Genomic DNA, 113657 nt, shown 5'->3' with positions numbered 1-113657 from the left:
GCGGCGGTGCATCCGGACACCCTGCGGCCGTTGACAATCGAGGGTGAAACCGCGTTCCGTATCGCGGCGGGCACCGAGGCCGTCACCGATCTTGTCGTACTGCCGGTCGTACCTCTGGAGGCGCTGACAATGACGCTGTACTTCGCCGATCCCACCGGCCCGGCGACCTATCACGACCAGTCGCACCGCACCTCGTACCTGGCGTGGGACGACCACCGGTCCGATACCGCGGGCGATGTCTACGACGTGACCTCCTCATCCATGTACTACCTGGCCGCTGTGGAGACCATGAACTGGCTGCCGCGCCGGTCGGCGGTGGCGGTGTTCGGTGACTCCTTCACCGAGGGCGTCGGCTCCACGCCGAACGGGAACAGCACCTTCCCGGACGAGCTCGCCGAACAGCTTGCCGCGCAAGGACGGCCGCGCGCGGTGCTCAACCTCGGCATCAATGGCAACTGCGTGACCGTCGATTCGCAGTGGTTGGGCGATAGCGCGCTGACCCGATTCCGCCGCGATGTCCTCGACCAGCCGGGCCTCGGCACCGTGGTGATCCAGGAGGGCATCAACGATATTTGGAACGGCATCTGGCTCCAGGGCGAAAATATGGCGTTGGGCGGTCCACCGCACGGTGTGTCCGCCGGGGAACTGATCGCGGGTTATCGGTCCCTCATCGGGCAGGCGCGGGCCGCGGGGCTGCGGGTGATCGGCGCGACCATCCCGCCCGTCGGTGGTTCCGGTTTCGACAACGGTGACCGGGTCCGCTTCGCCGAACGCGACGGCGTCCGCAAGGCCGTCAACGACTGGATCCGCACCTCCGGGGAGTACGACGCCGTGGCGGATCTGGCTGCTGCGCTCGCCGATCCCGCCGACCGGGACCGGCTCGCGCCCGGCTTCGACAGCGGTGACCATCTGCACCCGAACGATGCCGGGCACGCGGCCATGGCGGCGGCCGTGGCCGCGGTACTCGACTGACCGCCGCCGATCCGCACAGCCCGGGGCCGTTCGGCCGGAAGTACGCAGGTAAAGTCTTCTTCTCGTGAGTCTCACCCTCGGAATCGTCGGCCTGCCCAACGTCGGAAAGTCGACGCTGTTCAATGCGCTGACCCGCAATGACGTGCTCGCGGCGAACTACCCGTTCGCCACCATCGAGCCGAATACCGGCGTCGTGCCGCTGCCCGATCCGAGGTTGGCGGTACTCGCCGGGATCTTCGGCTCCGAGCGGCAACTCCCCGCGGTCGTATCGTTCGTCGATATCGCGGGCATTGTGAAGGGCGCCTCCGAGGGTGCGGGCCTGGGCAATAAATTCCTCGCCAATATCCGTGAGGCCGACGCCATCTGTCAGGTGGTTCGGGTCTTCGCCGATGACGACGTGATCCACGTCGACGGCAAGGTCGACCCGCTGGCCGATATCGAGGTCATCGAAACCGAGCTCATCCTGGCCGATATGCAGACCCTGGAGAAGGCGATCGTCCGCCTCGAAAAGGAAGCCCGGGTCAAGAAGGATCGCAAGCCGGTCGCCGACGCCGCCAAGCAGGCGCAGGCGATCCTCGACAGCGGCCGCACCCTGTTCGCCGCCCAGAAAGAGCTGGATGTCGAGCTGCTGAAGGAACTTTCGCTGCTCACCATCAAGCCCTTCCTCTACGTCTTCAATGCCGACGAATCGGTACTCACCGACGAGGCCAAGAAGGCCGAACTGACCGCCGCCGTCGCCCCCGCCGACGCCGTCTTCCTGGACGCCAAGGTCGAATCCGAACTCATCGAACTCGACGACGAATCCGCCGCCGAACTCCTCGAATCCATCGGCCAGACCGAGCCCGGCCTGCACGCCCTGGCCCGCGCCGGTTTCCACACCCTCGGCCTGCAGACCTACCTCACCGCCGGTCCCAAGGAATCCCGCGCCTGGACCATCCACCAGGGCGACACCGCCCCCAAGGCCGCAGGCGTCATCCACACCGACTTCGAACGCGGCTTCATCAAGGCCGAAATCGTCGCCTTCGAGGACCTGGTAGCCGCAGGCTCCATGGCTGCCGCCAAGGCCGCGGGCAAGGTTCGTATGGAGGGTAAGGACTACGTCATGGTGGACGGCGACGTAGTCGAATTCCGGTTCAACGTCTGATAGAGCGGTTCGTCCGCGAGTAGAAGTCCCCAGCGCGGGTGGGTGGTTTTCCGACGCCCTTGGTTATATAATCAGATATATAGTCAGGGTAAGGGGGAAATGATGGCAATTACCAGCGTCGACCTGGATCCGCGGCTGATCGAGCGCGCCAGGGCGCTGACGGGCGAGCGATCGAATCGAGCCGTTCTCGACCTTGCGTTGCGCAGGCTCATCGCCTCGAAGCAGAAGGGCGCGATGATTGATGGCATCGCAGGGCTGACCGACCTCGAGAGCGAGCTCGGCGCGCCGGTGGTCCCTCCGAGCGAGTCCGAGTCTGCGTGACCGACTACCTGGTCGACAATTCGGTCTGGGCAAGGCTGGCCACTGGAGACGCGGGCATCGGTGCGCGGCTGCGGCGCATCGAGCGAGCGCCGGCCGACCTATTCGTCACCTGCCCGCCGCAGGTGCTCGAGTTCTGCCACAGCGCCCGGACGCCCGATGAGTACGCGCACTACCGAGAACAGATCTCCCTCGGATTCCCGCTCGAACACGCGCCCGACGAATCGCTAGTGCTCGATATCCAGGCAGCACTGTGGAATGCGGGGTTCGTCCGTGCGGCCGGCTCGCTCGACATCCTCATCGCCGGCTACGCCATCGTGAACGATGCGACGGTGCTTGCCGCCGACCACGACTTCGAGCACATCGCGAGGGTGTCCGACCTGCAGTGCGAGTACATCGCACCTTCGCCATGACGTTGCTTGGTGCCGGAACGCGGTCGAATTCCGCTTCAACGTATAACTTTCGCGCGATACCCGAGCTCCATCCGGTGATCCGGGTGGAGCTCGGCGGCGGAATTACCGGCGAAATCGGTTGGGGGCCTGCGCGATCGCCTCGGTCCGCTGTGCGGTCAGGACTGGTCCAGTGCTCGTTCGATCGCGCGGCGGGCCCGGCCCGCGGCCGCCCGGTCGTGCTGGAGTTGCATGGCCGCGTTCAGTGCCAGCCCGGCGGCGACAATCTCGAACAGTGCCTGATCGATGTCGAACTCGGCGGGTAGTTCGCAGTTCTGCGCCGCCGTTGTCAGGTCCGCCCGCAACTGTTCTCGCCAGCGCGACCACACCTCGGCGACCGCGCGACTGGGCTGGGCCGGACTGGAGCTCGAGGCAGGCGGCAAGCGACTGGTGATCGACTACGTGCGGGACCTCTCGCCGCTGTTCACGGGGTGGAAGCGTGGCGAGGGGCTGGCGGTGCCGAGCGCGAAGGTCGATGCCGCACTGGTCACCCACCTGCACCGGGACCACACCGACGCGTCCGCGCTCGCGGAGACCCTGACTCCGGGGGCGCCGGTGCTGCGACCGGCGCCCGGTTACGGCGACGACGTGGACAATGCGACGACGCTGCAGGCCGAGCGCGAGCTGGTGCTGCACCGGCTGGCCGTCGAGGTCGTGGCGGCCTGGTCCACCCACGAGGTCGGGCCGTTCCGCGTCACCGCGGTCCCCGCCGTCGACGGGCTGGGTGACCCGCAGCTGAACTGGGTGGTGCAGGCCGAGGGGCAGCGGGTCTTCCATGGCGGCGACACGATGTTCCACGGGTACTGGTGGCTCATCGCGCGCCGGTTCAGCCCGTTCGACGCGGTGTTCCTGCCCGCCAACGGCGCGGTGGTCGACGCGCCGCATCTGCGGCCGCCGAGCCCGCTGCCCGCCGCGATGGATCCGAGGCAGGCCGCCGCGGCCGCGGAGATCCTCGACGCCCGGTATGCGGTGCCGATGCACTAGGAGGCGGAGCAGCCGGACAAGATCGCGGGCTATGTCGAGGTCTCCGACCCGGAGCATGAGTTCCGTGCGCACGTCGGTCGGCGCGCGCACGTGCTGGCCGTCGGGGAATGGCTGGACCTCGCCGCATGACCGGAAATTCCGTGCCAACCGTCGTCGGCCACGCGCACGGAATCATTCTGGCCGGCGCGGACCCAGGGCAGCCGGTGGGATCCCTTCCGGCCTGCGGCCTGCAGTTGGATCCCGGCGCCCTTTCTCGCGAAGCGGGCAAGTCAGTGGCGTCGATCGCGATGACCGGATGGCCACGTCCGGATACCGTCGAGGAGCTTCGCCGTACCCGCGGGGGACTCGACCGGGAAGTGGTGGCTGCCCAGGTCGATGAGCCTGATGTCGAGGAGGTCCCGATAGCGGTCGATCGCCTCCTGCGTCACCAGGTCACGTATCGCGAATACGGTGATCGGCTGCTTTGTCGCACGCAGCGCGGCGTCCATGTCCCAGCGGATCAGACCCTCGATGGCGCGCAGACCGGCGGGCTGGCGCACCGCGACCATCTTTTGGAAATACTTGTCGGCGAGAGCGGGGTCGGTCCCGGCCGGCGTACCCCCCTCGACGAGCCCTCGCACCCCGGCGGCGAAGTCCGCACGGAAGATGTCCGCTGTCGCCTCGGCCTGTTCTTCGCTCATTGCCGGGAACACGGACAGGTAGTGCAGCGCGTCGAGTGCGACCACATGTGTGACCAGGTCGGGGAGTAGGCGGCCGACCTCGACGGCGACCGCCCCTCCGAGGGAGTGCCCGGCTACCACCGCCGTGTTCACCGACTCGGCTTCCAGTGCCGCGGCCACGTCGCGGGCGAACTCCGCCATGGTCCAGATCTCCCGCGCCGACCGAGACTCGCCGTGCTCGGCGAGGTCGACGGCGAGGACGCGGTAGTTCTCGGGCAGCTGGTCGGTCACCGCATCGAAGTCGCCGCGATCGCACGCCCAGCCGTGGATGAGGACCAGTGTCGGTCCCTGTTGCGGACCGCTGACCGTGTATCGGATCGTGGTGTGGTCCATTCGATGGACCTCGCGGGTTTTCCTGGTCCTGCCTGCAGTCGTCACGGGGGTCCTCCTTGGTCCGCATTCCGAGAGGCCATGCCGGTTCAGGCAGGCATTCTCGCAGTGATCGTTGCGTTAACGACCCGAAGGTAGCATAAACGCATTTGTCGCTGCATTAAAAAAGCAGCGATCAATGCAATAATGGGCGGGTGTCTGCCGCGACGTCCCCCTCGCCCCATGTCGGCAGCCGACCCGGCGGCCGGTCCGCTCGAGTTCGTGCGGCCGTCCATCGGGCCGTCCAGGACCTGCTCACCGACGAGACCGGTGAGCTACCGACAATCCCGGTCGTGGCCGCCCGTGCGGGCGTCCATGCCACCACCGTCTACCGTCGCTGGGGTGATGTCGGCGAGCTGCTCGCCGACGTCGCGACCAGTCGCTTCTCCGGCGATATCGTGGTGCCGGATACCGGAACACTCCGTGGGGACCTGGTGCGCTATGCCTGTGACCTCGCCAAGGACCTCGCCGACCCGGACACTCTCACTCTGGTGCGCGCCACCGTCGGTATCGGTGGAGGGCACGGTGTCGCGGCATGCCGTGGGGAACATCAGCGGCAACTCGAAGCCATCCTCGAACGGGAGCGGGTCCGGGGTGGTCGGCCTCCGAGTCTGGAACGTACTACCGACGCCGTGCTCGCCCCCCTCTACTACCGGGCCGTCTTCACCAACGAACCCCTCGCCCCCGAATGTGCGCGCAACCTCGTGACGCTGCTGCTGGCGGACTGGTCGCCAGGTCTGCGGCGTCGACCAGTCGACGGCGGAAATTAGTCTTGCATGGTTAATATTAACCATGCAAGACTCGAGGTATGAGCACAACTTCCTACCTCGCACAGTCCGCTTTTCCTTTGATCTGGCCGCTGATAGCGGTAGTCGGAGCACTGATCCGTACGCGACGCAGTCCCTCCCGCCAGGCCGCGCTGGAAACCTGGCAGCGGTGGTGGGCCGTTGTCGCCCTCGGCTGTGGAAGTCTGTGGATGACGATCGCTTTCCTCACGGTCCCGGATGTAATGGCCACCGCGATCGGCTTCGCTGGGACCCCGTTCCAGTTCGAGATCGCTTTCGCCAACCTCGGGCTCGCCGTCATGGGTTTTCGTGCCGTCTCGGCCACCGCTCGCGAGCGCATCACCATCGGCCTCGGCGCCGGAATGTTCCTGTGGGGCGCGCTGATCGGCCATATCTACCAGTGGTTCGCCAACGGCGACCATGCTCCCGGGAACACCGGCGGGGTCCTGGTCTGCGACCTGCTCTTCCCCGCGGTCATGATCATCCTCGCCCGCCGCGCGCAGCGACTGTCCACCACTGAGCCGCCCGTGGTCACGGCCCCGTTGGCCGGTGGTGTGGGCGCCATGTCGAACGCAGCGGGGCGCGGGCGGGTATGAACACGGCGGGCCGCCGCAGTAGTCTTAACCAGGTAAGACTTGAGTATGCTCGACGAGTGGACGATGGACTCGGGGATCTGCTGCATCGCGTGGTGTTCCTGCTCGGCGAGGCGACACGGCGGCGGGTGGACAACTCCAGCGGGCTGAGTTACAGCCAGATACGGCTGCTGGGCACGCTGGAAGACATCGAGCCGGTCACCCAGCATGGGCTGGCGCAAGCGCTGGCGGTATCCGACCCGGCGATCAGCCGGGCGCTACGCCCGCTGGAAGACGCCGGACTCGTGCAGGTCCACATCGACCCTGAACACAAGCGACGTCGACTGGTCAGCACCACCGAAGCGGGCCGAAACGCATTCCATGCCACCGGGAAACCGCTCGCCGACGAGCTACGCGACGCCCTGCTCGCGGCCGACTTCCCGTACGAACGCTACCTGCGCGATACCGCCGCGCTGGCCGAACTCCTCGAGCGATCCCCCTAATCGCCGGGTGTCCGGCCGGACGAGAGGACTGACTACGCATGAGCGACGAGCGGCAAATCCTCACTCCCGGCGAAACATGCTGGCAGATCGCATGGGCCTGCGCATCGTGGCAAGCTCGCGCGCTACGCCCGTCCCCGTGCCCGGCGTGGTTGCCGTTGCGGCAGTGGGGATTCCGATTACGCAGGCGACCATCCCGGTGAGTGTCAGCGCCACGACAGCCCAGAATCCGCCGCGCCACCCGGTGAAGTGGCTCAGCAGGGTACCCGCGGGTCCGCCCGCGACCATCGCCACACTGAGACCGCTCACCACCACCCCGGCCGCGCGGGCTTTGCGGTCCGGGGTGACCAGGCTGATCGCGGTCACCGACGCGATAGCGAAGAAGCCCGCGTAGGCGACGCCGGAAACCACCCGGGAGATCAGCAGCACCTCGTAGTCGCCGACGAGTCCGACGGCGATGCTGGCGGCGAATACCGCCTGGGTCGCCACCAGCGCGGCGCGGCGCGGCCAACGCAGACTGAGGACCGCGAAGGGCGGCCCGCCGCAGACGACGCCGAGCGCGAACGCGGTAATGAGGATTCCGGCCGAGGAGAGCGTCACCTCGAGGTCGGTGGCAACCTCGGGGAGTGCACCGGCCAGCAGGAACTCCGCGCTCCCCATCGCGAACAGGCTGAATCCCAGCAGGTACCCCCGCGGGCAGGCTGCCCTCCCGCACCTTTCCACGTGCCGCCCGGTGCGTCGATTCCGTTGCTGTATCCGTTGTTTGGTTCATATCGGATCACCTCCGCCCACGAGCTTCGGGACGGATTGGTTGACTGCACCCATGGATGATCAGCCGAGCGTCGGTGCCGTGATCGAGCAGATCGCTCCGCGCCTGCGACGGGCCCGCGAGCGGAAGGGTTTCAGCCTGGCGGACCTGTCCCGGATTACGGGCATGTCGACGAGCACCCTGTCCCGCCTGGAATCGGGCCAGCGCAAACCCAGTCTCGAACTCCTCCTGCCGGTCACCGTGGCGCTCGGAGTCCCACTCGAGGAGATCGTCGTCGCGCCGAGAATCGTGGACCCGCGCGTACCGCAGCAGCCCACCACGAAGGGTGGTCGGGTGCTGATCCCGCTGTCGCGCCATCAGGGTGACCCGCGCGCATACAAGATGACCATCCCCGCGCACGACGAAGAGCCCTTCCTGCGGACCCACGACGGCTACGAATGGCTGTACGTCCTGCGGGGGCAACTGCGAGTCAGACTCGGTGACCAGGACTTCGTCATGGGTGTCGGCGAGGCCGCCGAATTCGACTGCCAGATCCCGCACTGGTTCGGTGCCGCCGGACGCGGCAGTGTCGAAGTCCTCAGCCTCTTCGGAAAACACGGCGAACGCATCCACGTCCGTGCCCGCGCACCTCGGCGCTGAGAGCGCAGTGGTCGACCGCTCATCGGGCGGATTCAACCGCCGACGCGCCGGTCCGGACGGTCGCCGGTAGTGCCTGCACGACCGCAAAGAGGGGGGCTCGCCACCTGGGGGAGATACCCGAGCTTCTCGTAGCGTGATCGAGTCCGCTACTGAGAGGAATCGCATTGCGCGCCAAAGTAAGTCAGCGATCATTGGCCACCGCGTTGGTGGCCGGGGCGGTAGTGGCCGTCATGGCGACGGCTGGTGGTCCCACGGCATCCGATCGGGCCGAGCCGGGCCCGATCGATGCCGGACGGGCAGAGGTAATCACCGCCCTGGAGTGGCTGGTCGAGGGGTATCAGCTGCCCGGTGCGCAGGTCGTGGTCACCGAGAACGGCCGGGACTGGACCGCCAGCGCCGGGGCGGGCAACCTCGAACACGGCACGCCCTTCCCCGATGACGCCCGAGTGCGGATCGGCAGCAATACCAAGACTTTCGTGGCGACGGTCATGTTGCAGCTGGTGGCCGAGGGCAAGGTGGAATTGGATGCGCCGGTGGAGCGGTATCTACCGGGGGTGGTACACGGGCCGGGGATTGACGGGAATCGGATTACGATTCGAAATCTGTTGCAGCACACCAGCGGCATACCCGAATACGCGGCGGAGGAATCCGGGGTCGCACCAAAGCCGGGCCAGCTCGATTCCCATCAGATGCGTTGGGTAGCCACGGATATGGCCGAGGTGGTGCGCACGGCGCTGACCGCGCCCGCCGATTTCGAACCCGGAGCGCAGTGGGCGTACTCCAACACCAACTACGCCCTCGCCGCGATGGTGATCGAGCAGCTCACCGGAGCCTCGATCGGCGCGGAGATCGCCCACCGCATTCTCGAACCGCTCGGCCTGCGCGACACCTACTATCCCGACCCCGACGAAACCGATATCCGCGGCCCACATCCCGTGGGCTACAGCAAGATCGACGGCACACTGATCGACTACACGAGCCAGAACGTATCGTGGGCCGGTGCGGCGGGAGCGATGGTGGGAACCGGCGCGGACCTCAACCGCTTCTTCACCGCACTCCTGGACGGCGAACTGCTGCCGCCGGAGCAATTGACGGAAATGAAACACAGTATTCCCTTGGAGGTTCCGGGACCACGGATCGGTTACGGCCTCGGTCTCATATACCGCGAGCTATCCTGCGGCAAGGGCAGCTGGGGCCACGGCGGCGATATCGACGGATTCGAAACCCGCGGCGGTGTCACCAGCGACGGCCGCTCGGTCACCGTGAGCGTCAATCAGATCCCCGAGGCATCGGAAGGGATGGCCGACGTGATGAGGGTCGTCGACGCCGCGCTCTGCGCCACGACCTGAGCAGGTCGCGCGGCCGCGATCAGTACCCATCCGCGTGGCGCGCGGCGGTAATCAATGCGGTGGCAACGATGTTCGGGGAAGTGAGCGTCGCGGGACGACGGCCCGGCTGCTCGATGACCGGGATGACCAGGCTGCGGGCCGCCTCGGCGTATGCGCGGTACGCGTCGCTGAGTTGGACGTATGCTGCTGGCCCGGCCAGTGGGCTGTGCAGCAGGACGAATGTCGACTAACTCACGTATTCGTCGTCCGCGCACCGGGCAAGCACGCACCGGCTGAGCGGGGTTGCCCGGACCACCTGCGGCGCGTCACGAAACGCCAGGCGCAACACGCCTGGCGGGCCGGGAAAATTCGTACTCAGCCTGCGGTGCTGTGTGCCGGTGTTGGTTTATGGTTCATCTCGCTTGTTCATGCTGCTACTGGCGCGCCAGGGCTGGTTCGTCCTTATCCGGAGCGCGTGGCCGGTGCGGCACTCCCTGACGCGACCCCCGACCGCTTCGAAAGATCGAGGGAACCGTGCCTGTACCCGTGACTCTTGCCGGTCGCTTCGTGCGGCTGGAACCTATTGCACCGCACCACGCTCCGGGGTTGGCGGAGGCGGCAGCGGGACATCGCGACGATTATGCGTTCACCCCGGTGCCGCACGGGGTGGATGAGGCCATCGAGTACATCGCCCACGCCGTGGCCGGACATGCCGCGGGCACCTCGCTGGCATTCGCGGTCATCGCGGCCGCGAGTGGGCGGGTGCTGGGGTCGACCCGGTTCAGTCGGTTCGACTACTGGCAGGGTCCGGTGGTGTGGCCGGTCGTACCGGGGCTGCCGCCGGGGGATCCGCTGATGGCGACGCCGGATGCGGCCGAAATCGGCAATACGTGGCTCGCGCGCGAGGCGCGCGGGGCGGGGATCAATCTGGAGTCCAAGCAGTTGCTGCTCGCGCATGCCTTCGAGGCGTGGCGGGTACGGCGTATCACCATGCGCGCCGATACCCGGAATATCCGCTCACGTATTGCCATCGAGCGCCTCGGCGCGACCAGCGACGGGGTGCGGCGGGCACATTCACGCGGATTGGACGGGCAGGTGCGCAGTACCGCGTTCTACTCGATCCTGGACGAGGAGTGGCCCACGGTGAGCGCGACCATCGAGGGGCAGCTGACCCGCCAACTCAGCCGCCGTCCGGCCAAGGCCCGGGGACTGATCGACGCCTGATCGGGGCTTGTCGGCTCGACTATAATTCGCTGGTGTGCTTCGGTCGTCCGCCGAGCATTCGGTGCGCACAGCACCGACTCGGCGGGCGGCGCGCGATCGAATAGCAGCTGACATATCCGGGCCATTCTCGAAGGAGAAGCGGATGCCCGACCCCATGAATACGAAAATCTGTCTGGCCGATGGCCTTTCCGGCGTACCCATCGTGAGCCTGTTCCTCGTTCCCGAACCCCGGGTGCCCGGCGCCAGCATGCTACATCTGCTGGAGCAGGACCCGCTGTACGGCCGAGCGGTCCACCGGCCCGCCACGACCCTCCTGGAGTGGCTGGAGAACGAGGCTCCGGGCCGCCGGGCCATCGGAACCCGCTTCCTGGCCTACGCCTCCGGCGTACCGGATGCCGCCCGGGTGCACGCCATCCTGCGGGACCACTTCATTGCCGATACGACACCCCTGGGCCTCGATACCGCCGATCCCAATGAACTGACCCGACTGGAAATGCTGCCTGAGCATCGACTCGGACCCCGGCGCATCGACGATTTCCACGACCACGCCGTCCGGCGGGCCATGCTGGCGGTGTACCGGCACTTCGAGGTGGACCGGCGGATACCGCTCGTCTATCACGGTTACGCGGATCCGGTCGACGGCTGGTTCGAAAGTCCCGCCGCCCAGGCCTGAATCCGGTCAGTCCACCGGTACCAGCGTGTACAACCGCCACGGGCGCGGTGGTGCCTCGAAGCTGAATGTCTGCGCGTACATGGCTCTTTCGTGCCCGGTATCCGGCTCCCGTACCACCATTATCCGCTGCGCCGCCTCGGTATCGGTGAGCTCGCTGTCCCAGAGTCGATCCCAGTCCGTCGCGCGACGGCACAGGGTGAGAATCTCCGCCGCCCGGTGCGAGTCCGACACCCGCGCCAGCTGTCGGAACTGCTGCACCAGCAGCCGCGCCTCGTCCTCCCAGTCGACCAGGACGCAGCGGGCCATCGGATCCAGCATCATCCAGGTGAGCAGATTCGACCCGGCCTCCAGACCCGGGAACATCGCCACGGACGCCGCATTGGCGGCGATCACATCGCAGGTCCCGGCGGTGCGGAAACCGGCTGGGTACGGAAATGCGTGCAGTACCGCGAGATCGGCCGGCCGCAATTGCTCGGCGACCGGCAATATCGACGAAGAGAAGCACAACCCGGGCTCAGACACCCGTGCAGTGTGCTGCATCACTCTTCGTGATCTCTTCGTGTTCGGTTAAGTCAGATCACACCGATGAGACTTGTCGCAGAATTTCTGTCATATTGATCGTTCAACTAGTTCGGTTTGGCGTGAGTCAGTGTGGGTTCGGGGGTCGCTGCGCGGGTATGGCGGTCACAGGGATCGGAGTGCTGGGCTCACTGCACATCACCATCGACGGGGAACGGGTGCCTCCGGGTGCGCCGATGCAGTGCGCGGTACTGGGCAGGCTGGTCGCGGCCGGTGGCCGGGTGGTGCCCACCGACCGCCTCATCGACGATCTGTGGAACGGCGACCCGCCCACCAAAGCCGTTGCCGCGCTCCAGGTCTATATCCACAACCTGCGCCGCGTCTTCGAACCGGATCGCCCGCGCCGCGCTCCCGCCCGCATCATCGTCTCCGAATCCCACGGGTACGCACTGAATCTCGAACCCGCCCAGGTCGATTCCTGGCAGTTCGAACAGCTGCTGCGCGGACACGAGGCCGCCATGCGCGATCCGGCCCGACGTCCCGACCCGCTCGAACAGTGCGAGGTCCTCGATGCCGCCCTGGCCTGCTGGCACGGCGGCGCCTTCGAATCCTTCCCCGGAATGCCCTGGGCGGCGCAGGAAGCCGCTCGCCTCACCGCGCTGCGCCTGACCGCCCTGGAACTGCGCGCCCAGGCGTCCCTGGAGATGAGCCGCCCCGCCGAGGTGGTGCTCGGTCTGCGACCCATCTTCGAGGAGCACCCGGGGCGCGAGGAATGCGCGCGACTACTGGCACTGGCCCAGTACCGGCTCGGCCAGTCCCTGGACGCGCTCACCACGGTGCGGCGCTGCCGGGAATTCCTGAATGTGGAATTCGGTGTGGATCCGGGACCGGCCCTGAACGACCTGGAAACGTCCATCCTCACCCACTCGGTGGGGTCCGACGCACCGACCGCCCCCATCGAGATCCGGGTATCGGATCCCGCGGCGGACAGCGGATACAACCGGCAGCGTGCCGCCGTCCTGGCCGCCGCGGAGGCGGCGGCCATCGGCCGGGTGCGCCTGGTGTGGCTCTCGGGTGAGGCGGGTGCGGGCAAGACGACCCTCGCCACCGCCGTCACCGCCGGGCTGTCCGGACGATCCTGGACCACCGTTTTCGGGCGCTGTCCCGAGGTGGAGGACGCGCCCCCGGCGTGGGCGTGGGCCGAGGTACTCACCGAACTCAATGAGGCTGATCCGGAAACCTCCACCGCCGCCGACGCTTTCACACTCGCTCGGCGAGTGGTGCGGCACTGCCGCGCCGCCGCCGGACCGGTGGCCATTGTGCTCGAGGATATGCACGGCGCGGATACCGCGACCCTGCAGGTCCTACGGCAGGTGGTGAACTGGCTGCGTGATCGGCCCGTCCTCATTATCGCCACCGTGCGCGGCACCGAGGCCGGACCGAGCGTTCGCGATACCGCCGCCGCGCTGGCGCTTTTCACCGCCGACCGCATCGAACTCGACGGCCTCGACCTGATCGGCACCCGCCGGGCCGCGGCCGCCGCCGGACTCGTCGAGCCCGACGATCACACCGTGGAACTGCTGCGCCGCCGCACCGGCGGTAACCCGCTGTTTGTCCGGGAGTTGGCGAAACTCTTTGTCAGCCAGGGTATTACCGATGCCGTACCGGACGGGGTGCGCGATCTGCTCGGTCGCCGCATCGCCCAGCTACCCGCTGCGGTGCTCGATCTGCTCGAACAGATGTCGGTCTGGGGTGAGGACAGCGATGTGCGCACCCTCACCGCCGCTTCCGAACTCGCGCCGGATACCGTCATCGACCTGGTGGCCACCGCCGAACAGGCGCGATTGCTGCGCACCGAGCGCACCGGCCGCATTACCTTCGACCACGCGCTGGTGCGGGAGACCGTGTACTACGGCATCCCGGTACTGCGACGTTCCCGAATGCATTGGGCGGCATTCGAATTGCTCTGCGCCGAGCGGTGTGAGCCGAACGGTACCGCACCCCGGGGTCGAGACCTCGAGGTGCTGGCCCACCACGCGGCTCTCGGTGCCACCGCCGAAAACGCCGGTTGTGCCATCGAATTCGTACGCGCCGCCGCCCGCCGCTGCGATGAGCGTCGGATGCGGGCCGATGCGGTGCGACGCTGGCGCTCGGTACTGGTTCTGCATGAACTGTGCGGTCACGACGGTCCCGCGGCCGCACGCGCCGACCGCACAGCCGTGCTGCGGGCGCGTTGCGCCCTGGTCACCGCACTGGCCTACGACGGGCAGCACCCCGCCGCCCGTGCGGTCCGCGAGCAGGCCCTCGACCTCGCCGAGGAGCTCGGCGGTATCGAACTGCTGGCGCAGGCCGCGACCTGCTGGCCCACCCCGCTGATCTGGTCGGTGCGTGATTGGCACACCCCCGACCCCCGCATTCGGGAACCGCTGCGCAGTGCGCGGATGGATCCGGATCTGCCGGTGCGCACCCGAATCCCAGTGCTGGTCAGCACCGCTTTCGATTTCGCACTGACCGATCCGGCCGCCGCCCGTGCCGCGGCCGATGAAGCCGCCGCGCTCGCCGCACCGCTCGACGATCCGGAACTGCTGTGTACCGCGATCAACGCGCAGGCATTCGTCACCTTCACCGGCGGTGGATTCCTGCGAGCCCATCATCTGAAAAGCATGGCCGCCCAACTACTTCGGGTGGCCGCCGCAGCCGAGTTCACCGAGTTTCAGGCGCTGGCACACTATCTGCTCTTTCGCGCCACCCTCGCTGATGCGGACCTCGCGGCGGCCGCCGAACATGCCAGGTGCGCAGGCGAATACGCCACCGACGGCCAGCTGCGCCATTTGCTCGACGCCCTCGAACCCTTCGAGTTCCTGCTCGAATTGTTGCGCGGGGACCCCGAATCCGCCGAACGGATGCTGGAAAACTGGCGGCGCGACGGCGTGCTCGGGGCCGGACCACCCGCGGTCGTCGATGTCACCCGCGATGCACAGGCCCTGCATATCGGGCTGCTGATAGCCCTGGCCTGGGCGCGGGGCGGTGACTTCACAGCCCTCACCAGCGCCCTCGAGGAGCGCGTGGCGCTCGCACCCGACCTGTTCGCGCACGGATACGCGCTCGCGCTCCTGCAGTCCGGCGAGTTCGAGCACGCGCACCGTGTCCTGGCGACAGCGCCACCGGCCGGTCCGCCGTTCCGGGCCACCTTCATGGTGATCCAGGCCCGGATCGCGGTTCTGCTCTCCGATACCGCCACCGCGCGGGAGCTGTACGACGAATTGCTACCCAATGCGGGCACGGTCGCCGGACTCGAATCCGGCGCCGCCTACCTGGGCCCGATGGACGCGATCCTCGGCGAACTCGCGGCCGCATTCGGCGATATCGACCGAGCCGCCGCACACCGGGCCGCCGCCGAGGAATTGACGCAGCGGCTGCGCCGCGATGTTGCCCGAATACGCGCTGACCGTTCACGCTCGATCCCGCCCGGACGATAAGGGAACCGAATACGGGCGATACTCGTCCAATATCAGTGCGGCCGACAGTCGGCCGGGGGCAGGGAGTGGCATGAGTACACAGGAGTTGGCGCCGACCCGGCGCAGCGGCGGTTCCCGCTGGTTGGCGGCATTTGCCGTGCTGGCCACGGTCGCGATACTCGGGGTGGTCGGTGTGCTCTGGTGGCAGCAGGATTCCCCGCCCGCGCTGGCGGGGGAGCGGCTCACCAGTTTCCCCACGGTCGACCGGTCCGGGCTCGACGACACCCAGATCCGAATTGTCGAGGTGCTGCGCACCGAATTCGCGCAGCAGAATGACGGCACCGTGTACGCCGAGGGCGTCGATGAGCCGTGGTGTGCTGATTTCGTGAGCTGGGTAATGCGCGAAGCCGGGCAGCCGCTGGCCAATCCGAACTCGGGATCGTGGCGGATTCCCGGGGTGTACACGCTGACCGAGTACTACCAGGGGAACAATCGATTCGAAGCACCCGGATACCTGGCCAAGACCGGCGATGTGGTGCTCTACAGCGACGCCAGCGCCTTCAATCAGCACACCAATATCGTCGTGGCCGCCGATGGCGACGCCATCACCACCGTGGGCGGTAATGAGTTCGGGCGCATCACCATCCACCGATTTCGGCCCGCCGAGGTATTCGGCCTGGTCGGCTATGGCCGACTGTGAAAAATGACATTCCATATGCTGGAAATCATGCGTGTGTGCCCTAGGTAACGGCGGAATTACGTCCTACCATGGAGCGCGGCGGTGCCCGGCAGCATCGCCGACTGATCCCTGTCCTGCTGCCCCCTCATCGGCAGGACAGGGGTCCCCGCCCAACGAAAGCAGCTGGATGCCCTTACCGGACCAACCGACCTGGATCGAGTACGCCGAATTCGGCGAACGATTCGTCGAGGCGGCGGTCACCGAATCTCGGATCGAGGCGGCGGTCTCCGGGATGGCGGGTCGAGGGATGACCATTGGACCGTTCTCGGTCGGCCCGGCCGGACTCGCGCGCTTCATAGCCAAGGGCAGTGTCGGCAAACCCCGTATCACCCGCCGCGGGCCGCATGTGCACTTCGAAGTCATGGTGCCGGTGAGTTTGCGAGTCGATATCACGCTCGGCGGGCAGCGCCTGCGCCTGGAGGCGCTCGTCGAAATCGATCTGGATCTGCACGCGCGCACCGCGGCACCGCTACTCATAGTCATCGATATTCCACCGGTGACCGGTCGCGACGTCAGCTTCGTCATGCGTGCGCAGGCCATCGGCAACGCCTTCGAACTGCTCATCGATCCGATTGCCCGGATGGTGCAGCGCGAGGTCGCGAATCGGCTCAATGTCATACTCGCCGACCCGGATTCGCGGAGCGGGCGGATTTTCGATGTCGAGGCCATCATCGATGGCAGGCAGTCGCGACATCGCGTGCAGACGGAATTCGAGTGGATCGGCTACGACGAATTCGGCCACAGATTCTTCGAGCGCATCGTGACCGCCGATCGGGTGCGGGAAGTTGTGGAATCCATGGCGGGCCAACCCATCGAGGTGGGACCGCTGCGCACCGGACCGGGCAACGCTGCCGAGGTAACGGTGCAGGGCAGTATCCGGGTGCCGCGAGTGTCCGAGCGCAATGGCGAGACGGCCGAAATGGCTTTTGGCACAGCCGATTTGGTGGCTTTCGACCTGGCTATTCCGGTGAGTCTCGATATCACCGTCGATGTACTGAAGGCCAATAGGTACCGGGCCGAGGTGCTGGTGCCGCTCGAACTGATCGCCCGCGCCGCCGACCCGCTGCTGATCGTCATCGATACCGCGGCGCCTTCGGTCGAGGATATCGAGCTGGAGGTGATCGCCGAGGGCTGGCGGGCCCGCACCCTGGGCAAGCTCGCCAAGATCAATGAGCAGGTGGCGGCCCAGGTCGCCGCCGTGGTTCGCGGCGAGGTCGCCGACACCTCGCGCCGCACCATCGATGTGGCCGCCCGCCTGAACAGCATCGGTGCCTGACGGCACCGTCCGACACCTGTTCAAAACGCCACTACGTCTGACCGCCCCGCCGTGCCTGCGGGGAATGGCCCGCTGTGCGCCGTACGGTAGATCCGCACGTCCGTTAGATCCACTGCGCCCACCCTGGGACTCGTGAGGCACGTGTGCTCCATGAGCCTGGCGATTCCAATGTGAATGTGGTGAAATGAGGACACGTTCGGAGTCCCCGGCGCACTGATGGCGCGTTCTGTCATCGGGGAAGGTGCGCCGGGCATCCGCAGGTGTCAGTACCGCGTTGCGTTCCACCGCTCTTCAAAAGCTCCACCGCGTTTCAAGCTCTGGGTTCCATGCTCTCTGCTCGCCGTGTGAAGGAGTTCTGCGTTGGATATCCCTGCCGTCAACCGCCGCGACTTCCTTGCCCGTGCAGCCGCGATCGCCGGGGGCGCGGCGGCCCTCACCGTGGCCGGAGCGAGCCTCGCGCCCACCGCGTCGGCCCGATCGTCACTCGGCACCCTGCTCGACTACGCGGGCGGTGTCCCCGACGCCCAATCCATCGCCGATGCCGGACATATCGGCGTTATCCGCTACGTCTCCGACCGGCGGCCGGGGGCGGAGTGGATGGCGGGAAAGCCATTATTGGCCGGGGAGGTCGACGCGCTGCGCGCGTTGGGTCTGACCATTGTGTCCAATTACCAGTTCGGCAAGGGTCCGACCGCGGATTGGCGCGGCGGACTGGAGGCCGGCAAGCAACACGCCGAACGTGGCATCACCCTGCACAATGCGGCGGGTGGGCCCGATACCGCGCCCATCTACGCCTCCATCGACGACAACCCCGACGACTGGGAGTTCGAGAATCTCATCGCGCCCTATCTGGAGGGTTGGGAGTCGGTGATCGGTAGCGAGCGCACCGGCGTCTACGCCAATAGCCCGACCATCGACTGGGCCCGCGCCGCGGGTCTGGGTTCCTGGTTCTGGCAACACAATTGGGGTACGCCGACCGGATTCGTACATCCGGACGCGCACCTGCACCAGTTCGAGATCGACAAGCGCAGCGTCGGTGGCGTGGGCGTGGACGTCAATGCCGTGCTGTCACCCGACTATGGGCAGTGGTAGGCGAAAACCCTTGTCGGCCAGATAGTTCTACGTCTGGCAATGCGAGGTCGGGTCCTGCCGCAGGCCCGGTTCGTCGGGCACCACCCGAAGCGCGGGGCGGCCCTCCATATCGACCAGTTCGGCGGTGCCGACCGCCTTCCCGCCATTGCTCAGCGCGACGCGGTCACCGTGCCAGGAGAACAGCGACCAGCGTGACATGGCCGAGAACGCCGACCCGAGGCTGGCGAACGAGCCCGACGAGATAATCGATCCGAATGAACCCACGGACCCGATCGACAGCACCGATCCGACACTGCCGATGGACAGCACCGAATAGGCCGACCCGATCGACAGAATCGAGCCCTCCGAGCGGATCGACAGAATCGACCGGCGCGAATGCAGCCCCTGCACAGTGTCTTTCACAGCCGCCATACAGCCGGTTTACCACAGTGGGGTGCCCATCGAAACACTTCGGCCGGGATCCATTGCTGGATCCCGGCCGAAGTAGAGCCGTAATGGGGTAGCCGCACCGCGCCTACGCGACGGTGAAGAATCCGATCGTCGGCAGGAACGAGCAGGTGATCGGCGCGGATTCGGCGTCGGCCTGGGTGGTCAGCGAACCGGAGACCACCGCGACCACGCGGCCGTTGCCGGTATCGGCAATGGCCGACAGGGTGGCCGGGCCATCCGGGTTGATCTTGGCGGCATCGGTCAGCGCCATGGTGCCGGACTGGCGCGTGTCGAGGTTCAGCCACTGCACGGTCATCGGCGGGTTCTGCGTCTCGGTGGGCTTCTTGGTGCCCAGCGCGGTGAACACGAAACCGGCCTGGCCGGCCTGCGGGCCGGGCGGGGGGAGCTGCGCGGGTCCGGCGACGGCCAGCGCGGTACCGATCGAGTCGGCGGATTCGGAGATGCAGCCCTTACCGATGGTCGGCCACAGGAACTGGGCGATGACCGGGCCGTCCTCCGGAACGTCGACGCCGCCGCCACCGCTACCGTCGAGGAACGTAATGATCCGCTCCAGGGTCGACTTGATCTGCGGGGGCAGATTGATCGTGGAGAGGATCTGTCGGGCCTGATCGAGGAGTGCCTGTTGCGGGCTCGCCGCGATGTCGGCAGGACCGGCGGCCGCACCGATAATGGCGGGCACCAGCGAGGCCAGCGCCTCGACCGGCACGCCCTCGGGGATAACCGGCACAGAGGCGACGCTCTGCGCGGCGGGTGCTGGCTGGGCGGACGCTGTCGGCACGGCGATGGTGGCGCAGGCTGCCACGGCCAACGCGGTGATTGCGAACCGCGATCCTCTGGTGCGAAGCATCTGGTGTGGCCGTCCTTAACTCGGGTACAACTGCGGCGACGGGGACATCGCTGCGGTCACTCTAGGGACCCGGCTGCCCTGTTGTACAGCCAAGGTGTGATCTTGCTGTCCCTGCTCGGAACAAGCTATCGGACGAGCGTTCATTTTGCATGTGACTGCTGTGGTCAGTGATGCAGATGTTACACCTGGACCTGGTATTTCCGAGGCAACACGAACCGACGAAAATGTGCGGAGAAATTATTGGCAGCGAGGGAGCGACACCGCCTCCGACGGGCACCGCTACTCTTTGTCGGGGCCGCAAACCCGCTCATCGGTCGCCGATCCTGGGCCGGTGATCCCGCATCACCCGACCGGAAAGTCCGCGCCGTGCATCGACACCTCCGACTCGCCGTCGCGGTATTGGCCCTCTCGGTGCTGGCGCGGTTGCTGTGGGTACTGCTGTCGCCGAACGGTATGAACTTCGTCGATCTGCACGTGTACGTGGACGGGTCGGCGGCACTGCTCACCGGCCACCTCTACGACTTCACCTACTCGGAGGTGACGCCCGACTTCCCGCTGCCCTTCACCTATCCGCCGTTCGCGGCGGTGGTGTTCTTCCCGCTGCACTACCTGCCGTTCCCGGTGGTCGCGGTCGGCTGGCTGCTGCTGACGGTGGCGGCGCTGTACTGGGTCGTGCGAATCGCGCTCGAGTTGCTCCTGGGTGAACGGGTGCGGGAACCACGCTGGCGCGCAGTGGTGGTCGGGTGGACAGCGGTCGGCGTGTGGATGGAGCCGGTGCGCACCACCCTCGACTACGGGCAGGTCAATGTATTCCTGGTGCTGGGGGCCATGCTGGCGGTGCGCAGTGCCCGCTGGTGGATCTCGGGAACGCTGGTCGGCGTCATCGCCGGGATCAAACTCACCCCGGCGATTACCGGTCTCTACTTCGTGGCGCGGCGACGGTGGTGGACGGCGGTGTGGTCGGCGCTGGTATTCGCGGGCACCGTCGGCATCAGCTTCCTGATCAACAAGGCCGAGGCCGAACGGTACTTCGGCACCCTGCTCGGCGACGCGGACCGGATCGGGCCGGTCGGGTCGGTGTGGAATCAGTCACTGCGCGGCGCGATCAGCCGCATCCTCGGACATGACGTGGAATCGGGGCCGTGGTGGATGGCCGCGGTGCTGCTCACGGCCGTATTGGCCTACTTCGCCTGGCGGGCGCTGGGCCCGGACGACCGCCTGGGCACCCTCATTATCGTGCAGTTCTTCGGCCTGATGGTGTCGCCCATCTCCTGGTCGCACCACTTCGTCTGGCTCATTCCGACCGTGCTGTGGCTGATCTACGGGCCGTTGCGCGAAGCGGTGAGCGCCCGGATCCTCGCCGGATACTGGCTGGTCACCGCACTGATCGGGGTGCCCTGGGTGTTGTCGTTCGCGCAGCCGGATATCTGGACCATCTCGCGGCCGGGCATCCTCGCCTGGCTGGGCGCGGTCGATGTGATCGGTGTGCTGGCCTTCTTCGCCTGGATCATCTGGACGGGTCGGCGCGAGCGTCAGAGCCCGGAGGAGGCAGCCCGCGTAACCTCGCAGCGCCCCGCGCGCGCCGAATAAGACGCCGAATAGGACACAGCCTCAGCTCTGCGACGTCAGCAGATCGATCTCGTGAGCGAGCGCCATATCCAGCTGGGTGAGTCCGCCCGCCGAATGGGTGGAGAGGGTGAAAGTGACTCGCCGCCAACGGATATCGATATCGGGATGGTGATTGGCGGCCTCGGCGGCGACGGCGACCCGGCGGACCAGTTCGATTCCGGCCAGGAACGACGGGGCCTCGATGGTGCGCGCAATGCTCGCGCCCGTGTGGATCCAGTCGGGCAGATCGGTCAGCGCCTTGGCGATTTCGTCTCGGGAGAGCAGCTCGGTACTCATGATCCCGGTCTACGCCTTCTGGCCGACGGATGGGCGGACTTGCGGGAAATGTCGTGAAAAGGACGCGTTCGCGCACCGGAAGTCAGCGCGCGCGAGCCACTTTCAGCGCCTTCTTCAGGTCCTTGCCGCAGACACCCGCGGCTTCGCACTTCTTCATCCGCATGATGACCACGGGGCATTTGAAGCATCGCGTCTTCTTGCGACAGCACTTGTTCTTGGGTTTCAAACCCGAGACGTGCTTGGCCTTCACCTTCTTCCCCATGTTGGTTAGCTTAACCTAAGTGGCAGTCGTCAAACGTGTGAGTTGGGACAGCCGGTAGTCTGTTATGCGGCCGTAAGCCGGTGGAGTTCTTTCCGCCCTCGCAATGACGGGCTCGGCCGCACCACCCACTTATCAGGAGGATCAAGCGTGTCGTCTGTCGAGTTCCGCAACGTGGCCATCGTGGCGCACGTCGACCACGGCAAGACCACGCTGGTCGACGCAATGCTGCGGCAGTCCGGCGTCTTCGGTGAGCGTGCCGAAATGGTCGACCGAGTCATGGACTCCGGTGACCTCGAGCGCGAGAAGGGCATCACCATTCTCGCCAAGAACACCGCCGTGCATCGTCGCAACCCCGATGGTTCCATGACCGTCATCAATGTGATCGATACCCCCGGCCACGCCGACTTCGGTGGTGAGGTCGAGCGCGGCCTGTCCATGGTCGACGGTGTCGTGCTGCTGGTCGACGCCTCCGAGGGCCCGCTGCCGCAGACCCGGTTCGTGCTGCGCAAGGCACTGGCCTCGTCGCTGCCGGTGATCCTGGTGGTCAATAAGACCGACCGTCCCGACGCCCGTATCGAGGAGGTCGTGGAGGAATCGCACGACCTGCTGCTCGATCTCGCGTCCGATCTGGACGACGAAGCCTCCGAGGCCGCCGAACTGGCCCTGGACCTGCCGGTGCTCTACGCGTCCGGCCGTGAGGGCAAAGCTTCCACCACCCGCCCGGAGAACGGCAACGCCCCCGGCGCGGACAACCTCGACGAGCTGTTCGACGTGCTGATGAAGTACGTGCCCGCGCCCAAGGGCGATGCGGACAAGCCGCTGCAGGCGCACGTCACCAACCTCGACGCCTCGCCGTTCCTCGGCCGTATCGGTCTGGTCCGCATTCACAACGGCCGCCTGCGCAAGGGCCAGAACGTGGCCTGGATGACCGCTGAGGGCACCAAGACCGTCAAGATCACCGAACTGCTCAAGACCATCGGCGTCGAGCGCAGCCCGGCCGAGGAGGCCGAAGCGGGCGATATCGTCGCCATCGCCGGTATTCCGGAGATCATGATCGGCGACACCCTCGCCGATCCGGAGAACCCCGTCGCGCTGCCGCGCATCACCGTCGACGAGCCCGCCATCTCGGTGACCATCGGCACCAATACCTCGCCGCTGGTCGGCCGCGTATCGGGCCACAAGCTCACCGCCCGCATGGTCAAGTCGCGGCTGGACCAGGAACTGGTCGGCAATGTGTCGCTGCGCGTGCTCGATATCGGCCGCCCGGACGCCTGGGAGGTGCAGGGCCGTGGTGAGCTGGCGCTGGCCATCCTCGTCGAGCAGATGCGTCGCGAAGGCTTCGAGCTGACCGTCGGTAAGCCGCAGGTGGTCACCAAGACCGTCGACGGCAAGGTGCACGAGCCGTTCGAAGAGCTGACCGTCGACGTCCCGGACGAGTACCTGGGCGCTGTCACCCAGCTGCTGGCCGCCCGAAAGGGCAAGATGGTGCAGATGAGCAACCACTCCGCCGGGTGGGTGCGCATGGAGTTCATCGTGCCGTCGCGTGGTCTGATCGGTTTCCGTACCGACTTCCTCACCGACACCCGCGGCACCGGCATCGCCAATGCCGTCTTCAACGGTTACGCGCCGTGGGCCGGCGAGATCCGCGCCCGCCACACCGGTTCGCTGGTGTCCGACCGCGCGGGCACCGTGACGCCGTTCGCCATGATCCAGCTCGCCGACCGCGGCCAGTTCTTCGTGGAGCCGGGTGCGGACACCTACGAGGGCATGGTCGTGGGCATCAACCCGCGCTCGGAGGACCTCGATATCAATGTCACCCGTGAGAAGAAGCTGACCAATATGCGGTCCGCGACGGCTGACGTGTTCGAGACCCTGGCCAAGCCGCTGCAGATGGATCTGGAACTGGCCATGGAGTTCTGTGCCGGTGACGAGTGTGTGGAAGTGACCCCCGAGGTCGTGCGCGTGCGCAAGGTCATTCTCGGTGCGACCGAGCGTGGTCGGGAGACCTCGCGTCGGAAGGCGCGTGACCGCGCGGCGCTGTAGGCAAGCTGTAGAGTGCCGATCGTGAGATCGGGGGCGCGAGGGCGCGCGTCGTGGCGTGCGGTATTCGTGATGGTGGCGACCACTGTGGCGGTCGCCACCGGCTGCACCGCGAATCCGCCGCCGCCCATCGAGAGCACCGACAGCCCCAAGACCACACCGGCCAAGCCGGGTAAGACCTCGGTGGTCGTGGCCGTCGACGACATCGGAATCGGCTTCAATCCGCATTTGCGGGCGCACCAGTCGCCCGCGACCGCGGCGGTGGCGTCGATGGTGCTGCCGAGCCCGTTCCGGACGGTGCCCGCGCCGGACGTGCCGGGTGCTTCGGACCGGGTGTTGGACAGCACGCTCATGGTGTCCGCCGATGTGTCGGCGCAGGAGCCGTTCACCATCACCTATCAGATCCGCAATGAGGCGTCGTGGTCCGATGGCGCGCCGATCGCGGCCGAGGACTTCCGCTACCTGTGGCAGCAGATGATCACGCAGCCCGGGGCGGTCGATCCCGCGGGCTACCGGTTGATCTCCGATGTCAGCTCCGCGGCGGGCGGCAAGACCGTGAATGTCACCATGCGGGAGCCGTATCCGGCGTGGCGGCAGCTGTTCTCGGATCTGGTGCCCTCACATCTGATCAAGGATTCCGGATTCGAGCAGGGGCTGTCGGACACCATTCGGATCTCCGGCGGCCACTTCCGGATCAAGCAGGCCGATCGCGGTCGCGAGGAGATTTTGCTCGAACGCAATGACCGCTACTGGGGTACACCCGCGGTGCCGGATTCGATTCTGATGCGGCGCGGTGGAACTCCCGCCCAGGTGGCCGAGTCGTTGCGGACCGGCGATGCGCAGATGGCCTTGGTGCGCGGCGGGGTGGCATTGCAGGCGCAGCTGGCGGCCATTCCCTCGGTGCGGACCGCCATGAACCTGCAGTCGCGGGAAATGGAACTGGTGCTCAACGGGCGCAATCCCGATCTGGCCGATATCCGGGTGCGTAAGGCCGTGCTGGGGCTGTTGGATCCGGTGCTGCTGGCCACCGTCGGCGCGCAGACCGGCAGTTGGGTGGAACCGGTACGGGCGCAGGTGCTTTCGCCGTCGGATCCGGGTTACGCGCCGACCGCGCCGCCGCGCCCCAGCGTGGAGGAGACATTCGCGCTGCTCGCCGAGGCGGGGTACGGCCGCGAGCCGGAGGTACCGCTGGACTCCTCGCCGACGTCGCCCGCACCACAACCGCGTCTGATCGCCAAGAACGGTAGGACGCTGAGCCTTCGCATCGGTGCGGTCGAAGGCGACGACGCCACCCTGGCGGTCGCGAATACGGCGGCGGACCAATTGCGCAGTGCCGGAATCGATGCCACCGTGAGCAGTGTGTCGGCCGAACGGCTGTACGGCACGGACCTGATCGGAAACAGTATCGACGCGCTGGTCGGCTGGGAGCGTGCCGGTGACGATCCGGCCACGGTCCTTGCGTCCCGCTACGGGTGTCCTCCTGCGGAAACGCCTGGGACGGATGGGGATTCGGCTGAAGTCGAGGCGGCCAAGGAGGCCCCGGCCAACCTTTCCGGAATATGCGACCCGACCTTGCAGCCCGCTATCGACGCGGCCCTGCGCGGCATCGATACGCCGAAGGTGATCGCCGAGGCCGAACCGAGACTGTGGGAACTGTCCACCGTCCTGCCGATCGTGCAGGACACCCAGGTGGCGGCGGCCGGACCGCGCGTGGACGGCGCCTCGCTGGGCGGAGCCATCCAGGCCGGAATCTTCGGTGACGCCGCGAACTGGCGACGCCTGCCGTGAGTGAAAACGGCACGGGTGGACTACTTCTCGTCCACGCGCATCCGGACGACGAATCCATCACTACCGGTGGGACCATCGCGCACTACCGGCGGCTCGGTATTCCCGTCACCGTGGTGACCTGCACCCTCGGCGAGGAGGGTGAGGTCATCGGTGACGAACTCGCCCTGCTCGTATCCGATCGGGCCGACCAACTCGGCGGTTACCGCATTTCCGAATTGGCCGGTGCGCTGGCCGAATTGGATGCCGGTCCGCCCCGCTTTCTCGGTGGTGCGGGCCGGTGGCGTGACTCCGGTATGGCCGGTACCCCGCCCGCCCGCGACCCCCGCGCCTTCGTTCGCTCCGGCGATGAGGCCGTGGACGCCCTGGTCCGGATAATCCTGGAGCTGCGCCCCCGCGTGGTGGTCGGCTACGACCCGCGTGGCGGCTACGGCCATCCCGATCATATTCGCGCCCACGAAATCACCATGGCGGCCGTGAACGCGGCCGTGCCCCTGGGCTGGGATATCCCCAAGACGTATTGGACCGTCACCGATGCCGAAGTGCTGCACATGCACACCGAAGCCTTGAAGCGCCGCACCGTGGACCGGCTCCCGGGCGCACTGCCGAGTGGCTGGCGGCTACCGTACGACAACGAATTGGCCTGCGTTCCCAGTGAATCCGTGACCACGACCGTCGATGTGGCCGGTGTGCTGGCCGCCAAGCGGGCGGCCCTGCGCGCGCACGCCACCCAGGTGACCGTGGCACCGTCGGGCCGAGAGTTCGCGCTGTCCAACAATATTGCTCAGCCGGTGCTGCCGGAGGAACATTTCATCCTGGTGCGAGGTCAACGTGGCGAGGTCGGCCCGGACGGCCGCGAACACGACCTATTCGCCGGATTGTCCGACATGATCGAGTCGCGTCGGCGTGGAGTGGGAGACTGACCGATATGTACAACTGGCACGTTCAGGAAATGATCGCCGCCTTCGTGGAGAGCCAGAAGCCCCACTTCGAGGCGCAACACGAGCTGTATCTGCACGGCCTGTACGCCTTTGTCGATATGCAGAGTCACCTTTTGACCCTGCTCGGTTTCCCGCCGGTGCCGTGACGGCGGCCCTCGGTTCCCCCACCCGCCTCGTCGCGGCGGCCGGCCGTTCGTGGCCGACCGGCGTCATCGCGGCGGTCCTGGTACTCGACGGGGTCGTCACGCTACTGCTGGAGGCGCTGTTCCTGCCGATCTACCTCGGCCGGGCCGACGTTCCCGAATCACCGGCCCTACTGGCGCAGGCACAGCCGCTCGCGGCCACTCTCACGGCGGGCGCTGTCCCGTTTCCGATTACGGTACTGATCGCCGCGGTGGTGAATGTCCTTCTGGTCAAAGGTATGTCGACCGTTACCGATCGTATCGGCATGATGGCCCTACCCCTGACCGCCTGGACCGTCACCTACATGCTGTGCACCCTCGGTGGTCCGGGTGGCGACGTCTTGTTCATGAACGACTGGCCGACCCTCGCCCTGCTCGTCGGCGGCCTGCTCCCCGCCGGTCTGTACCTGTACTACCTCGCCAACCTCAGCCCGGCCGGGTCGGTCGGCGCGCGGTACGGAGCCTGAACATGCGCTGTCACTCGTAGTTCTCGCCATTCCTACTTCTCGTCATGCCGGCGTGCCTACCTCTCGTCATTCCGGCGTGCTTTGGGCCGGAATCCACTGTGCTGCGCTGGGAACGGTGGATCCCGGCCAAAAGCATGCCGGGATGACGGGTGTGGGGCGTGCCGGGATGACGGGTGTGGGACGTGCCAGGGCGACGGGGCTGGGCCGTGTAGACACCGCGCCGTCAACCTCGGTTGCGTCTCCCCAGCAGTCCGGGCGTGACCGCGTCGATCAGCGGCCAGGCGGCATCGAGGGGGATATCGATCAGGGTGTAGCGCTTCTTCCCGGCGGCGGTAGCGGCGGTCAGGGTTGCCACTCCGACGCGCCGCTGGAACCAGGACTGCCCGACGGTCCAGCCGATAATGCCCGGAGCCTCGAGACAGTCGCGGTCGCGGTCGAGGGAGCCACTACGGGCGATAAGCCAGGTGGGGTTGCCGTCGGCCGCCGGTATGACCAGGTGGCCCAGACCTCGGTAGCGGTCCCAGGCCACGGCGGTGGCGATCAGGAGTACCAGGGCGAGCAGGGACCACGACCACACTGGAAGTGGTTCCACCGCAAGGGCGAACACCGCCATGATCGCCGCCGCGGTGAGGACCGGCCCCAGAGCTCGGGTATAGCGGCGGTAGCGGGCGGCCGGGCCGTGCGGGGTGAGAGCGACCGTGCTCGGGGTCGATTCGCCGAGGAGATGGGTGAGGGTACGGTCGACGGCCGCGCGAGGAGCCTGGGGGAGAATCTTCTGGCGGGGGTCGGTGCCGGTCATGATGGCTTCGAGTTCCGCACCGCCCGCCATACGCAGCAGCAGTGGCTCATTGACGGTGGCTCCGCGCAGCCGGGCCAGGTCGAGGGTGATCTGGCGGGTGGTGAACAGGCCGTGGCGCAGGTGCAGGGTTTTGCCGTTGTCGAGCACCTTCAGGCCGAAATATGTCGCCAGGTAACGGGCGCAGGCGGCCAGACTGACTATGGCGATCAATGCGATGGCCAGGGCGACGATAAGGAAGCCGAGGAACCAGACACCGCGTGCGCCGAAGTCGTCGAAGGTGGTCGAGTCGAAAACCACCTGGGCGAAACCGTATTGGAAGGCGAGGCCGACAATGGGGGCGATGAGCGCGAAACCGGTGAGGGAGAGCGGGGAGTAGCGCACCCATTTCGGTTGCCAGTGGGCGATTTCGACACCCTCCGGTGCGGTGTCGACCGGCTCGAGGTTCGCCGTCGCGTCCGGCTCATCCGACGAACCCGCTGTCGAAACAGTTGCGTCGGAATCCTTGGTCAATCGCGGAGTCTGTTGCGCCGCAGCGGCTCCGGCGGTGTGTGCCAGCAGCTCGATACGCAGTCCGGGGACCAGTCGCGCATCGAGTGCGTCCAGTTTGAATTCCTCCCCGCGATTGGCCTGCTGACCGGTGCCGATCTCCAATATCGCCAGGCCGAGTACGCGGTGCAGCAGATCGGCCTGGATATCCACCGAGCGAATGCGTGAGCGCGGTACGGCCAGCTTCTTGCGCTGGACCAGTCCGGTGCGCAATTCCACATTGTCGGGGCCGATGCGGTACGTGGTGGTGAACCAGCGGGTCACGGCAATGCCGACGATGGCGGTCAAGGCCAGCAGTGCCCACAGCGGGTTCTCGCTCTGGGCACTGCCGATCACCGAGGCAATGAGCACCGGAATGTATCGCACGACCTCGGTGACGGGATGCACCAGCAGCATCCGCCGATCCAGCCGCTGCCAAGGGGTTTCGATATTCCCCGGGGGTGTAGCGGGTCTATCGGCGTCCGTCGTGCTCCCGATCGGATCGGGGGTCTCGGCTGTATTGGTTGGTCGCTCGCTCATGCCATCACCTCGCCAGCGCTCGGCGACGACACGAGCGAGGACTCGGCCTTATTGGTTGGTCGCTCGCTGCGCTCGGCTGTAATGGTCGCTCGCTCGCTGCGCTCGCTCATGTGGCGTCTCCGCGATGCCGGGCGGTGATCTCGGTCAGCTTGCTGACCGTCTCCTCGGCGACCGCCAGATCCAGCGCGTCGATGGTTACCGCCCCCGCCGAGGAGGCGGTGGTGACGGTGACCGTTGCCAGACCGAGCAGTCGCTCGAAAGGCCCGCGCTGCGTATCCACCGTCTGGATTCGAGTAATCGGCGCGACCCGGCTCTCCTGCGAGAACCATCCGGTCCGCGTATAGACGGCCTCATCGGTGATCTCCCACCGATGCACCGCGTAGCGCCACAGCGGCACCACGAAGACACCGATTGCCGCACCCACCACGATGATCACCAGCGCCGTTGCCTGCCAGCCACGGCGATTATCGTCGATGAACATCCACACGAACACGGCAATCAGTGGAAACAGCCAGCTCACGGCTCCGCTGACTGCCCATAGCAATTTCGCGCGGGGGCTCGGACGCCACGCCGGGGCCGCCATGATTCCGCCGGAGCGTACGGGCTGAGACATGCCTGCCATGCTTCCATGGATCGTGACAGGGGGCGTGACATCGCCCGCGCGGATTTTCAGCGGCTCGATCTCGGGTTTCGCCGTGGCGAGTTCGGACACCGCACGCTGAGCGACCGATGGTGGAATAGTGCGCCGTGGCACCAGGTTGTCCCACCTCATAGACACCCGAGTCGGACCAGTCGGACGGATGGCGCATGATCGAAGACGTGACGGATCTACCGAACCCGAAGCTCCCCCCGGCATCAAGCGGCTCACCAGCCTCGATGCCCAGTGGTTCCGCAGTAGTGCCGAGTGCGTCCGCCATGCGGCGAGCCCTGCGCCGCGCGCGGGACGGGGCGACGCTCAATCTCGACGAGGCGGTGGTGCTGCTGCACGCACGCGACGCCGATCTGGAGGATCTGTGCACCTCGGCGGCGCGGGTGCGCGACGCCGGACTATTGGAAGCGGGCTACGCGGCGGGTGACGCCCTGCCGATTACCTACTCGCGCAAGGTCTTCATTCCGCTGACCCGACTCTGCCGGGACAAGTGTCACTACTGCACCTTTGTCACCGTGCCGGGCAAGCTCCGCAAGGACAACGGCACCGAAGGCACCCACGGCATGTACCTGGAACCCGATGAGGTTCTGGCTATCGCCCGCCAGGGTGCCGAATTGGGCTGTAAGGAAGCGCTTTTCACCCTGGGTGATCGCCCCGAGGACCGCTGGCCCGAGGCCCGCCAGTGGCTCGACGAGCGTGGCTACGACTCCACCCTGGACTACGTGCGCGCCATGTCGATTCGGGTGCTCGAGGAAACCGGCCTGCTGCCGCACCTGAATCCGGGTGTGATGACCTGGGCGGAACTGTCGCGCCTCAAGCCGGTCGCGCCGTCCATGGGCATGATGCTGGAGACCACCTCCACCCGGCTGTTCACCGAGAAGGGCGAGGCGCACTACGGCAGTCCGGACAAGGATCCGGCGGTTCGGCTGCGCGCGCTCACCGACGCGGGCCGCCTGTCGGTGCCGTTCACCACCGGCATTCTGGTCGGCATCGGCGAGAACCTCACCGAGCGTGCCGAATCGATTATGGCGATTCGCAAGGTGCACAAGGCATTCGGGCATGTGCAGGAGGTGATCGTGCAGAACTTCCTGGCCAAGTCCGATACCGCCATGCGCGATACCCCCGACGCCGACCTGCAGGAATTCCGCGCCACCATCGCGGTGACACGCATGCTGCTCGGCCCGAAGATGCGCATTCAGGCTCCGCCGAACCTGGTCTCGCTCGACGAGTGCAGGGCACTGCTCGACGCCGGTATCGACGACTGGGGCGGCGTCTCACCGCTCACCCCCGACCATGTCAATCCCGAACGGCCCTGGCCGAATCTGGAAGTCCTCGCGCAGGTCACCGCCGATGCCGGATTCGTGCTCACCGAACGACTCACGGCGCACCCGAAATACATCCTGTCCGGGCACCCGTGGATCGACCCGCGGGTATCGAACCATGTCGCGGCCCTGGCCGATCCGAAGACCGGCCTCGCCCGCGATGTACTGCCGACCGGGCTGCCCTGGCAGGAACCCGATCACGACTGGGAATCCGTCGGCCGTATCGACCTCAATACCGCGATCGACAGCGAGGGCCGAAATACCGACTCGCGCAGCGATTCCGGACTCGTCGACGAGGCGCTGGGCGCGTTCGGTGACTGGGAGACCATTCGCGAACAGGTACACCAGCTCGCCGCCGCCGCACCCGAACGCTTCGATGCCGACGTCATGGCCGCCCTGCGCGCTGCCGAGCGGGATCCGGCGGGCCTGACCGACGACCAGTACCTGGCGCTGGCCACCGCCGACGGCGCGGCTCTCGAGGCGGTGACCGCGTTCGCCGATCAACTGCGTCGCGACGCCGTCGGCGAGGACGTCACCTACATCGTCAACCGGAATATCAACTTCACCAATATCTGCTACACCGGCTGCCGCTTCTGCGCGTTCGCGCAGCGCAAGGGTGACGCCGATGCCTTCACCCTCAGCACCGACGAGGTCGCCGACCGCGCCTGGGAGGCCTGGGTCGAGGGCGCGTCCGAGGTCTGTATGCAGGGCGGTATCGACCCCGACCTGCCGGTCACCGGTTACGCCGATATCGTGCGCGCGGTCAAGAAGCGTGTACCCGAAATGCATGTACACGCGTTCAGCCCGATGGAGATCTCCAATGGCGCGTCCCGCTCCGGCCAGTCCATCCACGACTGGCTCTCGGCGCTGAAGGAGGCCGGGCTCGACACCATTCCGGGTACCGCCGCCGAAATCCTCGACGATGAGGTGCGCTGGATCCTCACCAAGGGCAAGCTGCCCACCTCGGCGTGGATCGAGGTCATCACCACCGCGCACAAGCTGGGCATTCGCTCCAGCTCGACCATGATGTACGGGCATGTGGACAACCCCAAGCACTGGGTGGGCCACCTGCGGGTGTTGAATGGAATCCAGGACGAGACAGGCGGATTCACCGAATTCGTACTGTTGCCGTTCGTACACCAGAGCGCACCGCTGTATCTGGCGGGTGCTTCGCGGCCCGGTCCGACCATCCGCGATAATCGAGCGGCGCACGCCCTGGCGCGCATCATGCTGCACGGGCGTATCGCGAATATCCAGACCAGCTGGGTGAAATTGGGCATAACGGGAACTCAGATGATGCTCAACGGTGGCGCGAACGACCTTGGCGGCACCCTGATGGAGGAGACCATCTCCCGAATGGCCGGTTCCGAGCATGGATCGGCGAAAACGGTGGCCGAACTGATCGAGATCGCCACCGGTATCGACCGACCGGTCCGGCAACGCAGTACGACCTATGGCATACCCCCGCACAGGTCACCGGTTTCACTCCCGGTCGGGTAGCATTCGCCGACCCGGTTAGGGCAGGCTGGCCAGTAGTAATGTGGGGCGTCGGGATACTGTTTCGCGGGCGGAGCATCCCGCAGAGGACAGACTAGGAGAGCGGCAGTGCCGTACATCATCGCTGAACCGTGCGTTGACGTGAAGGACAAGGCGTGCATCGAGGAATGCCCCGTGGACTGCATCTACGAGGGCGGTCGCATGCTGTACATCCAGCCGGACGAGTGCGTGGACTGTGGTGCATGTGAACCGGTATGTCCGGTGGAGGCGATCTTCTACGAAGACGACACCCCGGACCAGTGGAGCGGCTACGTCAACGCCAATGTCGAATTCTTCGACGACCTCGGCTCGCCCGGTGGGGCGACCAAGGTCGGCAAGGTCGACTACGACCCGCCGTTCATCGCCGCGCTACCGCCGATGGCCAGCGAGTAGCTGAGTTGACCGCGCGTGGCCGGGTCAGCTCGCTGCTGCCCGAATTTCCCTGGGACACCATCGCTTCCGCCAAAGCTCGGGCAGCCGAGCATCCCGGCGGCATCGTCGATCTGTCGGTGGGCACACCCGTCGACCCGGTGGATCCGCTCATCCGTTCGGCACTGTCCGCGGTGGCGGAGATCCCCGGCTACCCGACCACGCACGGAACTCCCGAACTGCGCGACGCTGCCGTCGAGGCGCTGAAGCGGCGGTTCGGAATCACCGGAATCAGCTCCGCCGCAGTGCTGCCCGTTATCGGCACCAAGGAGCTGATCGCCGGGCTACCGCGACTACTCGGGCTCGGTTCGCAAGACCTCGTGGTGATTCCGGAGGTGGCGTACCCGACCTATGAGGTGGGCGCGCTGCTGGCCGGGACCCGAATCCTGCGCGCGGACGGGTTGACTCGGCTCGGGCCGGAGACCCCCGCGCTCATCTACGTGAACTCGCCGTCGAATCCGACCGGCAAGGTGCTCGGTGTCGACCACCTGCGCAAGGTCGTGGAATTCGCGCGCGAGCGCAATGTGATCGTCGCGTCCGACGAGTGCTACCTCGGGCTGACGTGGGAGGGACGCGCCGTCTCCATTCTCGATCCCGAGGTGAGTGACGGCGACCACACCGGCCTGCTCGCCATTCACTCGCTGTCCAAGACCTCCAATCTCGCGAGTTACCGGGCCGGTTTCGTCACCGGCGATCCGGCGCTGGTCGCCGAGCTGCTGGAGGTGCGCAAGCACTCCGGCATGATGCTGCCGTTCCCGATCCAGTCGGCCATGACCGCCGCGCTCAGCGATGACACGCACGAGGACCGGCAGCGTGAGCGCTACCGGGTGCGCCGGGAAGTGCTGCGAAAAGCCTTGGAGCAGGCCGGGTTCCGCATCGATCACTCCGAGGCCGGGCTGTACCTGTGGTCCACCCGCGGGGAGCCCTGCCGGGTCACCCTGGACTGGTTGGCCGAGCGGGGCATTCTCGCCGCACCGGGCGAGTTCTACGGGCCGCAGGGTGCCGAGCATGTGCGTATCGCGCTCACCGCGAGCGATGATCGCATTGCCGCCGCCGCAGCACGTTTGGTCGCCTGACCAGCGGATTTCTTCCGTGGTACAGGTGCATGATAGGTTTCTCCCGCAGTCGCCCCCCGGGTCGATCGCGGTAAGGCCCTGTGGCGCAGTTGGTTAGCGCGCCGCCCTGTCACGGCGGAGGTCGCGGGTTCGAGTCCCGTCAGGGTCGCATAGGTTTTGCGATGGACCGTTGTGGTCCGAACGTCCTTGGTGCACGCCATTTTCTCGGTGTGCACCATTTTTTTGTGTGTACCGCTGATTCTTTGTGTGTACCGCTGAACATACGGTTCACTCTGCAAGCTTCGCTCTGCGACCGTAACTTTTCCGACTTATCCGGAAAATGTCACGCAATCCCATTTCACATTGCTAGAACGGGTTCCCATTCAAGTCTCGATGAGGAGCCTTAGTTTGTCTGTGCGCACCTATGAAATGCCTGTTGGTAATCGGTTCGGGCAGGGGGTTAGTCGCCGGGGGTTCCTAGCTGCAACAGGTTTCACCCTGGCTGCCGCGATGGTCGGACGATCCATGACGCGCGCTACGGCCGCGCCACTGGCGGACGGGGAGAAAATTCCAGCGCTGGTGATCGGCAGCGGGTACGGGGGATCGGTCGCCGCGTTGCGGTTGGCACAGGCGGGAGTCGAGGTGACGATTGTCGAGATGGGCATGTCCTGGACGACGCCCGGCTCCGACGGCAAGATCTTCTGCCCGGTGCTGAAACCCGACGGCCGCTCGTACTGGCTACGCACCCGCACCGATCAGCCGGTCGGCTACTTCGCGGGCGGCTCGTATAACAAGGACATCCAAAAGTACACGGGCGTACTCGATTCCGAGCAGTTCAGCGGCGTCCGCGTCTATCAGGGCCGCGGCGTGGGCGGCGGGTCACTGGTCAATGGCGGTATGGCGGTGACACCCAAGCGGGAGAACTTCGCGAGCATCCTGCCGTCGGTGAACGCCGACGAGATGTACGGCACCTACTACCCGCGCGCCAATAGCGGACTGGGCGTGAACCATATCGACCAGAACTGGTTCGAGAGCGCCGAGTGCTACGGGTTCGCGCGGGTGGGCCGCAAACACGCGGAGCGCTCCGGCTTCGGCTGGACCTTCGTGCCCAATGTCTACGACTTCGAGTATATGAAGAAGGAGCAGGCCAAAACCGTCACCCGGTCCGCGCTCGACGGCGAGGTCATCTACGGCAACAACCACGGCAAACGCTCACTGGACAAGACCTATCTGGCCGCGGCCACCGGCACCGGCAAGGTGCGGATCACGCCCATGCACGTCGTCACCGCCGTATCGCCCACCGACGGCGGCTACCGGGTCGAGATGAATCAGATCGATACCAGCGGCAATACCGTCTCCGTCAAATCCGTTGTCGCGGAGAAGGTGTTCTTCGCCGCGGGCAGTATCGGCACCTCGAAACTGCTGGTGGCCATGAAGGCGCAGGGCAAACTGCCCGATCTGCCGGACGCGGTCGGCAAGAACTGGGGCAATAACGGCAATGTGATGGTGGGTCGGGCCAACCATATGTGGGACGGCACCGGCAAGCTGCAATCGAGTATGCCGTGCCTGGGTATCGACAACTGGAGCGACACCGGCGGCCCGGCCTTCGCGGAGGTCGCGCCGTTTCCCTCCGGGCTGGAGACCTACGTCAGCCTGTATCTCGCCATTACCAAGAACCCCAACCGTGCCCAGTTCACCTTCAACTCCGGCACCGGCAAGGTGGACCTGAACTGGCAGACCTCACAGAACCAGTACGCCATCGATGCCGCCAAACGCATTTTCGACAAGATCAATAAGAAGGAGGGGACGATCTACCGGACCGACCTCTTCGGCGTCTACAAGACCTGGGGCGACGACTTCACCTACCACCCGCTCGGCGGTTGTGTGCTCAACGAGGCCACCGACAACTACGGTCGCGTGCCCGGTTACCAGGGCCTGTATGTCATCGACGGCTCGCTGATCCCCGGCAATACCAGCGTCAACCCGTTCGTCACCATTACCGCGCTCGCCGAACGCAATATCGAGAACATCGTGGCGAACGACCTGTAGCCCTCAGGCCTCGATGGGGGCGTGGACGAAATGCAGCAGTGGGAAGGGGCGGCCGTCGTTATCGGTTGCCGAGCGGCCCGTCTTCACGAAGCCGAGCCGTTCGTAAAAGCCCACCGCCTGCGGATTCTGCTCGTTCACGTCCACCGTCAGGGTCGGATAGCGCGCCAGCGCCGCAGCGACCAGGGCCGCGCCCACACCCTTGCCGCGATAGGCGGCATCGACGAACAGCATGTCCAGCTTGCCCGCCGACAGCCCGGAGAAGCCGGCGATCTCCCCATCCAACTCGGCCACCGTCAGCTCGACCATGGGGAAGTACTCGGGAGCGAGGCGGGTCGCGATGCGGTCCACATCGGCCGGTGGGAGGAAGTCGTGCGTGGCCGCGACCGCGCTGCGCCATACCGCCACCAGGTGCGGGAACTCCTCGGCTCCGAGGCAGGGACGCAGATGGATTCGCGGACGCTCGCTCACGCCGGTGATGCTATCGGCCGTGTTCCGGCTGCGGTGGCAGGGTTCGCGATAACCTGGGATATGGACGCTGTCACGGTTGTCCCCCACCCCGGCAATGAGCCGGTGCACTCCTACGCACCGGGTAGCCGCGAACGTGAACTGCTCAGTGCCCGACTTTCCGAGATCTCCGCCGAATCGGTGGATGTGCCGTTGGTGATCGGCGGCAAGCATCGACCGGGCGACGGGGAGCGACTGGAAATCGTCATGCCGCACCGGCATCGGCACGTTCTGGGGACCTATACCAACACCACACATGACGAAGCACGAGCCGCCATCGAGGCCGCGTCGGCGGCCGCCGCGCATTGGCGGGCACTACCTTTCGACGAACGCGCCGCCGTACTGCTGCGGGCGGCGGATCTACTGGCCGGGCCGTGGCGGGAGACCATCGCCGCCGCCACCATGCTGGGCCAGTCGAAAACGGTTCAGCAGGCGGAGATCGACGCCCCCTGCGAACTGATCGACTTCTGGCGGTTCAATGTGGCATTCGCGCGCAATATTCTGCGGGAGCAGCCCAACTCCTCGGCGGGGGTGTGGAATCGGATGGACTACCGGCCCCTGGAGGGGTTCGTGTACGCCATTACCCCGTTCAACTTCACCGCCATCGCCGGGAATCTGCCGACCGCACCCGCGCTCATGGGCAATACCGTGGTGTGGAAACCCGCTCCCACCCAGACGCTTTCGGCGTACTACCTGATGAAACTGCTGGAAGCGGCCGGTATGCCGCCGGGCGTCATCAATATGGTGACCGGCGACGGGGTGCGGCTGTCGGAGATCGCGCTCGCCGATCCCCGGCTGGCGGGGATTCACTTCACCGGTTCCACCCGCACCTTCCAGCATCTGTGGCAGGAGGTCGGCGCGAATATCGGCCGCTACCACGGATATCCGCGGCTGGTGGGGGAAACCGGCGGGAAGGACTTCATTGTCGCCCACCCCTCCGCCGATCCGGATGCGCTGCGCACCGCGATGATTCGTGGGGCATACGAGTATCAGGGGCAGAAGTGTTCGGCGGCTTCGCGGGCGTACATCGCCAAATCCGTGTGGCGCGGGATGGGCGACGAGTTCCTCGCCCAGGTCGAGGAGCTGCCCTACGGTGATATCGCGGATCTGACGAATTTCGGTGGGGCGGTGATCGATCAACGCGCGTATGACAAGAATGTGACCGCCATCGAACGGGCCCGCGCCAAGGGCGTGACCATTGCCGCCGGTGGAACCTACGACGACAGTGAGGGCTGGTTCGTGCGGCCGACCGTCCTGCTCGCCGACGATCCCACCGACGAATCGTTCGGGACGGAGTATTTCGGTCCGCTGCTCTCGGTCTACGTCTACGACGACGGCAACCCGGACGCCTACGCCGATGTGCTCGCCGAGGTGGACACCGCCGCTCCCTACGCCCTCACGGGGGCGATCTTCGCCAGTGACCGCCACGCCGTCGAACAGGCTTCGGACGCACTGCGATTCGCGGCGGGCAACTTCTATGTCAATGACAAGCCCACCGGCGCGGTGGTCGGCCAACAGCCGTTCGGTGGCGCGCGAGCCTCCGGTACCGACGATAAGGCCGGGTCCTATCTCAACCTGCTGCGATGGGTCGCGCCGCGCACCCTGAAGGAGACCTTCGTTCCGCCAACGGATTACCGCTATCCCCATATGGAGGAGTAATGAATCCGCTGAGGCCGGTAATACTCGCGGCGGCCGGATCGCCACGGATGAAGCAGGCCGTGACCAAGGTGCCGGTGACGGCGGGCGTGGTGCGGCGGTTCGTGGCAGGGGAGACCCGCGCGGAACTGGGCCCGGTGGTGCGGCAGCTGCTCGACAGTGGCCGCAGCGTCAGTATCGACTTCCTCGGCGAGTACACCACCGAACGTGCCATGGCGGATGCGGCGGTGGCGGAATACGTTTCGCTCATCGACGATCTGGCCGCGCTCAATGATCGCGATACTCCCATTCCGCGCGTGGAGGTGTCGGTCAAGCTGTCCGCACTCGGGCAGTCGCTCGGGCCGGACGGTCCGGCCATTGCCACCGAGAATCTGCACAAGCTGTGCGCCAAGGCCGTCGAGTCGCGGGTATGGGTGACCGTGGACGCCGAGGACCACACCACGACCGAGGAGACGCTGGAGAACGTGCGCCAGTTGCGGGCCGAATTTCCCTGGCTGGCAGTGGCGGTGCAGACCTATCTGCGGGCATCGGAGGGTCGGCTGCGCGAGTTGGCGGCCGATGGTGCGCGAATCCGGTTGTGCAAGGGTGCGTATCAGGAGCCCGAGACGGTGGCCTATCAACACCGGGCGGAGGTGGATGCCGCATACCTGCGCTGCCTGGATGTGCTCATGCGCGGGCAGGGCTATCCCATGATCGCCTCGCACGATCCGGCGCTGATCGAGGCCGCGCTCACCATGGCGGTCGAGAACGGACGCGGTCGGGGGGATGTCGAATTCCAGATGCTGTTCGGGATCCGCGACGCCGAACAGCGCCGACTGGCCGGGGAGGGCCACGCCATGCGGGTCTATGTGCCCTACGGCGGCCAGTGGTACGGCTACCTCATGCGGCGGCTGGCCGAGCGGCCCGCGAACCTGGGCTTCTTCCTGCGGGCCCTGGCCGACCGGTCCTGAGCTCCGGTCGGCCGAAAACTATTGCGGGCGGCCAGGAGTCCGGTTCCCCTGTCCGCCCGCACGCCGCTGGTCGCCGCGAATTGCCGTTCCCTAGACCAGTGGCCGACCGAGACGCCGACGCATACGCATATCGGCGAGATAGAAGTTGAACGGGAACAGGCGGATAACCGTCGGCATTCGCGTCCACACGGCGGAGATACTACGCAGAATCAGGCCGAATGCGCGTTCGTGGCGTGCCGACCAGGTCATACCCATCTCATCGCGCAGGTGCTGCGGCAGTAGCGCGCTGACGGTGAACCGGTGAAAACGCCCGAACACCAATTGAATCGGGCGCGGCAGCATCTTCAGATCGGTGAGGTCGTTGAAGTAGCGCCGGGTCGGCTCGTCGATGGCGTGCTGGACGAGGTTCTCCTCCCAGTACGCGTAGAACTCCTCGCGGGTGGCGGGCCACATCTCCGGGCGCATCTGCAGTGTGGTGCCCAGTCGGGCGCTGTACTGGTAGAAGTACTCGGCCTGCGCGGAATCCTGCGGTCCGCGCATACGTCGCATCAGGTCATCGACACCCCAGTACAGGCAGGCCGCCACCCAGAGCTGGAGCTTCGGGTCGAAGGCGTTGTACTTCACCGGGCTGGTGGCCTTGGTGCGGATGGTGCGATGGGACTGGTTGACCGCCTCCCGGTAGGACCTGCGGTCCTCCTCGTCGCCGAGCCAGGCGACGGCCAGGTAGGTGAGAGTGGTGCGCAGCCGTTTGATCGGGTGGATCGTGACACTGCCGCTCTCCACATCACTTTCCATGACGCCGTAGGCGACGGGTTTGAGTGAGAGCTGCATGATCACATTGGCCGCACCGCCGAGAAAGGCGGCAATGCCGTCGAGGTGTTCGCGGACGGATTCCGGTGTGAGCGGACTAGCAAAGGCGACCGGTTGGTACTCATCATGGCGCAGCGCGGCAGTCATCGTTGACTCGACTCCTCGTCGTTACTCCTCGGCAGTGAGGAGAGTGTGAGAAAGATCTACTCGCACCTTCTCACTCAAGTATGGTTCTGTCAATGTGCGATGATTTGTGTGTCATCGTATCGCCGTGTCGAGAGGGGGTCGAGTCCATGGCCAAGCTGGCCAAACTGCTGCCGCTGGTGCGCGGATCGGGACCGGAGGACCGCAATCAGGCCAAGGTCCTCGACGCCGCCCTGCTGGCATTCCTCGACTTCGGCGTCAAACGCACCAGCATGGTGGAGGTGGCGCGGCGCGGGGGGCTTTCGCTCGCCACGCTGTACCGGCGGTTCGCGGGCAAGAACGACCTCATTCAGGCGGTGGGGCTGCGGCAGACCCGGCAGTTCATCGAAGAGGTGGACGCCGTGGTGCAGCGGCAGGCGGAACTCGACGCCAGCGCCGAGGATCAGATCGTCGAACTGTTCATCACCTTCCTCGCGGGACTGCGCGGCAATGAACTGCTGCTGCGACTGTTGAAGACGGAACCGGAAATCGTGCTGCCCTATCTCACCGTGCAGGGCGCTCCGGTAATCGAGCTCGGACGCGACTACCTGGCCGAGTTCATTGTCCGGCTCCAGGACGAAGGCAAACTGCCGCACTACGATCCGCTGCCACTGGCCGAGATGATCGCCCGCACCGCGCTGTCCATGGCGCTCACGCCGCAGACGGTCATCCCGCTCGACGATGAGGCGACGCTGCGGGAATTCGCCCGCCAACACATCGTGCCCAGCTTCCGGATTCGCTGACGCGCATCCCGACTCGCCGAATTCAGACCAGGGGTAAGCCGAGCCGCCGCCGGATTCGCATATCCACCAGGTAGGCATTGAGCGGGAAAACCCGGACGGCCGGGGGTAATACACTCTCCGCCGCGCCGAGTGTGCGCAGCAGCCGGTCCAGCACCCGATCCTGTCGTGGCGACCAGGTCATCCCCATCTCGTCGCGAAGATGTTGCGGCAGTAGGCCGGTGACGAAGAAGCGGTGCACCGTGCCGAAGGCCAGCTGGACCGGGCGCGGCATCATCTTCAGGTCGATCAGATCCTCGAAGTAGGCGCGTACCCGTGGGTCGATGGAGGTGCGGGCCAGGTTCTCGGTCCAATAGCGGTCGAACGCTTGCCGATTCGGCGGCCACTGATCCGGGCGCAGCTGCAGGGTGGTGCCCAGGCGGGCCGAGTACTGGTAGAAGGCGTCGGCGGTCGGCTCGTCCAGCGGGCCGTGCATGCGTGTGTAGAGATCCTGGGCGCCCCAGTACAGGCAGGCCGCCACCCACAGCTGAAGTCTCGTATCGAAGGCGTTGTACTTCACCGGACTGTCCGGGCGGGAACGGACCTGGCGATGGGAGGTGTCGACGGCCGCGCGATAGCTCTCGCGATCGGAATCGGTACCGAGCATGGCCACGGACAGGTAGGTGACGGTGGTGCGCAGGCGCTTGATCGGATGTTTGAACACATTGCCGCTGTCCACCGGGCTCTCGATCACGCCGTAGCCGACGGGTGGGTTGGACAGCTGCATGATCACATTGGCCGCGCCGCCGAGGAGGCCGGTGGCCCCGTCGATGAATTCGCGAATATCGATGGGCGGTAGGTCGGCGTCGCGCGTGGGTATGCGCACTGGGCTGGTCATCATTGACCCCATCTCGGTGAGAAGGTTGTACATAAAGTTTCTTACCCGTTCATGCGGGTGTCAACCATCACAACCGGGTCCCGGTCGGAGGAATCCCGCGCGGGCGGTGCGGGTGGCGGCGCAGTACCGTTGGCCCGTGTCATATGGGTCGCCGCTGCTGTTGAGTTCGTTGAATCCGGCCGCCGTCGCCGCCGGGATTGATATTCCGGATGCCGTCACCATCGACGGGGTGACACTGTCGCGCAGCGATCTGCTGGGCGCGGCCACCTCGGTCGCCGAACGGGTGGCGCGGGCGCAGCGGGTGGCCGTGCTGGCCGAACCGACGGCCACCACGGTGCTGGCGGTGGTGGGCTGCCTGATCGCGGGCGTCACCGTGGTACCGGTGCCGCCGGACGCGGGGAATGCGGAACTGGAACACATACTGGCCGACTCGGGGGCGCAGGCATGGCTGGGCCGAGCTCCGGAAGGGGCTGCGCTGCCGGTGATACCGGTGCGGCTGCACGCACGGTCCTGGCACACATATGCCGAGCCTGCGCCCACCGCAACGGCTTTCATTCTCTACACCTCCGGGACCACGGGTGCGCCGAAGGGGGTGATGCTGAGTCGGGGAGCCGTGGCCGCCGGGCTCGACGCGCTCGCGAAGGCTTGGGGCTGGACGGCGAATGATGTGCTGGTGCACGGGCTTCCGCTATTCCATGTGCACGGGCTGATTCTCGGGCTGCTGGGACCGCTACGGGTGGGCAGCCCGCTCATCCACACCGGAAAGCCCACGCCGCAGGCGTATGCGCAGGCTCGGGGAACCATGTACTTCGGGGTTCCGACGGTGTGGTCGCGCATTGTCGAAGAACCGGAGGCGGCAAAGGAATTGGTATCGGCGCGGGTGCTGATCTCGGGGAGCGCGCCGCTGCCGGTGCCGGTCTTCGAACGGCTGCGTGAGCTCACCGGGCACGCGCCGATCGAGCGCTACGGCATGAGCGAAACCATGATCACCATTTCCACCCGGCCCGATGGGGAACGTCGCCCCGGATGGGTGGGCACGCCGGTCGCCGGAGTGCGGACACGGCTGTGCGACGAAGCCGGAAATCCGGTGCCGCACGACGGGGAAAGTGTTGGCGGGCTACAGGTTCGCGGGCCCATGCTGTTCGACGGCTACCTGAATCGTCCCGAGGTGACCGCGGAGAGCTTCACCGCGGACGGCTGGTTCAAGACCGGTGATGTGGCGGTGATCGATGCCGAGGGATTCCACCGGATTGTCGGACGGGAGTCGGTGGACCTCATCAAATCCGGGGGCTACCGCATCGGTGCCGGGGAGATCGAGACCTCGTTGCTGGGACATCCGGCCGTGGCCGAGACGGCGGTAATCGGTGTGCCCGATGACGATCTGGGGCAGCGCATCGTCGCGTACGTGGTGCTACGAGAGGGCGTCGACGCCCCCGAACAGCGCCTGATCGACCATGTGGCCAGCGAACTCTCGATCCACAAGCGGCCCCGCGAGGTGCGCGTGGTGGCTGCGCTTCCGCGTAATGCCATGGGCAAGGTGCAGAAGAAGCTACTGCTCTAGTTCGAATCCGGCAGTCGAATCCGGCGAGGGGTTGACCTCGAGCGCGGTCGAGGTCCTACCGTCAACATATGATCGCAACGCTGTCGCCCGCCCAGATCGCCTACCTCCGCAGCCAGCGCCTGGGCCGCCTCGCCACCATCCGCCCGGATGGATCACCGCAGAACAACCCGGTGGGCTTCGAATTCGACGAAATCCTGGGCGTCATCGATATCGGCGGCCACAATATGGGTGCCAGCCAGAAGTTCCGCAATCTCGCCGAAGACAACCGGGTGGCATTCGTCGTCGACGACGTGAAATCGGTGACTCCCTGGGAGGTCCGCTGCCTCGAAATCCGCGGCACCGCGGTCGCACTGCGCGACGTCGACCCCTACGGCCCGGGCATGTCCCGCGAACTGATCCGCATCACCCCCGAACGCGTCATCGCCTTCGGCATCGACTGAACCCCAGTCGTTCAGCCGACCGGCGAGACGACGAGCCTGTCCTGTATCAGCGGCATCAAACCCGGCGGGACAGGACAGAACACCGCGATATCGTCGACCGAGAGAAACCTGCGGCGGCGGTCCGTCTCGCCGATGATCTGCGCGGCCAGGCTCGGGCTCAGATCCAGTTCGCGTTCGAGTACCCATGGCGAGTGGCGGTGGACATCTCGCACCTTGGCGATCAGGGCGTGACACTTCCGATACGACTGTGCCCCTTGCGGTTTACCGCAAGGGGCACGAGATCCCAGAGTTGGGGCTAGTCGTTGGCGTGCAGTGCCGCGTTCAGTTCGATGCCGGTGCCCTTGCGCGGCACCACCTCGACCGCGCCGGTCACCGAATTGCGGCGGAACAGCAGGTTGGATTTGCCGTTGAGGTCGGCGGCTTTGATGACCGCGCCGTCCGGGAGGGCGACCTTGGTGCCCGCGGTGACGTAGAGGCCCGCCTCGACCACGCAGTCGTCGCCGAGGGAGATGCCCACGCCCGCGTTCGCGCCCAGGAGGCAGCGCTCGCCGAGGGAGATGATCTGCTTGCCGCCGCCGGACAGGGTGCCCATGATGGATGCGCCGCCGCCGATATCGGAGCCGTTGCCGACCACCACACCGGCGGAGATGCGGCCCTCGACCATGGAGTTGCCCAGGGTGCCGGCGTTGAAGTTCACGAAGCCCTCGTGCATGACCGTCGTGCCCGAGGCCAGGTGCGCGCCCAGGCGCACCCGGTCGGCGTCGGCGATGCGCACGCCGGACGGAACCACGTAGTCGACCATGCGCGGGAACTTGTCCACCCCGTACACGGTGACCGGGCCGCGGGCGCGCAGGTTCAAGCGCACCAGCTCGATCTCCTCGAGCGAGCACGGGCCGTAATTGGTCCACGCCACATTGGGGAGGTGGCCGAAGATGCCGTCCAGGTTCGCGCCGTGCGGGCGGACCAGGCGGTGCGAGAGCAAGTGCAGTCGCAGGTAGGCGTCATGGGTGTCGACCGGTGCGGCGGCCAGGTCGGCAATGGTGGTGCGCACCACGACCACCTCGACGCGGCGGGCCTTGTCCTCACCGACGGCATGGGAGAACTTGTCGTACTCGATATCGGAGGGGTCCAGGCGCTTGGTCCCGGTCTCGGAGAACTCACCCAGCGCGGGGTACGGATACCAGGTGTCCAGGACCGTCCCGTTGGCGGTAATGGTGGCCAGACCGACTGCTACTGCTCCCTGAGTGCTCACGCCAGCAAAGATTACCGGGCGCTGCCTAAACGCCTCGAGGTGGCATCAACCGCGCTATTCGGCCCCCCCGGCCAGCCCCTTGGGGTGGGGGAACACCCCGGCGCAACCGACACCTCCCTGCTCCATCCAAACCCCCAGGTTCGCCGCCCGGCCGAAACGCGGCGGGTTGGTCTCAGCCGCGTGGAGCGCGAGCGCCCGCGACATCGTCGATATAACCGTCGTATGCGGGGACGTACCCGTCCGACCGGCCCGCGAGGACGTACAGTTCGCTCTTCTCGTCCTGCTCGTAGCCCTGTTTGCGCAGTTCGACCTTGCGGCTCTTGAAGGTCGAGGTCTGTTCGAGCTCGGGAACTACGCGGATGAACAGCGGCACCGCGTAGCCGGGAAGTCGGTCGTAGAGGTGCGCGGCGGTCTGCCGACCGTCGAACTTCGCATCCGGTTCGACGGTGATCGCGGCCATCCCCGCTTTGCCGTCCGCGCCCGGAATGTCGACGCCGTAGACGACGGCCTGGGAGATGCTGTCGAGGCCGTCGAAGGCGCCCTCCACCTGGGTGGTGGCCACATTCTCCCCCTTCCAGCGGAAGGTGTCGCCGAGCCGGTCGACGAAGGCGATATGCCAGTAGCCCTGATCGCGCACCAGATCGCCGGTATCGAACCAGCAGTCGCCGTCCTGGAAGCCGTTGCGCAGGAGTTTCGATTCGGTGGCCGATTCATCGGTGTAGCCGTCGAAGGGCGACCGGTCGGTGACCTTGGCCAGCAGCAGGCCGACCCCGCCCGGTTTCACCTTCCGCAGTCGCCCGTCCGGTCCGCGCCGGGCCTTCCCCTCCTCATCGTCGTACTCGACAATGGCGAAGGGCAGCGGGGTGAATCCGGCGGTGCGGTCCACACCGAAGGCATTGATGAAGGCGACATTGCCCTCACTCGCGCCGTAGAACTCGACAATCCGCTTGATACCGAACCGATCTCGGAACTCGTCCCAGATCTCCGGGCGCAGACCATTGCCCACCGCCATGCGCACCCGGTGCGCCCGATCGGTGGGCTTGGCCGGTTGGTTGAGCAGGTAGCGGCACAGTTCGCCGATGTAGATGAAGGCGGTCGCGTCCGACGCGATGGCCTCGTCCCAGAAGCGTGACGCCGAGAAGTGCCGTCCCAGAGACAGACTCGCGCCCGCCGTCACCACCGCGCCGAGTGCCACTGTCAGCGCGTTGTTGTGGTATAGCGGCAGACAGCTGTAGAGGGTGTCGTCGCCGCGCAGTCGTACGCCGAGCCCACCCAGGCCCGCCATACTCTTGGTCCAGCGCAGATGGGTCATGACGCTGGCCTTGGGCATACCGGTGGTGCCGGAGGTGAAGATCAGGAAGGCGCGCTCGCGGGCCGTGATCTCCTCGCAGACGGGCGGATTCGAGGCGTCGGCGGTACCGGCCGCCTCCTGCAACTCTTGCGACCACAGTAGATTCGGCGGGGTTTCCGCGAGGGAGTCCAGCGCCTCCCGGCACTCCTCGCCGATCACTTCCACCACACTGTTCAGCAGTCCGAAACTGTGCTGTAGCACGTTATCTCGCTGGTTGTGGTTGAGCAGACCGACGGTCGCGCCGAGCTTCACGGTGGCCAGTGCCGTGAACAGGGTCTCGGGGCGGTTGGTCATGAGCACGCCGACCGCATCGCCGCGCTCCACCCCGCGTGCCGCCAGCACATGGGCGTACCGGTTCACCTCGGCATTGGCCTCGCCCCAGGTGTACACGCGGCCTTCGAATTTCAGGAAGGGGCGCTCGGGATAGTGCTCGGCGCCGCGCTGGAAGAACAGTCCGATCGACACCCGGTCGCCCGGTTTCACGAGCAGCTTCAAGGCGTTTCGCAGCATGCCGCGTTCCCGCAGCACCATATCGGGCAGGGCCCGAGCCAGATCCAGCAGGCTTACAGTCGAGCGGGCGTCGGTCGTCACAGAGTCCACCTTTTCGGATGGACCAGATGTTGTCGAGCGAAACCGGGAAACCCGGCCCCGGGTACGAGCAACTGTCTCAGAAGGTGGGATCGAGGGCGTCGAACGCCTCCGCGAAATCCTTGGTCACGGTGATCCAGTCCATGGCCTGATCGCCCACGAAGCCGCGTCCGTACAACTCATCGATCCAGGCGAACAGGCCGCGGTAGTGGTCGTCGAGATCCAGCACCACCACCGGCTTACCGTGCTGTCCCAGATAGCCACCGGTCCATGCCTCGAAGAACTCTTCGAGAGTGCCGATACCGCCGGGCAGGGTCAGGAAGGCGTCGGCACGGTCCTCCATGATCTGTTTGCGCTCGCGCATGGTGTCGGTGACGATCAGCTCATCGGCGTCGACATCGGCCATTTCCTTGTGCACCAGGTGTTTCGGGATTACCCCGATGGTGTGCGCACCCGCCGCCCGGGCCGCCCGCGCCACCGCGCCCATCATGGACACATTGCCGCCACCGGACACCAATCGCCAACCGCGACGGCCGATTTCGGATCCCACCTGGGCCGCCAGCTCCAGCTGCGCCGGGTCGAGCGAACTGGCCGAGCAGTACACGCAGACCGCGAACGCCCGCTCGGCCGCGGCGGAGACATTGTCGCTCACCAGGTCTCCTCCGTCCCCGCGGCCTCCAGTTCGGCGCGGGCCGCGGCGGCCTGCACCACGATATTCACCACGTCCTCCACACTGTCGGTGACATGCAGCAGGCCCAGATCACCGGGGGAGATCTTGGCCGAGCCGAGCAGCGAATCCCGCAGCCAGTCGGTGAGTCCCGACCAGTAGCGGGTGCCGAACAGGATAATCGGGAAGCGGGTGATCTTGCGGGTCTGCACCAGGGTGAGCGCCTCGAACAGTTCGTCCAGGGTGCCGAAACCGCCGGGCAGGCAGACGAATGCCTGCGAGTACTTCACGAACATGGTCTTGCGGACGAAGAAGTACCGGAAATTGATACCCAGATCCACCCACTCGTTTAGGCCCTGCTCGAAGGGGAGCTCGATGCCGAGCCCGATCGAATAGCCGCCCGCCTCCGACGCGCCCTGGTTGGCGGCCTCCATGGCCCCGGGCCCACCGCCGGTAATGACCGCGAAGCCGGCATTCGCCAGGGCCGCGCCGATGGCCTGCCCCGCCTGGAACTCCGCACTCTCGGGAGCGGTGCGCGCCGAGCCGAATACCGCCACCGCGCGCGGCACCTCCGCCAGAGTGCCGAAGCCCTCGACGAATTCGGCCTGGATGCGCAGTACCCGCCAGGGATCGGTGTGCACCCAATCCGCCGAACCGCTCTCATCGAGCAAATGTTCGTCGGTGGTCCCTATCCCCTCTTTCCGGTCCCGGCGCAGCATTATCGGTCCTCGGAACCGGGGAGTCTTCGGCGAGCGAGCACCGTACTCGGCGTCAGCAGACATGCAGCCAACACTAGTAGGTGGTGGTTACTACTTGTCGCCCATGAGGTAGCTACGGAGCATCGAGGTCACCTGGGTGATCTGGGTGACGGGGAGGTGTTCGTCGCGTTTGTGGGCGAGGTTGGGGTCGCCGGGGCCGAAATTCACGGCGGGGATGCCGCGGGCGGCGAAGCGGGAGACATCGGTCCAGCCGTATTTGGCGCGGACGCCGCCGCTGCCGTGGGCGTGCACGATGTCGATGAGGCCCTTGGCGGCGGGGGCGGACAGGCCCGGGAGGGCGCCGGGGGCGCCGTCGGTGCGTTCGAAGCCGATCTCCAAGCCGGAGAAGACTTCTCGCACATGGTCGGTGGCCTGGTCGAGGGTGCGATCGGGAGCGAAGCGGAAATTCACATCCACCTCGGCGGCATCCGGCACCACATTGCCCGCCACCCCGCCGGAGACCCGGACCGCGGACAGTCCCTCGCGATAGACGCAACCGTCGATATCGACCTCGCGCGGCTGGTACGCCGCGAGCCGTTCGAGAATGGGAGCGAGGCGGTGAATGGCATTGTCGCCCAACCAGGCTCGTGCGGAATGCGCGCGGGTACCGGAGGTGGTGATCCGGGCGCGCAGCGTGCCCTGGCAGCCCGCTTCGACCCAGCCGCCGGAGGGTTCGCCGAGAATGGCGAGGTCGCCGTCGAGCCACTCCGGCAGTTCCCGCTCGATCCGGCCGAGGCCGTTGAACTCGGCGGCGATCTCCTCGCAGTCGTAGAAGATCAGCGTCATATCGTGCACGGGTTCGGCGACCGTGGCGGCCAGGTGCAGGAATACCGCGTCGCCCCCCTTCATATCCACACTGCCGCAGCCGAACAGCAGCCGCTCCCCGTTCTCGCCCGCGACGAAGCGTCCCGGCACATTGTCGGCAATCGGCACGGTGTCGAGATGTCCGGCGAGAATCACCCGGGTCGGCAGGCCGCGATTGGTGCGGGCCAGCACGGTATTGCCGTGCCGCAGAATCTCGAACCCTTCGGTCTGCTCGCGCAGCGCCCAGGCCACGGTGTCGGCGATGACGGCCTCGTCCTTGGACACACTGGGAATATCCACCAGAGCGGCGGCGAGGTTGATGGGGTCGGCGCGCAGATCGATGGTCACACTGTGCATTCTGCCTGGTGTGTCTGCTGTGCCTTCGGCCGCCGCTCCGCGACGGCAGGTTCGCGGCCCTGCCGTCCGGTGGTCGCAGGCCCACAGGACACAGGCGGGCGGCTGCCTTGCCTGCACTGGCAGAAGACTCCCGATCAGGGTGGGCGTGAATCCGGGCGTCTATCGCCGCCGCGTACCGCGCGGCTTGTCGTCTTGGCCGTCGTCGTCGCCGTTCACCGCGACGTTCCAATTATCGTGCGCCTGCCCCTGCGGGCCGGGCTTCCTCGCCTCATCCACTCTGCACCTCCCTCCACTGCTCGGTTCTATCCTGGAGATGCACGGCGTTGCCGCACGTCGCGGCATTGGCCTCTTCGGTGTCGATCCACCGGGCATAGGTGTTCGCGGTATCTACGGTGTTCACATCGGCTATCCGGATCAGCTCAGCCGGGGCACGGCTACCGAGGAAATGCGTTTCGCTGGGCACGAATACGGCTTCGGCATCGGTGCGCCGGACGCTGTCGATCAACCGCGCGATCCGGTCCGAGGTTCCTGAGCCGAGCACGATGGTTTTGGCGTAGTCGTATCCGAATCTCGCTGCGAGACTTCGGATCCTGAATTCATCCCATTCCAGGCGGATGCCGGACACCTCACGGCAGATGTACCCTACGGCGGTCGGTCGAGGTCTCATGGCGAAGCCTTCGACGGCACGAATTCCCGCAGTGCGGGGTGACTGGTGACGATAGACCGACCACGGTCGGATGCCCGCCACAGCACCGGACTCTGCCGGGTGCCGAGCGTCAATCCGTTGTAGGTCATCTGGTGCAGCGCGGTACGAACCGTCCCGGCCGACAACGCGGTTCGCTCACACAACTGCCGGACGGTCAGCCCCTCCATGCGTGTAGATCCAGCCAGCGCGCCGAGCACCTTGGCTTCGGATTCGGTGAACGCCATCTGATCCCCTTTGCCGTGCGTCGTTGCCGAGAGGTTCGGGTCGCGCCGACTGAACCGGTCCCGAACGCCTGATTCGACGCTAGGTGCACGGTCGGTACCGGCTCCAGAAGTTTTCTCGAGTTTTCTAGGTTAGCCTCGTTCGGGTCCGGAATCGGAAACTGAGCGGGATGATTGGTGAGGCGTGACGACACCCATCACGCGCCGAGTGGGAGGAACGAGAATGAGCAAGAAGTTGCGATTTCTGGGCAGGGGCGGCACCCCCGGCGATACGTGTCCGTCGCTCTATGACGCCGAAGATCATTTCGTCACGCAGGGTTGGCGCACAGACAAACTCGGAACGGTCGAAATCCCGCATCTACTGCTGGGTTTCGCCGATCACGATACGTTCATCGGTTCACCGCTCACTGATACCGGGCGGGGTACCTTCCTGGTGAGTGGCGACCCTGTTACTGATCCAGAAGTGCTGGCGCAGATGGAGATTGAACCGAACGAGGCGGCCGTGACGGTACCGAAGCGGGAAAGGGAGTTCTACGGTGCAGCTTCTTGACAGCGGCGCACACACACGGCTGATCGGTGCCAGCAAGCGTGAAGCGTTCCATCTCGAATTGCGGGATAGCTACGACTCTCCCGGGGAGAACGAAGCCTTCCGCAACTGGCTCGAAGGTGGCTCCGAGGATAATTACGGCTGGTTCCAAGGCTGGTTGAGCACGGTTCGGGGCCTGACCGGGCGTGGAGCGGTAATGCGCCGCGTCCGGGTCGTGACGGTTCCGCATACCGATTACATCCAGTGGGAGCTGGAGCTAGCGCGGCTCAACGCAGCGGCTGGTGAGCAGATCGGATACGTGCCCCGACATCTCGTTGACGCGAATCGACTCACCACATTCGATTGGTGGCTACTCGACGACGAAACGGTCACCGTCACAGTGTTCAAACCTTCCGGTCAGATCGCGGGCTCGGTCGCCACGTCGGATCAACGGATCGTTGCCTACTGTCAGGAGGTTCGAGACTACGTGTGGTCGGCGGCCGTGCCGTATGCCGACTACGTAGCTCTCCAGACACGGTGACCAGCGCAGTACACGAACAGCGACAGGCTCTCGGGCTACGGCTCCGGGAGCTTCGTCGTGATGCCGGTCTGACCGGCCGGGCGCTGGCCAGACTGGCGAACTGGCCCGAATCGAAGATCAGCAAGCTCGAGTACGGCAGGCAGACACCCACTGAGGGCGATCTCCGATCCTGGTGTGATCACACGAACAGCGATGATCGACTGCCTGATCTGATTGCGACGCTGAGGAATATCGAATCCGCGTACATGGAGTGGCGCAGAGCGCTCGGTCTCGGCACCCGGCGCAAGCAGAAGGCGGTGAGCCGGATCGAACGCGCCGCGTCCCAATTGCGTTCGTATCAACCCGTTGTCATCCCCGGACTGCTGCAAACGCCCGCGTACGTCGAGGAAGTGCTAGGTCGGATGATTCGGTTCTACCGAATCCCAGATGACCTGGACGAAGGCGTAGCCGCTCGGATCGAACGTCAGCACATCCTTCACCGAGGTAGCCGCAAGTTCTCGTTCGTCATCGCGGAGCAGGCTCTACAGACCACGGTCGGAGATGATTCGGTGATGGTGGGGCAGCTGGAACATTTGCTAACAGTGATGTCCCTGCCGCGTGTGGCGCTCGGGATCGTGCCGGAGCGGGCCGCTCTCGACGGTCCGTCTATCAACGGTTTCGTCATGTACGACAACCGGCTCGTGCTGGTAGAGACCGTGAGCGCTGAGCTGTCCATCAACCAATCAGGTGAAATCGCGCTGTACGGTAGGTTGTTCGCCCAACTGGCTGGGCAGGCTGCTTACGGTGACGCAGCGCGCAGGTTGATCAGGGCCGAGCTGGACAGGCGTCGATAGAAGCCCGCCGAAAAGCGATATAGCGCCCGGTCGGTTCGGTGAGCGGTGTCTTCGACTTGTGGATTCCGGCCAAAACCATGGCGGGCTGCCGCGCGCCGAGGCGATGAGGCGGCCCACCGCCGAACCGGTCGGCTGCCCAGCAAGTCCAGCACAGCGCTAGGTACAGTCGAGGTCATGTGTGCGCCGTTGCCGACATTGTGCGGAAAGCCGGTGGCGACGGATCGGGCGCTGGTGATGGCGATTGTGAACCGGACGCCGGATTCCTTCTATGACAAGGGTGCGCACTTCACCGACGAGGCCGCCATGGCCGCGGTTGCCCAGGCGGTGCGCGAGGGTGCCGATCTCGTCGATATCGGTGGTGTGAAGGCCGGGCCGGGGGTCGAGGTGGACGCCGCCGAGGAGGCGCGTCGGGTGGTGCCGTTTGTGGCGGCCATTCGGGAGCGATACCCGGACCTGTTGATCAGTGTGGATACCTGGCGGGCCGGGGTGGCGCGGGCGGCCGTGGCCGTGGGCGCGGACCTGATCAATGACACCTGGGCGGGGGCCGACCCGGATCTGGTGGGGGTCGCGGCCGAACTGGGTGTGGGGATTGTGTGCAGTCACACCGGTGGCGCGATTCCGCGTACCCGTCCGCATCGGGTGCGCTACGACGATGTGGTGGCCGAGGTCACCGAAACCGTGGTGCGGGCCGCCGAGGCGGCCGCCGCCGCCGGAGTGGGAAAAGATTCGATTCTCATCGATCCCACGCACGATTTCGGCAAAAACACCTATCACGGGCTGGAATTGTTGCGGGCATTGGACGATCTCGTAAACACCGGCTGGCCGGTCTTGATGGCGCTGAGCAATAAGGATTTCATCGGAGAGACTCTCGGTGTCGGCCTATCCGAACGATTGGAGGGCACATTGGCAGCAACGGCTTGGTCCGCCGCCGCGGGCGCCCGTGTTTTCCGGGTGCACGAGGTCGGCGCGACCCGACAGGTCGTCGATATGATCGCCGCCATCCAGGGTCTCCGCCCGCCCGCCCGCACCCTGCGAGGTCTCGTATGACGGACTGGGAATACACCCACAGTTTCGACCACCCCGAGTGGACGGTCGAAGAACTCATTGCCGCGAAGAAGGACCGCACCGTCTCCGTGGTCCTGCCCGCACTGAACGAACAGGACACCGTCGCCGACGTGGTCGCCAGTATTCGCCCCCTGCTGGGCACGCTGGTGGACGAACTGGTGGTGCTGGACTCCGGCTCCACCGATGCCACCGTCGAACGCGCTCGCGCCGCCGGAGCCCGGGTCTGCACCCGCGAACAGGCCGTACCCGAACTCGAACCCGTTCCGGGCAAGGGCGAGGTGCTGTGGCGATCCCTCGCGGTCACCACCGGCGACCTGATCGCGTTTGTGGACTCCGATCTCATCGATCCGGATCCCATGTTCGTGCCGAACCTGCTCGGACCGCTGCTCACGGTGGACGATATGCGGCTGGTGAAGGCCTTCTACCGACGCCCGCTGCGCCATGACACCGGTATCGACGAGCACGGTGGCGGGCGGGTCACCGAACTGGTGGCGCGGCCGCTGCTGGCGGCACTGCGGCCGGAACTGTCGAAGGTGTTGCAGCCCTTGGGTGGTGAGTACGCGGGAACGCGGGAACTGCTCACCTCGGTGCCGTTCGCACCGGGCTACGGCGTCGAAATCGGGCTGCTGCTCGATACTTTCGATCGATACGGGATCGACGCCATCGGACAGGTGAATCTCGGGGTTCGCACGCACCGTAACCGGCCGCTGTCGGATCTCGGCGTAATGAGCCGCCAGATTCTCGGAACGGTGCTGGGGCGCAGCGGGATCCTCGACTCCGGTGCGGGGCTGACCCAATTCCCGCTCATCGGAGGCGAATTCACGGCTCTGACCACGGAGGTCTCGCTGGCGGACCGGCCGCCGATGCGGGACCTGCGGCCCGCCTGGGCTGCGGCCTGACAACGGCCCTCGTCACCTCGGCGGGGTAGCGCGCCCGCGTCATCCTGGCGTGTTTTGGCCGGGATCCATACTCCAGCAGTGTGGATTCCGGCTAAAAGCGTGCCGGAATGACGGCTCGCCGAGGAATGACGGGCTCCCTACTGGATGCGCGGCCTCGCTACGGATTGCGCGGGCTCGCGTGCGGCATGGCGGGCTCGCTACGGGATGCGCGGCCTCGCTACGGAATGCGCGGGCTCGCGTGCCGCATGGCGGCTCGCTATGGCGATGGTCAGGGCCGGCGCTCAACGGTCGTGCCGGTAGATCGGCGTGAGCAGGTCCGCTTCGATGGGTTCGCCGGTGGATCGGTCGTAGCGCACGCCCACGACCGCTGAGAACGGATGTGTGCCCGCGCGTTCGTGCAATGTCGCCAGCCGGGTCGCCAGCAGTCGGATAGCGCCCAGGGAGGCGGGCGGATGCAGGCCGTCGATCACCAGCACCGTGCCGCGCGCGTCCGGGCGCGGAAGTCTTGCGAGATAGGCGATGTCATACGGTTCGGTGCCTCCCGGTCTGTAGACGCGCCGGGCGGCGCGGTCCTCGATTCCGCGACGGACCCGCCCGGCCCGGGCCACCGTGCGGCGCAGGCGGGGATCGGCGGCCACCAGGTAGCGCAGGCTCGGTGAGAGCTCCGGGCCGCCCAGCACGATCAGGCCGTCGCGGTCGAGGTTCAGGGGACGGCCGGGCAGGAAGCGCTCGATGGTGGCGGTGAAGCCGAGTTCGCGCATGAGCTCCAGCAGCCGGTTCGGCGCAGCCGGATCCGGCGCACCCACCAGGGCGATGGAGCGCGTGGAACTGCGCACATCCGGAGTGATGATGGTGAGCGGGCCGTGGCCGAAGAACAGGCCCTCGGGTACCGGTCCCTGTGTGCTCACCTGATGGATGCGAGCGCGTGAAAGTCCTGCCGCTGTACCGATTCTCGCGAAAGTCCAGCCCTCGGCGTGGAGTTCGCGGATCACGGCGCGGCGAATTCGGGTGAGTTCGTTGATGGTCTGCTGGGCGGCCGCCACACCCTCGGTGGCCGCCTTGAGGCGTTCGACCTTGTCCTCTATCGCGAACACCCGTGCCACCTCATCGGCCGACATGTCCGAAGTCTAGATACCTGAACAGGTCTTGGCGTCTAGACCGGTTAACCTTGGCCGAAACTAAGTAGCGTCGGGATCGACGGGCGGACGTTCGTTGCGCTCCAGTGGTTTCTGCGGTTCCGGCATGGAATACCCACTGTTCGCGCTGTTCCCGGCGGTGAGCGGCTTATCGAACTTTCCGGTCAGAAATGAATCATCGCCGTCGAGAAGGTGTTTGGTCACCATGGCGCGCGGATTCATACCGCGTAGTTCGTTCAGCTGTTCCAGTGGTTTACGGAGTTCGTCGAACTCCGGTCCCATTTCCTGTTTCAGCTGAGCCGTCGCCCCGGTCGCGTAATCGCGCACCTGCCTCAGGGTGCGGCCGGTCCAGCGCATGGCCTCGGGTAGTCGCTCCGGGCCGAGAATGACGAGTGCCGCGACGAGCAGGATCATCATCTCGCCCCAGCCGATATTGCTGAACACGGATCCAATCTACCGGTGTGTGGCGCTCCCGGCCCGGTGTGGGGCCGCGAAAAACCCCACACCGGCATCCTTACGGCTAATCCGACTCGAGAGTGACCGGTACGTCCACCTCGCGGCCGTCCCGGATCAATCGCACATTCACCGTCTGACCGATCTCATGGGACTGCACGGCGACCGTCAGTTCCTCGGGGCCGGTGACCTCACGGTCGCCGACCTTCACGATGACGTCGCCTTCCACAATGCCCGCCTTGGCGGCCGGGCTGTTCGCCTGCACATCGGCCACGGCCGCGCCGCTCATCACGTCATTGGCGACAATCTTGGTCTTGGCGCTCACGCCGAGGCGCGGATGATGCACCTCGCCGTTCTGGATCAACCCCTCGGAGATGCGCTTGACCTGATTCACCGGAATGGCGAAACCGAGGCCCACCGAACCGCCGCTCTCGGACTTGATGGCGGTATTGATACCGACCAACCGGCCCTGCATATCCACCAGCGCGCCACCGGAGTTGCCGTGGTTGATGGCGGCATCGGTCTGCACGGCATCGAGGGTCGCATTGGTATCGGTGCCCTCACCGCCGACCTTCACCGGCCGATTCAGCGCCGAGACAATGCCGGAGGTGACGGTCTTCTCCAGGCCCAGCGGCGAACCGATGGCCAGTACGTCGTCGCCGACTTTCACATCCTGGGAATCGCCGAGCTGGATGACCGAGAGATTCTTCACATCGACCTTGAGTACGGCCAGATCGGATTTCACATCGCGGCCGACGATCTCGGCCGGTACACGGGTGTTATCGGAGAACACCACCTGCAAATTGGCCTTGCCGCTCTTGTCATTGGCGGCCAGTGAGATCACGTGATTATTGGTGACGATGTAGCCCTCGCCGCTGATCACCACACCGGACCCAGAGGAACCGGAATCGCCGACCCAGGCCCGCACCGTGACCATGGCGGGCATTACGGCGTCCACCACCGTGCCGATCTGACCGGTGGGGACCTCATCACCGCCCGCCGATTGCAGGGTCACCTTGCGCGAGGTGAGCGATGACGTGGATTGACCCGCGAACAGACCGACCACACCGCCGAGCAGACCCGCCACCAGGCCGATGGCCACCGCCACCGCGGCCAGGTTGGCCAGTGCCCTCGGCTGCACCCGGCCGCCGAACAGCACGTCGCGGGCCGTCAGCTCCGCGCCCGGCTCCAGCGCCCGCGGCCGTGGTACGGCGATGGCGGGGGAGCCCAGCCGGGCCGCCGAATCCGGGTCGCGCCACGGATCGGCGGGCGGGGCGGACGGTGTGGAATCGGTGATGGCATCGGGATCGCGCTGCAGCACTTCGTTGGAACCGGCGGGCCGGGCGAAGGCCTCGGCCAGCACACCCTCGGGCGGCCGGTTCTGCAATTCGGGCTCACCCGCCGTCGGCGTGGTCGACGCGCCGGTGGGGCGCGGACCGAAGGATCCGGGCAGCCCGTTCGGGCGGCGGAAAGCGCGCGCGGTGTGCTTGTCGATATGCGGCCGGTAGACGGGCCGTGGCCCGAGGACCGGAGCGTCCGACGGCCTCAGGTTCCCCCTGTTGGCCGCCGAATCGGAAGTCTGTGTGTACTCATCCCCGGAACTTGATGCCGCCCCGGTGTTCTTCGATTCGGAGGTCACGCGATGAACTCTACTTGCGCCACCAAGCTGTCCACCTTCTGCTGTCGAACGAATCTTGGCGCATTCCGAAGGAACTCGCGCCCGGCGCCATCATCCCGCGGTCCGCGGGCGCGCCGTGTGCGGGATGTTTATGGTCCGTCGCACCGGGCAGCTCCGAGATGGGAATTCGGCTCAGAGTGTCGTGCAGCCGCAGCGGTGCGGTGATCTGACCGGACTGCCGCAGCGCGATTCGCGCCTGCTCCTGGGAATTCACCTCGGCCATGCACTCGGTGCAGACGGAAAGATGATGGGCGGCGCGCAGATAGGCGTTCATCCGCAGCTCACCGTCCACATACGCGGCAATGGCCTCGGTGGCCAAGTGCTCGGTGGGCGCGAATCGAGGCGGACGCATGCTGTCCTCGCCACTCATACGGTGTACACCCTTCTCCGGCGACCTCGGCTGCGTCGGGAACTACCCGCCAGCCGTCGAATTGCTCGAACGATACGGCGACGGGGTTACCCGACTTTCTCGGCGTCGAAACGCCGTTCCACACCATTATGCTCGAGGTATTCGCGCAGTGCCTGGCGTCCACGGTGGATCCGGCTGCGCACGGTGCCCAATTTGACGCCGAGCGTCGCGCCGATCTCCTCGTAGGACAGACCCTCGATATCACAGAGCACCACCGCGGCGCGAAACTCCGGAGCCAGTGAGGCCAGGGCGGCCTGCAGGTCGGGGTCCAGATTGGCGTCGTGGTAGAGCTGCTCCGGGCCGGGACCTTCGGACGGCACCCGGTCGTAGTCCTCCGGCAGCGCCTCCATGCGGATGCGATTGCGGCGACGGACCATATCGAGGAACAGATTGGTGGTGATTCGGTGCAACCAACCTTCGAAGGTGCCCGCCTGGTAGTTCGACAGCGAGCGGAAAACTCGAATGAAGGTTTCCTGGGTGAGATCCTCGGCGTCCTGCGGATCGCCGGTCAGGCGATACGCGAGACGGTAGACGCGGTCGGCGTGTTCACGCACCAGTTCATCCCAGGTGGGCAACTTGGCGCGATCGCCGGTCGCATCGAAGGCAGCGGTTCCGGACAACGCGGTTCCGGATAACACCGCGTTGTCGGCGAGAGCCGCGTCGAAGTCACTGTCCAGCGGGGTTTCGCTGTTCAGCGGCTGAATCTGCTCGGGCAGGGAAGCGTGTTCACGCGCCGCATCGACCATGTGGATGGGATTACCTCCTACTCGGGACCGTGAACGTCGGTGCCGGGTACAACCGAAAGGTTGGCTCTAGTTGTTCCCGACCCCGGACCGCGGTCGCTGGCCTGGCGTCGATGATTACTTTCGCTGGTCCCGATGTGGGATCAGTATGCGCAGGCTGAGGGACACCTGAGAAAATTCGCCACACCGGTCGGCCACCGGCACGCGATAGGACGTTCGCGCCATTAGCCTCATATCCGTGAGCCAGACTCCCGCGGCATCGAACCTGCAGCGCAACCTCGCGTACGTGGAGGAATCCGTCGCCGAGGACGAGATCCTCGTCGCGGCCCGAGAACGGTCCGTCGAATTGGGCGCATCGCCGGTACCGCCCTCGGTAGGTGCGCTGCTCAGCATGTACGCGCAGTTGCTGGGGGCCAAGGCCGTCGTCGAGGTCGGCACCGGTGCGGGTATCAGCGGCCTGTGGCTGCTCGACGGTATGCACTCCGATGGCACCCTCACCACCATCGATTCCGAACCCGAACATCAGCGGGCGGCGCGGGAAGCCTTCCGGGCCGCCGAAATCGCGCCTGCCCGAACGCGTCTCATCAACGGCCGGGCGCTGGATGTGCTGCCGCGACTCGCTGATGGCGCATACGACCTGGTGTTCATCGACGCGGCGCCGCTGGAGCATCCGCAGTATGTGGAGCAGGGCGTTCGGCTGCTACGCGAGGGCGGGGCGATTCTGCTGTACAACGCCCTGCTCGGTGGGCGGGTGCCGGATCCGGCGCAGCGTGATCCGGCGACGCAGGCGGTGCGGGCGGCCACCCGGGCCATCGCCGAGGATCCGCAACTGACCAGTGTGCTGATTCCGGTCGGTGACGGGCTGCTCTGCGCGTCAAGGGGATAGATCCGCGCACCACGGGTATTGCTCGCGTAATGCCGAGCTGAACGAAGAGGTGCGGATTATGGCTATTCCCGACCGTGTGGTGGGCGAGATCTTCGCAGCGGGGGCGTGGGTGCGCCGCAACCGCGTATTCCATCCGACCGGGATGTCGTTGACGGGTGCGCTGTACGCCGTCGACGGTGGATACAAGCAATTGCTCGGAAGTGCGGATCGGCCTGTGCTGGCGCGGGTTTCGAAGGGAATCGGGCTGCCCGCAGGGGTCCCCGATGTACTCGGATTGGCGGTACGGGTACTCGACCGGCGCAACCGGCCGTGGGATCTGGCACTGGCCACCACCGGCACCGGACCGTGGAGCCGATTCCTGCTCCAACCCGCGCAGGGCTGGGAGAGTGCGCGGTACGGCAGTCTGATGGCCTACCGGTTCGAGGGCGGACCGGCGGAGTGGATATTCGCCGAACCCGATGCGGGGCAGCCGGAAACACCGTCCTTGGCGGCACTGTCCGCGTATCTGAAGGGGCATCGGATCGGCTTCATCCTGCAGGCACGTACGCGCGGCGGGGCTACGCGCACCCTGGCCGAGATCACCATTGCCGAACCGGAGATCGGTGAACAGGCCGCTCCCGGATTCTTCGACCCGGTGCGCAATCTGCCGCCGGAGGTGGAGTTGCTGCCGCGCCCGGTGGCGGCGGTCCGGGAATGGGCCTATGCGGGTAGCCGTCGCGGACGTGGGGAGCCCGACGCGGTGGCCGAGCGGGGCATCGCGGCCTTCCAGGGGATGACCGAGGAACCCTGAGTCGGCTGGTGCGGGGACGATTCGCACCACCGCTGCGGCGTGATCGGAATAGCGTGCGCCCCAATTGATCTCGCGCTGGCGGTGCGCGCGAACCCGCGTGAACCGACCACCGACCCTGGTTTCCCGAGCTCAGCGGTGGTACACGGGGAGTGGGGAATCTATGTAGATGAGGAGGTGCGGCAATGGCAATGTACGGAGGACTGGTACTCGGAGCACATCTGCCGTCGGGTTGGCTGTGGCCCGCGTTGATCCTGTTCGGAGGCGTGGTTTTCGTGGCGCTCGCGGTGCTGCTGCTGGTCAGTGGGGCACGGTTCGAGGATCAGCAGGGCGGCTACTCGCCGACACCGTCACCGGGTTCGTGCGCCCCGTTCTGTACCGAACCCGTGCACGCGCCCGTCCCGCAACGCTGAATCGACCTCGAGAGGATTATCGGGCGGCTGTAGCGGCTACTCCATTCTCGAGATCGACGGATGGGGTTGTCATGGTCGCGCGGATACCGGGCGTGGTGGGGTTGTACTTCCGGGAAGGCGAAATATGGCGGCGCATTGCGGAATTCCGACTCACCGCCGACGGGCGCGCCACCTTCCGGGCGGTCGATCCGGTCGAGGGCCTGGTCGCGCGGGTCTGGTACCACCAGGGTGTCGACATTCTCGGTGAGGGGCGCACGGTGCTGCCCGCCGACGGTGTGGCCTTTCTACGGGCGCTATTGCAGCCCTTCGGATTCCGGGACTACGAATTCCGGGACGACAGTGTGCGATCGACCAACGGCAGAGAGCCGCGCGGTGGTCGCGGACGGCGCGGCGGAAAGGCGGTGAGCCGCCCGCTGACCGGCCATGCGCGCGCCGGAAACCTCGATGGCGCAGCCGAATCCGACTGCGCCGAGTGCACCGGGGACGAGCACAGCGCCCGGCACACGGGTGCCAGGCCCGCCGCGTGGCGCGTATTCGACACCGACACAGCGCGTTTCTAGTACCGCCCCGTCGTATCGGCGTGCGGCCCCGTCATTCCGGCGTGCTGCTCCGTCATTCCGGCATGCTTTTGGCCGGAATCCATCGCGTCAGCTCCTGTATCGCAGAGTGTGGATCCCGGCCAAAAGCACGCCGGGATGACGGGGTGCGTGGTGGTGGGTCGCGTCGGGGTGGTGGTGGGCGTGGTGAGGGGTCGCGCCGGGATGACGGGTTTCGCCTCAGCTCTACAGGCTGTTGGCGAGTAGCGCGTACTGGGCCGAGGCCTTCAGCTGCGCCTCCCTTTCGGAATCGGCGTTCACCAGGCCCACATAGCGTTTGTAGACCACATAGCAGCGGTACGCGTTGTCGGCGTCGCCCGCGCGGTTGAGGCGCGCGCATTTGGTGCCGGGCACATTCTCCGGGGCCGGACTGCTCACCCAGCGCTCGCCGAGGGCGTCGATCAGGCCGTTGACCAGCTTCGCCCCGCCGTCGGCATCGCGAACGCGGAAGAGGAAATTGTCGTCGCCCGTAGACATGGCGTCCATACCGACCTCGTCGATCAACTGCTGTCGCTTGGCCTGATCGGCGGCGACGAGCACCAGGGAATTGGGGCCGTAGACCGCGAAGGTATCCGGATCCGGGGTGCGATTATCGCGATCGTCGACCAGGGTGCGGGCGAGCAGGCCATCCGGATCGACCGGCAGCTCATCCAGTTTGTCGGCGGGTGTGGGCTGGAAGGCATCCACCACCGGCACCTCGGCGTCCAGGGTCTTCTTCGCCCAGCTCACCAGATCCTTCTCATCGGCCCTGGGGCGTGAGGCGAATACCGAGATAACGAATTCCTTGCGTGGCATGGTCATTCCGATACTCGGCACGCCGGGCCGCCAGTGCGCGAAGGCATCCGGATATTCGGCGATGGTCAGCTTCTTGTTCTGATCGAGAGCCACATTGAAATCGGCGTCCTCGAGCTCGCGGGCGGCGAGCTTGGCGGCATCGGCATCGGGGAAGCGCAGCAGGCGCACGGTGATCGCGGTGCTGGCCGGATCGGTGGTATTGCCCTTATCGGGCAGATCGGAGCCACTGGCGGCGTAACCGGTAATGAATCCGCGATTCTCCAGCACCGGCCGGGACGCACCCGACAGATTGCTGACACTCACCACGGTCCTGGGGTCGGGTAGCACGATGCCACCGCGGCCGATGGACAGTGAGGGGTCGATCTCCGACGTCGGCACCACCGCCTCGGCCATTCGGAAGCCCTCCAGCAGTGCACCATCGCCGTCGGCCCGCTGGTCGTAGCTGTGGCGATCGATCGGGTACGCACCGGTATTCAGGGCGCGGACGTCGATCTCGCCCGGCAGCGCGGTGCCGTTCACCCCACATCCGGCCACAAGTGCGGTCAGGCTCAGACTGGCGGCTACCGTTGCCACGCGTACGGCGCGTCTCATGATGCTCCCTCCCGCGCCCCGTCCGGCGCGAATGTCGTTACACCCAGATGCCTTTGCCGACCGTCACTACACCGCCATTGCTCACCGCGAAGCGGTCACGGTCACGATCCAGGTCCACGCCGATGATCTCGCCCTCGGTGACCACCACGTTCTTATCCAGGATGGCGTGTCGCACCACCGCACCGCGCCCGATTCGCACACCTGGCATGAGCACACTGCCCTCCACCGTCGCGCCGTCGGAGACCATCACATTGGAGAACAGCACCGAATTGCGCACCGTGGCCGCCGACAGAATGCTGCCCGCGCCGACAATCGACTCCTGCGCCAGCCCGCCGCGGCCGAATTTGGCCGGCGGCAGGTTCTCGGCCGCACCGCGAATCGGCCAGTGCCTGTTGTAGAGATCGAAGACCGGGTCCACCGACACCAGATCCATATGCGCGTCGTAGAAGGCGTCCAGGGTGCCGACATCACGCCAGTAACCGCGGCTGCGCTCGGTCGCACCGGGCACATCGTTGCGGGCGAAGTCGTAGACGGCGGCCTGTCCGGCGCGCACCAGGCCGGGAATGATGTCGCCGCCCATATCGTGATCGGAATCGGTGTCGTCGGCATCCGCGCGGATGGCGTCGACCAGCACCTTGGTGGTGAAGACGTAATTGCCCATGGAGGCGAAGGTGGAGTTCGGATCGTCCGGGGTGCCCGGCGGATGGACCGGCTTCTCCAGGAACTGGGTGATCCGGCCGGCCTCGTCGGAATCGATACAGCCGAAGGCGCTGGCCGTACTGCGCGGCACCCGGATGCCCGCGACCGTCACACCCGCACCGGAATCGATGTGGTGCGACACCATCTGCTCCGGATCCATCCGGTACACGTGGTCCGCGCCGAACACCACGATGTATTCGGGATCCTCGTCGTAGATCAGGTTCAGCGACTGCATGATGGCGTCGGCGCTGCCGGTGTACCAGCGCGGGCCCAGTCGTTGCTGCGCGGGTACCGGGGTGATGTACTCGCCGCCGAATCCGGATAGTCGCCAGGTTTGCGAGATATGCCGGTCCAGTGAATGCGATTTGTACTGGGTGAGCACACAGATCCGCAGATATCCGGCGTTCACCAGATTCGACAGCACGAAATCGATGAGCCGATAGGCCCCGCCGAACGGCACCGCGGGCTTGGCGCGGTCCTTGGTGAGCGGAAAGAGTCGCTTGCCCTCGCCACCGGCGAGCACGATCCCGAGTACGTGCGGCTGGCTCCTCACCATCCCCAACCTACCGGCTCTCCGTTACCAGGCCAGTCTGGTTGGTCAGAGGTCGGGTGAACGTTTAGGTTGAACGAGTGGAATACGGCGCGGAGGCCGGGCGCGAACTACGGCTCGCCATGATGACCCGCGAATACCCGCCGGAGGTCTATGGCGGGGCGGGCGTGCATGTCACACAGTTGGTGCCGCGACTGCGGGAGCTGTGCGAGGTGACCGTGCACTGCATGGGGGTCGCCCGCACCGAGGCCATCGTGCATCAGCCCGATCCCATGCTCTACGCGGCCAACTCGGCGGTGCAGATGATGTCGGCGCAGCTGCGCATGGCGGATGCGGCGAGCGGGGCGGACGTCGTGCACTCCCATACCTGGTACACCGGGCTGGCCGGGCACCTGGCGGCCGAACTCTACGGGATTCCGCATGTGCTGACGGCGCATTCGCTGGAACCGCGGCGGCCGTGGAAGGCCGAGCAATTGGGCGGCGGGTACCGGCTGTCGTCGTGGTCGGAGCGCAATGCCATGGCCTATGCCGACGCCGTCATCGCGGTGAGTTCCGGCATGCGGGCCGATGTGCTGGACGCCTATCCGGAGCTGAACCCGGATCGAGTGCATGTGGTGCACAACGGAATCGACGCGCAGGTGTGGCATCCCGGCGGCCCGCGTGACGGGGTGCGCGATGTACTGGCCGAATTGGGTGTGCATCGGGACCGGCCGATTGTGGCGTTCGTCGGGCGGATCACCCATCAGAAGGGCGTCGCGCATCTGCTGGCCGCGGCGCGGCACCTGGATCCGTCGATTCAACTGGTGCTGTGCGCCGGGGCCGCCGATACACCGCGGCTGGAGGCCGAGGTGGCGACGGCGGTTTCGGAGCTGAGCCGTCGGCGCGGGAGTGTGTTCTGGGTGCGGGAAATGCTGCCCACCGAGATGGTGCGGCAGATTCTTTCCGCCGCAACAGTTTTCGTATGCCCGTCGGTGTACGAGCCGCTGGGCATCGTGAATCTGGAGGCCATGGCCTGCGGGACCGCCGTGGTTGCCTCCGATGTGGGCGGTATTCCGGAGGTGGTCGCCGAGGGGGTGACCGGGCGACTGGTGCACTACGACGCCGACGACACCACCGCCTACGAAGCGTCCCTCGCCGATGCGATCAATGCCGTGGCGGGCGATCCGGTCACCGCCGAAGCCATGGGTGTGGCCGGAAGGGCCCGAGCCATAGCCGAATTCGACTGGAACCAGATCGCCGCGCGCACGGTGCGGATCTACGATCAGGTGCGCAAGAACTAGGTTGCTACGCTCGCCGCAGCGCGAAGATGCGCAGATCGCGGTCGGTGCGGTCCTTGTAGGCGGTGTAGGCCTGCGTGGTCTCCTCGAAGCGAGCGAAAACCTCCGCCTGCTTCGCCGGATCCTCGACGCGCGCGGCTGTCACCGCAATCCGCTGTCCGGCGATGGTTACCGTGGCCTCCGGTGCGGCCAGTAGGTTGCCCGTCCACGCCGGATGGGTCGCCTGCCCGAAATTACTGCCGATCACGTACAGCACATCGCCGTCGTGCACGTACAGCAGCGGTGTGGTGCGTGGCTGCCCCGACTTGCGTCCGGTGGTGGTCAACAGGATCACCGGCGCACCGATCGGCCCCAGCACCGTGTACTTACCCGCCGTACGCTCCAGCAGCCGACGATCCAGCGGTGTGAGCTTCCGGATTACCGTCGACCCCAATGTCGTCGCCGCGAACGAACTCGCCGTCCGCCGCAGCAGACCGGTCTGCGGACCCCACCGTCTATCCGGGAACTGAGCACTCATGCCGCGCAACGCTACCGACATTGGCGGCAGAGTCGTACATCGGCTGTCGGGGCATGATTTCGTCGGGACACTGGGATGAGATCAGGCCGCTACCGGCGGCACACCGAACCGCAAAGCGGTGCCATTGCTGATTCCCCATGTCCCGCCGACGGTGGTGGCCGCGAGTCGCCCGATCAGCGGTTGGAAACTCGACCGCGAGCGTCTCGCGGCGGCGGTACGGCACTATGCCCCGCACGTCGCGATCGTCGACGTGGGGTGAGCGCTAGCCTCGCGGGCGGTATATCGCGACGGTCACCGACGCGGTCACCACGACAGTCGGCGGCAGGGCGGCGATTCGGGGAGTGAGTTGGGCGTCAGCGTGGAAAGCCGATGGTCCCATCCCTACGACATTCGCGATGTCGTTGTGTGACAGCGACATCGAGAACTCGACCAGTTCGCGCTCGACCAATTCGAAGCGGTCGGCGAGTGAGTCGGCGAGCCGTCGCGCCTTGGTCGCGTCGACCCGGACCATATCCAGGGGCTCGATGAGTTCGCCGAGATGCCGCTCGGTCGGGGTGACGATGATGAAGCGGCCGTCGGGTGCGAGTACCCGGGCCACCTCGTCGGCATTGCGGGGCGCGAAGACCGAGAACACGGTGTCGAGGACGCCGTCGCGAATCGGTAGGCCGGTCCACGCGTCGGCCAGTACCGAACCGGCCCGCACATGTGCTCGCGCGGCGCGGCGCGCGGCCGGTTTGGCGACGTCGAGCGCGATTCCGCGTCCTTCGGGGACGGCGTCGAGGACAGCGGCCAGGTAGTAGCCGGTTCCGGCTCCGATTTCCAGCACAGCGGGGCCGGTGCGGTGACTCGCGAGGTTGTGCCCGGCCGGTGCGCCGGGCGCGAGGTCAGCCCGCGCACTGGGCAGCAGCGTCGATGCGAGCCGTGTCGCCGACGTGGTCGTCAGGGTGGAACCGGAGGCCGCCGCACTCGCCAAAGCCGCCGCGATCGGTGCGAAATGGCCCGCCGACTGGAAGGCCGCGCGGGCGTCGAGCATGGCCGGGGTGTCGCCGGTCATTTTGGTGGACGCACCGGTGAGCAAACTGACGTAGCCCTGTTTGGCCAGGTCGAAGCTGTGCCCACGGGAACAGCGCAGCGTACGGTCCCGGCCGGTGAGGTCCTGGCCGCATTCCGGGCAGGCGAGTAGGTCGGCGGTCGCGAAGAGGCGCTCGGCCGGGCCCGGGCTGGCTGCGACGGGACCGGTGAGCGCCGTATCTCGTGTGGTGCCGGTGAGCCGAGCTACCGGTTCAATGGCGCTCACCGGCAGGTCGGGCTGCTAGCTCGTGACACTCTTGAGTTCGTCACCCAGTGCCGCAGCTTCGTCCGGCGTGAGTTCGACGACCAGACGCCCGCCACCCTCGAGTGGAACCCGCATGACGATTCCACGCCCTTCCTTGGTTGCTTCGAGGGGACCGTCCCCGGTGCGGGGCTTCATGGCCGCCATCCTCTGCTCCCTCCAGATCTGCGCGGTCTGCTGCGCACTTTCATGGATCTCCAGTTGTCGCCAACCAGGCGGCCCACGCGTATGTGGCGGGCCGCACCGCACCCATTCTTCCCTATCGCGGTTCGGGTCGGGTACCTGAGTTCCAAAAACCGACCGCCGGGGCTTTCGCGGGTGCTATGGAAGGACCCAGCAATCGGTCACATGATCATCGACCATTCCGGTTGCCTGCATGAGTGCGTACGCCGTTGTGGGGCCTACGAAACGGAACCCGCGCCGCTTCAGTTCTTTTGCGAGAGCGGTGGATTCGGGTGTGATGGCGGGCACATCGGCCAAGGTTGCGGGACGTCTGCGCGGCGGGGGTGCGAAGGACCACAGCAGTTCGTCGAGGCCGATATCGAGTTCGCGGGCAACCCGCGCATTGGTGATGCAAGCCTCGATTTTCGCCCGATTGCGAACTATGCCCTGATTGTCCAGCAATCGCTCCACCCGACCGTCCCCGAATTCCGCCACTCGCTCGATGACGAACCCCTCGAACGCCTCCCGGAAGGCGGGCCGCTTCCGCAGAATCGTGATCCACGACAGCCCCGACTGGAACGCCTCGAGACACATCCGCTCGAACAGGGCGTCATCCCCGTGCACCGGGCGACCCCATTCCCGGTCGTGATAGTCCCGGTACAGCTGCGAGGACACCGACCAGCCACATCGAACCCGACCGTCATCGGGCAGGTCGATCGCGGTCACCGCTCGTCCGACTCCGGCTGCGCCCCGGACGACGGGGTGGAGACGTCTGGGACGACGCCCGGTGTGGCCGGTGCGGGGATCTCGCCTCCGGACGCATCCGTCGCGGCGGGGGCGGTCTGCCCCTGGGGCGCGGCCGCGGCGGGCTGTGTGGTCGGCGTCGCGGGAACGTCCTGGCCGAGTGTGGTGGCGGTCGCGGGCGTCGAGCCGTATGCGAACCATTCGGCCGGGACTCCCTGCCCGGCGGGTGCCGCACCGGCCGCGGGCGGTGCCGCCCGCACCGACGATTCGGCCGGGCTGCCGGAGTTGGTGCCGGGTGGATACGCCTGTGCGGCCACGGGGATGGCCTGGCCGCTCGATGCCGGGTGCTGCGGTGGGACGGCCGAGTTGGCGGCGGCCGCGGGAACGGCCTGGCCGGACCATGCGTAGCCGGTCGCCCCGGCGGGCACGTACGGCGTGGGGTGGTGGCTGCCGGTGCCATTGGCGTACTCGCCGTGCGGGGTCGCGGTGGCGGCGCGCGCGGCGACGCCATTGCCGTGGGTCGCGGTAATGGTGACGCCGGCCTGGGACAGCTGCCGTTCGAGCTCGTCGATCCGGGCGGCCAGGCGGGCGAGGGCCCAGTCGACCTCACCGGCCTTGTACCCGCGCAGGACCTGTTGGAAGCGCAGCGAACGCACGTCACCGCCGCTGATGCCCTCTATCGGCAGCACGGTGGCGGTGGTGCCCTCGGGCAGCGGTCCCAGCTCCTCCGAGCGGCCGAATACCGCGCTGGCGATCAAGAACAGCAGTGCGGCCACCAGACCGACGATCAGCACGTACAGAAGCAGCGTGAGCATGGGTTCGAGCTTAGGGGCCGAGCGACGACCGGGCCGCCGTCGCCCCGGCGGAATGCTTGCCCGCCTCTCCGCGTATTCAGCGCACGACTTGGGATGCACCCACAATTGCGTCGGCGCCCGGCGGTCGGGTGCCGCTACCTGTTCTGGCGTACCCCACGAGTTACCCCGATTCTCGCGAAATCAGTTGTCTCGTTTGCAGATCAAACGCACCCTGATCGTTGACATACACCCGATGATGCCAGGGCCGAGGTTGTCGGCAGCGTGAATTACAGGTGGCGGGTGGTGTCGATATTCAGTGACATGCCCGCGAGGCCGCGGCGGCGGACGGCGAGCTTTTCGGAGATCTCCAGTAGGGCCTTGGCCGAGGAGCTTTCCGGATCGCTCAGCACGATGGGGGTACCTTCGTCGCCGGATTCGCGCAGCTTCTGCTCGAGCGGGATCTGGCCCAGCAGCGGTACATTCGCGCCGATGGCGCGGGTGAGGTTCTCCGCCACGGTCTGGCCGCCGCCGGAGCCGTAGAGCTCCATGCGGGAGCCGTCGGGCAGGTCCAGCCAGGACATGTTCTCGATAACACCGGCGATGCGCTGCCGGGTTTGCAGGGCGATGGAACCGGCGCGCTCGGCCACCTCGGCGGCGGCGAGCTGGGGGGTGGTGACCACCAGGATCTCGGCATTGGGGATGAGCTGCGCGAGGGAGATGGCCACATCGCCGGTACCGGGCGGCAGGTCCAGCAGCAGTACATCCAGGTCGCCCCAGAACACGTCGGCGAGGAACTGCTGCAGTGCGCGGTGCAGCATCGGGCCGCGCCACACCACGGGGGTATTGCCCTTGGTGAACATGGAGATCGAGATGACCTTCACATCGTGCGCCTGCGGCGGCATGATCATCCGCTCGACCTGGGTGGGCCGCTGGTCGGTGCCCAGCATGCGCGGCACCGAGTGGCCGTAGATATCGGCGTCGAGGACGCCGACGGACAGTCCGCGCGCGGCCATGGCGGCCGCGAGATTCACGGTGACACTGGACTTTCCGACGCCGCCTTTACCGGAGGCGACCGCGTACACGCGGGTCAGCGAACCGGGCTGCGCGAACGGGATGACCGGTTCGGCATTGTCGCCGCGCAGCTTCTTGCGCAGTTCGGTGCGCTGTTCGTCGTCCATGACGTCCAGGGTCACGTCGATCGCGCCGACGCCGGGGACATCGTTGACGGCCTTCGTCACGCGCTCGGTGATCGCACCCTTCATCGGGCAGGCCGATGTCGTCAGGTAGATCACGACCTGGACACTGCCGTCGTCGCCGACCTCGACGCTCTTCACCATGCCGAGTTCGGTGATCGGCTTCCGGATCTCCGGGTCGTTCACCTTCGCGAGCGCGCCCCGCACATCCGATTCCGTTACCACTGGCATGTGGTCGAGTCTAGGAGGTACTAGATGCGGGGCAGCTGGGCGGGCTGCGGTGCGACGCCGTTGCGGTAGGCAACCTCCCAGGCCATGACGTTCGCGACGTAGGCCATGGAGTTGTTGTAGCGCAGGATCGCGCGGGTCTCCTGGGCCGGATCGCGCATATCGAGTCCGCCCGAGCACAGGTACTTACCCGCGGTGAGGGTGGCGTCGAAGAGGTTCTGCGGATCGGCGATCCCGTCGCCATTGCCGTCGGCGGCGTAGCGCTTCCAGGTCTCCGGCAGGAACTGCATGGGTCCGACGGCGCGGTCGTAGCCCTGGATGCCGTCGAGTTCGCCGCCGTCGGAATCGTGAATCACGTTGTTGCCGTACAGGCTTCCATTGAGCACCGGGCCGTAGACCGGGCTGAGCGGATTGCCGTTGTCATCGGCCTTACCGCCGAAGACGTGGGTGGACTCCACCCGGCCGATACCGGCGAGCATGGCCCACGACATTCCGCAGACCGGATTCTCCGCTGCCAGAACGCGTTCCGCGTTCCGGTAGGCGATCTCCGCGATACCGGGCATACCCAGCGTCCCGGCCGGGGCGGACGCGATCGCGCGACCCTCCGGCTGAGGGACCGTGCGCACCTGCGGCGGTGGCGGTGGGGCGGCCTGCTTTGCCTCACGCAGTGTTTCCGGGGCGGCGACCGGTGCGGCGGCCGCCTCCGGTCTGGGTAGGTGATCTTCGGCTGCTGCTTCCGAAAAGCGTTGCTGGACAGCTGATGTCATCTTATCGGCCAGGCTGCCGTCGGCTGCTCCGGCAACTGTGGCGAGTCCCGCGGGTACGAGACCGGTGAGTGCGATAACAGACTGCCGACGGAGATTGATGGTCGGCGGTTTGCGGTGACGTCCCACGGTGCGGTGGCCCTCCATTGCTTTGCGGGGTGTGCCCCTCGGTGCTGCAATGGCATCGACGTTACCGTATTCGAGACCTGTTTGTTACTCCTTCGTGATCCTTTTTTCGGTTTCCCCTCAGGGGGCCGGGGCAGGCGCGGGCGGAGGCAAGGGAATCGTGATGCCGAACGGCAGCGTAATCGCCGGTGCCGGTGGTGCTTCCGGGGCGGGCGCGGGGGCCGGCTCGGGTGCGGCTGGTTCGGCCGGAGCGGGTTCCGTTGGCCGCACCGGGCTCTGGGGCTGGTCGGGCTGCGGAGCCGGGGCCTGTGCCGCTTCCGGCTCGGTGCAGGTGTCGGCCGGCTGCTGCACCGGCTGGCCGTCCGGACCGAACTGCTGGTTGGTCTGCTCCGGCTCGACCGCTTCCTCCGGTTTGCCTGCCTCGGCCGGATTGGGCATGGGAGCCGGAACCGCCGGCTGCTCACAGGGATTCACCGGTGCCACGGGCGCCGGGCAGAAAATGCCACACGGAATCGGTGGCAGACCCGGGATGGTGATCATGACCTCGGTGGGCGTCTGCGGCGCGACCGTGGTGGTAGGCGGCGCTTCCTCGGTGGTGGTGCTCGGCGCGATCGTGCTGTTGGCCAATGACATATCCGGTGCGGTCGCCGTCGGCAGCGAACCCGCCGGGACGAGATCGGACAGGTTCACCTGGGTGGGTGCGCCACCGGTCTTGTAGGCGTGCGCCCAGCTGAGCACATTGGCCGCGTAGGACATGGAGTTGTTGTAGCGCAGTACCGCGCGCAGCTGCTGTTGCTGATCGCGCAGGTCCATACCGCCCGAGCACAGGTACTTTCCGGCCGCCAGCGCGGCGTCGAAGACATTGTGCGGATCGGAGACGCCGTCGCCATTGCCGTCGGCGGCGTAGAGCGACCAGGTGCCCGGGAGGAACTGCATTGGGCCCAGCGCCCGGACATAACCGCCGTCGGCGGCTTTGATGATCTCGTTACCCGGCAGGGTCCCGTCGAGTGCGGGACCGAAGATCGGGGTGCTGGTGGTGCCCGCGGCATCGGTGCGGCCGCCACTGGCGTGCAGTGATTCGACGCGTCCGATACCGGCGAGGAGATTCCAGGACACGCCACAGCCCGGCATCGACGATTCCAGGGCCAGTTCGGCATTGCGGTACGCGGCGAGCACGACCTCCGGAATGCCGAGCGCTCCGGTGCCGCCGGGCAGGGCGATGTCCTGCAGCGGCACGGTCCCGGAGAAGATGCCGTCGGTGGGCGGGGCCATGGCGCGCAGCTTGCGAGGCGCTTCGGGGGCCGCGGGGATCAGGCCGACGAGGTTTTCCGCGGCGGGCTCGGCGGCGGTCGCCACGGACGCGTTGTCGACGGCCCGGGCGGCCAGCATGGCATCGGGAGCCTGCGGCGCGGCGGTGTGGGCGGTGGTATTGGTGGCGGATCCGGCGGTGACCAACCCCGCCACAATGAGCGCCGATGCTGTTACCGGAGCTGATATACGTTTCTGCACCACACGAATCCCCTCAACAGTTGGTGAGCGACCGGTACTGCGGTGATACCTCACTCAGTGGAAGGTGTCTGGGTCGGTCGCTCGGAACAACGTGATCCAGGTTACCCATCCGTAAGCTTGTTGTGTACAAGTTGTGCCGTCATTCGCCATCTTTTTGCGATGAAACCGCGACCTCGGACCTCTTTCGCTCGGTACCCTTCTTCTTTTTGCGTTCGCCAGGACGGTCGGTTTTGCCCGCTTCACCTGGAGATTCCTCGGTCAGCAGGGTGAGCGCGTCCTTGATGTCCTCGAGTTCGCGACGCAGATAATCGCGCGTCGCGACTTCGCCGATGGCCAGGCGCAGCGCGGCGAGTTCGCGGGCGAGGAATTCCGTATCGGCCTTGGTCTGCGCGGCGCGGGTGCGGTCCTCGTCGAGTGATACCCGGTCGCGATTGTCCTGCCGGTTCTGCGCCAGCAGGATGAGCGGCGCGGCATAGGCGGCCTGGGTGGAGAAGGCCAGGTTGAGCAGGATGAACGGGTACGGATCCCAGCGCAGGGTGACCGCGAAGACATTTATCAGAATCCACACGACCACGAGGGCGGTCTGGATCGCCAGATAGCGGCCGGTACCCAGGAATCGGGCTACTCGTTCGCTGGAACGGGCCAGGGCCTCCGCGTCCCAGTCGAATCGGAACTTCGACTCGGCAGGGGTCTCCAAGCGCTGGCGTGCGCTCAGCTCGGTCATCGACTTCCTCCTGGATGCTGTTGCGCGCCAACGGGTCCGGCCAGGCCAGCGTCCTCGTGCACGTCCTGTTCGCGCCAATCCTCGGGCAGCAGGTGATCGAGCAGGTCGTCCACCGATACCGCGCCGAGCAGGTGGTTCTCGGAATCGACCACCGCTCCGCACACCAGGTTGTAGGTGGCGAAGTAGCGGGTTACCGCGGTCAGTGAGGCGTCGGGGCGCAGCGGGGTCAGATCGGTGTCCACGAAGGCACCGACCAGGTGTGCCGGTGGTTCGCGCAGTAGTTGCTGAATATGTACACAGCCCAGATAGCGGCCGGTGGGGGTGGATGTCGGCGGGCGCACCACGAAGACCATCGAGGCCAGCGCCGGAGTGAGATCCGGATCGCGGACCCGGGCCAGGGCCTCGGCGACGGTGGTGGACGCGTTGAGAATGACCGGCGACGGTGTCATGAGACCGCCGGCGGTGTAGGGGGCGTGTTCGAGCAGTCGGCGCACCGGCTCGGACTCTTCCGGATGCATCAGTGCCAGTAGCGATTCCGCCTCACCCCTGGGAAGTTCACCCAGCAGGTCGGCGGCATCGTCGGGATCCATGGCCTCCAGTAGGTCGGCGGCGCGCTCGGTACCCAGCTGCTCGAGGAGTTGCATCTGATCGTTCTCCGGGAGCTCCTGCACCACGTCGGCGAGTCGCTCGTCGTCGAGGGCGCGCACCACGTCGATGCGGCGCTTCTCCGGCAGATCGCGCAGCAGATGCGCGACGTCTGCCGCCCGCATGCCCTCGAATTGCTCCAGCAGCAGCGTGACATCCTGGCCGGGCAGGTTGAGCTCCGTCTGAGTCAAACCGCGCACATTCGACCAGGAGACCACGTGGACCGCGCCGCGGCGCCGGAAGGCGGACCCGAATCGGCGGCGTTCGCGCACCGCCACCCTGGCTATCAGCCAGTCCCGGGTGCGGGTCTGTTCCAACCCGAGATCGGTCACCACGACATCGGTCCCCTCGAGCTCCGGTAGCTCCGGATCGTGCACCTGCACGGTCGAGTCGATGATCTGCGCGATCGCGAGCATCTCGCCGGGCCGTTGCTCGAATCGGCGCACACTGATGGAGCCGGTATTGAGCGTCACCGCACCGGGTTCGATCGAGGTCACCCGCAGCATCGGCACGAAAATTCGCCTGCGGGTTGGCAGTTCGAGGAGCAGACCGAGCACGCGGGGCTGCTGCAGGTCGTAGCGGACGGACATCACAAGGTCGCGGATCCGGCCGATGGACTCTCCATCCGGTCCCAAAACCACCAGGCCCGCGAGCCGGGCGGCGAATACCTTCGTCGCTGCCATGCCTGAAAGGCTAGAGGGTCCGACCGCCCGATTTGTCGCGCCACAGCGCGAACGTGGCCGGCCGATCGGTCAGGGCCCGCAGGAGCCGGCTCGCGTCACCACGTAGGGTCCCCGATCAGGCTCGACAGATACAGGAGTGACACTGATGACATCACGCCGTTCGGTCCTCGCCGTACCCGGCAGCAACCAGCGCATGATCGAAAAGGCCAAGGGGTTGGCCGCCGATGAAGTGTTCCTGGATCTCGAGGATGCGGTCGCGCCGGCGGCCAAGGCGGCGGCGCGCGCGAATATCGTGGCGGCCTTGAACTCCGGCGGCTGGGGTAAGCAGATCCGAGTGGTGCGGGTCAATGACTGGACCACCGAATGGACCTACGCCGATGTGATCGCGGTGGTCGACGGCGCGGGCGATCATCTCGACGCCATCCTGCTGCCGAAGGTCACCGATGCCGGACAGGTGCGGGCGCTGGATCTGCTGCTGACCCAGCTGGAGAGGTCGAACGGGCTCGAACTCGGCAAGATCGGTATCGAACCGCAGATCGAGAATGCCTTGGGGCTGCGCAATATCGACGAGATCGCCACCGCGAGCCCGCGGGTGCAGACCCTGGTTTTCGGCCCGGCCGATTTCATGGCGAGTATCAATATGCGGACGCTGGTGGTGGGGGAGCAGCCGGAGGGCTACGAGCCCGGCGACGCCTACCACCACATCTACATGACCATCCTGCTCGCCGCCCGCGCGCACGGATTGCAGGCCATCGACGGCCCCTACCTGGCGGTTCGCGATATCGAGGGCTTCCGGCGCAATGCCGCCCGCACCGCGGCGCTGGGTTTCGACGGTAAGTGGGTGCTGCATCCGGATCAGATCGCGGCGGGCAATGAGATCTTCAGTCCGCGCCAGGCCGACTACGACAAGGCCGAAGAAATCCTGGAGGCCTACGCCTTCCATACCTCCGCCGACGGTGGAGCGCGCGGCGCGGTCATGCTGGGTGACGAGATGATCGATGAGGCCAGCGCGAAAATGGCGCAGGTCATCGCCGATAAAGGACGCGCGGCCGGAATGACCGGAACCAAGCATTCTCAGTGAACTGCGGCCCGGCATGACAGCGTCCGACGAGCAGAAATAGCATGATGGACCTATGAGCAATCCCATGGGCACACCGAACAACCGTGCCCGGCAAGGCCTGCCGACGCCCCCGTCGGGCTGGCCGGTCGGGTCCTACCCAACCTACGCCGAGGCACAGAAGGCCGTGGACTATTTGGCTGATAGCCAATTCCCGGTGGAGAACGTGACCATTGTTGGCGTCGATCTCATGCAGGTCGAGCGCGTGCTCTACCGTTTGACCTGGGGGAAGGTCATTGGCGGCGGTATGGTTTCGGGCGCCTGGCTGGGCCTGTTCGTCGGCCTGCTGCTGAGCCTGTTCACCACCGGCGGCAGCGTGGTGGGTCCGCTGGTGGTCGGCCTGATCGGCGGTCTGATCTTCGGGCTCATCTCCGCGGTGATCCCCTATGCCGCGACCCGCGGCCAACGCGACTTCGCCTCCACCATGCAACTGGTGGCCGGACGCTATGACGTGCTGTGCGAGCCCAAGGCGGCCGAGCAGGCGCGGGACATGCTGGCGAGGCTGGCGATCTAGCGAATGGATGTTTCGGATACGGTCCGGGCCGGGGTGCTCGGACATTTCGGTGTGCGGCAGGCCGATTCGGCCTCGGTGACCTTCCTGGGTCTCGAGCCGATCCAGATCCTGCGTATCCCGGTCGCCGATCTGGTGCACTACGTGACGTTGGGCGGCTCCCGCCACCCCATGACCGATCCCACCGCCATGCTCGCCGATCCGGAGCAGGGCCCGCGCGCGGAACTGGTGCTCACCCTGCGCGGCAATGCGGGCGCGAGCTCCGGACTGCCCCGCACCCTCGGCGTACTGGTTGCGACACCTGCCGTGGAAGGTGTTGTGCTGCAAGCGGATGCGCTGCTGGACCTGGGAGAGCCGTTGTGGCACAACGCGCCGTTCACGGCGGTGCTACTCGGTGAGAGCGATATCCCCGATGTGAAGCTGCCGGAACCCGCTGAGCCCGTGCGCTTCTTGGCTGTCACACCGTTGACGGCCACCGAGGCGGCATGGGTGCGAATTCGCGGTGCGGCGGCGCTGCGGGAAGCGTGGGCCGAGGCGGGTATCGATGTGCGCGACCCGGAACGCGGAGCCGTGAACCTCTGAATCCCGCGGTCGTCCATCGCGCGGATAGCTGCGATACGGTCGTCGCGGTTTCGGGTCCGCTCGGCGGTCAACGGCCCGAGATGATCTCGGGCCGTTGGTATTTCGCGAGACACCGGTGCTGCGCGCCGGGAGTGCCCGTCTGCGGTGATGGTGCGTAGCACGCCGCCGACGGGCGACCTGTCAGTGGTACTTCAGGGATTGCTGTTCCATTACCCGCCCCGCGATTGCGAGATTCCCCTCTGAATCGAGGACGGCGATGATCTTCTTCTGTGAGCCGTGATGAGTGGTGAAGAAGATCTTGTCGGCTTCCTGTGATGTGCTGTAGTTGGTGTTCACGCACAGTTCGATGCTGACCGGCGAGCTGATCAGGACATCTTTCTTCGGCGAGGTCGGGTACACCTGGTTCTGCCGCAACTTGACCCGCCCGTGCGTATCGCCTTCGTTCCAATCGGTGGCGAGACCGAGATCGATGTCTGGCATGATGACGTCACTTCCTTCTTCGAGATGGCATGCAGCCTTCGAGTGCGAGTGAAGCGTCTCTGATTCACGGATGCCGAGGCCGATGCCTGGCATATCCGGTCCGTGATAACGGTGTCGAATCGGTCCACGAGTGTGATCAAGACCCGGGGAGGTGGAGGGTCTCTCCTGACGAAAGATCGAATTCCGTTGGGCCGGAAGCTAATTGTAGGACTTGCCGTACCTGGACATGCGGGATTCGGGAAAACCGGCCAGCGGGCGAAATCGGTTCCTGACGCCGGGCGGGCGAACCGGGAGGAGACGCGCCCTCCACGAACGGGTGGTGCGTCGAGAGCACCGGTCGGCCATGATCCGCAGCATGATGGTGGGATGGCCGAGCAGGTGAGCGCATGCGCGCATTGTTGACATTGATCGTGGTGCTGGGGATCGCGCTGGTCGTCGGCGACCGGGTCGCTGTCGTGGTGGCGCAGAACGAGATCGGCCGCAAGATCGCCGCCGATTACGACCTCCCACATCAACCGCGCGTCGTTATCGGCGGCTTTCCATTTCTGACCCAGGCCGTCGACGGCAAGTATCACGACATCGGCATCCAAGTCGGTGACTGGACAGGCGAGGGCATATCCGTCCGCGACCTCGATGTCACGCTGACCGACGTATCCGCGCCGCTGGCGGACCTACTCCAAAGCCGCACTTCGAACCTGGTTGCGGCCACTGCGACGGCGACGGCCGTGGTTCCCTACGAGACCGTGCGGGACTTCGCTCCGTCCGGAGTGGAGTCGATGTCCGATAGCCCGGACGGGTTGCGCGTAGCCGGGACATTCCTGGTGGAGGGCATTCCGGTACCCGCGACGGTCGTCGTCACCGTCACACCGACCGAGGACGGCATAGAGGTCACTCCGGTTTCGGTCCAGTCCGCGGCCGGGGGACCCACGATTTCCCTGGCCGTGCTGCGCCAATCCCTCACCTTTATCGTGCCGCTACAGCGGCTGCCGCTGGGCGCACAGCTGACGGCCATCGAGCCGGGTGCCGATGGCCTCCATGTCACCGCCGTAGCCCACGACGTGCGCTTCTCCGACCTGCCGTGAAGCAGTTGAAAATCCGGAATTGCTGATTGCCGGAGGTATTGCCGATCTCGGCGGCGATGCTCGTGACGGGTTCCGGCTGGGGTCTCGAGGAAGGATCTCAGTTCTTGCCCCCTTCAATTTATAGCGGGACCGGGGGCTTGCGGCAAGACCCGGGGTGTGCTGCAGAATCGACGGTTCAAAGCCGTAACCTGCAGAAATGGGGGCCGTACAGTGCGTGTGCTGTTGACGACTATGGGATCGCGTGGGGATGTCGAGCCGGTGGTGGCGCTCGCGGTGGCGTTGCGCGGGCTCGGTGCGGAGGTGCTGGTGTGTGCGCCGCCGGATGAGGATTTCGTGGCGCTGCTGGGACGGGTCGGCGTGCCGCTGGTGCCGCTCGGCCCGACGGTGCGCTCGGTGGTCGCCGGGTCGAAGCCGCCGACGGCCGACGATGCGTTCCGGCTTGCCGCCGAGCTGGTCGCCGCCCGGTTCGAGGTGCTCACCGCAGCCGCCGAAGGGTGTGACGCGCTGGTGGCGACCGGGCTGATGCCGGCCGGGGCTCGGGATGTGGCCGAGAAGCTGGGCATTCGGTACGTGTACGCGTGTCTCCAGATTTTCGGACTGCCGTCGCGGCATTTTCGGCCGGGGGCGCGGCCCGGCAAGCAGTCTCCGCAGGATGAGACCGATAATCGGGTGCTGTGGGAGCAGGACGCTCAGCGGGTGAACGCCCTGTACGGCGCGGCGCTGAACCGCCATCGGGCGGCGATCGGCCTGCCGCCGGTGGACAATGTCCGCGACTACGTCTTCACCGACCGGCCGTGGCTGGCAGCGGACCCGATCCTGTGCCCGTCGGAGGGCCTGACGGACCTCGAACTGGTCCGGACCGGGGCGTGGATCCTGCGCGACGACCGTCCGCTCCCCGACGGGTTGGCGGCGTTCCTGGATGCCGGTGCGCCCCCGGTGTACGTGGGCTTCGGCAGCATTGCCTCGTATCTCCCGAAGGACATTGCCCGGGTGGCCATCGAGGCGGTTCGCGCGCAGGGCCACCGGGTCCTCCTCGCCCGCGGCTGGGCCGAACTGGACCTGATCGACGACGCCGCCGACTGCTTCGCAGTCGGGGAGGTCAACCAGCAGGCACTGTTCGGTCGGGTGGCCGCCGTCGTGCACCACGGCGGCGCAGGCACCACGACGACGGCGGCGCGCGCCGGTGCGCCCCAGGTGGTGGTTCCCCAGATCGCGGATCAGCCGTACTGGGCCGGGCGAGTGGCCGAATTGGGCATAGGCGCAGGACATGAGGGGCCGACCCCGACCGTCGACTCGCTGTCCGCCGCGCTCACCACGGCTCTGGCCCCCGAGACTCGAACCCAAGCCAAGACCGTGGCCGGCATGATCCGCACCGACGGGGCAATGGTGGCCGCGAAACTGCTGCTCTCCGAGCGAGGATAGGCCCGGTAACCACGGGAAAGTTCGCCTACCGAGGTTGGCATCGCGATATCGCCCGACCGCCTTCGTCATTCCGGCATGCTTTTGGCCGGAATCCACGCCCCCCAGCAGTGGATCCCGGCCGAAGTACGTGGGGACGCCGGGTTGATTCGAGTGAATTGTGCACGGTTGGACCGGATTTGCCGCTGCCGGTCTGTCAGCAGGCGAACATCACGCGGACCGACGCCGGTTCAGTGTCGGTGGACCGCTGGCAGTGAACGCTGTTGGGCCACCGGTGGATCGGTAGCGGCAACGGACTGGGCCAGTGCGTCGTACACCCAGTTATGGGTGGGTCCCACAGTGATCCGAGTTCCGAGAAGCCGCCGTGTCAGCTCCCAGTAACGATGAACCCGGTGGTCGGTGTCGGTTGCGCCTCTGATTCCGCCAGAGCTGCTGTCGCACCACACTGTTCATTTCGGGGTCGGTGACGAATCAGCGCCGGGCGGCCGCCCGCTCAGAGGCGCAGGTGTGCGACTACGGCGCGGTGGTCGGTGCCGGTGATGGGTAGCGAGTGCACGGCGGTGGCGTGGCCGCCCGCTACCAGGATTCGGTCGATGCCGATTACCGGTCCCCAGAAGCGGTCGGTCGGCCAGGTCGGCATCGCGCCGACGCCGAGGAGTTCGGTGGAGTCGGCGTAGCGGCCGCTGACCAGGTTTCGGTAGGCGGTGTGGTCGTAGGTGGCGTTGAAGTCCCCGCCGACTACCACCCGGCCGGATTCGGCGTCGAGTAGTTCGCGGATGCGGCCCAGCTCACGGGTCCAGACTTCGGCGTTGGACAGGGGCGGGATGGGGTGCAGCGCGAAGACGGTGATCGGGCCGAGGCCGGGGTGGATCATGGTGGCGCGCAAGTTGTTCAGCCAGAAGCCTTCGAACTTGATGCCGTCCCGAAGCGGGTACCTGCTGAAGATGCCGGAGCCCTGGCCGCCGCCGGATGGGGCGGCATAGCGGTGTGGCAGGAGGTCGGCGAGGCCGGCCGCGTCGAGCCTGTCCAGCAGTCCCGGCGTCAGTTCGTCGAGGGTCAGTACCTCGGCGCCACTGTCGCGCGCCGCGTCTACCAACCCTTCGGGGGAGCCGTGCCCGAGAAATAGATTCGACTGCATCACAACGAGATCCGTGCCCGCGGGCGCGGTGCCGTCCGGCCACAGCATCGGCGCCTGTGTCCACAGCGCGGTGGCCGAAACCGCCACCGCCAGTGCCGTACTCACCCATTGGCGTGCCAGGCCGAGCAGCACGATCGCGATCAGTGTGCCCACCATCAGATACGAGGCGAACGACGTCACCAGGATGGCCGGCTCCCACACCCACGAGTTGTAGTGCAGCCCAACGCCGATCGCGCCCGCGAGCAGCAGCAGCCACCCGGATACGAGCAGCAGCCAGCCGAGTAGGCCTCGGCGCGGCCGGGTGATTTCCTCGGCAACCTGCTGGTCCCGCACCAGGTCATTGATCATTGTGAGTCTCCCGCCCCGTTTCGCCGATCACCCTACTCGACCGGATGAGCGGGAATCTCGCGGTGATGTCACACCTGCGCCTCCCGCATCGTCGTCCCTGTGTACGCGCAAACAGACGAAAGGAACGTCGATGTCATCGACTCAGCGGAGCTCGGCGAACAGCACCGCGAACCACAGCGGCGCCGGGTCGACCGCGAATACCGCTGCCCATCCGGCGAAGTGGAAGATCTGGCTACTCACCCTGATCGGCCTCTACCCGATGCTCACCGTCCTGGTAATGCTCACCGCGCCCCTGCTCGAATCCCTGCCGACGCCGCTTCGGCTGGCCTGCATTCTGCCCGTCGCGGTCGGTGCCATGGTGTGGGTGATCATGCCCCGGCTCACGAAGCTCTGCGCCGGATGGCTGGCGCGCTAGCTCGGGAGTGGCCTACAGCCACTTGCGGCGGCGGAAGTTGACGAACAGCGCACCGCAGACGGACACGATGATGAGCCACACCAGGGGGTAGGCCCAATATCCACCCCAGTTCCGGCATGTGGTCGAAGTTCATGCCGTAGATGCCGGCGATCATGGTCGTGCCGCCGCCATGGCCGCCCAGGCGGAGATCTTGCGCATATCGGTGTTCTGCTGCACGCTCACCTTCGCCAGCGCCGCATTGATGAGGGCGCTGAGTTGTTCATTCGGGCGGTGTCGACCCGGCGCGCTCACCGCGCATCCCCCCGGCGCGAGCAAGATCGTTTCGACCGCAGGCAAGATAGACCTTGTGCGCATCGATCTTCACACCCATTCCAATGCCTCGGACGGCACCGATACCCCTGCCGAGCTGGTTCGCAATGCCGCCGCGGCCGGGCTGGACGTGGTGGCATTGACCGATCACGACACCACCTCCGGCTGGGCGTCGGCGGTGGACGCACTGCCGCCCGGATTGACACTGGTGCGCGGTATGGAGATGTCGTGTATCGGCTTGGGGGAGGACGGGTATCCGGTGCCGGTGCATCTGCTGGCCTACCTGTTCGATCCGACCAATGAATCGTTCGCGCAGGAACGGGAACGTTTGCGCGCCGAACGGGTGGTGCGATTGCGGAGTATGGCCGAGCAGATGGCCGCCGATGGACTGCCCATCGACCCGGTCGCGCTGATGGCCTCGGTGGGTCCATCGGCGGGGCGACCGCATCTGGCCCGGGCACTGGTGGCGGCCGGGGTGGTGCCGACCGTGGACGCGGCCTTCCAGGACCTGCTGGCCCCGCACGGGCAGTACTACGTGGAGAAGCTGGATACCCCGCTGCGCCGCGCGGTCGAGATGGTCGCCGCCGCCGGGGGCGTGAGCGTGGTGGCGCACGCCCGGGCGCGTAAGCGTGGACGGCTGTTGGCGCTCAGCGATATTCGCGACCTGGCGGCGGTCGGCCTGGGCGGGCTGGAGATCGACCATCCCGACCACAGTGCGGCCGATCGCGCCGTACTGAGCGATCTGGCCCGGGAACTCGGCCTACTGACCACCGGTTCCTCGGACTATCACGGCAGTAATAAGACCATCAGGATCGGCGAATTCACCACCGATCCGGCGCAATTCGAGGAACTGGCGGGTAAGGCGACGGGAGTGTCGGTGGTGACGGGATGAGCGGTCAGGGGAGCGTATGAGGTGGTTGCGGGGGTTGAGCGGCATTGTCGCGGGCGCGATGGCGGCGTTGGCGCTGGTGGTGGTGGGTGCGTCGATTGTCGGTGCCCGGCGCGGGTTTCCAGGGCCGGGCGCCGCGGTGGTGGGTTGGCATATGGGTGCGGCCGCGGTGGTGGTAGCGGCGCAGGTCTATGCCGATCGGCGACGGAATGGGTGGATCGATTCCGGCGTGGCGCTGGTGGTTTTCGCGACGGTCGGTGCGCTGCTGTGGACACAGTGGTGGGACTGAGGAACAGCCGGGCCCGGCGGCCGGATTCGGATAACGATGCCGATAACGAAATCGACGAAGAATCGGGGAAGTCGTCGGCGTCTGAGCCTATTTCCCGAGAGCGCGATAACAACTGCGTCTCGGTGCGGAAATTAGAACACCCGTAACGGTTGCGAGCCGTTGAACTGTGGTCGAACATCTGACGATATGACCGAATTCGAGGCCGATGTGCTCGTGCTGGGTGGCGGCCCGGCGGGGGCCTGGGCCGCACTCGCCGCGGCGGCCGCCGGCGCCCGGGTTCTGGTCGTCGACAAGGCGCGCTGCGGATCGAGCGGACCCACCGCCGCCGGCTCGGTCTCACTGTGGAATCTGCCCCCGGGTTCGGCGCGCGACGGGGCGGTCCGGCAGGGCCTCGCCGGTGGTGCGGGGCTCGGCGATCCGGAATGGATGTCCCGAGTCCTCGACGAGACACACCGGCGGGTCGGCCAACTGGTGCGACGCGGAGTTCACTGCCACGGCAATCAGTCCGGACCGCCCGCGCGGGTGGTGCTCGACGGCGCGAAATACCTCGGGCGCATGCGGCGCAGCATGGTGGTCGCCGGGGTGCGGATCCTCGATCACCACCCCGCGCTGCAACTGCTCACCGACCGGGACGGTGTGGTGTCGGGGGCGGCCGGAATAGCACTGCGCAATAACGGTGACAGCTGGACCGCCCGGGCCGGCGGCGTGGTGGTGGCCACCGGCGGCTGTGCGTTCCTCTCCGGCGGCGTCGGTACCGATGTGGATACCGGCGACGGACTGCTCATGGCCGCCGAGGCGGGCGCGGAACTGTCGGGAATGGAGTTCTCCAGCGCCTACGCGTTCACGCCCATGGGCAATCGCGCACCCGGCGCGGCGACGGTATACGCGCCGGAGCTGCTCATGTACTTCGCCACCCTCGACGACGAATCGCGATCGCTGCTGGGCGGCAATGGCTTCGGATCGCGGATCGAGGCATTCGCCGCCATTGCCGATGGTCACCGTATCTACGCGACGGCGGATGACCTGCCGGAGTTTTTGCGCGCGGACCTGATTCGGCTCGGCGGCGTCGATGCCGCGGGCCGGGTGCCGTTGCGGGCGGTCCTGGAGGGCACCGTGCGCGGTACCGGCGGACTGCGGCTGGCCGGACCCGATTGCGCCACCAACCTGCCCGGACTCTACGGCGCGGGCGATGTCACCACCCGGGAGCCGATCACCGGCGCGGTGAGCGGATTCGGTGGGCAGAACGGGGCCTGGGCCATCTCCTCGGGGGTGTGGGCCGGGGCGGCGGCCGCGAAATACGCGACCGCCCGTCGCGGAATCGGCAAGGCGCGCCCGGTGCCCGGTGCCGGGCTGAGCGCGCGGGCCCGCATCGATCCGCGGGCGGTGGTGGGCCTCGTTCAGGAGCACACCCTGCCGCTGCGGCGTTCCTACTGGCGCAGTGACGGCAGCCTGCGCGACAGCATCGCCGAATTGGATGGCATGTGGCCGGTCGGGGCCTTCGATCTCGGTGGCGTCGGCGTCGGTCGGCTGCGGGCACGACAGGCGGCGGCGCTGCTCGCGGTGGCGCGCTGGACGAAATACAGCGCCCTGGCCCGCACCGAAACCCGCGGTATGCATCGGCGCACGGACCACCCCGGTCTCGGCCGGGACTGGGGTGTCAGCCTGGTCTCGGGCGGTCTGGAGACGGTGTGGGTGCGGTCGGATCGCGGGCGCGCGCCGGGTGGCGGCGTGGCGGCGGAGAACGGGGAACTCACCGCCGCCGAGTAGAACGTGTTGCGATGTCTCACCGAATCGGCACGCGGACGTGCGAGTTTCCGCTTACCCGCGGTTAATTCGGGCCGACTACCCTTTGACAATGGCGAGAGAGCGCGACGGACCATAGGCCCGATTTGGCGCGTCGTAGCGGCGGCTGGCAAGATATGACGATCCCCGGTCGATGCCACCCATCGGCCCGGGATCCGGTGATCACGTCACCCCGGCACCTTGCCCGGACACACCCGTCCGGTTTTCTCGCTCGACGATCTGTGCAGCGACACGCCTCGCCAAACCGTCACACCTTGCTTGTGTCACCTATTTCGATAAAGGTGGGCACAGTGCGTTTCGACGGTGTGGTCAGCGCACCTGAAGAGCATCCGAAAACCCCTAATACTAATTACCGAACGGTAACCGTCAAACGGTTGAGTCCGCACCGAGCAGGAGTGAAATCGTGTCACCCGTGACTGAAGCAGTGAATGCCACCGCCGCGACCACGTCCGCCAATGCACAAAATCTGGCCGACATCACCACAGAGGAAATCTACGCGGGTCACCTCGGTGGCAAGCTTTCGGTCGCACTCACCGCGCCGCTGGACACCCAGCGCGACCTTTCCATCGCCTACACCCCCGGTGTCGCGAAGGTGTGCCTCGGCATTGCCGAGGACGAATCCCTCGCCAAGACCTACACCTGGGCCGAGCGCCTCGTCGTGGTTGTCTCCGACGGCACCGCCGTGCTGGGCCTCGGCGATATCGGCCCGCGCGCCTCGCTGCCGGTGATGGAGGGTAAGGCGGCGCTGTTCAAGAAGTTCGCCGGACTCGATTCCATTCCGCTGGTGCTCGATACCAAGGATGTCGACAAGATCGTCGAAACCCTGATCCTGCTGCGCCCGAGCTTCGGCGCGGTGAACCTGGAGGACATCTCCGCCCCGCGCTGCTTCGAGATCGAGAAGCGCGTGATCGAGGCCCTCGACTGCCCGGTCATGCACGACGACCAGCACGGCACCGCGATCGTGGTGCTGGCCGCCCTCAAGGGCGCCGCCGCCGTGCAGGGTCGCGATATGTCGAGCCTGAAGGTCGTGGTGTCCGGTGCCGGCGCCGCCGGTGTGGCGTGCACGAATATTCTGCTGGCCGCCGGTGTCCCCGACATCATCGTGCTGGACTCCAAGGGCATTGTCAGCCGCGACCGCACCGACCTCAATGAGGTGAAGGCGGAGCTGGCTTCGCGCACCAATCCGCGCGATATCACCGGCGGTCCGGTCGACGCGCTCGCGGGCGCGGATGTGTTCCTGGGTCTGTCGGCGGGCACCATCCCGGAGGAGTTCATCGCCTCCATGGCTCCGGAATCCATCGTGTTCGCCATGTCGAACCCGACTCCGGAAATCCACCCCGATGTGGCCGCCAAGTACGCGGCCATCGTGGCCACCGGTCGCAGTGACTTCCCGAACCAGATCAATAATGTGCTGGCCTTCCCGGGCGTCTTCAAGGGTGCGCTGGACGTGGGCGCACGCCGCATCACCGAGGGTATGAAGGTCGCCGCCGCCGATGCCATCTTCGGCGTGGTCGCCGGGGAACTGTCGGTGGACAAGATCATTCCGAGCCCGCTGGACCCGCGGGTGGCACCGGCCGTGGCCGAGGCCGTGGGCAAGGCCGCGCTCGCCGAGGGCGTCGCGTAGTCCCTGACCAGTACCGAGTAGGGCCCGCTCCTTCCTGGAGCGGGCCCTACTCGTCCTGGCGTCCTAGCGGTGCCGCCCGGCGTCCCGGTGCCTCGGCATCCGCCTCCCAGCGGCCGCGCCCCGTCATCCTGGCGGTCGCGCTCTGTCATCCCGGCGTGCTTTTGGGCGGGATCCACCTCTCGTCCAGCAGTGGATTCCGGCCAAAAGCACGCCGGAATGGTCGTTCGTGGGATGGCGTGGTGTGCTCGGTCCTTCGCGGAATCACAAGGTGTGCTCGGCTGTTCGTGGAATGACGTGGTGCGTTGGCTGTTCGCGGGATGGGGTGGCTCAGCCGTTCGCGAGGATCGCGTACTGGGCGGCGGCCCGCTGGTGGGCGTCGAGCAGCTGATCTGAGTTCACGTAGGCCACGTAGCGGTCGTAGGCGATGAGGCAGGTGTACTTCGAGGCCGAACTCCGCTTGTCCGGAACTTCGTTCTCGACACAGGACGAGTTCGGGATATCCGGCGGCCCTTCGGCACCGCCGGCGACGGCTCTCGTGGTGCGGCGCTCGGTGACGGCCCGCTCCGCCGAAGCGACGTCGGCGGTGCGGATGAGGGTCGTATCGTCCACGATGGCGGCCTTTTCCACGCCCATCGCGGTATAGGCGCTCTTCGCGGTCGCACGGTCGACCGCATAGTGCAGAATGCCCTGCGGACCGACGACGACGCCGTCCTCGGTATCCGGCCACGCATAACCGCTCGGATTCAACGTCCGGTGCAGCAGGCGATCCGGGTCCCAGGGCAGATCCAGCATCTCCTCATCGGAGATCGGCGCCAGCGCGTCCAGCATCGGTAGCTGGACGCGATAGGCCTTGGAGACCAGCTCAGCCAGCGCCCCTCGGTCGGCGGTCGGGGTAGAGGCGAGGACGGCCACGACATAGGAGCCGTGCGCCAGGAATGAGCGGGCGGTCGGCTTACCCGGCTGCCAATGGCTGTGCGCGCCAGCGTAATCGGTGAGTGCGACGGCCTCATTCCGATCCCGGTACCGGTTGAAGTCCGCGTCGTAGAACTCCGTCGCGGCCCGGTCCGCCGCCTCGGCATCCGGGAACTGCATGACGACCGTGCCGATAATGGTGGAACCGGATTTGTTGGGGCGTGGCCAATCCCAGCTGCTGTGGAAGTTGTCGGCCTGGTCGCTGCCGCTCGACTGGAAGCCGAACAGCAGGTTATTGCGTTCGGCAATCGACTCGGTGTCCTCGTCCTCGCCGAGGTAGGCAGACGGGACGGCTTTGGAAAACCCCGGATCACCGACCAAGTCGACCTGGTACTTCAGACTCGGCTCGATATCGAAGGCGGTGGCCACGTGATCGGCGAGCCGCATGGCCGCGACCTTGAAATAGTCCGAATGGAACGGCACATAGGCGTCGTCGTGGGCGTCCCACGCCTCGGTCGGGTACGATCCGGTATCCAGGGTGCGCACATCGATCTCACCGGCTATCGGTGTGCCGGATACGGTTTCGGCGTCGCGCAGGGCCACGGCGGTGGCGGAGCCCGCGAGCGCGGTGATCGCGCCGACGGCGGCCAAGGTGCGCAGCAGCGTGCGAGAGTGGTTCATCCGGCATTCACCAGCACCGCGTACTGCGCGGAGACGCGCTGCTGGGCATCGAGCAACTGATTCCCGTCGACCCAGGCGACGTACCGGTCATAGGCGACCGCGCAGTAGTAGCGAACCGCCATACTCTTCTTGCCGATGTACTCGACACAGCGGGCGGCGGGCAGATTCTTCGGTGGTTCGGCGGGGCCGAATCTCTTATCGGTGGTGACGAATTCGTCGCGCAGTGCCGTGGCGGCGGCCGCATCGCGGGTGCGGTAGAGCCAGGCGCCGTAGTCGGCCATACGGTCCACCCCGAACTCCTCGAACGTGGACCGATCCTCATCGGGACTACCGGACAGCAGCAGCGCGGCGCGGCTGTCGTACACCCCCGGCGGGTTGGACCAGCTGTCCTGTTCGGTCCGGGCTACGGTCCGGCGGAGCATGCCGTCCGGGTCGATATCGAGTTCCATCAGAATGTCGACGGGGGTGGGCTCGAACCTCGAAATCGCGGGCACGATCGTGTCCAGGCTCTTCTCCACCCATTCGACGAGCGCGGGTTGGTCGACCTTGTTCAGATAGAGCTTGGCGTAGTCGTACATCCAGGTGTAGACGACCATGCGACCGGTCGCGAACCAGGAGTGGATGGATTGCTCGCCGGACTTCGAATGAGCGCGTGCCGCAGGATACTTCGGTATCGACACCGGTGCGTGTTCGTCGTCGGACTCGAAGAAGGAGCGCTCGATCGCGGTAGCCGCGTCGGCGGCCTTCTCCTCATCGGGGAAGAGCATCACGGTATTGGCGAGATCCAATCCGTTGTTGTTCGGTTTGTTTCCACCCAGGCTGACCACGCCGCCGAGGAAATCCTTTGCGCCACGGTCGAATAGATCCGGCCGGTCGTCGCCGAGGCCGAGAATATTGGAGATGCGCTTGGGGTAGATGAAGACCGTCGACGTCGACTGGCTGTGGTGCACCAGCCGCGGGTCGATCTCCATGGGCAGCGGCACGATCTGCGCCAACCGCACCGCTTCGACCGCCCGCGCCTGATCGAAGTTCTCCGGCTTGCCGAACTCCCTCGGTTGGGTGGCGTAAGCGCCCACATCCAGTTGCGCGAGGTCGACCGGCGGGAGAGGTAGGGGAGTGGGCGCGGTCGCCACGCCATCGACGGACCCGCAGCTCGCCGCGAACACCAGCACCGTCGCGGTGATGAGTGCGTAGACGACTCGCAGCGGCACTGTTCGCGCGGCGGAACTCACGGACTCCCTTCCCGGGGACAAGCAGGTACGGCGGCATCCTACGTCCGGTTCCGGACCGCCGCACCCGCACAGACCGCGGGCGCTCCGTCTCCGGAGCGCCCGCGGCTGTCCCGGTGCGGTCAGTGCGGAATCGACACCGCCTCGACGAAGTGGGCGAGCTGCTCGTCGCTGACATTGCGGGCCAGGTCGGATTCGCAGATCATGCCGACCAACTTCTTGCCGTTCCGCATATCGATGACCGGCAGGCGTTTGATCTGCGCCTGCTCCATCATCTCCAGGACCTCGGCGACGTCGGTGTCGGCGGAGACCCAGCGGGGCGTGCCCTGGGCGAGGTCGCCCGCGCGGATTCGGCTGGGGTCGTGGCCCTCGGCAATGCAGCGGACCACGATATCGCGGTCGGTGAGCATGCCGATGAGTCGGTCGTTATTGCAGATGGGCAGGGCGCCGACGTCCATATTGCGCATCATCTGCGCTGCGCGGTCGAGCGTCTCGTCGGCGGGGATACAGGTGGCATCTCGGTGCATGATGTCGCGTGCCTTCATGGCCTTCACAGCAATCCTCCTGAGGGTGGTTGAGGTGATCCGGCGCTACTTCGGGCCGGAACCATCGTGACCCACCTCACAGGCCTTGGTCAATGGTTCTGTTTGCTGGGCGATTGCGAACGCAGGCGGCCGGTGCCGGGAGCCGAGGCCCAGACAGCCCACGCGAGCAGGCCGTCCAATGTCAGGGCCAGGGCGGCGACCAGGATTGCGCCGACCAGAACACGGTCGTATTTGTAGAGGCCGATACCGTCGAAAATGTAGCGGCCGAGACCACCGAGATTGACGTAGGCGGCAATGGTGGCGGTGGCGACCACCTGCAGGGTGGTGGCGCGCAGGCCGGTCAGCAGGATGGGCAGCGCATTGGGGAGTTCGACGCGCAGCAGGATCTGACGTTCGGTCATCCCCATGGCGCGGGAGGCGTCCACCACATGGGAGTCCACATTGGCGACCCCGGCGTACGCGCCCGCCAGCAGTGGTGGGATGCCGACGGTGATCAGGGCCAGCAGCGGTGGGATCAAACCGAGGCCGAGCCCCAGCACCAGGAAGGTGAGCAGGCCGAGGGTGGGTAGGGCGCGCATGGCATTGGCGAAACCGACGATTGCCGCCGAGCCGCGGCGGGTGTGACCGATAACCATGCCGATCGGGACGGCGAGGGCGGCGGAGAGGACCACCGCGAGCAGGCTGTACCACAGGTGCTCGCCGAGGCGGGTGGCGATGCCGGTCGGTCCCGACCAGTTGGCGGAGGTGGTGAGGTAGTCCCACGCCTGTATGAAGAGGTTCATGCCGCACCGCCTTTCGCGGGATCGATGGCGGTGCGCAACTGCTGTCGCAGGCTCGCGCGGGTACCGTCGCGCAGCCACGGCGTGCACAGGCGGCCGAGCAGGTACAGCGCGCGGTCGATGACCAGCGCCAGGACCAGTACCACGATGATCCCGGCGACGATCTCATCCGGATAGTCACGCTGATAGCCCTGCGTGAACAGTTTGCCCAGACCGCCCACACCGATCAGCGCGCCGACGGTCACCATGGAGATATTGGTGACCGCGACAACGCGCAGGTTCGCGATGAAAACCGGTAGGGCGAGCGGGAAGTCGACGGTGAGGGTGCGGCGCAGCCGGCCGAAACCGATGGCGTCGGAGGCGTCCAGCACCGCCGCGGGCACCGAATCCAATGCCGCGGGAACGGCGACCACCAGCAGCGCCACCGAATAGATGGTCAGGGCGATAATGACATTCAGCGGATCGATGGTGGAGATACCCAGTAGCGGCGGCAGAATGACGAACAGCGCCAGCGACGGGATGGTGTAGGCGATACCGGCGGCGGTGACGGTGAGGCGGCGCAACCACGGCACGCGGTGGACCAGTGCGCCGATCGGAATGGCGATCACCAGGCCGACGAGCAGTGGAACCAGCGCCAAAACCAGGTGGGTGCGCGTGAATCCGAGGATCTCGTCGAAATTGTCGATGAGGTATTTCATCGCGGGCCGCCCACGCCGGCGTGGCGCCCCGGCATCAGAGCGAATCCTGCCGCGGGGACGGCGGCTGGTCGAAGTAGTGGCGGTTGCGGTTCGCGTCCTCTCCGGCCCGCTGCCGGGCCAGCTGCTCCAGCACATCACCCGCCACCACGCCACCGCGCACGGCGCCGGAACCATCCACGGCCACACCGATTCCGGAGGGGGAGGAGACCGCGGAATCCAGGGCGAGGCGCAGGTCGCCATGCGGTGGGAACAGCGAACCACCCGCGGACATATTGTCCTGCAAGGGTATTCCGGCCCGGTACCCTTCGACGCCGGTGACATCGATCCAGCCGATCGGCTTGCGATGCTCGTCGACCACCAGCACCCAGTCGCCGAGTAGTAGTCGCAGGCCACGGACCTCGTCGACGGTGGCGGTCTGGATTTCGCTCAGCGGCACGGTGGCGGCGCTGCGGAAGGACAGCGCGCGGTAGCCGCGGTCGCGTCCGACGAATTCGGCGACGAAATCATTCGCGGGCTGGGCGAGTACCCGATCGGGTTTGTCGTACTGCTGGAGGACGCCGCCCGGTCCGAAGACCGCGATGCGGTCACCCAGGGTGACCGCCTCGTCGATATCGTGGGTCACGAAGACGATGGTTTTGTGCAGTTCGGCTTGCAGCCGCAACATTTCGGTCTGCAGCTCGGCGCGCACCACCGGGTCCACGGCGCTGAACGGCTCATCCATGAGCAGGATGGGCGGGTCGGCGGCCAGGGCACGGGCCACGCCGACACGCTGTTGCTGACCGCCGGACAGTTGCGCCGGATAACGTTGCGCCAGAGCGCGATCCAGGCCGACCCGGTCGAGAAGTTCGAGGGCCTGCTGCCGTGCCTGCTTGCGCCGCACCCCGGTCAGCATGGGCACGGTGGCGACATTGTCGATCACCGTGCGATGTGGGAGCAGTCCCGCGCTCTGGATGACGTAGCCGATACCGAGACGCAGCTTCACCGGGTTGATCGTCGAAATGTCCTGTCCGGCAACGGTAATCGTTCCCGAAGAGGGTGTGATCATGCGGTTGATCATGCGCATCGACGTGGTTTTACCGCAGCCGGACGGGCCGACGAATACGGTGAACGACCCGGATTCGATGCGCAGGTCCAGATCATGGACGGCGGTGGTGCCGTCCGGATACGTCTTGGTGACGCCGCTGAACTCGATATCGGACACGCGGTTCTCCTATGCGATCGGCTGGTCGAGCCCCTGCGCCCGCACCCACGCCGCCGCGGCGGCGGCCGGTTCGGTCTTGCTCGCGCCCGAGACCGCGGTATTGAGCGAAATCAGTTCTTCGGTGGTGATTTTCGCCGATACCGCATCGAGGACGGACAGCAGCTTGTCGCTCTGCTTGGCGGTATTGAACAGCGGCACCACATTCTGGGCGGCGAAGTTGTTCTTGGGGTCCTCCAGCACCACCAGGTCGTTCTCGGCAATGGCCTGGGAGGTGGTGAAGATATCGGCCGCCGTCACCTGGCCCTCGACCAGTGCGCGCACGGTGGCCGGGCCGCCGCCGTCGGCGATCGGCACGAAGTTGCCCGGGGCGATATCGAGGTTGTAGTTCTTCCGCAACCCCGGCAGGCCACCCGGACGCTCCTGGAATTCGGCGGGGGCGGCGAATTTGACATCGGCCGAATGGGCGGCCAGGTCGGCGATGGTGTTCAGATTCCAGCGGTCGGCGGTGGCGCGGGTGACGACCACCGCATCGGAATCCTGTCCGGGCGCGGGGGTGCCGATGGCCAGCTCATCACCGAGGGCGGTGGTCAGTGCGGCGTTCACATCCGCCGCGGTGGCGGCGGTGGCCGACTTGTCCAGGTACTGCAGCAGATTGCCGGTGTAATCCGGGACCAGGCTGATCGAGCAGTTGCGCACGGCGGGCACGTACGCCTCGCGGCTGCCGATATTGAGTTTGGTGTCTACCTGGAAACCGTTTACGCGCAAGGCTTCCGCGTAAATATTGGCGACGGTCTCCGACTCCGGGAAATTGGCGGAGCCGACGGTGATCTGATTGGTATCGGTATCGCAGCTGCTGTTCCCGGCCAACGGGTCGGAATCGCCACACGCGGTGAGCGCCATGACGCCCGCCAGCGCGACGGCCGCGGCGAGTACTCGGGCAATGGTGAGGGCGGGCCGTAATCCGCGGCGGCCACGCGTGGTGATCGGGGATTTCACTGGAGTCCTTCCGACGTCCCGGGCGGGAGCGAGCGATTCCGGGTGGGAAGTCCGGACCGCCATGGGTGTCCATATTGCCTGCCTCGGGGTCTTGTCGCTGGCTTCCCGGAGGCGTTTCGCCGAATCGGCGCATGTTGCCGGTGTTGTATTCACGCTGCTCGTGATGCGCACGGGCGCGCCAGGCGTGCCGCTGTCCGGGCCGCCACCCCCCGCCAGGCAGACTGTTGCGCATGTTCGGCGCTACGGATCGCTTCGCACGGGGTACTGGGTTCGGTCGACGGCTGTTGGGCTCGGTGCTGGTGCTGGCACTGTCCGCCGCCGCGGTGTCGTGCACCCGCGACTCCGCCGAGCCGACCATCGTGGTGGGTGCGGGGGATTCGGACCAGGCCCGCATCATCGCCGAGATCTACGCGGGTGCCCTCGCCCGCACCGGAGCCGATACCAGGGTCGAGGAGCGTCTCGGCACCCGCGCCGACTACCTGGCCGATCTCGATGCGAATTCGGTGACGCTGGTCAGTGATGACACCGGGGATCTGCTGCGCTACTTCGACGCGGCCGCCACCGCCACCGAACCCGACAAGGTTCTCCCGGCGCTCTACAGCGCCCTGCCCGAAGGGCTGATCGTCTCCGACCCCGCCGACGGCACCGACCTGCGCGTCACCGTGGTGACGGCTTCCGCCGCACAGCTTCCGACAACTCTGCAGGACCTGGCTTCCCGCTGTTCCGAACTCGCCGTCGGCATCAATACCGGCCCGTCGGCGGACCCGCTACGCCCCGCCCTCGACCCCCAACTCGATGTCGTAGACCCCCTGCGAACCACCTACGGCTGCACCATCACCCACCTCACCACTTACGGCAGCGACGCCGAAGTCCGAGAAGCGCTGCTGGACGGCACAATTCAGGCAGGCGTCCTGTCGGTCCCGCCCGCCTTCCTCCCCGGCGGCAATCCCGACACCCTCGATACGGTCGCCGACCCCGACTACGCCTTCCGCGCCCAGCAAATCCTCCCGCTACTCCGCAAGGCCGCGCTGACCAATGATCAACTCCGCAAACTCAATTACGTAGCAGGCGAACTCACCACCGCCGACCTCGCCGATATGGTCCGCCAATTCCGCGAAGGCAACGCCTCCCCACCGAACTTGGCCCGCACCTGGCTCGACGCTCACGCGCTATAGGCGGGCCCTGCCGAGGGCCGAGATCGCGGTGTCCCGGGCACTGCGATGTCCCCGGCACTTTCATCGGTTGCGAAGTCGCTGACACTCTCGTCATTCCGGCATGCTTTTGGCCGGAATCCACCATTGCTGAGGAGTGGATCCCGGCCAAAAGCACGCCGGGATGGCGGGTTCGTGCTCGGGGCTGCCGGGTGGCGGGGTCGTGTCTCGGGTTGCTGGGTGGCGGGGTCGTGGCCGCGCCCGCCGCGTCGTACCGGCGCTGGGCGCGACCCTGCGGCAGGGGTCCGGCATGGCCGAGGGGCTTGGTCTGCTACCCGTGTCCCGGGCCGCCGGTGGCTTTCCCGGCCCCCCGCCGTTCCGTCAGGGGCGCAGCGCCGCGGCGAGGATGGGGTTCAGGGCAAGGGCGGGGAGGGAGTCGACGAGCATCTCTACCAGGGCCTCGCGGGTAATGGGTTCTTCGCGGAGCCAGGTGAGGGTGGTTTCTTCTACGAACGCGATCCAGCCTCGGACCGCCAGGCGGAGGCGGGGGCGGTCGGTGGGGTCGATTTCGAGGGGGGCTTCGGCGAGGATGCGGTCGACCAGGGCGTGGCGGGTTTGGGCTACCAGGGTGACCAGTTCGGGGCTGGCGCTGGCGGGGCCGCGCAGCAGCGCCAGGTATGAGGTGCGGTTCTCGCTGACGTAGTCGATGTAGCGGGTGACGGCGTCGCGGAGCATGTCGTAGAGGTCGAGGGATTTGTCGGGGGCGGTCCGTTGCAGGAGTTCGGCATTGGCGTACTGGACTATGGCCAGGTGGAAATCCTGTTTCGAGGCGAAGTAGTGGAAGAGGAGGCCCCGGGAGATACCTGCCTTATCCGCGATCTCGCCTACCGAGATATCTTCCAGGGCGCGGTCGCGCAGCATCTGGACGCCGAGCGTGATCAATTGCTGGCGTCGGTCCTCGGGGCTCAGTCGCACGCGCTTGGACGCGGTCTTGCCGCCTGTCTCCGTGCTGCGTTCCTTGCTCACGATGACGATCCTACTGAACGTGAGTCAATACTGTTGACTCGGACTCAATAAGACTTTAGGCTCAGTTACATGAGTCGCAAGGTTACAGACAAGGCTGTCGAAAACCGCCCCGCCCGCCACTCCCGCATTGTCATCGTGGGCAGCGGGTTCTCCGGTTTGGGCATGGCGATCCGCCTGCGTCAGCAGGGGCGAAACGACTTCCTGGTCCTGGAGCGCGGCCACGATGTCGGCGGCACCTGGCGTGACAATACGTACCCGGGCGCGGCCTGCGATGTGCCCTCGCACCTGTACTCGTACTCCTTCGCGCTCAATCCGGAGTGGACCCGGTCCTTCTCCAAGCAGCCCGAGATCCAGCAGTACATCCAGGGCGTAGCCGATAAGTACGGCGTGCGCGATCGGCACATCTTCGGCTGCGATATGACCGGGGCGCAGTGGAACGAAGCGGCCTCGCGCTGGGATATCCAGACCAGCCAGGGCCCGTTCACCGCGGATATCCTGATCTCCGCCGTCGGCGCGCTGTGCGAGCCGAACCTGCCGGATATCAAGGGCATCAACGAATTCCAGGGCGAGATCTTCCACTCCGCCCGCTGGAACCACGACGCCGACCTGACCGGTAAGCGCGTCGCCGTCATCGGCACCGGCGCGTCCGCGATTCAGATCGTGCCGAGTATTGCCAAGCAGGTCGCGAAGCTGGACGTCTACCAGCGCACCGCCCCGTGGCTGCTGCCGCGCGGCGACCGGCCGTACACGCTGCCGGAACGACTAGCGTTCAAACACATTCCGGGCGCCCAGGCGCTCTCCCGCGCCGCCATCTACGCCGTGCGCGAGACCCAGGTGGTGGGCCTGGCGAAATTCCCGCCCGCCATGAAGGCCCTGGAGGCCGTCGCCCGCGCCAAGCTGCGGATCGAGGTGCGCGACCCCGAACTGCGCAAGAAGGTCACGCCGAACTTCAGCATCGGCTGCAAGCGCATGCTCATCTCCAACGAGTACTACCCGGCACTGAGCCGCGACAATGTCGATGTCGTCACCGATGGCATCAAGGAGGTGCGCGCGGGCTCGGTTGTCACCAAGGACGGCACCGAGCGCGAGGTCGACGCGATTGTCGTCGCCACCGGCTTCCACGTCACCGATTCGCCCATGTACGAGACCATTTCCGGCCGCGACGGCCGCACGCTCGCCGAGGTTTTCGAGCACTCCGGCCAGCAGGGCTACAAGGGTTCGACGATCCACAACTACCCGAATATGTTCTTCCTGCTCGGCCCGAATGTCGGCCTGGGCCACACCTCGATGGTGTACATGATCGAATCGCAGATCAATTACATCGCCGACGCCGTGCAGACCATCGACAAGCAGGGGCTGCGCACCGTTGAGGTGCGTCAGGACGCGCAGGACGAATACAACACCGAATTGCAGGGCAAGCTGACCGGTTCGGTGTGGAATACCGGTGGCTGCGCCAGCTGGTACCTCGACAAACACGGCAACAACACCACGCTGTGGCCGGATTTCACCTTCCGATTCCGTAGTCTGCTCGAGACATTCGATATAGCGGCCTACGAAACCACCGCGAAAGCCTCCTGACCCACCGTCTCCGAACCGAAAGAGTGACCGTGAGCAACGACGCTTACTTCAAGGACAAGGTCTGTGTGATCACCGGAGCCGGTTCCGGCATCGGTCGCGCCCTGGCGGAGGCCCTGGCCCGCCGCGGCGCGCAGCTCGCGCTCTCCGATATCGATACCGAGGGCCTCGCCGAAACCGTGCGGCTGTGTGAGAAGTACGGCGTGCGAATCAAATCCGACCGGATCAATGTGGCCGAGCGGGAGGCGGTGCTGCTCTACGCCGACGCCGTGAAGGAGCACTTCGGCAAGGTCAACCAGGTCTACAACAATGCCGGAATCGCCCACCACGGCGATGTGCTCGCCACCCAGTTCAAAGACATCGAACGCATTATGGATGTCGACTTCTGGGGAGTCGTCAACGGCACCAAGGCCTTCCTGCCGTACCTGATCGAATCCGGCTCGGGCCACGTCGTGAATATCTCCAGCCTCTTCGGGCTGATCGCCGTTCCCGGCCAAAGCGCTTACAACGCGGCGAAGTTCGCGGTTCGCGGCTTCACCGAGGCGCTGCGCCAGGAAATGATCGTCAGCGGTGACCCGGTCAAGGTCACCTGCGTGCACCCCGGCGGTATCAAGACCGCCGTGGCCCGCAATGCCACCGTCGTCGAGGGCCTGGATCAGAAGAACCTGGCCGCGATGTTCGACGCCAAGCTGGCGATGCACACCCCCGAAATGGCGGCCGAGACCATCCTCAACGGTGTCCGCAAGGGCCACGGCCGCGTGCTGATCGGCTGGGAAGCAAAGGTTCTCGACCTCTTCGTCCGCACCACCGCCTCGTACTACCAGCGCATTGCCGCCGTGGTGCAAAAGCGCGTCCTGCCCTGAGGTTGCTGATGCCCGAGATCTCGTTGCCGCTCCCGGTCGCCCGCGCGGTACTCAATTCCATGTTCCGCGTGGTCTTCCACTATCGACTGCCGTTCACCGCGCAGCGAAAGCTGATGGACCTCGGCGCGGCCGCGCAATTGCTGCCGCGCGGTACCCGGGTGGAGTCGATCCGCCTGGGTGACCGGCCCGCCGAAAGAATCGCGACCGGACCGGTTTCCGATGCCATTACGGTGCTGTACCTGCACGGCGGCGGCTACACGGTCGGTTCGCCGACCACCCACCGCGCCCTGGCGGCGGTGCTGTCCCGCGAAATCGGTTGCCGGGTACATGTGCCCGACTACCGGCTCGCACCGGAACATCCGTTCCCGGCTGCCCTCGACGACGCCGAGGCCGTTGGAGGCCGCCGGGGTTTCCACCGTGTTCACCGAGAGCCGCGGGCTCTGGCATGTAGCCCAGGCGCAGGCGACCCTGGTAGAACCCGCCGCGAAGGTGACCCGAGAGCTCGCGGACTTTCTGCGACAGGCCCTGCGACCTGCTCAAACACGTTCCATAGGATAGGGTCCGGGGCGTTTGTTCGCCCCACCCGTCGGGTCCAGCCGGGACCCGCTCGGGTGGCCGTGGCGACATGTCCGCCGAACGTGGCGTAAATTACTGACGAGTAAATCCACCCTGGAAGGGCACCGATGCGAGAGTTCGAAGTCCCGGCTACCTACACCATCCCGGAAAACGCCAATATGGCGGACGGCGCCTTCCGGCATGCTGAGGAAACCCCTGACCTGGTTGTCTTCAATACCCCGGACGGTAAGGGCGGCTGGAACGACATCACGGCGGCGGAATTCGCCAAGACCGTGACCGATGTGGCCAAGGGCCTGGTCGCCGCGGGTATCGAACCCGGTGATCGCGTCGCTATCATGGCCGCCACCAGCTACGAGTGGGTCGTCCTCGACTTCGCCATCTGGGCCTCGGGTGGTTGCACGGTCGCCATCTTCGACAGCTCCGCCGCCGAACAGTGCCGCTGGATCCTCTCCGATTCCGCCACCAAGCTCACCATCGTCGACAACGACCAGCTGCGCGCCACCATCGCCGAAGTCGAAGGCGAACTCGGTGACCTGCGCGAGGTGCTGCAGCTCGACAAGGGCGCGATCGCCGACCTGATCGCGCGGGGCGCGGACCTCGACGACAGCGTCGTGCACGAGCGCCGCGCCCAGGTGCAGGCCGCGTCCCCGGCCACCCTCATCTACACCTCCGGCACCACCGGCCGCCCCAAGGGCGTCATGCTCTCGCATGCCAACCTCTACGCCGAGTCGGCCGCCGACCGCGCCGCCATGAGCGAGTTCCTGCAGCCCGGTCGCAAATCGCTGCTGTTCCTGCCGCTGGCCCATGTTTTCGCCCGTGCCGTCGCACTGGCCGCGTTCGATGCCGGTGTCACCGTCGCGCACACCTCCGACTGGTCCACGCTGGTCGAGCAGTTCGGCCAGTACAAGCCGGACTTCATCCTCTCGGTGCCGCGGGTATTCGAGAAGGTCTTCAACGGCGCGAAGCAGAAGGCGCACGACGGCGGTAAGGGCAAGATCTTCGACGCCGCCGCCGAGGTGGCCGTGCAGTACTCAGAGGCGCAGCAGAACGGCGGCGCGGGCTTCGTCCTGAAGCTCAAGCACACCGTCTTCGACAAGCTGGTCTACGGCAAGCTGCGCGACGCCATGGGTGGTCGCTGCCAGTCCGCCGTCTCCGGTGGCGGTCCCCTCGGTGCGCGCCTGGGCCATTTCTTCCGCGGTGCGGGCGTCACCATCTACGAGGGCTACGGTCTGACCGAGTCCACCGCCGCCGTCAGCGTGAACACGCCCAAGTACATCAAGGTCGGCTCGGTCGGCCGCCCGCTGCCGGGGCACGGCGCGAAGGTCGCCGACGACGGCGAACTGCTCATCAAGGGCCCGGTCGTCTTCGCGGGCTACTGGAACAACCCGGAGGCCACCGCCGACGCGTTCACCGACGGCTGGTTCAAGACCGGTGACCTCGGTGCCATCGATGAGCAGGGCTTCATCTCCATTACCGGCCGCAAGAAGGAAATCATCGTCACGGCGGGTGGCAAGAATGTCTCCCCGGCGATGCTCGAGGATTCGCTGCGTCAGCACCCGCTGATCAGCCAGGTTATGGTGGTCGGCGACGGACAGCCGTTCATCGGCGCGCTCGTCACCCTCGACCCGGAGGCCCTGCCCGGTTGGAAGACCCGCAATGGCATCGCGGCGGAAACCCCGATCGAGGAACTGATCGCGAACGAGACCCTGGTCGCCGATATCAACTCGGCCGTGGCCGCCACCAATAACCTGGTGTCGCACGCCGAGGCGATCAAGAAGATCCGCATTCTGCCGGTCGACTGGACCCAGGAGGGTGGCGAGCTCACCCCGAAGATGTCGCTCAAGCGCAATGTGGTCATGAAGGAATACGCCGCAGACGTGGATGCGATCTACAGCTGACCGATGAGTTTCGGTCGCGGCCGTCGTCCCCATTACGGGGGCGGCGGCCGTTGCCGTTCACCCCGGAAAACCATCGCGCGAGGAGGCAGTTCATGAAATCTCTGAATCCTTATCTGCTCTTCAACGGCAATGCCGAAGAGGCGTTCACCTTCTACCAGAGCGTGTTCGACGCACCCATGCAGTTGCTGCGCTTCAGCGATATGGGCGGCGAGGGTGTGCCGGAGGGGGCCGACGATCTGGTCGCCCATGTCTCGATTCCGCTGGGCGACACCGACATTCTGATGGGCTCGGACTGTCCGCCGGGACAGACGGTCAACACGTCGAATCCGGCCTTCGCCGTCTCCTTCGACGCCGCCAGCCACGAGGAGGCCGAGCGCATCTTCACGGCGCTGTCGGCGGGCGGCGATATCAGCATGCCGCTGGGCAAGACCGAATGGGCCGAAGCCTTCGGCATGGCCACCGACAAGTTCTCGGTGCCGTGGATGGTGGGCTACTCGCCGAACGAATAGCGTTGGCACGCACGCGGCGTCGCCGGGAATCCGGCGACGCCGTTGTGCGTTGACGGGACCCGATCAGTGCTCGCAGCGGCGTCGATAGCCACGGTCCGCAATGACCGGAGTACCGCGATCGCGAGCGCGGCGGCCGTCACCGCGCACACCACGGCGACGGTGCCGAGGCCCGTGGTGAACGCGCCCCGCGCGGCATCGACCAGCGCCGCGCCCTGGGCCGATGGCAGGTCTGCCGCCGATGCCATTGCGGCGCGCTGTCGATGTTGTGAGCTCACTTCCGTTGAGCGGCAGCGGCCAGCCGATCGAGGAAGTCGGCGATCAGCGGGGCGATTTCGCGAAGGTGGGTTTCCAGGGCGAAGTGCCCGGTGTCGAACAGATGGAGTTCGGCATCGGGGAGATCGGCCAGATAGGCGTGTGCGCCGGGGGCAGGGAAGAAGGGGTCGTTCGCGCCCCAGACGATGAGCGCCGGGGGAGTGTATTCGCGCAGCCAGGACTGCCATTCGGGGTAGCGGTCCACATTGGAGTGGTAGTCGAAAGCCAGCGCCACCTGTGCTTCCTTACGACCGGGCAGGTCGAGGTAGTGCTGATCGAGGGTCCAGCTCTCGGGGGAGAGGGTGGTGGGGTCGGCGACGCCGTGCTCGTACTGGCCGCGGGTGCCCTCCGGGGTGAGTAGCTGGCGGATGGTGTCCTCGGACCCTTCCTGGTCGGGACGCAGGGCAATGAAATCGCGTGCGCCATCGGATAGTCCGGCCTCGTAGGCATTGCCGTTCTGTACCACCAGGCCGGTGACCCATTCGGGATGCCGGGTGGCGAGGCGGAAGCCGACGGGTGCGCCGAAATCGAAGACGTACATGGCGAAGTGAGTCAGGCCGAGCCGCTGGACGAAACCCTCGGTGATATCGGCCAGGCGATCGAAGGAGTACTCGAAATCGGCCGGGGCGATGGTGTTTCCGAACCCGGGGTAGTCGGGCGCGATGAGCCGGTAGCGGTCACCGAGGACGTCGATCAAACGGCGGAACTGATGCGAGGCCGAGGGGAATCCGTGCAGTAGCAATAGAACCGGGGCGTCCGCGCGGGTGGGGACGGATTCGCGGTAGAACACCTCGACGCCGTCGACAGTGATGCGGCGGTGCTGGACCAGGGGCAGATCGATCATGACTTCACATGCTTTCTCACGCTGATGTTGCATTAGTTTTAGCCGCCGTGGTTCTAATGTGTCAAGTCGGTGAGTTAGCATTAGCATGTGAGCGAACTCGAACCCCTGATCGGCGAACCGCTGGCCCTCGACCTGGTCAATACCCGGCCGGTCGACGCCGATCTGCTGGCGACGCCGGAGCAGCTGGCGCACTGGCTGGGTCTGCAGGCCGAGCGGCTGACCGAGCCGCTCGGCCAACCCGCCCGAGCCGACCTGGCCGCCGTGCGCGAGGTCCGCGACCACACCGCCGCCGTGCTGGATGCCCTCCTGCACGACCGCCGACCCCCGGCCGCCGCCCTGCGCGGCCTGGCCGACGCCCAATCCGCCGCCCCGGCCATTCGCCGGTTGCGGTGGGACGGAACCGCGTTGGCCGCGACCCCGCAGCGCTCCGGAACCCCGGGCGCGCGCCTCGCCGCCACCCTCGCCGATGCCGCGGTGGACCTGCTCACCGACCCGGCCATCGCCCGCCTCAAACGCTGCGCCGCCGACGACTGCGTCATGCTCTTCCTCCCCGCCCACCCCCGCCGCCAGTGGTGTTCGCCGGAGCGCTGCGGCAATCGCGCCCGCGTCGCCCGCTATTACCAGCGGCACAAAGCCACTACGAACTGACGCCGCCGCACCTAGACTGCGGAAATGCGATTCGGGGGCAAGGGATTCGAGAATCGGACGATGTCGCCGCGGGTGCTGACACCGCGTCGGCTCGCCACCCTGATGAATGTCGCGCCGTCGCTTCGATTCCTGGGCGTGCATGTCGCCCCGTTCGCCGACGACTGGACCTCGGTGCACGTGCGGCTGCGGGTGCGCCGCTGGAATTCCAATCACAATGGGGCCGCACCCGGCTGGTCGCTCTATGCCATGACCGACCCGTTCTTCGGGATGATGGCGCACGGGCAACTCGGCGCCGACTACCGGGTGTGGACCGCCGCCGCGCAGATCGACTTCGTCAGCCCCGGGCGCGGCACGGTCCACTCGACCATGGTGCTGCCGAGCGCCCTGGTGGACGAGATCAGGGGCCGGACCGCCGACGGGGCGAAGTCGGTCACCGAACACGAGGCCCGCATTGTCGATATCGACGGCAAGCTCATTGCGCGCGCGACCCAGCAGCTGTATGTGCGGCGCGCACGGGCGAACGGCGCGCGGCCCGGTGACGTCACCGGAATGTCATAACTGGCGCGTCCATACCGGCTGAACTGCGCAGTAGGGTCGAAGTCGTGGCCGAACGGGGACTGCGGGTAGCGAGTGGAGTGGTGGCAGCCGGGGCGACCCTCGGTGTGGCCGAAATCCTCTCGGCCTGGATCGGTGCGGATAGCGCGCCATTGCAAGCCGTCGGCGCGACGGTGGTCGATCGCACCCCGGATGGGCTGCGCGAGTGGGTGATCGACACCTTCGGGACCAGCGACAAGCTGCTGTTGTACGTGATCATGGGCGTGGTCGCGGTACTGGTGGCCGCGGTCGCGGGCCTTATCGAGCGGGTGCGGTGGCCCGCGGGGTCGGTACTGCTCGGAGTGTTCGGCGCGGTGTCGGCCATTGCCGCGCTGACCCGGCCGCATTCCGCGTGGACCTGGGCGCTGCCGTCGATGATCGGCGCGACGGTGGGAATCATGGTGTTGCGCGGTCTTATTCGACGTATCGAGGAGCTTCCGGCCACCTCGGTTGCCGCGACGGGGGCGGGCGACCCGCTGTCGGTACAGTCCCCGTCATTCCGGCATACGTTTGGCCGGGATCCACTACTGCGAGGTGGTGGATTCCGGCCAAAAGCACGCCGGAATGACGAAGGGGCACGCCGGAATGACGAAGGGGGTGGTTCGGCAGCGGATGGCGGCACCGCCACGGCGAGTTCGGCGAGCGCGTCGGAGGGGGATTCTCGGTTCGACCGTCGCCGAGTGGTGCGAGCGATAGGCACCGTCGGTGCGGTGGCCGTCGGTGCGGGATTGGTCGGCCGGTGGCTGGGCGCGCAGGCGCGCGATGTCTCGGGGGAGCGGGCGGAAGTGCGACTACCGCCACCGAGCGGGCCGGTCGCCGAGGTGGAACCCGGTACCGAACTGCGAATCCCCGGGCTGGCCTCGTACCTCACCCCGAACACGAACTTCTACCGGATCGACACCGCGCTGGTGCTGCCGCAGGTGAGCAAGGAGGAATGGTCACTGCGGATTCACGGCATGGTCGATCGCGAAGTCCGGTTGACCTACGCCGATCTCGCGGCGCGCCCCGCCATCGAGCGGCTCATCACCCTCGCCTGCGTCTCGAATCCGATCGGCGGGGACCTCATCGGCAATGCCCGCTGGCTGGGCTACCGCCTGGATGAATTGCTCGCCGAGGCCGGACCGCATCCCGATGCCGATATGGTGCTTTCGCGCAGTAGGGACGGTTGGACGGCGGGCAGCCCGCTGGCGGTCCTCACCGATGGTCGCGACGCCATGCTGGCGGTCGGTATGAACGGCGAACCACTGCCGGTTCGGCACGGCTATCCCGCGCGGCTGGTGGTGCCCGGACTCTACGGATACGTCTCCGCCACCAAGTGGGTGACCGAGCTCGAGATCACGAGATTCGATCGCGCCCAGGCGTATTGGACCAAGCGCGGCTGGTCCGAATACGGCCCGATCAAGACCGGAACCCGCATCGACACACCCCGGCAGCGGGCCCGCCTCGAGACGGGCCGGATCGCCGTCGCGGGCGTCGCCTGGGCGCAGCATCGCGGTATTCGCGGCGTCGAGGTGCGTATCGACAGCGGTGAGTGGCAGCCCGCCCGGCTCGCCGCCGAACCCACGGTGGACTCTTGGCGGCAGTGGGTGCTCGACTGGGACGCGACCGCTGGCGAACACACCATTACCGCTCGCGCCACCGACGGCACCGGCGCCACGCAGACCGCCGAACGCCGGGATGTGGTGCCGGACGGCGCAACCGGCTATCCATCCGTCACGGTCCGGGTGGGGTGATTCGGCACCCGGTTCCGGACATACGGCACGCCGTACCGAACTACCGGTTCTTCGACGCGGTATCCGGCCTAGTATCTCTTCCGGCCGTCAACGCCCATCCGAGGAGCGTGCATGACCGGAGTTATGGAGTGGGCTAGGGCGGAAAACCTGCAGCCCGAACCGATCACCCTCGATATCTGGAAGAGGTTGCCCCGCAACTTTCGCCAACTCGTCGAGGTGGTGAACGGTGATGCGGTGCGGGCGGACATTCCGACCGTCGCGCATCGCAATGCCGGGCGGCGGCTGTCGTCCATGCTGGAGACCGCCGCCGAGAAACATATGAACCGCTACAACGACGGTTGGCTGTTCGTGGCCACCGATCTCGATGTGCTGCTGTGGGATACGCCGCGTACTACGCTGCGCCGCCCCGATGTGACGATGTTCTGCGGTGAGCCGAACGACCACGGCCCGATGCCCGCCTCGCGCGTCAAGATCGCGGTGGAGGTGGTGTCGCCGACCACCGAACGGGTCGATACCGCCGATAAGACCGCGGAATACGCCCTGGCGGGCATCCCCTGGTACTGGCTGGTGCATATGGACGGTGAGCGCGTCGCCTGCATCGATATTCACCTGCTGGTATTGCGCCAGTACCGGATGCACCGCCGGATCCGGGCCGATATCGAATCCACCCTGGTGGAGATGCCGATCGAGATCCGTATCGACTGGCATCGGCTCACCGGACTGCTGCTGGGCGGCAGCCACCACTGAGCTGAAATCGCCCGCCCGGGAAGCGTTCCGGGCGGGCATCACGTCATGTGGGTGTCGCACCCCGTCATTCCGGCGTGCTTTTGGCCGGAATCCACATCTTGTCCGGGGTCTCAGCCGGCGATATCCGCCTTGGCCGGTTCGGGTTTCGGCTTATCCGCCGCGGGCTGCCCGATGAACAGCGCCGAGGCGACCACGCCGATCAGCAGAATGCAGGCGGGCAGATACATGGACTCGCTCAGCGCGGTGCTCATTCTGTCCATGACCTCCGGCGGCATTGTGCCCATACCCACGCCGCCCTCACCGATCGGACCGCTCGGCAGCTGCTGCGCCGCGATCCGCGCCGACAGCAGAGCGGCGACGGCGGCCGAACCGAGGACCGCACCCACCTGACGGCTGGTGTTGTAGATACCCGCGCCCGCGCCCGCCTGCCGCATCGGCAGGTTGCGGGTGGCGATGGCGGCCAACGGACCCCAGATGCAGGCATTGGCCAAACCGGCGAGCCCGGCAATGACCAGGTACACCGGAATCGGCGAATCCGGTGTCATCAGCACGGCGAAGCCGAAGACGGTGGCCGCGAACAGGGCGAAGCCGATGGTCGGAATGATGCGCGGCGGCACCTTGTCCGACAGCCTGCCGATAATAGGCGCGAACACACCGGTCATCACCGCCATGGGCGCCAGCACCAGTGCCGACATCGTCGGCGACATCTCTCGCACCTGCTGCATATAGAAGTAGAAGGGTACGAAGGTGGCGGTCACCGCCGCACCCATGGCGGCGATGGCCAGACTCGACAGCCCGAAATTGCGGTCGCGGAACAGGGCCAGTGGTACCAGGGGCTCACCGGTATTGCGGGCCTGGTTCACCACGAACAGCGCCAGCACCACCAGTCCGGCGATGATCAGGCCCCAGGTGACGCCGTCCCAATGCCGGGTACCACCCTCCTGAATGCCGAAGACCAGCGCGAACATGCCGATCGCGCTGAGGGCCACGCCCACCAGGTCGAATTTGTGCTCGTTCGTCTCGAGCGTGGGCACCAGCCAGACGGCCAGCCCGAAGGCGATGACGCCGATCGGAACATTGATGTAGAAGATCCACTCCCAGCCGCGGGTATCGACCAGGAAGCCACCCAGAATCGGGCCGATGAGTGTCGCGAGCCCGGCCACGCCACCCCACAGGCCCATGGCCGCGCCGCGCTTATCCGCCGGGAAGGTACGGGTAATGACCGCCATGGTCTGCGGCGTCATGAGCGACGCGCCGAGACCCTGGACCGCGCGCGCCGCGATCAGCATTTCGATGCTGGTGGACATGGCGCACCACAGCGAGGACAGCGTGAAGACCGCCAAGCCGATCAGGTAGATGTTCTTGGGGCCGAAGCGATCGCCGAGCCGACCGGTCACCAGCAGCGGCACCGCGTAGGCGAGCAGGTAGGCGCTGGTCACCCAGATGACCTTGTTGATATCGGCGTGCAGGTCGGTCATGATCGCCGGATTGGCCACCGCGACGATGGTCACATCCAGCAGGATCATGAAGAACCCGACAACCAGCGCGTATAGCGCCAGCCACGGATTACGTTGAGTAGACATGGATTTCCTCGTCTCGGATTATCGGACGGACGCGTCCCGGCGCGCTGCGGTGAAGATGTCCTCGGTGACGGCGGCTCCCCAGTCGTGGCCGAGCCGTTCACTCGTCAGAGGTAGGCGTTCCCCGGTCTCCGGATCGAATTCGTCCCATTCCAGTTCGCCACTCTCCAGTTCGGTGACCAGGCCGCGCAGCCAGTTCGCCTGTGCCAGGGATTGCGCGCGTCCGTAGTCGATGACCATCCAGTAGCGCCGCGGGACCTGCCGGTTCAGTACCCAGGCGCTCAGGGCGTCGAGTTCGGCGATATCCAGGTCCAGCAGTGCGATGCGTTCGCGCAGCAGATCGATCACCTGTTCGCGGGGCAGGTTGTGCGCCTCCGCCAGGGCGGCCGGGAAAATCGGGTACTCGCGGTTGGGTCGCCGCAGAATATCGGCGACCCGGGTGCGCAGGGCATCGCGACCGCTATCGGTAATGCGGTAGATGGTGCGCTCCGGGCGGTTTCCGGCGCGGCCGGTGCCCTCGGCAATGGTCAATTGCTGCTCGGCCAGCCGATCGACGGTGTGGTATAGCGAGCCCGGCCGAATCTTCACGAGGTAGTCCTCGCGGCGGGCCATGAGCAGCTGATACATCTCGTATGGATGCATCGGCCTCTCCTCCAGTAGCGCCAGCACCGCGATGGCCAGGGGCGTCAATGCCCCGGCCGCCGGTTTCCTCGTCACCGCCATCTGTCCGGTCTCACTTCTTCCGTACCAAATATTCCATGTGGAATATACGACGCGGAGGTGGGGGTGACAAGGTCGGGCCCAGGTGTTGTGAAGCAGGTCACGGGAGTGGCGAAATGCCATGTCGCGCTGCGTTTCACTGACGCGCTGTCACCAAACTGCCCCGGTAGCATCAACTTTCGCTAGGGAAGCTGACAAACAGAGGAACAACGCATGTCGGAGAACGAAGCCGTGACGCAGGACAATGCTGCCGAGGGTATGGCGGCCATGATGGCGGCCTGGAATATCCAGAGCCCGACCACCCCGGCCGAGGCGGAGGCCAGGGAGTCCGAGTCCTGACCGCTCCATCGTGCTGATGTGACCGCCCGCCGGGTGGTAAACCCGGCGGGCGGTTCATCTTTCGGGCTGGAGGGCGCGGCGGTAGCGCTGGACGCGGTCCAATGCGGCGAGCCTTGCGGTCAGGCTGTCGAGGGCAGGACGGATGTGGCGCATGGAATCACTATCGCAGTGTTCACGGTGGCCGGGCGGGTGTTCAGAGGTGGCGGAGGTAGCGGTCCGGGGAGTCGAGGAAGGTGCGCCAGTTGCGGACCATATCGAGTTCTTCCCAGCGGCGGGGTTCTATCCCGGTGTCGGTGAATTCGAGGATGTCGGCATCGGGGCAGGCGGCGAGGATGGGGGAGTGGGTGGCGACGATTACCTGGGAGCCTTCGGTGGCCAGGTCCATGAGGACGCCGACCAGGGCCAGGCAGGATTGGAAAGAGAGGGCAGCTTCGGGTTCGTCGAGGATCCAGAGGCCTTGGCCCACTGGGCGTTCCGCAATGTAGTGCAGGAAGGATTGGCCGTGTGAGAGGGCGGTCCAGCGTTGGTCGGCGTCGCGTACTCGCCCCTCGTCCGCGACTTCGAACATATTGACCATGGATTCGGCGCGGAGGAAGCCGCCATTGGTGGGGCGGGGGAGGACGCCATCGCAGCGGAGGTGATAGCCGAGATCGCTGTCACCGGAGGTGCCGCCGGGGGACCACATGTGGTCCGCGCCGTGCATAGCCGCCGTCCAACTGTCGGCAACAGCCTCTACGAGGGTGGATTTTCCGACGCCGTTCTCGCCGACGATCACCGTAATGGGGAACTTGAAATCTAGTCCGCGCGAACACACTTCGGCGATCGGTCCGACCCCCAGATACCACGACGCCGGGTCGAATCGCTTGGTGGGAGCGAATTCGACCCGGCGCAGTAGTAGGGGTTTCACTAGGCGGTCGGTGCGAACGCCTCGGTAATGATCTCCTGCTGCTCCACCGCGTGCACCTTCGACGAACCCGAGGACGGGGCCGACATGGCGCGGCGGGAGATCCGGCGCAGCTTGCCGAAGCGAGCCGGGAGGATCTCCGGGAGGTTCAGGCCGAAGAACGGCCAGGCGCCCTGGTTGGCGGGCTCCTCCTGAACCCATACGAGGTCGGTGGCGTTGGCGTAGCCCTCGAGCGACTCGTTGAGGCGGAACTTCGGGATCGGGTACAGCTGCTCGACGCGCACGACGGCGACATCGTCGCGGTTGTTCTTGTTCTTCTCCGCGACCAACTCGTAGTAGATCTTGCCGGAGGTCAGCAGGACGCGCTTGACCTTCGACCGATCGCCGTCGCCGCTCTCATAGGTGGGTTCCTCGAGCACGCTGCGGAACTTGTTGTCGGTGAAGTCCTCGACATCGGAGATCACAGCCTTATTGCGCAGCATGGACTTCGGCGTGAAGACCACCAGCGGGCGGCGGATGCCGTCCAGGGCGTGCCGACGCAGCAGGTGGAAGTAGTTCGACGGCGTCGACGGAACCGCCACCGTCATCGAACCCTCGGCGCACAGCTGCAGGAACCGCTCGATCCGACCCGAGGTGTGGTCGGGACCCTGGCCCTCGTGACCGTGCGGTAGCAGCAGCACGACCTCCGACAGCTGACCCCACTTGGCCTCACCGGAGGAGATGAACTCGTCGATAATGGTCTGCGCGCCATTGACGAAGTCACCGAACTGCGCCTCCCACAGCACGAGTGCGTCCGGGTTGCCCAGCGAGTAGCCGTATTCGAAACCGACAGCGGCGAATTCGGACAGCGCCGAATCGTGCACCGCGAACCAGCCGGCCTTCTCGGAACCGATGTTGTGCAGCGGGGTGTACTCGCCACCGCTCTTACGGTCGATGATCACCGAATGCCGCTGGGTGAAGGTGCCGCGACGGGAATCCTGACCGGTCAGGCGCACCGCGTGCCCCTGATCGATCAGCGTGCCGAAGGCCAGCAGTTCCGCGAACGCCCAGTCGATCTTGCCCTCGTACGCCATCTCCCGACGACGCTCGAGCACCGGCTTGACGCGCGGATGCACACTGAAGCCCTCGGGCACGTTCACGAACGCGTCGCCGATCCGCTGCAGCACCGACTTGTCCACGGCCGTAACCATATTCGCGGGCATCTGCTGCTCGTCCTCGACGGACTCCGACTTCTCCGGCCGGTACTTCTCCAGTTCGCGAACCTCATTGAAGATCCGCTCCAGCTGGCCTTGGTAGTCGCGCAGTGCGTCCTCGGCCTCCTTCATGGAGATATCGCCACGACCGATCAGGCTCTCGGTGTAGGTCTTGCGCACCGAGCGCTTGGTGTCGATGACGTCGTACATGTGCGGCTGCGTCATCGAGGGGTCGTCGCCCTCGTTGTGGCCGCGACGGCGGTAGCAGATCAGGTCGATGACGACATCGCGCTGGAACTTCTGGCGGTAGTCGACGGCCAGCTTGGCCACCCACACACAGGCTTCGGGATCGTCGCCGTTCACGTGGAAGATCGGCGCACCGATGAACTTCGCGATATCGGTGGAGTATTCGGTGGAGCGCGAGTACTCCGGCGAGGTGGTGAAGCCGATCTGGTTGTTCACCACGATGTGCACGGTGCCACCGGTGCGGTAGCCACGCAGGCCCGACAGGTTCAGGGTCTCGGCGACCACACCCTGGCCCGCGAACGCCGCGTCGCCGTGCAGCATCATCGGCACGACGGAGAAGCTGCGCGCCTCTTCGCCCTGGGTGACCAGATCTTCCTTGGTGAGCAGGTCCTGCTTGGCGCGAACCAGACCTTCGAGGACCGGGTCGACGGCTTCCAGATGCGACGGGTTGGCGGTCAGCGACACCTCGATGTCGTTCTCGCCGAACATCTGGATGTAGGTGCCGCGCGCACCCAGGTGGTACTTCACATCGCCCGAGCCGTGGGTGGCGGCCGGGTTCATATTGCCTTCGAACTCGGTGAAGATCTTCGAGTACGGCTTGCCGACGATATTGGCGAGGACATTGAGGCGGCCGCGGTGCGGCATACCGATGACGACCTCATCGAGGGCGTACTCGGCGCACTGGTCGATGACACCATCCATCATCGGAATGACGGCTTCGGCACCTTCCAGCGAGAAGCGCTTCTGCCCAACGTATTTGGTGGCGAGGAAGGTTTCGAACGCCTCGGCCGCGTTCAACCGCGACATAATGTACTTCTGCTCGGCGACCGAGGGCTTCTCGTGCTTCTGCTCGACGCGCTCCTGAATCCATTCCAGCTGTTCGGGATCCAGAATGTGGGTGTACTCGACACCCACGTGGCGGCAGTAGGCGTCACGCAGGATGGACAGCACATCGCGCAACTTCATGCGCTCCTGGCCGTGGAAGCCCGCGACATTGAATTCGCGATCGAGATCCCACAGGGTCAGGCCGTGCTGCGTCACATCCAGGTCGGGATGGGAGCGGAACTTGTCGTGCACCAACCGCAGCGGGTCGGTATCGGCCATCAGGTGACCGCGGTTGCGGTACGCGGCGATCATCTCCTGGACGCGGGTCGACTTGTCGATACCGCGTTCCTTGATGTCCTTGCGCCAGCGCACCGGCTCGTACGGCACACCCATGCCGTGGAAGATCTCGTCGTAGAACTCATCGGAGATCAGCAGGTTGTGTACGGTCCGCAGGAAGTCACCGGACTCCGCGCCCTGAATGATGCGGTGGTCGTAGGTGGAGGTCAGCGTCATGAGCTTGCCGATGCCGATGTCGGCCAGCTGCTCATCACCCATGCCCTGGAACTCGGCCGGGTACTCCATGGCACCCGCTCCGATGATCGCGCCCTGCCCCTGCATGAGGCGCGGCACCGAGTGATTGGTGCCGATGGTGCCGGGGTTGGTCAACGAAATGGTGACACCGCTGAAATCGTCGGCGGTGAGCTTGCCGACGCGGGCCCGCCGAACGATGTCCTCGTACGCGGTGTGGAACTGCGCGAAGGTCATATCCTCGGTGTTCTTGATGGCCGCGACCACCAGTGAACGATTGCCATCCTTACCGGGCAGGTCGATGGCTAGTCCGAGATTGGTGTGCGGCGGGGTGACCGCGTTCGGCTTTCCGTCGATCTCGGCGAAGTGCCGGTTCATATTCGGGAAGGCCTTGATGCCCTGCACGATGGCGTAACCGAGCAGGTGGGTGAAGGAGATCTTGCCACCGCGGGTACGCGCGAGATGGTTGTTGATGACCAGACGGTTGTCGATCATCAACTTGGCGGGGAAGGCCCGCACACTGGTGGCGGTCGGGATGGTCAGCGACGTCGACATGTTCTTGACGACGGCGGCGGCCGGACCGCGCAGCACCTTGGTCTCCTGCTCGGCGGCGACCTTCGGCGCACCGGAGGTGGGGCTCGCGTTGGAGGCCGGGGCCGGAGTGGTCTGCGGGGCACGCACCTGCGCCGGGGCCGGAGCCGGAGCGGGTGCGGCGGGAGCGGACCTCTTCGGCGCGGACGCGGCCGGCTTCGGCGCGGGTGCG

Annotated in this window: 116 protein-coding genes, 1 tRNA gene and 3 pseudogenes (1 of these 120 running past the window's edge); 65 read left to right on the top strand and 55 right to left on the bottom strand. The window is 66.4% G+C overall.

Annotated elements, in window-relative coordinates:
* The 4 genes from NU1_RS04810 to NU1_RS04795 form a co-directional block, all read left to right on the top strand.
* Positions 1-972, top strand: the 3' portion of a protein-coding gene (locus NU1_RS04810) for a GDSL-type esterase/lipase family protein (protein ID WP_067517764.1). It extends 282 nt beyond the left edge of the window; the window shows 972 of its 1254 coding nt (coding positions 283-1254); the start codon falls outside the window, past its left edge; the stop codon is at positions 970-972.
* Positions 973-1036: 64 nt separating this feature from the next.
* Positions 1037-2116 carry a redox-regulated ATPase YchF gene (gene ychF / locus NU1_RS04805; protein ID WP_067517762.1) on the top strand — a complete coding sequence of 360 codons (1080 nt, stop codon included), beginning with the start codon at positions 1037-1039 and terminating at the stop codon, positions 2114-2116.
* 102 nt (positions 2117-2218) lie between these two features.
* On the top strand, positions 2219-2437 hold the full coding sequence (locus tag NU1_RS04800; RefSeq protein ID WP_067517809.1) for a type II toxin-antitoxin system VapB family antitoxin: 219 nt from the start codon (positions 2219-2221) through the stop codon (positions 2435-2437).
* Positions 2434-2847, top strand: coding sequence for a PIN domain-containing protein (locus NU1_RS04795; RefSeq protein WP_067517760.1), 414 nt, complete (start codon positions 2434-2436; stop codon positions 2845-2847). The genes NU1_RS04800 and NU1_RS04795 overlap by 4 nt, the downstream gene beginning before the upstream one ends.
* A gap of 155 nt (positions 2848-3002) precedes the next feature.
* Here the strand turns inward: NU1_RS04795 and NU1_RS42995 are convergent, their stop codons facing one another.
* Positions 3003-3266 carry a TetR family transcriptional regulator C-terminal domain-containing protein gene (locus tag NU1_RS42995; RefSeq protein WP_245719949.1) on the bottom strand — a complete coding sequence of 88 codons (264 nt, stop codon included), beginning with the start codon at positions 3264-3266 and terminating at the stop codon, positions 3003-3005.
* 7 nt (positions 3267-3273) lie between these two features.
* Here NU1_RS42995 and NU1_RS04785 point away from each other — a divergent pair, with 7 nt between their 5' ends.
* Positions 3274-3867, top strand: coding sequence for an MBL fold metallo-hydrolase (locus tag NU1_RS04785; protein ID WP_245719948.1), 594 nt, complete (start codon positions 3274-3276; stop codon positions 3865-3867).
* A 269-nt stretch (positions 3868-4136) separates the two neighbouring features.
* On the opposite strand, the gene NU1_RS04780 is transcribed toward NU1_RS04785, so the two are convergent.
* Positions 4137-4919 (bottom strand): alpha/beta fold hydrolase, encoded by a 783-nt coding sequence (locus NU1_RS04780; RefSeq protein WP_067517759.1) that lies wholly within the window; start codon positions 4917-4919, stop codon positions 4137-4139.
* A gap of 191 nt (positions 4920-5110) precedes the next feature.
* On the opposite strand from NU1_RS04780, the gene NU1_RS04775 reads away from it, so the two are divergent.
* The 3 genes from NU1_RS04775 to NU1_RS04765 are packed head-to-tail and all read left to right on the top strand — an operon-like array spanning position 5111 to position 6815.
* Complete coding sequence (locus NU1_RS04775; RefSeq protein ID WP_067517757.1) at positions 5111-5725, top strand: TetR-like C-terminal domain-containing protein; 615 nt, start codon at positions 5111-5113, stop codon at positions 5723-5725.
* A 38-nt stretch (positions 5726-5763) separates the two neighbouring features.
* Positions 5764-6336, top strand: a complete 573-nt coding sequence (locus tag NU1_RS04770) for a DUF6790 family protein (RefSeq protein WP_212761328.1) — start codon at positions 5764-5766, stop codon at positions 6334-6336.
* A 56-nt stretch (positions 6337-6392) separates the two neighbouring features.
* The gene (locus NU1_RS04765) at positions 6393-6815 is read left to right on the top strand and encodes a MarR family winged helix-turn-helix transcriptional regulator (RefSeq protein ID WP_067517755.1); all 423 of its coding nucleotides are present in this window, start codon (positions 6393-6395) and stop codon (positions 6813-6815) included.
* A gap of 60 nt (positions 6816-6875) precedes the next feature.
* Here the strand turns inward: NU1_RS04765 and NU1_RS04760 are convergent, their stop codons facing one another.
* The gene (locus tag NU1_RS04760) at positions 6876-7535 is read right to left on the bottom strand and encodes an MFS transporter (RefSeq protein WP_281221085.1); all 660 of its coding nucleotides are present in this window, start codon (positions 7533-7535) and stop codon (positions 6876-6878) included.
* A 100-nt stretch (positions 7536-7635) separates the two neighbouring features.
* On the opposite strand from NU1_RS04760, the gene NU1_RS04755 reads away from it, so the two are divergent.
* The 4 genes from NU1_RS04755 (at position 7636) to NU1_RS04740 (ending at position 11445) form a co-directional block, all read left to right on the top strand.
* On the top strand, positions 7636-8220 hold the full coding sequence (locus tag NU1_RS04755) for a helix-turn-helix domain-containing protein (RefSeq protein ID WP_067517754.1): 585 nt from the start codon (positions 7636-7638) through the stop codon (positions 8218-8220).
* A 164-nt stretch (positions 8221-8384) separates the two neighbouring features.
* The gene (locus tag NU1_RS04750) at positions 8385-9569 is read left to right on the top strand and encodes a serine hydrolase domain-containing protein (protein WP_245719946.1); all 1185 of its coding nucleotides are present in this window, start codon (positions 8385-8387) and stop codon (positions 9567-9569) included.
* Positions 9570-10082: 513 nt separating this feature from the next.
* Positions 10083-10772, top strand: a complete 690-nt coding sequence (locus tag NU1_RS04745; protein WP_067517752.1) for a GNAT family N-acetyltransferase — start codon at positions 10083-10085, stop codon at positions 10770-10772.
* A 142-nt stretch (positions 10773-10914) separates the two neighbouring features.
* On the top strand, positions 10915-11445 hold the full coding sequence (locus NU1_RS04740; RefSeq protein WP_067517750.1) for a hypothetical protein: 531 nt from the start codon (positions 10915-10917) through the stop codon (positions 11443-11445).
* Positions 11446-11451: 6 nt separating this feature from the next.
* On the opposite strand, the gene NU1_RS04735 is transcribed toward NU1_RS04740, so the two are convergent.
* Positions 11452-11967 carry an MmyB family transcriptional regulator gene (locus NU1_RS04735; RefSeq protein ID WP_169814997.1) on the bottom strand — a complete coding sequence of 172 codons (516 nt, stop codon included), beginning with the start codon at positions 11965-11967 and terminating at the stop codon, positions 11452-11454.
* A gap of 155 nt (positions 11968-12122) precedes the next feature.
* Here NU1_RS04735 and NU1_RS04730 point away from each other — a divergent pair, with 155 nt between their 5' ends.
* From NU1_RS04730 to NU1_RS04715, 4 genes are all read left to right on the top strand, one after another.
* Positions 12123-15443 carry an ATP-binding protein gene (locus NU1_RS04730; RefSeq protein ID WP_067517746.1) on the top strand — a complete coding sequence of 1107 codons (3321 nt, stop codon included), beginning with the start codon at positions 12123-12125 and terminating at the stop codon, positions 15441-15443.
* A 70-nt stretch (positions 15444-15513) separates the two neighbouring features.
* Positions 15514-16122: a CHAP domain-containing protein gene (locus NU1_RS04725; protein WP_067517744.1), complete on the top strand. Its 609-nt coding sequence runs from the start codon at positions 15514-15516 to the stop codon at positions 16120-16122.
* Positions 16123-16288: 166 nt separating this feature from the next.
* Positions 16289-17437: a hypothetical protein gene (locus NU1_RS04720; RefSeq protein ID WP_067517742.1), complete on the top strand. Its 1149-nt coding sequence runs from the start codon at positions 16289-16291 to the stop codon at positions 17435-17437.
* Between the two features lie 360 nt (positions 17438-17797).
* Entirely contained in the window at positions 17798-18529 is a 732-nt protein-coding gene (locus NU1_RS04715; protein WP_067517740.1) for a DUF1906 domain-containing protein, read from the top strand.
* A 27-nt stretch (positions 18530-18556) separates the two neighbouring features.
* On the opposite strand, the gene NU1_RS04710 is transcribed toward NU1_RS04715, so the two are convergent.
* Both NU1_RS04710 and NU1_RS04705 read right to left on the bottom strand, forming a co-directional pair.
* Positions 18557-18940 (bottom strand): hypothetical protein, encoded by a 384-nt coding sequence (locus NU1_RS04710; RefSeq protein ID WP_067517738.1) that lies wholly within the window; start codon positions 18938-18940, stop codon positions 18557-18559.
* 103 nt (positions 18941-19043) lie between these two features.
* Positions 19044-19826, bottom strand: a complete 783-nt coding sequence (locus tag NU1_RS04705) for an Rv1157c family protein (RefSeq protein ID WP_067517736.1) — start codon at positions 19824-19826, stop codon at positions 19044-19046.
* Between the two features lie 309 nt (positions 19827-20135).
* Here NU1_RS04705 and NU1_RS04700 point away from each other — a divergent pair, with 309 nt between their 5' ends.
* Entirely contained in the window at positions 20136-21416 is a 1281-nt protein-coding gene (locus tag NU1_RS04700) for a mannosyltransferase (protein ID WP_084520984.1), read from the top strand.
* Positions 21417-21437: 21 nt separating this feature from the next.
* On the opposite strand, the gene NU1_RS04695 is transcribed toward NU1_RS04700, so the two are convergent.
* Both NU1_RS04695 and NU1_RS04690 read right to left on the bottom strand, forming a co-directional pair.
* The gene (locus NU1_RS04695; RefSeq protein ID WP_067517732.1) at positions 21438-21731 is read right to left on the bottom strand and encodes a 4a-hydroxytetrahydrobiopterin dehydratase; all 294 of its coding nucleotides are present in this window, start codon (positions 21729-21731) and stop codon (positions 21438-21440) included.
* 82 nt (positions 21732-21813) lie between these two features.
* Positions 21814-21993 (bottom strand): hypothetical protein, encoded by a 180-nt coding sequence (locus tag NU1_RS04690; protein ID WP_067517730.1) that lies wholly within the window; start codon positions 21991-21993, stop codon positions 21814-21816.
* Positions 21994-22140: 147 nt separating this feature from the next.
* Between NU1_RS04690 and typA the strand changes: the two genes are divergently transcribed.
* The 5 genes from typA to NU1_RS04670 all read left to right on the top strand — a co-directional run bounded on the left by typA (position 22141) and on the right by NU1_RS04670 (position 27408).
* Entirely contained in the window at positions 22141-24036 is a 1896-nt protein-coding gene (typA, locus tag NU1_RS04685; protein WP_067517729.1) for a translational GTPase TypA, read from the top strand.
* A gap of 69 nt (positions 24037-24105) precedes the next feature.
* A complete protein-coding gene (locus tag NU1_RS04680) occupies positions 24106-25821 on the top strand; it encodes an ABC transporter family substrate-binding protein (RefSeq protein ID WP_067517806.1) in 1716 nt (571 codons plus the stop codon).
* A complete protein-coding gene (gene mshB, locus NU1_RS04675; protein WP_157551985.1) occupies positions 25818-26741 on the top strand; it encodes an N-acetyl-1-D-myo-inositol-2-amino-2-deoxy-alpha-D-glucopyranoside deacetylase in 924 nt (307 codons plus the stop codon). The genes NU1_RS04680 and mshB overlap by 4 nt, the downstream gene beginning before the upstream one ends.
* Before the next feature lie 5 nt (positions 26742-26746).
* On the top strand, positions 26747-26905 hold the full coding sequence (locus NU1_RS42115) for a hypothetical protein (RefSeq protein WP_169814996.1): 159 nt from the start codon (positions 26747-26749) through the stop codon (positions 26903-26905).
* On the top strand, positions 26902-27408 hold the full coding sequence (locus NU1_RS04670; protein ID WP_067517725.1) for a hypothetical protein: 507 nt from the start codon (positions 26902-26904) through the stop codon (positions 27406-27408). Before NU1_RS42115 ends, NU1_RS04670 begins: the two co-directional genes overlap by 4 nt.
* 223 nt (positions 27409-27631) lie before the next feature.
* Here NU1_RS04670 and NU1_RS04665 read toward each other — a convergent pair whose 3' ends face one another.
* Both NU1_RS04665 and NU1_RS04660 read right to left on the bottom strand, forming a co-directional pair.
* Complete coding sequence (locus NU1_RS04665) at positions 27632-29272, bottom strand: PH domain-containing protein (RefSeq protein ID WP_067517723.1); 1641 nt, start codon at positions 29270-29272, stop codon at positions 27632-27634.
* A gap of 106 nt (positions 29273-29378) precedes the next feature.
* Positions 29379-29885, bottom strand: a complete 507-nt coding sequence (locus NU1_RS04660) for a PH domain-containing protein (RefSeq protein ID WP_067517804.1) — start codon at positions 29883-29885, stop codon at positions 29379-29381.
* 194 nt (positions 29886-30079) lie between these two features.
* Here NU1_RS04660 and NU1_RS04655 point away from each other — a divergent pair, with 194 nt between their 5' ends.
* The 5 genes from NU1_RS04655 to NU1_RS04635 all read left to right on the top strand — a co-directional run bounded on the left by NU1_RS04655 (position 30080) and on the right by NU1_RS04635 (position 36312).
* Positions 30080-32743 carry a bifunctional FO biosynthesis protein CofGH gene (locus tag NU1_RS04655; RefSeq protein WP_067517722.1) on the top strand — a complete coding sequence of 888 codons (2664 nt, stop codon included), beginning with the start codon at positions 30080-30082 and terminating at the stop codon, positions 32741-32743.
* 105 nt (positions 32744-32848) lie between these two features.
* Entirely contained in the window at positions 32849-33172 is a 324-nt protein-coding gene (fdxA, locus tag NU1_RS42670) for a ferredoxin (protein WP_029931437.1), read from the top strand.
* A 5-nt stretch (positions 33173-33177) separates the two neighbouring features.
* Positions 33178-34284 carry a succinyldiaminopimelate transaminase gene (gene dapC, locus NU1_RS04645; RefSeq protein WP_067517720.1) on the top strand — a complete coding sequence of 369 codons (1107 nt, stop codon included), beginning with the start codon at positions 33178-33180 and terminating at the stop codon, positions 34282-34284.
* Positions 34285-34358: 74 nt separating this feature from the next.
* Positions 34359-34432 (top strand) — tRNA-Asp (locus NU1_RS04640).
* Between the two features lie 356 nt (positions 34433-34788).
* A complete protein-coding gene (locus tag NU1_RS04635; RefSeq protein ID WP_245719944.1) occupies positions 34789-36312 on the top strand; it encodes a GMC oxidoreductase in 1524 nt (507 codons plus the stop codon).
* 3 nt (positions 36313-36315) lie between these two features.
* On the opposite strand, the gene NU1_RS04630 is transcribed toward NU1_RS04635, so the two are convergent.
* Entirely contained in the window at positions 36316-36780 is a 465-nt protein-coding gene (locus NU1_RS04630; protein WP_067517719.1) for an acetyltransferase, read from the bottom strand.
* Positions 36781-36840: 60 nt separating this feature from the next.
* On the opposite strand from NU1_RS04630, the gene pruA reads away from it, so the two are divergent.
* Both pruA and NU1_RS04620 read left to right on the top strand, forming a co-directional pair.
* A complete protein-coding gene (pruA, locus tag NU1_RS04625; protein WP_067517801.1) occupies positions 36841-38475 on the top strand; it encodes an L-glutamate gamma-semialdehyde dehydrogenase in 1635 nt (544 codons plus the stop codon).
* Positions 38475-39422: a proline dehydrogenase family protein gene (locus tag NU1_RS04620; RefSeq protein ID WP_067517717.1), complete on the top strand. Its 948-nt coding sequence runs from the start codon at positions 38475-38477 to the stop codon at positions 39420-39422. Before pruA ends, NU1_RS04620 begins: the two co-directional genes overlap by 1 nt.
* A gap of 90 nt (positions 39423-39512) precedes the next feature.
* Here the strand turns inward: NU1_RS04620 and NU1_RS04615 are convergent, their stop codons facing one another.
* Positions 39513-40379: an oxygenase MpaB family protein gene (locus NU1_RS04615; RefSeq protein WP_067517715.1), complete on the bottom strand. Its 867-nt coding sequence runs from the start codon at positions 40377-40379 to the stop codon at positions 39513-39515.
* Positions 40380-40525: 146 nt separating this feature from the next.
* Here NU1_RS04615 and NU1_RS04610 point away from each other — a divergent pair, with 146 nt between their 5' ends.
* Entirely contained in the window at positions 40526-41158 is a 633-nt protein-coding gene (locus NU1_RS04610) for a TetR/AcrR family transcriptional regulator (protein WP_067517714.1), read from the top strand.
* Positions 41159-41180: 22 nt separating this feature from the next.
* Here the strand turns inward: NU1_RS04610 and NU1_RS04605 are convergent, their stop codons facing one another.
* Positions 41181-42032 carry an oxygenase MpaB family protein gene (locus tag NU1_RS04605; protein WP_067517712.1) on the bottom strand — a complete coding sequence of 284 codons (852 nt, stop codon included), beginning with the start codon at positions 42030-42032 and terminating at the stop codon, positions 41181-41183.
* A 154-nt stretch (positions 42033-42186) separates the two neighbouring features.
* On the opposite strand from NU1_RS04605, the gene NU1_RS04600 reads away from it, so the two are divergent.
* Positions 42187-43593: an acyl-CoA synthetase gene (locus NU1_RS04600; protein WP_067517799.1), complete on the top strand. Its 1407-nt coding sequence runs from the start codon at positions 42187-42189 to the stop codon at positions 43591-43593.
* Positions 43594-43661: 68 nt separating this feature from the next.
* Entirely contained in the window at positions 43662-44033 is a 372-nt protein-coding gene (locus NU1_RS04595) for a PPOX class F420-dependent oxidoreductase (protein WP_067517710.1), read from the top strand.
* A gap of 11 nt (positions 44034-44044) precedes the next feature.
* Here NU1_RS04595 and NU1_RS04590 read toward each other — a convergent pair whose 3' ends face one another.
* From NU1_RS04590 to NU1_RS04555, 8 genes are all read right to left on the bottom strand, one after another.
* Positions 44045-44245: a hypothetical protein gene (locus NU1_RS04590; protein WP_067517708.1), complete on the bottom strand. Its 201-nt coding sequence runs from the start codon at positions 44243-44245 to the stop codon at positions 44045-44047.
* 83 nt (positions 44246-44328) lie between these two features.
* Complete coding sequence (gene dapD, locus NU1_RS04585) at positions 44329-45285, bottom strand: 2,3,4,5-tetrahydropyridine-2,6-dicarboxylate N-succinyltransferase (protein WP_067517706.1); 957 nt, start codon at positions 45283-45285, stop codon at positions 44329-44331.
* Between the two features lie 172 nt (positions 45286-45457).
* The gene (locus NU1_RS04580) at positions 45458-47227 is read right to left on the bottom strand and encodes a long-chain-acyl-CoA synthetase (RefSeq protein WP_067517704.1); all 1770 of its coding nucleotides are present in this window, start codon (positions 47225-47227) and stop codon (positions 45458-45460) included.
* A 76-nt stretch (positions 47228-47303) separates the two neighbouring features.
* Positions 47304-47879, bottom strand: a complete 576-nt coding sequence (locus tag NU1_RS04575) for an LOG family protein (protein ID WP_067517702.1) — start codon at positions 47877-47879, stop codon at positions 47304-47306.
* Positions 47873-48673 carry an LOG family protein gene (locus NU1_RS04570; protein WP_067517699.1) on the bottom strand — a complete coding sequence of 267 codons (801 nt, stop codon included), beginning with the start codon at positions 48671-48673 and terminating at the stop codon, positions 47873-47875. Before NU1_RS04570 ends, NU1_RS04575 begins: the two co-directional genes overlap by 7 nt.
* Positions 48674-48700: 27 nt before the next feature.
* Positions 48701-49801, bottom strand: a complete 1101-nt coding sequence (dapE, locus tag NU1_RS04565) for a succinyl-diaminopimelate desuccinylase (RefSeq protein WP_371859764.1) — start codon at positions 49799-49801, stop codon at positions 48701-48703.
* Between the two features lie 277 nt (positions 49802-50078).
* Positions 50079-50477, bottom strand: a complete 399-nt coding sequence (locus NU1_RS04560; protein WP_174565933.1) for a hypothetical protein — start codon at positions 50475-50477, stop codon at positions 50079-50081.
* The gene (locus tag NU1_RS04555) at positions 50474-50740 is read right to left on the bottom strand and encodes a MarR family transcriptional regulator (RefSeq protein WP_067517693.1); all 267 of its coding nucleotides are present in this window, start codon (positions 50738-50740) and stop codon (positions 50474-50476) included. Before NU1_RS04555 ends, NU1_RS04560 begins: the two co-directional genes overlap by 4 nt.
* Positions 50741-50960: 220 nt before the next feature.
* On the opposite strand from NU1_RS04555, the gene NU1_RS04550 reads away from it, so the two are divergent.
* The 6 genes and pseudogenes from NU1_RS04550 (at position 50961) to NU1_RS04530 (ending at position 54601) form a co-directional block, all read left to right on the top strand.
* Positions 50961-51287, top strand: coding sequence for a hypothetical protein (locus NU1_RS04550; RefSeq protein WP_067517691.1), 327 nt, complete (start codon positions 50961-50963; stop codon positions 51285-51287).
* Positions 51274-51804, top strand: coding sequence for a DUF6879 family protein (locus NU1_RS04545; RefSeq protein ID WP_067517689.1), 531 nt, complete (start codon positions 51274-51276; stop codon positions 51802-51804). Before NU1_RS04550 ends, NU1_RS04545 begins: the two co-directional genes overlap by 14 nt.
* Positions 51753-51989, top strand: a pseudogene (locus tag NU1_RS42990) (helix-turn-helix domain-containing protein); the annotation flags it as partial. The gene NU1_RS04545 and the pseudogene NU1_RS42990, both read left to right, overlap by 52 nt.
* A 111-nt stretch (positions 51990-52100) precedes the next feature.
* On the top strand, positions 52101-52637 hold the full coding sequence (locus tag NU1_RS42985; protein ID WP_245719951.1) for a DUF5753 domain-containing protein: 537 nt from the start codon (positions 52101-52103) through the stop codon (positions 52635-52637).
* Positions 52638-52811: 174 nt separating this feature from the next.
* The gene (gene folP / locus NU1_RS04535) at positions 52812-53684 is read left to right on the top strand and encodes a dihydropteroate synthase (protein ID WP_067517686.1); all 873 of its coding nucleotides are present in this window, start codon (positions 52812-52814) and stop codon (positions 53682-53684) included.
* On the top strand, positions 53681-54601 hold the full coding sequence (locus tag NU1_RS04530) for a glucosyl-3-phosphoglycerate synthase (RefSeq protein ID WP_067517684.1): 921 nt from the start codon (positions 53681-53683) through the stop codon (positions 54599-54601). Before folP ends, NU1_RS04530 begins: the two co-directional genes overlap by 4 nt.
* 281 nt (positions 54602-54882) lie before the next feature.
* Here NU1_RS04530 and NU1_RS04525 read toward each other — a convergent pair whose 3' ends face one another.
* The 5 genes from NU1_RS04525 to sigE form a co-directional block, all read right to left on the bottom strand.
* Positions 54883-55719 (bottom strand): hypothetical protein, encoded by an 837-nt coding sequence (locus NU1_RS04525; protein WP_067517682.1) that lies wholly within the window; start codon positions 55717-55719, stop codon positions 54883-54885.
* Positions 55720-55779: 60 nt separating this feature from the next.
* Positions 55780-56181, bottom strand: a complete 402-nt coding sequence (tatB, locus tag NU1_RS04520; protein ID WP_067517680.1) for a Sec-independent protein translocase protein TatB — start codon at positions 56179-56181, stop codon at positions 55780-55782.
* Positions 56182-56257: 76 nt separating this feature from the next.
* Complete coding sequence (locus NU1_RS04515) at positions 56258-57829, bottom strand: trypsin-like peptidase domain-containing protein (protein WP_067517679.1); 1572 nt, start codon at positions 57827-57829, stop codon at positions 56258-56260.
* Between the two features lie 10 nt (positions 57830-57839).
* Positions 57840-58238, bottom strand: a complete 399-nt coding sequence (locus NU1_RS04510) for a hypothetical protein (protein WP_067517677.1) — start codon at positions 58236-58238, stop codon at positions 57840-57842.
* A gap of 86 nt (positions 58239-58324) precedes the next feature.
* Complete coding sequence (sigE, locus tag NU1_RS04505; protein ID WP_084520977.1) at positions 58325-59023, bottom strand: RNA polymerase sigma factor SigE; 699 nt, start codon at positions 59021-59023, stop codon at positions 58325-58327.
* A gap of 235 nt (positions 59024-59258) precedes the next feature.
* Between sigE and NU1_RS04500 the strand changes: the two genes are divergently transcribed.
* From NU1_RS04500 to NU1_RS04485, 4 genes are all read left to right on the top strand, one after another.
* The gene (locus NU1_RS04500; protein ID WP_067517675.1) at positions 59259-59906 is read left to right on the top strand and encodes an O-methyltransferase; all 648 of its coding nucleotides are present in this window, start codon (positions 59259-59261) and stop codon (positions 59904-59906) included.
* Positions 59907-59964: 58 nt separating this feature from the next.
* Positions 59965-60696 carry a hypothetical protein gene (locus NU1_RS04495; protein ID WP_067517673.1) on the top strand — a complete coding sequence of 244 codons (732 nt, stop codon included), beginning with the start codon at positions 59965-59967 and terminating at the stop codon, positions 60694-60696.
* A gap of 182 nt (positions 60697-60878) precedes the next feature.
* On the top strand, positions 60879-61106 hold the full coding sequence (locus tag NU1_RS04490) for a hypothetical protein (protein WP_245719943.1): 228 nt from the start codon (positions 60879-60881) through the stop codon (positions 61104-61106).
* A gap of 71 nt (positions 61107-61177) precedes the next feature.
* Entirely contained in the window at positions 61178-61666 is a 489-nt protein-coding gene (locus NU1_RS04485) for a hypothetical protein (protein ID WP_067517669.1), read from the top strand.
* A gap of 222 nt (positions 61667-61888) precedes the next feature.
* Here NU1_RS04485 and NU1_RS04480 read toward each other — a convergent pair whose 3' ends face one another.
* Together NU1_RS04480 and glgC are read right to left on the bottom strand one after the other, a co-directional pair.
* On the bottom strand, positions 61889-63088 hold the full coding sequence (locus tag NU1_RS04480; protein WP_067517667.1) for a DUF7373 family lipoprotein: 1200 nt from the start codon (positions 63086-63088) through the stop codon (positions 61889-61891).
* A gap of 37 nt (positions 63089-63125) precedes the next feature.
* The gene (glgC, locus tag NU1_RS04475; protein ID WP_067517795.1) at positions 63126-64340 is read right to left on the bottom strand and encodes a glucose-1-phosphate adenylyltransferase; all 1215 of its coding nucleotides are present in this window, start codon (positions 64338-64340) and stop codon (positions 63126-63128) included.
* Positions 64341-64459: 119 nt separating this feature from the next.
* Here glgC and glgA point away from each other — a divergent pair, with 119 nt between their 5' ends.
* Positions 64460-65617 (top strand): glycogen synthase, encoded by a 1158-nt coding sequence (gene glgA / locus NU1_RS04470; protein WP_067517793.1) that lies wholly within the window; start codon positions 64460-64462, stop codon positions 65615-65617.
* Positions 65618-65621: 4 nt separating this feature from the next.
* Here the strand turns inward: glgA and NU1_RS04465 are convergent, their stop codons facing one another.
* Positions 65622-66131: a nitroreductase family deazaflavin-dependent oxidoreductase gene (locus NU1_RS04465; protein ID WP_067517791.1), complete on the bottom strand. Its 510-nt coding sequence runs from the start codon at positions 66129-66131 to the stop codon at positions 65622-65624.
* Between the two features lie 118 nt (positions 66132-66249).
* Between NU1_RS04465 and NU1_RS41125 the strand changes: the two genes are divergently transcribed.
* Complete coding sequence (locus NU1_RS41125) at positions 66250-66390, top strand: hypothetical protein (protein ID WP_157551983.1); 141 nt, start codon at positions 66250-66252, stop codon at positions 66388-66390.
* A 3-nt stretch (positions 66391-66393) separates the two neighbouring features.
* Here NU1_RS41125 and NU1_RS04460 read toward each other — a convergent pair whose 3' ends face one another.
* The 9 genes and pseudogenes from NU1_RS04460 to NU1_RS04425 all read right to left on the bottom strand — a co-directional run bounded on the left by NU1_RS04460 (position 66394) and on the right by NU1_RS04425 (position 75036).
* Complete coding sequence (locus tag NU1_RS04460) at positions 66394-67428, bottom strand: putative RNA methyltransferase (RefSeq protein ID WP_371859763.1); 1035 nt, start codon at positions 67426-67428, stop codon at positions 66394-66396.
* A 15-nt stretch (positions 67429-67443) separates the two neighbouring features.
* Positions 67444-67611 (bottom strand): DUF3117 domain-containing protein, encoded by a 168-nt coding sequence (locus NU1_RS40000; RefSeq protein WP_011211259.1) that lies wholly within the window; start codon positions 67609-67611, stop codon positions 67444-67446.
* A 174-nt stretch (positions 67612-67785) separates the two neighbouring features.
* Positions 67786-68352 carry a DNA-3-methyladenine glycosylase I gene (locus NU1_RS04455; protein ID WP_067517665.1) on the bottom strand — a complete coding sequence of 189 codons (567 nt, stop codon included), beginning with the start codon at positions 68350-68352 and terminating at the stop codon, positions 67786-67788.
* Between the two features lie 563 nt (positions 68353-68915).
* Positions 68916-69185: pseudogene (locus NU1_RS04450) on the bottom strand (DivIVA domain-containing protein); the annotation flags it as partial.
* Positions 69186-69451: 266 nt separating this feature from the next.
* Positions 69452-70588, bottom strand: a complete 1137-nt coding sequence (locus NU1_RS04445; protein WP_067517663.1) for an Mrp/NBP35 family ATP-binding protein — start codon at positions 70586-70588, stop codon at positions 69452-69454.
* Between the two features lie 20 nt (positions 70589-70608).
* Positions 70609-71478 carry a lytic transglycosylase domain-containing protein gene (locus NU1_RS04440; RefSeq protein WP_067517788.1) on the bottom strand — a complete coding sequence of 290 codons (870 nt, stop codon included), beginning with the start codon at positions 71476-71478 and terminating at the stop codon, positions 70609-70611.
* 117 nt (positions 71479-71595) lie between these two features.
* Positions 71596-72987 carry a lytic transglycosylase domain-containing protein gene (locus NU1_RS04435; protein ID WP_245719942.1) on the bottom strand — a complete coding sequence of 464 codons (1392 nt, stop codon included), beginning with the start codon at positions 72985-72987 and terminating at the stop codon, positions 71596-71598.
* A 136-nt stretch (positions 72988-73123) separates the two neighbouring features.
* The gene (locus tag NU1_RS04430; RefSeq protein ID WP_067517661.1) at positions 73124-73708 is read right to left on the bottom strand and encodes a DUF1003 domain-containing protein; all 585 of its coding nucleotides are present in this window, start codon (positions 73706-73708) and stop codon (positions 73124-73126) included.
* The gene (locus tag NU1_RS04425; protein ID WP_067517659.1) at positions 73705-75036 is read right to left on the bottom strand and encodes a magnesium transporter MgtE N-terminal domain-containing protein; all 1332 of its coding nucleotides are present in this window, start codon (positions 75034-75036) and stop codon (positions 73705-73707) included. The genes NU1_RS04430 and NU1_RS04425 overlap by 4 nt, the downstream gene beginning before the upstream one ends.
* A 145-nt stretch (positions 75037-75181) precedes the next feature.
* Between NU1_RS04425 and NU1_RS04420 the strand changes: the two genes are divergently transcribed.
* The 3 genes from NU1_RS04420 to NU1_RS04410 are packed head-to-tail and all read left to right on the top strand — an operon-like array spanning position 75182 to position 77246.
* Positions 75182-76117 (top strand): HpcH/HpaI aldolase/citrate lyase family protein, encoded by a 936-nt coding sequence (locus NU1_RS04420; RefSeq protein ID WP_067517657.1) that lies wholly within the window; start codon positions 75182-75184, stop codon positions 76115-76117.
* 52 nt (positions 76118-76169) lie between these two features.
* Positions 76170-76667, top strand: coding sequence for a YflT domain-containing protein (locus NU1_RS04415; RefSeq protein WP_067517655.1), 498 nt, complete (start codon positions 76170-76172; stop codon positions 76665-76667).
* A gap of 3 nt (positions 76668-76670) precedes the next feature.
* Entirely contained in the window at positions 76671-77246 is a 576-nt protein-coding gene (locus tag NU1_RS04410) for a suppressor of fused domain protein (RefSeq protein WP_067517653.1), read from the top strand.
* A 180-nt stretch (positions 77247-77426) separates the two neighbouring features.
* On the opposite strand, the gene NU1_RS04405 is transcribed toward NU1_RS04410, so the two are convergent.
* Entirely contained in the window at positions 77427-77819 is a 393-nt protein-coding gene (locus NU1_RS04405; protein ID WP_212761323.1) for a DUF6342 family protein, read from the bottom strand.
* Positions 77820-78112: 293 nt separating this feature from the next.
* Between NU1_RS04405 and NU1_RS04400 the strand changes: the two genes are divergently transcribed.
* Positions 78113-78808, top strand: coding sequence for an LmeA family phospholipid-binding protein (locus NU1_RS04400; RefSeq protein ID WP_067517649.1), 696 nt, complete (start codon positions 78113-78115; stop codon positions 78806-78808).
* Between the two features lie 210 nt (positions 78809-79018).
* Positions 79019-80230 (top strand): glycosyltransferase, encoded by a 1212-nt coding sequence (locus NU1_RS04395; protein WP_067517647.1) that lies wholly within the window; start codon positions 79019-79021, stop codon positions 80228-80230.
* A 490-nt stretch (positions 80231-80720) separates the two neighbouring features.
* Here NU1_RS04395 and NU1_RS04390 read toward each other — a convergent pair whose 3' ends face one another.
* Positions 80721-81713, bottom strand: a complete 993-nt coding sequence (locus NU1_RS04390) for an endonuclease/exonuclease/phosphatase family protein (protein WP_084520976.1) — start codon at positions 81711-81713, stop codon at positions 80721-80723.
* Positions 81714-81843: 130 nt separating this feature from the next.
* Here NU1_RS04390 and NU1_RS04385 point away from each other — a divergent pair, with 130 nt between their 5' ends.
* A complete protein-coding gene (locus tag NU1_RS04385) occupies positions 81844-82128 on the top strand; it encodes a putative antibiotic biosynthesis monooxygenase (RefSeq protein ID WP_067517645.1) in 285 nt (94 codons plus the stop codon).
* A gap of 12 nt (positions 82129-82140) precedes the next feature.
* On the opposite strand, the pseudogene NU1_RS39995 reads toward NU1_RS04385, so the two are convergent.
* A pseudogene (locus NU1_RS39995) lies at positions 82141-82392 on the bottom strand (CorA family divalent cation transporter); the annotation flags it as partial.
* 82 nt (positions 82393-82474) lie between these two features.
* On the opposite strand from NU1_RS39995, the gene NU1_RS04375 reads away from it, so the two are divergent.
* From NU1_RS04375 to NU1_RS04360, 4 genes are all read left to right on the top strand, one after another.
* On the top strand, positions 82475-83329 hold the full coding sequence (locus NU1_RS04375; protein ID WP_067517641.1) for a PHP domain-containing protein: 855 nt from the start codon (positions 82475-82477) through the stop codon (positions 83327-83329).
* A gap of 16 nt (positions 83330-83345) precedes the next feature.
* Positions 83346-83615, top strand: a complete 270-nt coding sequence (locus NU1_RS04370) for a hypothetical protein (protein WP_067517639.1) — start codon at positions 83346-83348, stop codon at positions 83613-83615.
* A gap of 186 nt (positions 83616-83801) precedes the next feature.
* Positions 83802-85382 carry an FAD-dependent oxidoreductase gene (locus NU1_RS04365; protein ID WP_067517637.1) on the top strand — a complete coding sequence of 527 codons (1581 nt, stop codon included), beginning with the start codon at positions 83802-83804 and terminating at the stop codon, positions 85380-85382.
* A gap of 448 nt (positions 85383-85830) precedes the next feature.
* Positions 85831-87042, top strand: coding sequence for an NAD(P)-dependent malic enzyme (locus NU1_RS04360; protein ID WP_067517635.1), 1212 nt, complete (start codon positions 85831-85833; stop codon positions 87040-87042).
* Positions 87043-87369: 327 nt separating this feature from the next.
* Here NU1_RS04360 and NU1_RS04355 read toward each other — a convergent pair whose 3' ends face one another.
* The 7 genes from NU1_RS04355 to NU1_RS04325 all read right to left on the bottom strand — a co-directional run bounded on the left by NU1_RS04355 (position 87370) and on the right by NU1_RS04325 (position 93987).
* Positions 87370-88635, bottom strand: coding sequence for a DUF7373 family lipoprotein (locus NU1_RS04355; RefSeq protein WP_067517633.1), 1266 nt, complete (start codon positions 88633-88635; stop codon positions 87370-87372).
* A complete protein-coding gene (locus NU1_RS04350) occupies positions 88632-89867 on the bottom strand; it encodes a DUF7373 family lipoprotein (protein WP_067517631.1) in 1236 nt (411 codons plus the stop codon). Before NU1_RS04350 ends, NU1_RS04355 begins: the two co-directional genes overlap by 4 nt.
* Positions 89868-89986: 119 nt before the next feature.
* Positions 89987-90409, bottom strand: a complete 423-nt coding sequence (locus tag NU1_RS04345; RefSeq protein WP_067517782.1) for a CBS domain-containing protein — start codon at positions 90407-90409, stop codon at positions 89987-89989.
* 89 nt (positions 90410-90498) lie between these two features.
* The gene (locus NU1_RS04340) at positions 90499-91191 is read right to left on the bottom strand and encodes an ABC transporter permease (RefSeq protein WP_067517629.1); all 693 of its coding nucleotides are present in this window, start codon (positions 91189-91191) and stop codon (positions 90499-90501) included.
* Positions 91188-91886, bottom strand: coding sequence for an ABC transporter permease (locus tag NU1_RS04335; RefSeq protein ID WP_067517627.1), 699 nt, complete (start codon positions 91884-91886; stop codon positions 91188-91190). Before NU1_RS04335 ends, NU1_RS04340 begins: the two co-directional genes overlap by 4 nt.
* A 34-nt stretch (positions 91887-91920) precedes the next feature.
* Positions 91921-93087, bottom strand: a complete 1167-nt coding sequence (locus tag NU1_RS04330; protein ID WP_067517626.1) for an ABC transporter ATP-binding protein — start codon at positions 93085-93087, stop codon at positions 91921-91923.
* 9 nt (positions 93088-93096) lie between these two features.
* Positions 93097-93987 carry an ABC transporter substrate-binding protein gene (locus tag NU1_RS04325; RefSeq protein WP_245719950.1) on the bottom strand — a complete coding sequence of 297 codons (891 nt, stop codon included), beginning with the start codon at positions 93985-93987 and terminating at the stop codon, positions 93097-93099.
* A 326-nt stretch (positions 93988-94313) separates the two neighbouring features.
* Here NU1_RS04325 and NU1_RS04320 point away from each other — a divergent pair, with 326 nt between their 5' ends.
* Entirely contained in the window at positions 94314-95258 is a 945-nt protein-coding gene (locus NU1_RS04320; RefSeq protein ID WP_067517624.1) for a glycine betaine ABC transporter substrate-binding protein, read from the top strand.
* Between the two features lie 357 nt (positions 95259-95615).
* Here NU1_RS04320 and NU1_RS04315 read toward each other — a convergent pair whose 3' ends face one another.
* Positions 95616-96260 (bottom strand): TetR/AcrR family transcriptional regulator, encoded by a 645-nt coding sequence (locus NU1_RS04315; RefSeq protein WP_067517622.1) that lies wholly within the window; start codon positions 96258-96260, stop codon positions 95616-95618.
* A 69-nt stretch (positions 96261-96329) separates the two neighbouring features.
* Between NU1_RS04315 and NU1_RS04310 the strand changes: the two genes are divergently transcribed.
* The 5 genes from NU1_RS04310 (at position 96330) to NU1_RS04290 (ending at position 101681) form a co-directional block, all read left to right on the top strand.
* Positions 96330-97838 (top strand): flavin-containing monooxygenase, encoded by a 1509-nt coding sequence (locus NU1_RS04310; protein WP_067517620.1) that lies wholly within the window; start codon positions 96330-96332, stop codon positions 97836-97838.
* A gap of 29 nt (positions 97839-97867) precedes the next feature.
* Positions 97868-98698 carry an SDR family NAD(P)-dependent oxidoreductase gene (locus NU1_RS04305; RefSeq protein WP_067517777.1) on the top strand — a complete coding sequence of 277 codons (831 nt, stop codon included), beginning with the start codon at positions 97868-97870 and terminating at the stop codon, positions 98696-98698.
* An 8-nt stretch (positions 98699-98706) separates the two neighbouring features.
* On the top strand, positions 98707-99345 hold the full coding sequence (locus NU1_RS39990; RefSeq protein ID WP_169814994.1) for an alpha/beta hydrolase fold domain-containing protein: 639 nt from the start codon (positions 98707-98709) through the stop codon (positions 99343-99345).
* Between the two features lie 36 nt (positions 99346-99381).
* Complete coding sequence (locus NU1_RS04295) at positions 99382-101172, top strand: AMP-dependent synthetase/ligase (protein ID WP_067517616.1); 1791 nt, start codon at positions 99382-99384, stop codon at positions 101170-101172.
* 92 nt (positions 101173-101264) lie between these two features.
* Positions 101265-101681 carry a VOC family protein gene (locus NU1_RS04290; RefSeq protein WP_067517614.1) on the top strand — a complete coding sequence of 139 codons (417 nt, stop codon included), beginning with the start codon at positions 101265-101267 and terminating at the stop codon, positions 101679-101681.
* On the opposite strand, the gene NU1_RS04285 is transcribed toward NU1_RS04290, so the two are convergent.
* Complete coding sequence (locus tag NU1_RS04285) at positions 101663-101926, bottom strand: hypothetical protein (protein WP_067517612.1); 264 nt, start codon at positions 101924-101926, stop codon at positions 101663-101665. The two genes, NU1_RS04290 and NU1_RS04285, sit on opposite strands and share 19 nt — an antisense overlap.
* Before the next feature lie 26 nt (positions 101927-101952).
* Positions 101953-102837, bottom strand: coding sequence for an alpha/beta fold hydrolase (locus NU1_RS04280; RefSeq protein WP_157551982.1), 885 nt, complete (start codon positions 102835-102837; stop codon positions 101953-101955).
* Between the two features lie 87 nt (positions 102838-102924).
* Here NU1_RS04280 and NU1_RS04275 point away from each other — a divergent pair, with 87 nt between their 5' ends.
* The 4 genes from NU1_RS04275 (at position 102925) to NU1_RS04260 (ending at position 106559) form a co-directional block, all read left to right on the top strand.
* Complete coding sequence (locus NU1_RS04275) at positions 102925-103485, top strand: CGNR zinc finger domain-containing protein (RefSeq protein ID WP_067517608.1); 561 nt, start codon at positions 102925-102927, stop codon at positions 103483-103485.
* Positions 103486-103509: 24 nt separating this feature from the next.
* The gene (locus NU1_RS04270) at positions 103510-104043 is read left to right on the top strand and encodes a PaaI family thioesterase (protein WP_084520974.1); all 534 of its coding nucleotides are present in this window, start codon (positions 103510-103512) and stop codon (positions 104041-104043) included.
* A gap of 44 nt (positions 104044-104087) precedes the next feature.
* Complete coding sequence (locus tag NU1_RS04265) at positions 104088-105812, top strand: molybdopterin-dependent oxidoreductase (RefSeq protein WP_067517607.1); 1725 nt, start codon at positions 104088-104090, stop codon at positions 105810-105812.
* 111 nt (positions 105813-105923) lie between these two features.
* Complete coding sequence (locus NU1_RS04260; protein ID WP_084520973.1) at positions 105924-106559, top strand: Uma2 family endonuclease; 636 nt, start codon at positions 105924-105926, stop codon at positions 106557-106559.
* A gap of 110 nt (positions 106560-106669) precedes the next feature.
* On the opposite strand, the gene NU1_RS04255 is transcribed toward NU1_RS04260, so the two are convergent.
* Positions 106670-108142, bottom strand: a complete 1473-nt coding sequence (locus NU1_RS04255; RefSeq protein WP_067517603.1) for a DHA2 family efflux MFS transporter permease subunit — start codon at positions 108140-108142, stop codon at positions 106670-106672.
* A gap of 18 nt (positions 108143-108160) precedes the next feature.
* Positions 108161-108856: a PadR family transcriptional regulator gene (locus NU1_RS04250; protein ID WP_245719941.1), complete on the bottom strand. Its 696-nt coding sequence runs from the start codon at positions 108854-108856 to the stop codon at positions 108161-108163.
* 216 nt (positions 108857-109072) lie between these two features.
* Between NU1_RS04250 and NU1_RS43730 the strand changes: the two genes are divergently transcribed.
* Complete coding sequence (locus NU1_RS43730) at positions 109073-109198, top strand: hypothetical protein (protein ID WP_281221084.1); 126 nt, start codon at positions 109073-109075, stop codon at positions 109196-109198.
* Positions 109199-109391: 193 nt separating this feature from the next.
* Here the strand turns inward: NU1_RS43730 and NU1_RS04245 are convergent, their stop codons facing one another.
* Together NU1_RS04245 and NU1_RS04240 are read right to left on the bottom strand one after the other, a co-directional pair.
* Positions 109392-110105: an AAA family ATPase gene (locus NU1_RS04245; RefSeq protein ID WP_157551981.1), complete on the bottom strand. Its 714-nt coding sequence runs from the start codon at positions 110103-110105 to the stop codon at positions 109392-109394.
* The coding region (locus NU1_RS04240; protein WP_067517599.1) for a multifunctional oxoglutarate decarboxylase/oxoglutarate dehydrogenase thiamine pyrophosphate-binding subunit/dihydrolipoyllysine-residue succinyltransferase subunit at positions 110105-113657 on the bottom strand (3553 nt) is incomplete at its 5' end. The genes NU1_RS04240 and NU1_RS04245, both read right to left, overlap by 1 nt.

The sequence above is a fragment of the Nocardia uniformis NBRC 13702 genome (assembly GCF_001613345.1).
GTDB classification, from domain to species: domain Bacteria; phylum Actinomycetota; class Actinomycetes; order Mycobacteriales; family Mycobacteriaceae; genus Nocardia; species Nocardia uniformis.
This window is presented reverse-complemented; position numbering and strand designations above follow the sequence as displayed.

Excerpts from the sequence above, each read along its gene's own strand:
- NU1_RS04800 (WP_067517809.1), top strand. The coding sequence starts at position 2,219 with ATGGCAATTACCAGCGTCGACCTGGATCCGCGGCTGATCGAGCGCGCC.
- NU1_RS04780 (WP_067517759.1), bottom strand. The coding sequence starts at position 4,919 with ATGGACCACACCACGATCCGATACACGGTCAGCGGTCCGCAACAGGGA.
- NU1_RS04770 (WP_212761328.1), top strand. The coding sequence starts at position 5,764 with ATGAGCACAACTTCCTACCTCGCACAGTCCGCTTTTCCTTTGATCTGG.
- NU1_RS04755 (WP_067517754.1), top strand. The coding sequence starts at position 7,636 with ATGGATGATCAGCCGAGCGTCGGTGCCGTGATCGAGCAGATCGCTCCG.
- NU1_RS04740 (WP_067517750.1), top strand. The coding sequence starts at position 10,915 with ATGCCCGACCCCATGAATACGAAAATCTGTCTGGCCGATGGCCTTTCC.
- NU1_RS04730 (WP_067517746.1), top strand. The coding sequence starts at position 12,123 with ATGGCGGTCACAGGGATCGGAGTGCTGGGCTCACTGCACATCACCATC.
- NU1_RS04725 (WP_067517744.1), top strand. The coding sequence starts at position 15,514 with ATGAGTACACAGGAGTTGGCGCCGACCCGGCGCAGCGGCGGTTCCCGC.
- NU1_RS04720 (WP_067517742.1), top strand. The coding sequence starts at position 16,289 with ATGCCCTTACCGGACCAACCGACCTGGATCGAGTACGCCGAATTCGGC.
- NU1_RS04710 (WP_067517738.1), bottom strand. The coding sequence starts at position 18,940 with ATGGCGGCTGTGAAAGACACTGTGCAGGGGCTGCATTCGCGCCGGTCG.
- NU1_RS04705 (WP_067517736.1), bottom strand. The coding sequence starts at position 19,826 with ATGCTTCGCACCAGAGGATCGCGGTTCGCAATCACCGCGTTGGCCGTG.
- NU1_RS04695 (WP_067517732.1), bottom strand. The coding sequence starts at position 21,731 with ATGAGTACCGAGCTGCTCTCCCGAGACGAAATCGCCAAGGCGCTGACC.
- NU1_RS04690 (WP_067517730.1), bottom strand. The coding sequence starts at position 21,993 with ATGGGGAAGAAGGTGAAGGCCAAGCACGTCTCGGGTTTGAAACCCAAG.
- NU1_RS04680 (WP_067517806.1), top strand. The coding sequence starts at position 24,106 with ATGGTGGCGACCACTGTGGCGGTCGCCACCGGCTGCACCGCGAATCCG.
- NU1_RS42115 (WP_169814996.1), top strand. The coding sequence starts at position 26,747 with ATGTACAACTGGCACGTTCAGGAAATGATCGCCGCCTTCGTGGAGAGC.
- NU1_RS04665 (WP_067517723.1), bottom strand. The coding sequence starts at position 29,272 with ATGAGCGAGCGACCAACCAATACAGCCGAGACCCCCGATCCGATCGGG.
- NU1_RS04660 (WP_067517804.1), bottom strand. The coding sequence starts at position 29,885 with ATGTCTCAGCCCGTACGCTCCGGCGGAATCATGGCGGCCCCGGCGTGG.
- NU1_RS04655 (WP_067517722.1), top strand. The coding sequence starts at position 30,080 with ATGATCGAAGACGTGACGGATCTACCGAACCCGAAGCTCCCCCCGGCA.
- NU1_RS04635 (WP_245719944.1), top strand. The coding sequence starts at position 34,789 with ATGACGCGCGCTACGGCCGCGCCACTGGCGGACGGGGAGAAAATTCCA.
- pruA (WP_067517801.1), top strand. The coding sequence starts at position 36,841 with ATGGACGCTGTCACGGTTGTCCCCCACCCCGGCAATGAGCCGGTGCAC.
- NU1_RS04620 (WP_067517717.1), top strand. The coding sequence starts at position 38,475 with ATGAATCCGCTGAGGCCGGTAATACTCGCGGCGGCCGGATCGCCACGG.
- NU1_RS04615 (WP_067517715.1), bottom strand. The coding sequence starts at position 40,379 with ATGACTGCCGCGCTGCGCCATGATGAGTACCAACCGGTCGCCTTTGCT.
- NU1_RS04610 (WP_067517714.1), top strand. The coding sequence starts at position 40,526 with ATGGCCAAGCTGGCCAAACTGCTGCCGCTGGTGCGCGGATCGGGACCG.
- NU1_RS04605 (WP_067517712.1), bottom strand. The coding sequence starts at position 42,032 with ATGACCAGCCCAGTGCGCATACCCACGCGCGACGCCGACCTACCGCCC.
- NU1_RS04595 (WP_067517710.1), top strand. The coding sequence starts at position 43,662 with ATGATCGCAACGCTGTCGCCCGCCCAGATCGCCTACCTCCGCAGCCAG.
- NU1_RS04570 (WP_067517699.1), bottom strand. The coding sequence starts at position 48,673 with ATGTCTGCTGACGCCGAGTACGGTGCTCGCTCGCCGAAGACTCCCCGG.
- NU1_RS04560 (WP_174565933.1), bottom strand. The coding sequence starts at position 50,477 with ATGAGACCTCGACCGACCGCCGTAGGGTACATCTGCCGTGAGGTGTCC.
- NU1_RS04555 (WP_067517693.1), bottom strand. The coding sequence starts at position 50,740 with ATGGCGTTCACCGAATCCGAAGCCAAGGTGCTCGGCGCGCTGGCTGGA.
- NU1_RS04550 (WP_067517691.1), top strand. The coding sequence starts at position 50,961 with ATGAGCAAGAAGTTGCGATTTCTGGGCAGGGGCGGCACCCCCGGCGAT.
- folP (WP_067517686.1), top strand. The coding sequence starts at position 52,812 with ATGTGTGCGCCGTTGCCGACATTGTGCGGAAAGCCGGTGGCGACGGAT.
- NU1_RS04530 (WP_067517684.1), top strand. The coding sequence starts at position 53,681 with ATGACGGACTGGGAATACACCCACAGTTTCGACCACCCCGAGTGGACG.
- NU1_RS04525 (WP_067517682.1), bottom strand. The coding sequence starts at position 55,719 with ATGTCGGCCGATGAGGTGGCACGGGTGTTCGCGATAGAGGACAAGGTC.
- NU1_RS04510 (WP_067517677.1), bottom strand. The coding sequence starts at position 58,238 with ATGAGTGGCGAGGACAGCATGCGTCCGCCTCGATTCGCGCCCACCGAG.
- sigE (WP_084520977.1), bottom strand. The coding sequence starts at position 59,023 with ATGGTCGATGCGGCGCGTGAACACGCTTCCCTGCCCGAGCAGATTCAG.
- NU1_RS04495 (WP_067517673.1), top strand. The coding sequence starts at position 59,965 with ATGGCTATTCCCGACCGTGTGGTGGGCGAGATCTTCGCAGCGGGGGCG.
- NU1_RS04490 (WP_245719943.1), top strand. The coding sequence starts at position 60,879 with ATGGCAATGTACGGAGGACTGGTACTCGGAGCACATCTGCCGTCGGGT.
- NU1_RS04485 (WP_067517669.1), top strand. The coding sequence starts at position 61,178 with ATGGTCGCGCGGATACCGGGCGTGGTGGGGTTGTACTTCCGGGAAGGC.
- NU1_RS04480 (WP_067517667.1), bottom strand. The coding sequence starts at position 63,088 with ATGAGACGCGCCGTACGCGTGGCAACGGTAGCCGCCAGTCTGAGCCTG.
- glgA (WP_067517793.1), top strand. The coding sequence starts at position 64,460 with ATGATGACCCGCGAATACCCGCCGGAGGTCTATGGCGGGGCGGGCGTG.
- NU1_RS04465 (WP_067517791.1), bottom strand. The coding sequence starts at position 66,131 with ATGAGTGCTCAGTTCCCGGATAGACGGTGGGGTCCGCAGACCGGTCTG.
- NU1_RS40000 (WP_011211259.1), bottom strand. The coding sequence starts at position 67,611 with ATGGCGGCCATGAAGCCCCGCACCGGGGACGGTCCCCTCGAAGCAACC.
- NU1_RS04445 (WP_067517663.1), bottom strand. The coding sequence starts at position 70,588 with ATGCCAGTGGTAACGGAATCGGATGTGCGGGGCGCGCTCGCGAAGGTG.
- NU1_RS04430 (WP_067517661.1), bottom strand. The coding sequence starts at position 73,708 with ATGACCGAGCTGAGCGCACGCCAGCGCTTGGAGACCCCTGCCGAGTCG.
- NU1_RS04425 (WP_067517659.1), bottom strand. The coding sequence starts at position 75,036 with ATGGCAGCGACGAAGGTATTCGCCGCCCGGCTCGCGGGCCTGGTGGTT.
- NU1_RS04420 (WP_067517657.1), top strand. The coding sequence starts at position 75,182 with ATGACATCACGCCGTTCGGTCCTCGCCGTACCCGGCAGCAACCAGCGC.
- NU1_RS04415 (WP_067517655.1), top strand. The coding sequence starts at position 76,170 with ATGAGCAATCCCATGGGCACACCGAACAACCGTGCCCGGCAAGGCCTG.
- NU1_RS04410 (WP_067517653.1), top strand. The coding sequence starts at position 76,671 with ATGGATGTTTCGGATACGGTCCGGGCCGGGGTGCTCGGACATTTCGGT.
- NU1_RS04405 (WP_212761323.1), bottom strand. The coding sequence starts at position 77,819 with ATGCCAGGCATCGGCCTCGGCATCCGTGAATCAGAGACGCTTCACTCG.
- NU1_RS04400 (WP_067517649.1), top strand. The coding sequence starts at position 78,113 with ATGCGCGCATTGTTGACATTGATCGTGGTGCTGGGGATCGCGCTGGTC.
- NU1_RS04390 (WP_084520976.1), bottom strand. The coding sequence starts at position 81,713 with ATGATCAATGACCTGGTGCGGGACCAGCAGGTTGCCGAGGAAATCACC.
- NU1_RS04385 (WP_067517645.1), top strand. The coding sequence starts at position 81,844 with ATGTCATCGACTCAGCGGAGCTCGGCGAACAGCACCGCGAACCACAGC.
- NU1_RS04370 (WP_067517639.1), top strand. The coding sequence starts at position 83,346 with ATGAGGTGGTTGCGGGGGTTGAGCGGCATTGTCGCGGGCGCGATGGCG.
- NU1_RS04365 (WP_067517637.1), top strand. The coding sequence starts at position 83,802 with ATGACCGAATTCGAGGCCGATGTGCTCGTGCTGGGTGGCGGCCCGGCG.
- NU1_RS04355 (WP_067517633.1), bottom strand. The coding sequence starts at position 88,635 with ATGAACCACTCTCGCACGCTGCTGCGCACCTTGGCCGCCGTCGGCGCG.
- NU1_RS04345 (WP_067517782.1), bottom strand. The coding sequence starts at position 90,409 with ATGAAGGCACGCGACATCATGCACCGAGATGCCACCTGTATCCCCGCC.
- NU1_RS04340 (WP_067517629.1), bottom strand. The coding sequence starts at position 91,191 with ATGAACCTCTTCATACAGGCGTGGGACTACCTCACCACCTCCGCCAAC.
- NU1_RS04335 (WP_067517627.1), bottom strand. The coding sequence starts at position 91,886 with ATGAAATACCTCATCGACAATTTCGACGAGATCCTCGGATTCACGCGC.
- NU1_RS04325 (WP_245719950.1), bottom strand. The coding sequence starts at position 93,987 with ATGGCGCTCACCGCGTGTGGCGATTCCGACCCGTTGGCCGGGAACAGC.
- NU1_RS04320 (WP_067517624.1), top strand. The coding sequence starts at position 94,314 with ATGTTCGGCGCTACGGATCGCTTCGCACGGGGTACTGGGTTCGGTCGA.
- NU1_RS04310 (WP_067517620.1), top strand. The coding sequence starts at position 96,330 with ATGAGTCGCAAGGTTACAGACAAGGCTGTCGAAAACCGCCCCGCCCGC.
- NU1_RS39990 (WP_169814994.1), top strand. The coding sequence starts at position 98,707 with ATGCCCGAGATCTCGTTGCCGCTCCCGGTCGCCCGCGCGGTACTCAAT.
- NU1_RS04295 (WP_067517616.1), top strand. The coding sequence starts at position 99,382 with ATGCGAGAGTTCGAAGTCCCGGCTACCTACACCATCCCGGAAAACGCC.
- NU1_RS04290 (WP_067517614.1), top strand. The coding sequence starts at position 101,265 with ATGAAATCTCTGAATCCTTATCTGCTCTTCAACGGCAATGCCGAAGAG.
- NU1_RS04285 (WP_067517612.1), bottom strand. The coding sequence starts at position 101,926 with ATGGCATCGGCGGCAGACCTGCCATCGGCCCAGGGCGCGGCGCTGGTC.
- NU1_RS04280 (WP_157551982.1), bottom strand. The coding sequence starts at position 102,837 with ATGATCGATCTGCCCCTGGTCCAGCACCGCCGCATCACTGTCGACGGC.
- NU1_RS04270 (WP_084520974.1), top strand. The coding sequence starts at position 103,510 with ATGCGATTCGGGGGCAAGGGATTCGAGAATCGGACGATGTCGCCGCGG.
- NU1_RS04260 (WP_084520973.1), top strand. The coding sequence starts at position 105,924 with ATGACCGGAGTTATGGAGTGGGCTAGGGCGGAAAACCTGCAGCCCGAA.
- NU1_RS04255 (WP_067517603.1), bottom strand. The coding sequence starts at position 108,142 with ATGTCTACTCAACGTAATCCGTGGCTGGCGCTATACGCGCTGGTTGTC.
- NU1_RS43730 (WP_281221084.1), top strand. The coding sequence starts at position 109,073 with ATGTCGGAGAACGAAGCCGTGACGCAGGACAATGCTGCCGAGGGTATG.